The sequence below is a fragment of the Rhizobium sp. ERR 942 genome (genome assembly GCF_007828395.1).
Classification (GTDB): Bacteria; Pseudomonadota; Alphaproteobacteria; order Rhizobiales; family Rhizobiaceae; genus Rhizobium; species Rhizobium dioscoreae.
This window is the reverse complement of record NZ_VIUA01000003.1, coordinates 617,465-730,675: the sequence shown is the minus strand read 5'-3', so window position 1 is coordinate 730,675 and position 113,211 is coordinate 617,465. Positions and strand designations below refer to the sequence as shown.

At 59.1% G+C, this 113,211-nt stretch carries 105 protein-coding genes, 9 tRNA genes and 1 pseudogene (2 of these 115 only partly in view); 56 read left to right on the top strand and 59 right to left on the bottom strand.

Annotated elements, in window-relative coordinates:
- Both FBZ97_RS16225 and FBZ97_RS34425 read left to right on the top strand, forming a co-directional pair.
- Nucleotides 1-17: the final stretch of an amino acid ABC transporter ATP-binding protein gene (locus FBZ97_RS16225; RefSeq protein ID WP_095434785.1), read on the top strand. The gene continues 757 nt to the left of window position 1, outside the view; 17 of the gene's 774 nt are visible here — the last part of the coding sequence; its start codon lies beyond the left edge, outside the window; its stop codon occupies nt 15-17.
- Between the two features lie 241 nt (nt 18-258).
- Nucleotides 259-420, top strand: a complete 162-nt coding sequence (locus FBZ97_RS34425; RefSeq protein ID WP_173002538.1) for a hypothetical protein — start codon at nt 259-261, stop codon at nt 418-420.
- Nucleotides 421-500: 80 nt separating this feature from the next.
- Here the strand turns inward: FBZ97_RS34425 and FBZ97_RS16220 are convergent.
- The 5 genes from FBZ97_RS16220 to FBZ97_RS16200 form a co-directional block, all read right to left on the bottom strand.
- A tRNA-Arg gene (locus FBZ97_RS16220) sits at nt 501-577 on the bottom strand.
- 88 nt (nt 578-665) lie between these two features.
- Complete coding sequence (locus FBZ97_RS16215; protein ID WP_069612065.1) at nt 666-971, bottom strand: ETC complex I subunit; 306 nt, start codon at nt 969-971, stop codon at nt 666-668.
- Between the two features lie 179 nt (nt 972-1,150).
- Nucleotides 1,151-1,227, bottom strand: a tRNA-Pro gene (locus tag FBZ97_RS16210).
- 148 nt (nt 1,228-1,375) lie between these two features.
- Nucleotides 1,376-1,777 carry a DUF192 domain-containing protein gene (locus FBZ97_RS16205; RefSeq protein ID WP_246661060.1) on the bottom strand — a complete coding sequence of 134 codons (402 nt, stop codon included), beginning with the start codon at nt 1,775-1,777 and terminating at the stop codon, nt 1,376-1,378.
- A 112-nt stretch (nt 1,778-1,889) separates the two neighbouring features.
- Nucleotides 1,890-2,468, bottom strand: a complete 579-nt coding sequence (locus FBZ97_RS16200; RefSeq protein WP_112721378.1) for a cold-shock protein — start codon at nt 2,466-2,468, stop codon at nt 1,890-1,892.
- Between the two features lie 198 nt (nt 2,469-2,666).
- On the opposite strand from FBZ97_RS16200, the gene FBZ97_RS16195 reads away from it, so the two are divergent.
- The 5 genes from FBZ97_RS16195 (at nt 2,667) to FBZ97_RS16175 (ending at nt 4,719) form a co-directional block, all read left to right on the top strand.
- On the top strand, nt 2,667-3,107 hold the full coding sequence (locus FBZ97_RS16195; RefSeq protein WP_069612062.1) for a VOC family protein: 441 nt from the start codon (nt 2,667-2,669) through the stop codon (nt 3,105-3,107).
- A gap of 338 nt (nt 3,108-3,445) precedes the next feature.
- A complete protein-coding gene (locus tag FBZ97_RS16190; RefSeq protein WP_246661775.1) occupies nt 3,446-4,108 on the top strand; it encodes a hypothetical protein in 663 nt (220 codons plus the stop codon).
- 174 nt (nt 4,109-4,282) lie between these two features.
- Nucleotides 4,283-4,357: transfer RNA gene (locus tag FBZ97_RS16185), tRNA-Glu, on the top strand.
- Nucleotides 4,358-4,441: 84 nt separating this feature from the next.
- Nucleotides 4,442-4,516, top strand: a tRNA-Glu gene (locus FBZ97_RS16180).
- Nucleotides 4,517-4,644: 128 nt separating this feature from the next.
- Nucleotides 4,645-4,719: transfer RNA gene (locus tag FBZ97_RS16175), tRNA-Glu, on the top strand.
- Between the two features lie 74 nt (nt 4,720-4,793).
- Here FBZ97_RS16175 and recJ read toward each other — a convergent pair.
- From recJ to FBZ97_RS16155, 4 genes are all read right to left on the bottom strand, one after another.
- Nucleotides 4,794-6,596: a single-stranded-DNA-specific exonuclease RecJ gene (gene recJ, locus FBZ97_RS16170; protein WP_145320935.1), complete on the bottom strand. Its 1,803-nt coding sequence runs from the start codon at nt 6,594-6,596 to the stop codon at nt 4,794-4,796.
- A gap of 57 nt (nt 6,597-6,653) precedes the next feature.
- Nucleotides 6,654-7,973 carry a homoserine dehydrogenase gene (locus tag FBZ97_RS16165; RefSeq protein WP_113333694.1) on the bottom strand — a complete coding sequence of 440 codons (1,320 nt, stop codon included), beginning with the start codon at nt 7,971-7,973 and terminating at the stop codon, nt 6,654-6,656.
- Nucleotides 7,974-8,030: 57 nt separating this feature from the next.
- The gene (locus FBZ97_RS16160) at nt 8,031-9,251 is read right to left on the bottom strand and encodes an LL-diaminopimelate aminotransferase (RefSeq protein WP_145320196.1); all 1,221 of its coding nucleotides are present in this window, start codon (nt 9,249-9,251) and stop codon (nt 8,031-8,033) included.
- A gap of 221 nt (nt 9,252-9,472) precedes the next feature.
- The gene (locus FBZ97_RS16155) at nt 9,473-9,925 is read right to left on the bottom strand and encodes a hypothetical protein (RefSeq protein WP_113352608.1); all 453 of its coding nucleotides are present in this window, start codon (nt 9,923-9,925) and stop codon (nt 9,473-9,475) included.
- Between the two features lie 160 nt (nt 9,926-10,085).
- On the opposite strand from FBZ97_RS16155, the gene phaC reads away from it, so the two are divergent.
- The 7 genes from phaC (at nt 10,086) to FBZ97_RS16120 (ending at nt 17,792) form a co-directional block, all read left to right on the top strand.
- On the top strand, nt 10,086-11,933 hold the full coding sequence (phaC, locus tag FBZ97_RS16150) for a class I poly(R)-hydroxyalkanoic acid synthase (protein WP_113352609.1): 1,848 nt from the start codon (nt 10,086-10,088) through the stop codon (nt 11,931-11,933).
- An 11-nt stretch (nt 11,934-11,944) separates the two neighbouring features.
- A complete protein-coding gene (gene sfsA / locus FBZ97_RS16145; RefSeq protein ID WP_145320198.1) occupies nt 11,945-12,691 on the top strand; it encodes a DNA/RNA nuclease SfsA in 747 nt (248 codons plus the stop codon).
- A gap of 2 nt (nt 12,692-12,693) precedes the next feature.
- Nucleotides 12,694-13,530, top strand: a complete 837-nt coding sequence (gene map, locus FBZ97_RS16140; RefSeq protein WP_145320200.1) for a type I methionyl aminopeptidase — start codon at nt 12,694-12,696, stop codon at nt 13,528-13,530.
- A 42-nt stretch (nt 13,531-13,572) separates the two neighbouring features.
- Complete coding sequence (gene radC / locus FBZ97_RS16135; protein ID WP_246661774.1) at nt 13,573-14,388, top strand: DNA repair protein RadC; 816 nt, start codon at nt 13,573-13,575, stop codon at nt 14,386-14,388.
- A gap of 261 nt (nt 14,389-14,649) precedes the next feature.
- On the top strand, nt 14,650-15,246 hold the full coding sequence (locus tag FBZ97_RS16130; RefSeq protein ID WP_113333688.1) for a dual specificity protein phosphatase family protein: 597 nt from the start codon (nt 14,650-14,652) through the stop codon (nt 15,244-15,246).
- A 107-nt stretch (nt 15,247-15,353) separates the two neighbouring features.
- Complete coding sequence (gene sthA, locus FBZ97_RS16125; RefSeq protein WP_113333687.1) at nt 15,354-16,757, top strand: Si-specific NAD(P)(+) transhydrogenase; 1,404 nt, start codon at nt 15,354-15,356, stop codon at nt 16,755-16,757.
- A 225-nt stretch (nt 16,758-16,982) separates the two neighbouring features.
- A complete protein-coding gene (locus FBZ97_RS16120; RefSeq protein ID WP_145320204.1) occupies nt 16,983-17,792 on the top strand; it encodes a phytanoyl-CoA dioxygenase in 810 nt (269 codons plus the stop codon).
- Nucleotides 17,793-17,933: 141 nt separating this feature from the next.
- On the opposite strand, the gene tig is transcribed toward FBZ97_RS16120, so the two are convergent.
- The 4 genes from tig to FBZ97_RS16100 form a co-directional block, all read right to left on the bottom strand.
- Nucleotides 17,934-19,424, bottom strand: coding sequence for a trigger factor (gene tig, locus FBZ97_RS16115; RefSeq protein WP_145320937.1), 1,491 nt, complete (start codon nt 19,422-19,424; stop codon nt 17,934-17,936).
- A 279-nt stretch (nt 19,425-19,703) separates the two neighbouring features.
- Nucleotides 19,704-19,788, bottom strand: a tRNA-Leu gene (locus tag FBZ97_RS16110).
- A gap of 145 nt (nt 19,789-19,933) precedes the next feature.
- Nucleotides 19,934-20,518, bottom strand: a complete 585-nt coding sequence (locus FBZ97_RS16105) for a GDYXXLXY domain-containing protein (RefSeq protein ID WP_246661773.1) — start codon at nt 20,516-20,518, stop codon at nt 19,934-19,936.
- A 26-nt stretch (nt 20,519-20,544) separates the two neighbouring features.
- Nucleotides 20,545-21,684: a DUF2157 domain-containing protein gene (locus tag FBZ97_RS16100; protein ID WP_145320208.1), complete on the bottom strand. Its 1,140-nt coding sequence runs from the start codon at nt 21,682-21,684 to the stop codon at nt 20,545-20,547.
- 875 nt (nt 21,685-22,559) lie between these two features.
- On the opposite strand from FBZ97_RS16100, the gene FBZ97_RS16090 reads away from it, so the two are divergent.
- The 4 genes from FBZ97_RS16090 (at nt 22,560) to trmFO (ending at nt 25,342) form a co-directional block, all read left to right on the top strand.
- Complete coding sequence (locus FBZ97_RS16090) at nt 22,560-22,706, top strand: DUF1127 domain-containing protein (RefSeq protein ID WP_081615319.1); 147 nt, start codon at nt 22,560-22,562, stop codon at nt 22,704-22,706.
- Between the two features lie 302 nt (nt 22,707-23,008).
- On the top strand, nt 23,009-23,152 hold the full coding sequence (locus FBZ97_RS16085) for a DUF1127 domain-containing protein (protein WP_069611985.1): 144 nt from the start codon (nt 23,009-23,011) through the stop codon (nt 23,150-23,152).
- Nucleotides 23,153-23,431: 279 nt separating this feature from the next.
- Complete coding sequence (locus FBZ97_RS16080) at nt 23,432-23,788, top strand: VOC family protein (protein WP_145320212.1); 357 nt, start codon at nt 23,432-23,434, stop codon at nt 23,786-23,788.
- Between the two features lie 117 nt (nt 23,789-23,905).
- Nucleotides 23,906-25,342 (top strand): methylenetetrahydrofolate--tRNA-(uracil(54)-C(5))-methyltransferase (FADH(2)-oxidizing) TrmFO, encoded by a 1,437-nt coding sequence (gene trmFO / locus FBZ97_RS16075; protein WP_145320214.1) that lies wholly within the window; start codon nt 23,906-23,908, stop codon nt 25,340-25,342.
- Nucleotides 25,343-25,362: 20 nt separating this feature from the next.
- On the opposite strand, the gene FBZ97_RS16070 is transcribed toward trmFO, so the two are convergent.
- From FBZ97_RS16070 to yajC, 5 genes are all read right to left on the bottom strand, one after another.
- Nucleotides 25,363-25,824: a hypothetical protein gene (locus FBZ97_RS16070; RefSeq protein ID WP_145320216.1), complete on the bottom strand. Its 462-nt coding sequence runs from the start codon at nt 25,822-25,824 to the stop codon at nt 25,363-25,365.
- Between the two features lie 75 nt (nt 25,825-25,899).
- Nucleotides 25,900-26,760 carry a phytoene/squalene synthase family protein gene (locus FBZ97_RS16065; protein ID WP_145320218.1) on the bottom strand — a complete coding sequence of 287 codons (861 nt, stop codon included), beginning with the start codon at nt 26,758-26,760 and terminating at the stop codon, nt 25,900-25,902.
- 17 nt (nt 26,761-26,777) lie between these two features.
- Complete coding sequence (locus FBZ97_RS16060; protein ID WP_145320220.1) at nt 26,778-27,164, bottom strand: Mth938-like domain-containing protein; 387 nt, start codon at nt 27,162-27,164, stop codon at nt 26,778-26,780.
- Nucleotides 27,165-27,168: 4 nt separating this feature from the next.
- The gene (gene secDF / locus FBZ97_RS16055; RefSeq protein ID WP_145320222.1) at nt 27,169-29,712 is read right to left on the bottom strand and encodes a protein translocase subunit SecDF; all 2,544 of its coding nucleotides are present in this window, start codon (nt 29,710-29,712) and stop codon (nt 27,169-27,171) included.
- A 159-nt stretch (nt 29,713-29,871) separates the two neighbouring features.
- Nucleotides 29,872-30,219 carry a preprotein translocase subunit YajC gene (yajC, locus tag FBZ97_RS16050; protein WP_047634659.1) on the bottom strand — a complete coding sequence of 116 codons (348 nt, stop codon included), beginning with the start codon at nt 30,217-30,219 and terminating at the stop codon, nt 29,872-29,874.
- Between the two features lie 206 nt (nt 30,220-30,425).
- On the opposite strand from yajC, the gene FBZ97_RS16045 reads away from it, so the two are divergent.
- A complete protein-coding gene (locus FBZ97_RS16045) occupies nt 30,426-31,298 on the top strand; it encodes an ATP-binding protein (RefSeq protein ID WP_145320224.1) in 873 nt (290 codons plus the stop codon).
- Nucleotides 31,299-31,376: 78 nt separating this feature from the next.
- Here the strand turns inward: FBZ97_RS16045 and FBZ97_RS16040 are convergent, their stop codons facing one another.
- From FBZ97_RS16040 to FBZ97_RS15975, 14 genes are all read right to left on the bottom strand, one after another.
- Complete coding sequence (locus tag FBZ97_RS16040) at nt 31,377-33,065, bottom strand: peptidoglycan DD-metalloendopeptidase family protein (RefSeq protein WP_145320226.1); 1,689 nt, start codon at nt 33,063-33,065, stop codon at nt 31,377-31,379.
- Nucleotides 33,066-33,235: 170 nt separating this feature from the next.
- Nucleotides 33,236-33,889, bottom strand: a complete 654-nt coding sequence (locus tag FBZ97_RS16035; protein WP_069611978.1) for a protein-L-isoaspartate(D-aspartate) O-methyltransferase — start codon at nt 33,887-33,889, stop codon at nt 33,236-33,238.
- Nucleotides 33,890-33,893: 4 nt separating this feature from the next.
- Complete coding sequence (surE, locus tag FBZ97_RS16030; protein WP_069611977.1) at nt 33,894-34,658, bottom strand: 5'/3'-nucleotidase SurE; 765 nt, start codon at nt 34,656-34,658, stop codon at nt 33,894-33,896.
- Between the two features lie 15 nt (nt 34,659-34,673).
- Nucleotides 34,674-35,957 (bottom strand): serine--tRNA ligase, encoded by a 1,284-nt coding sequence (serS, locus tag FBZ97_RS16025; RefSeq protein ID WP_145320228.1) that lies wholly within the window; start codon nt 35,955-35,957, stop codon nt 34,674-34,676.
- 107 nt (nt 35,958-36,064) lie between these two features.
- A complete protein-coding gene (gene tatC, locus FBZ97_RS16020; protein ID WP_113333673.1) occupies nt 36,065-36,886 on the bottom strand; it encodes a twin-arginine translocase subunit TatC in 822 nt (273 codons plus the stop codon).
- Complete coding sequence (tatB, locus tag FBZ97_RS16015; RefSeq protein WP_145320230.1) at nt 36,883-37,608, bottom strand: Sec-independent protein translocase protein TatB; 726 nt, start codon at nt 37,606-37,608, stop codon at nt 36,883-36,885. The genes tatC and tatB overlap by 4 nt, the downstream gene beginning before the upstream one ends.
- 54 nt (nt 37,609-37,662) lie before the next feature.
- Nucleotides 37,663-37,869 carry a twin-arginine translocase TatA/TatE family subunit gene (locus FBZ97_RS16010; protein WP_069611973.1) on the bottom strand — a complete coding sequence of 69 codons (207 nt, stop codon included), beginning with the start codon at nt 37,867-37,869 and terminating at the stop codon, nt 37,663-37,665.
- 244 nt (nt 37,870-38,113) lie between these two features.
- Nucleotides 38,114-38,833: an SMC-Scp complex subunit ScpB gene (gene scpB, locus FBZ97_RS16005; RefSeq protein WP_145320232.1), complete on the bottom strand. Its 720-nt coding sequence runs from the start codon at nt 38,831-38,833 to the stop codon at nt 38,114-38,116.
- Between the two features lie 13 nt (nt 38,834-38,846).
- Nucleotides 38,847-39,644 (bottom strand): ScpA family protein, encoded by a 798-nt coding sequence (locus FBZ97_RS16000; RefSeq protein WP_069612288.1) that lies wholly within the window; start codon nt 39,642-39,644, stop codon nt 38,847-38,849.
- Nucleotides 39,645-39,718: 74 nt separating this feature from the next.
- A complete protein-coding gene (nagZ, locus tag FBZ97_RS15995; RefSeq protein ID WP_145320235.1) occupies nt 39,719-40,732 on the bottom strand; it encodes a beta-N-acetylhexosaminidase in 1,014 nt (337 codons plus the stop codon).
- A 78-nt stretch (nt 40,733-40,810) separates the two neighbouring features.
- On the bottom strand, nt 40,811-41,314 hold the full coding sequence (locus FBZ97_RS15990; RefSeq protein WP_145320237.1) for a GNAT family N-acetyltransferase: 504 nt from the start codon (nt 41,312-41,314) through the stop codon (nt 40,811-40,813).
- A 111-nt stretch (nt 41,315-41,425) separates the two neighbouring features.
- Nucleotides 41,426-44,197, bottom strand: a complete 2,772-nt coding sequence (locus FBZ97_RS15985; RefSeq protein ID WP_145320239.1) for an SPOR domain-containing protein — start codon at nt 44,195-44,197, stop codon at nt 41,426-41,428.
- Between the two features lie 61 nt (nt 44,198-44,258).
- Complete coding sequence (gene argS, locus FBZ97_RS15980) at nt 44,259-46,019, bottom strand: arginine--tRNA ligase (RefSeq protein WP_113389627.1); 1,761 nt, start codon at nt 46,017-46,019, stop codon at nt 44,259-44,261.
- Between the two features lie 55 nt (nt 46,020-46,074).
- Nucleotides 46,075-47,292: a deoxyguanosinetriphosphate triphosphohydrolase gene (locus FBZ97_RS15975; RefSeq protein WP_145320241.1), complete on the bottom strand. Its 1,218-nt coding sequence runs from the start codon at nt 47,290-47,292 to the stop codon at nt 46,075-46,077.
- Between the two features lie 310 nt (nt 47,293-47,602).
- Here FBZ97_RS15975 and erpA point away from each other — a divergent pair, with 310 nt between their 5' ends.
- Nucleotides 47,603-47,935 carry an iron-sulfur cluster insertion protein ErpA gene (gene erpA / locus FBZ97_RS15970; RefSeq protein ID WP_113333492.1) on the top strand — a complete coding sequence of 111 codons (333 nt, stop codon included), beginning with the start codon at nt 47,603-47,605 and terminating at the stop codon, nt 47,933-47,935.
- Nucleotides 47,936-48,063: 128 nt separating this feature from the next.
- On the top strand, nt 48,064-48,855 hold the full coding sequence (gene xth, locus FBZ97_RS15965) for an exodeoxyribonuclease III (protein WP_113333545.1): 792 nt from the start codon (nt 48,064-48,066) through the stop codon (nt 48,853-48,855).
- Between the two features lie 63 nt (nt 48,856-48,918).
- On the opposite strand, the gene exoR is transcribed toward xth, so the two are convergent.
- The 5 genes from exoR to FBZ97_RS15940 all read right to left on the bottom strand — a co-directional run bounded on the left by exoR (nt 48,919) and on the right by FBZ97_RS15940 (nt 56,883).
- The gene (exoR, locus tag FBZ97_RS15960; protein WP_069611965.1) at nt 48,919-49,722 is read right to left on the bottom strand and encodes an exopolysaccharide production regulator ExoR; all 804 of its coding nucleotides are present in this window, start codon (nt 49,720-49,722) and stop codon (nt 48,919-48,921) included.
- Nucleotides 49,723-50,404: 682 nt separating this feature from the next.
- Complete coding sequence (locus FBZ97_RS15955; RefSeq protein WP_145320243.1) at nt 50,405-51,664, bottom strand: OmpP1/FadL family transporter; 1,260 nt, start codon at nt 51,662-51,664, stop codon at nt 50,405-50,407.
- Nucleotides 51,665-52,135: 471 nt separating this feature from the next.
- Nucleotides 52,136-54,979, bottom strand: a complete 2,844-nt coding sequence (locus tag FBZ97_RS15950) for a valine--tRNA ligase (RefSeq protein WP_145320245.1) — start codon at nt 54,977-54,979, stop codon at nt 52,136-52,138.
- A 122-nt stretch (nt 54,980-55,101) separates the two neighbouring features.
- A complete protein-coding gene (locus FBZ97_RS15945) occupies nt 55,102-55,974 on the bottom strand; it encodes a DUF2497 domain-containing protein (RefSeq protein ID WP_113352687.1) in 873 nt (290 codons plus the stop codon).
- Nucleotides 55,975-56,232: 258 nt separating this feature from the next.
- Complete coding sequence (locus FBZ97_RS15940) at nt 56,233-56,883, bottom strand: protein-L-isoaspartate O-methyltransferase (RefSeq protein WP_145320247.1); 651 nt, start codon at nt 56,881-56,883, stop codon at nt 56,233-56,235.
- 450 nt (nt 56,884-57,333) lie between these two features.
- On the opposite strand from FBZ97_RS15940, the gene FBZ97_RS15935 reads away from it, so the two are divergent.
- A complete protein-coding gene (locus tag FBZ97_RS15935) occupies nt 57,334-57,774 on the top strand; it encodes a Rap1a/Tai family immunity protein (RefSeq protein ID WP_113333497.1) in 441 nt (146 codons plus the stop codon).
- A gap of 888 nt (nt 57,775-58,662) precedes the next feature.
- On the opposite strand, the gene FBZ97_RS15930 is transcribed toward FBZ97_RS15935, so the two are convergent.
- Nucleotides 58,663-58,736: transfer RNA gene (locus FBZ97_RS15930), tRNA-Cys, on the bottom strand.
- Between the two features lie 226 nt (nt 58,737-58,962).
- Here FBZ97_RS15930 and FBZ97_RS15925 point away from each other — a divergent pair.
- The 3 genes and pseudogenes from FBZ97_RS15925 to FBZ97_RS35055 form a co-directional block, all read left to right on the top strand.
- Nucleotides 58,963-59,112, top strand: a pseudogene (locus FBZ97_RS15925) (GNAT family N-acetyltransferase); the annotation flags it as partial.
- 835 nt (nt 59,113-59,947) lie between these two features.
- On the top strand, nt 59,948-61,054 hold the full coding sequence (locus FBZ97_RS15920) for a porin (protein ID WP_069611958.1): 1,107 nt from the start codon (nt 59,948-59,950) through the stop codon (nt 61,052-61,054).
- Between the two features lie 369 nt (nt 61,055-61,423).
- Nucleotides 61,424-61,558: a hypothetical protein gene (locus tag FBZ97_RS35055; RefSeq protein ID WP_281406126.1), complete on the top strand. Its 135-nt coding sequence runs from the start codon at nt 61,424-61,426 to the stop codon at nt 61,556-61,558.
- A 198-nt stretch (nt 61,559-61,756) separates the two neighbouring features.
- Here the strand turns inward: FBZ97_RS35055 and FBZ97_RS15910 are convergent, their stop codons facing one another.
- From FBZ97_RS15910 to FBZ97_RS15900, 3 genes are all read right to left on the bottom strand, one after another.
- A complete protein-coding gene (locus tag FBZ97_RS15910; protein WP_069611956.1) occupies nt 61,757-61,942 on the bottom strand; it encodes a hypothetical protein in 186 nt (61 codons plus the stop codon).
- Nucleotides 61,943-62,253: 311 nt separating this feature from the next.
- On the bottom strand, nt 62,254-62,658 hold the full coding sequence (locus FBZ97_RS15905; RefSeq protein ID WP_145320251.1) for a DoxX family protein: 405 nt from the start codon (nt 62,656-62,658) through the stop codon (nt 62,254-62,256).
- A 297-nt stretch (nt 62,659-62,955) separates the two neighbouring features.
- Nucleotides 62,956-63,030, bottom strand: a tRNA-Asn gene (locus tag FBZ97_RS15900).
- A gap of 116 nt (nt 63,031-63,146) precedes the next feature.
- On the opposite strand from FBZ97_RS15900, the gene FBZ97_RS15895 reads away from it, so the two are divergent.
- The gene (locus tag FBZ97_RS15895; protein ID WP_069612285.1) at nt 63,147-63,458 is read left to right on the top strand and encodes a hypothetical protein; all 312 of its coding nucleotides are present in this window, start codon (nt 63,147-63,149) and stop codon (nt 63,456-63,458) included.
- 10 nt (nt 63,459-63,468) lie between these two features.
- Here the strand turns inward: FBZ97_RS15895 and FBZ97_RS15890 are convergent, their stop codons facing one another.
- Nucleotides 63,469-64,026, bottom strand: a complete 558-nt coding sequence (locus FBZ97_RS15890; protein ID WP_145320253.1) for a sugar O-acetyltransferase — start codon at nt 64,024-64,026, stop codon at nt 63,469-63,471.
- Nucleotides 64,027-64,352: 326 nt separating this feature from the next.
- On the opposite strand from FBZ97_RS15890, the gene FBZ97_RS15885 reads away from it, so the two are divergent.
- The 3 genes from FBZ97_RS15885 to FBZ97_RS15875 all read left to right on the top strand — a co-directional run bounded on the left by FBZ97_RS15885 (nt 64,353) and on the right by FBZ97_RS15875 (nt 67,611).
- Nucleotides 64,353-65,705, top strand: a complete 1,353-nt coding sequence (locus tag FBZ97_RS15885) for an extracellular solute-binding protein (RefSeq protein ID WP_145320255.1) — start codon at nt 64,353-64,355, stop codon at nt 65,703-65,705.
- 99 nt (nt 65,706-65,804) lie between these two features.
- Nucleotides 65,805-66,689: a sugar ABC transporter permease gene (locus FBZ97_RS15880; protein WP_069611952.1), complete on the top strand. Its 885-nt coding sequence runs from the start codon at nt 65,805-65,807 to the stop codon at nt 66,687-66,689.
- Nucleotides 66,690-66,696: 7 nt separating this feature from the next.
- Nucleotides 66,697-67,611, top strand: coding sequence for an ABC transporter permease subunit (locus FBZ97_RS15875; RefSeq protein ID WP_145320257.1), 915 nt, complete (start codon nt 66,697-66,699; stop codon nt 67,609-67,611).
- Between the two features lie 182 nt (nt 67,612-67,793).
- On the opposite strand, the gene FBZ97_RS15870 is transcribed toward FBZ97_RS15875, so the two are convergent.
- Nucleotides 67,794-68,906, bottom strand: coding sequence for a sn-glycerol-3-phosphate import ATP-binding protein UgpC (locus tag FBZ97_RS15870; RefSeq protein ID WP_145320259.1), 1,113 nt, complete (start codon nt 68,904-68,906; stop codon nt 67,794-67,796).
- Nucleotides 68,907-69,170: 264 nt separating this feature from the next.
- Here FBZ97_RS15870 and FBZ97_RS15865 point away from each other — a divergent pair, with 264 nt between their 5' ends.
- Nucleotides 69,171-70,628: a deoxyribodipyrimidine photo-lyase gene (locus tag FBZ97_RS15865; protein WP_145320261.1), complete on the top strand. Its 1,458-nt coding sequence runs from the start codon at nt 69,171-69,173 to the stop codon at nt 70,626-70,628.
- Between the two features lie 3 nt (nt 70,629-70,631).
- Here FBZ97_RS15865 and FBZ97_RS15860 read toward each other — a convergent pair whose 3' ends face one another.
- Nucleotides 70,632-71,462, bottom strand: coding sequence for an SDR family NAD(P)-dependent oxidoreductase (locus tag FBZ97_RS15860; protein WP_113333506.1), 831 nt, complete (start codon nt 71,460-71,462; stop codon nt 70,632-70,634).
- 294 nt (nt 71,463-71,756) lie between these two features.
- Between FBZ97_RS15860 and FBZ97_RS15855 the strand changes: the two genes are divergently transcribed.
- The 5 genes from FBZ97_RS15855 (at nt 71,757) to FBZ97_RS15835 (ending at nt 75,617) form a co-directional block, all read left to right on the top strand.
- A complete protein-coding gene (locus FBZ97_RS15855; RefSeq protein WP_113333507.1) occupies nt 71,757-72,797 on the top strand; it encodes a cysteine synthase A in 1,041 nt (346 codons plus the stop codon).
- 4 nt (nt 72,798-72,801) lie between these two features.
- Nucleotides 72,802-73,539: an alanyl-tRNA editing protein gene (locus FBZ97_RS15850; RefSeq protein ID WP_113333508.1), complete on the top strand. Its 738-nt coding sequence runs from the start codon at nt 72,802-72,804 to the stop codon at nt 73,537-73,539.
- 60 nt (nt 73,540-73,599) lie between these two features.
- The gene (gene sseA, locus FBZ97_RS15845; protein WP_145320263.1) at nt 73,600-74,457 is read left to right on the top strand and encodes a 3-mercaptopyruvate sulfurtransferase; all 858 of its coding nucleotides are present in this window, start codon (nt 73,600-73,602) and stop codon (nt 74,455-74,457) included.
- A gap of 8 nt (nt 74,458-74,465) precedes the next feature.
- On the top strand, nt 74,466-75,026 hold the full coding sequence (locus tag FBZ97_RS15840) for a GNAT family N-acetyltransferase (RefSeq protein WP_113333547.1): 561 nt from the start codon (nt 74,466-74,468) through the stop codon (nt 75,024-75,026).
- Nucleotides 75,027-75,107: 81 nt separating this feature from the next.
- Nucleotides 75,108-75,617 (top strand): DUF1203 domain-containing protein, encoded by a 510-nt coding sequence (locus FBZ97_RS15835; protein ID WP_145320265.1) that lies wholly within the window; start codon nt 75,108-75,110, stop codon nt 75,615-75,617.
- 17 nt (nt 75,618-75,634) lie between these two features.
- Here the strand turns inward: FBZ97_RS15835 and ald are convergent, their stop codons facing one another.
- On the bottom strand, nt 75,635-76,753 hold the full coding sequence (gene ald, locus FBZ97_RS15830) for an alanine dehydrogenase (protein WP_145320267.1): 1,119 nt from the start codon (nt 76,751-76,753) through the stop codon (nt 75,635-75,637).
- A gap of 152 nt (nt 76,754-76,905) precedes the next feature.
- Here ald and FBZ97_RS15825 point away from each other — a divergent pair, with 152 nt between their 5' ends.
- Nucleotides 76,906-77,367 (top strand): Lrp/AsnC family transcriptional regulator, encoded by a 462-nt coding sequence (locus FBZ97_RS15825; RefSeq protein WP_075852386.1) that lies wholly within the window; start codon nt 76,906-76,908, stop codon nt 77,365-77,367.
- 6 nt (nt 77,368-77,373) lie between these two features.
- On the opposite strand, the gene FBZ97_RS15820 is transcribed toward FBZ97_RS15825, so the two are convergent.
- Complete coding sequence (locus tag FBZ97_RS15820; RefSeq protein WP_145320269.1) at nt 77,374-78,177, bottom strand: endonuclease/exonuclease/phosphatase family protein; 804 nt, start codon at nt 78,175-78,177, stop codon at nt 77,374-77,376.
- Nucleotides 78,178-78,337: 160 nt separating this feature from the next.
- On the opposite strand from FBZ97_RS15820, the gene FBZ97_RS15815 reads away from it, so the two are divergent.
- Together FBZ97_RS15815 and FBZ97_RS15810 are read left to right on the top strand one after the other, a co-directional pair.
- The gene (locus FBZ97_RS15815; RefSeq protein WP_145320271.1) at nt 78,338-78,697 is read left to right on the top strand and encodes a PilZ domain-containing protein; all 360 of its coding nucleotides are present in this window, start codon (nt 78,338-78,340) and stop codon (nt 78,695-78,697) included.
- Nucleotides 78,698-78,834: 137 nt separating this feature from the next.
- Nucleotides 78,835-80,823, top strand: coding sequence for a bifunctional 2',3'-cyclic-nucleotide 2'-phosphodiesterase/3'-nucleotidase (locus tag FBZ97_RS15810; RefSeq protein ID WP_145320273.1), 1,989 nt, complete (start codon nt 78,835-78,837; stop codon nt 80,821-80,823).
- A 46-nt stretch (nt 80,824-80,869) separates the two neighbouring features.
- Here FBZ97_RS15810 and FBZ97_RS15805 read toward each other — a convergent pair whose 3' ends face one another.
- Complete coding sequence (locus FBZ97_RS15805) at nt 80,870-81,838, bottom strand: LysR family transcriptional regulator (RefSeq protein WP_112340985.1); 969 nt, start codon at nt 81,836-81,838, stop codon at nt 80,870-80,872.
- A 136-nt stretch (nt 81,839-81,974) separates the two neighbouring features.
- Between FBZ97_RS15805 and FBZ97_RS15800 the strand changes: the two genes are divergently transcribed.
- Nucleotides 81,975-82,589: an FMN-dependent NADH-azoreductase gene (locus tag FBZ97_RS15800; RefSeq protein ID WP_113333514.1), complete on the top strand. Its 615-nt coding sequence runs from the start codon at nt 81,975-81,977 to the stop codon at nt 82,587-82,589.
- 53 nt (nt 82,590-82,642) lie between these two features.
- Here FBZ97_RS15800 and FBZ97_RS15795 read toward each other — a convergent pair whose 3' ends face one another.
- A complete protein-coding gene (locus FBZ97_RS15795; protein ID WP_113352691.1) occupies nt 82,643-83,224 on the bottom strand; it encodes a TetR/AcrR family transcriptional regulator in 582 nt (193 codons plus the stop codon).
- Between the two features lie 105 nt (nt 83,225-83,329).
- Here FBZ97_RS15795 and FBZ97_RS15790 point away from each other — a divergent pair, with 105 nt between their 5' ends.
- The gene (locus FBZ97_RS15790) at nt 83,330-84,106 is read left to right on the top strand and encodes an SDR family oxidoreductase (protein ID WP_113366409.1); all 777 of its coding nucleotides are present in this window, start codon (nt 83,330-83,332) and stop codon (nt 84,104-84,106) included.
- Between the two features lie 105 nt (nt 84,107-84,211).
- On the opposite strand, the gene FBZ97_RS15785 is transcribed toward FBZ97_RS15790, so the two are convergent.
- Both FBZ97_RS15785 and ilvA read right to left on the bottom strand, forming a co-directional pair.
- Complete coding sequence (locus FBZ97_RS15785; RefSeq protein ID WP_015339645.1) at nt 84,212-84,550, bottom strand: HlyU family transcriptional regulator; 339 nt, start codon at nt 84,548-84,550, stop codon at nt 84,212-84,214.
- A 37-nt stretch (nt 84,551-84,587) separates the two neighbouring features.
- The gene (gene ilvA, locus FBZ97_RS15780) at nt 84,588-85,838 is read right to left on the bottom strand and encodes a threonine ammonia-lyase (protein WP_145320275.1); all 1,251 of its coding nucleotides are present in this window, start codon (nt 85,836-85,838) and stop codon (nt 84,588-84,590) included.
- A gap of 355 nt (nt 85,839-86,193) precedes the next feature.
- Here ilvA and FBZ97_RS15775 point away from each other — a divergent pair, with 355 nt between their 5' ends.
- The gene (locus FBZ97_RS15775) at nt 86,194-86,535 is read left to right on the top strand and encodes a hypothetical protein (protein WP_069611935.1); all 342 of its coding nucleotides are present in this window, start codon (nt 86,194-86,196) and stop codon (nt 86,533-86,535) included.
- A gap of 89 nt (nt 86,536-86,624) precedes the next feature.
- Nucleotides 86,625-86,710, top strand: a tRNA-Leu gene (locus FBZ97_RS15770).
- Nucleotides 86,711-86,790: 80 nt separating this feature from the next.
- On the opposite strand, the gene wrbA is transcribed toward FBZ97_RS15770, so the two are convergent.
- Nucleotides 86,791-87,390 carry an NAD(P)H:quinone oxidoreductase type IV gene (gene wrbA, locus FBZ97_RS15765; RefSeq protein WP_145320277.1) on the bottom strand — a complete coding sequence of 200 codons (600 nt, stop codon included), beginning with the start codon at nt 87,388-87,390 and terminating at the stop codon, nt 86,791-86,793.
- A gap of 240 nt (nt 87,391-87,630) precedes the next feature.
- On the opposite strand from wrbA, the gene FBZ97_RS15760 reads away from it, so the two are divergent.
- From FBZ97_RS15760 to FBZ97_RS15735, 6 genes are all read left to right on the top strand, one after another.
- Entirely contained in the window at nt 87,631-88,404 is a 774-nt protein-coding gene (locus FBZ97_RS15760) for a competence/damage-inducible protein A (protein ID WP_145320279.1), read from the top strand.
- A gap of 115 nt (nt 88,405-88,519) precedes the next feature.
- Nucleotides 88,520-89,365 carry a universal stress protein gene (locus FBZ97_RS15755; protein ID WP_145320281.1) on the top strand — a complete coding sequence of 282 codons (846 nt, stop codon included), beginning with the start codon at nt 88,520-88,522 and terminating at the stop codon, nt 89,363-89,365.
- A 314-nt stretch (nt 89,366-89,679) separates the two neighbouring features.
- Nucleotides 89,680-90,177 carry a xanthine phosphoribosyltransferase gene (gene gpt / locus FBZ97_RS15750; RefSeq protein ID WP_069611931.1) on the top strand — a complete coding sequence of 166 codons (498 nt, stop codon included), beginning with the start codon at nt 89,680-89,682 and terminating at the stop codon, nt 90,175-90,177.
- Between the two features lie 772 nt (nt 90,178-90,949).
- On the top strand, nt 90,950-94,750 hold the full coding sequence (locus FBZ97_RS15745; protein ID WP_145320283.1) for a vitamin B12-dependent ribonucleotide reductase: 3,801 nt from the start codon (nt 90,950-90,952) through the stop codon (nt 94,748-94,750).
- A 377-nt stretch (nt 94,751-95,127) separates the two neighbouring features.
- Entirely contained in the window at nt 95,128-95,862 is a 735-nt protein-coding gene (locus FBZ97_RS15740; RefSeq protein WP_145320285.1) for a phosphotransferase, read from the top strand.
- Nucleotides 95,863-96,121: 259 nt separating this feature from the next.
- Complete coding sequence (locus FBZ97_RS15735; RefSeq protein ID WP_246661772.1) at nt 96,122-97,120, top strand: acyltransferase; 999 nt, start codon at nt 96,122-96,124, stop codon at nt 97,118-97,120.
- A 52-nt stretch (nt 97,121-97,172) separates the two neighbouring features.
- Here the strand turns inward: FBZ97_RS15735 and FBZ97_RS15730 are convergent, their stop codons facing one another.
- Entirely contained in the window at nt 97,173-98,300 is a 1,128-nt protein-coding gene (locus FBZ97_RS15730; RefSeq protein WP_145320287.1) for an alpha/beta fold hydrolase, read from the bottom strand.
- 302 nt (nt 98,301-98,602) lie between these two features.
- Here FBZ97_RS15730 and FBZ97_RS15725 point away from each other — a divergent pair, with 302 nt between their 5' ends.
- Nucleotides 98,603-100,225 (top strand): ABC-F family ATP-binding cassette domain-containing protein, encoded by a 1,623-nt coding sequence (locus tag FBZ97_RS15725; protein ID WP_145320288.1) that lies wholly within the window; start codon nt 98,603-98,605, stop codon nt 100,223-100,225.
- An 18-nt stretch (nt 100,226-100,243) separates the two neighbouring features.
- Here FBZ97_RS15725 and FBZ97_RS15720 read toward each other — a convergent pair whose 3' ends face one another.
- From FBZ97_RS15720 to FBZ97_RS15700, 5 genes are all read right to left on the bottom strand, one after another.
- On the bottom strand, nt 100,244-101,257 hold the full coding sequence (locus FBZ97_RS15720) for an OmpA family protein (RefSeq protein WP_145320942.1): 1,014 nt from the start codon (nt 101,255-101,257) through the stop codon (nt 100,244-100,246).
- The gene (locus FBZ97_RS15715) at nt 101,251-102,183 is read right to left on the bottom strand and encodes a hypothetical protein (protein ID WP_145320290.1); all 933 of its coding nucleotides are present in this window, start codon (nt 102,181-102,183) and stop codon (nt 101,251-101,253) included. Before FBZ97_RS15715 ends, FBZ97_RS15720 begins: the two co-directional genes overlap by 7 nt.
- Nucleotides 102,183-103,001 carry a hypothetical protein gene (locus FBZ97_RS15710; protein WP_113352658.1) on the bottom strand — a complete coding sequence of 273 codons (819 nt, stop codon included), beginning with the start codon at nt 102,999-103,001 and terminating at the stop codon, nt 102,183-102,185. The genes FBZ97_RS15715 and FBZ97_RS15710 overlap by 1 nt, the downstream gene beginning before the upstream one ends.
- The gene (locus tag FBZ97_RS15705; protein ID WP_145320292.1) at nt 102,979-104,427 is read right to left on the bottom strand and encodes a hypothetical protein; all 1,449 of its coding nucleotides are present in this window, start codon (nt 104,425-104,427) and stop codon (nt 102,979-102,981) included. Before FBZ97_RS15705 ends, FBZ97_RS15710 begins: the two co-directional genes overlap by 23 nt.
- A gap of 191 nt (nt 104,428-104,618) precedes the next feature.
- Nucleotides 104,619-106,532: a hypothetical protein gene (locus FBZ97_RS15700; RefSeq protein ID WP_145320294.1), complete on the bottom strand. Its 1,914-nt coding sequence runs from the start codon at nt 106,530-106,532 to the stop codon at nt 104,619-104,621.
- Between the two features lie 230 nt (nt 106,533-106,762).
- On the opposite strand from FBZ97_RS15700, the gene FBZ97_RS15695 reads away from it, so the two are divergent.
- The 6 genes from FBZ97_RS15695 to FBZ97_RS15670 all read left to right on the top strand — a co-directional run bounded on the left by FBZ97_RS15695 (nt 106,763) and on the right by FBZ97_RS15670 (nt 110,186).
- A complete protein-coding gene (locus tag FBZ97_RS15695) occupies nt 106,763-107,779 on the top strand; it encodes a 2-dehydropantoate 2-reductase (protein ID WP_145320296.1) in 1,017 nt (338 codons plus the stop codon).
- A gap of 180 nt (nt 107,780-107,959) precedes the next feature.
- Entirely contained in the window at nt 107,960-108,187 is a 228-nt protein-coding gene (locus tag FBZ97_RS15690) for a hypothetical protein (RefSeq protein WP_145320298.1), read from the top strand.
- 12 nt (nt 108,188-108,199) lie between these two features.
- Nucleotides 108,200-109,141: a 4-hydroxy-tetrahydrodipicolinate synthase gene (gene dapA, locus FBZ97_RS15685; RefSeq protein WP_145320304.1), complete on the top strand. Its 942-nt coding sequence runs from the start codon at nt 108,200-108,202 to the stop codon at nt 109,139-109,141.
- A gap of 144 nt (nt 109,142-109,285) precedes the next feature.
- Nucleotides 109,286-109,480, top strand: coding sequence for a hypothetical protein (locus FBZ97_RS15680; protein WP_145651006.1), 195 nt, complete (start codon nt 109,286-109,288; stop codon nt 109,478-109,480).
- A gap of 32 nt (nt 109,481-109,512) precedes the next feature.
- Nucleotides 109,513-109,782, top strand: a complete 270-nt coding sequence (locus FBZ97_RS15675; protein ID WP_113352664.1) for a hypothetical protein — start codon at nt 109,513-109,515, stop codon at nt 109,780-109,782.
- Nucleotides 109,783-109,877: 95 nt separating this feature from the next.
- Nucleotides 109,878-110,186 carry a DUF1883 domain-containing protein gene (locus FBZ97_RS15670; RefSeq protein WP_113333532.1) on the top strand — a complete coding sequence of 103 codons (309 nt, stop codon included), beginning with the start codon at nt 109,878-109,880 and terminating at the stop codon, nt 110,184-110,186.
- Nucleotides 110,187-110,218: 32 nt separating this feature from the next.
- Here the strand turns inward: FBZ97_RS15670 and FBZ97_RS15665 are convergent, their stop codons facing one another.
- Nucleotides 110,219-111,535, bottom strand: coding sequence for a replication-associated recombination protein A (locus FBZ97_RS15665; protein WP_112341028.1), 1,317 nt, complete (start codon nt 111,533-111,535; stop codon nt 110,219-110,221).
- Complete coding sequence (locus FBZ97_RS15660) at nt 111,532-112,935, bottom strand: DegQ family serine endoprotease (RefSeq protein WP_113389573.1); 1,404 nt, start codon at nt 112,933-112,935, stop codon at nt 111,532-111,534. Before FBZ97_RS15660 ends, FBZ97_RS15665 begins: the two co-directional genes overlap by 4 nt.
- Nucleotides 112,936-113,109: 174 nt before the next feature.
- On the opposite strand from FBZ97_RS15660, the gene FBZ97_RS15655 reads away from it, so the two are divergent.
- Nucleotides 113,110-113,211, top strand: partial view of a hypothetical protein gene (locus FBZ97_RS15655; RefSeq protein WP_113389572.1) — the start only. Its footprint extends 246 nt past the window's final position; the window shows 102 of its 348 coding nt (coding positions 1-102); the start codon lies at nt 113,110-113,112; its stop codon lies beyond the right edge, outside the window.

Here is a 113,211-nt window from a genome sequence, read left to right as displayed (position 1 = left end):
GCCAGATCCTGCACTGATACGGATCGATTGAATGAACAAGACCCGCCGCTGCATCGCTGCCGGCGGGTTTTTTATGTGCGGCCGGGTTCAGCAGTCGTAATCGGCGTCAGGACGCGGATCTCGCAGGCCGTCTCCTCCTGATTGCTGCCTGACAATTTTGGCAGCGTTAGCAAGCCCTATAGCGCTTCGCAAAAAACGAGATATATTCTTTATCACCGCGAATAATGCGGAATTCACGAGACGTCGGGGAAGCGGGCCGTGAAAAAAAGCGACAGGATCATCGGCGGATTAGCTCTTCTGAGTGTCGCTATCATCGTCATCAAGTTGGCCGGAGCAATGTACGGCTACGACCTTATCCAGATGGCGGTCGACGCTACGCGGCCAAAAGCTGCCGGCGGCTGGCCGATGGCGGCGAACTGAATGCTGATAGCCAGAATGAAGTCTGCATGACGGAAAGCGGCGCCGCGCACGCGAAATCAGATCTCTCCTTCTCGGGAAAATGGCGACCCCTGCAGGATTCGAACCTGCGACCACATGCTTAGAAGGCAAGTGCTCTATCCAGCTGAGCTAAGGGGCCATGAGCCTTGCCGCGCTTTGCGCGGCGGGCAACACATGCCTGAAACCGCCGCCAAACTCAATGGCCGGCGTTCAATAAGTGCCTGGTTTCAGTGCGTCCAGGGCTGGATGCGGTTGAAGCGGAAGTTGTCGGAATAGGATACCGTCTGCCGGATGGGATCCTTCGGCGGGATGACGCGGTAGTCGATGCCGTTGCGCTTGGCGTAATCTTCCGCCTGTTCCTGCGTCTCAAAGGTCAGCTTGAGCTGCTGGCGCATATCGCCCGACGAGGTATAGCCCATGATCGGATCGATCTTGCGCGGCATTTCCTGATCGAACTCCAGAACCCAGATATTGGTTTTGGCCTTGCCGGATTGCATGGCGGTTTTTGCAGGACGATAAATCTTGGCAGGCATTGCTGCAGCGCCTCCGAATCAAGCGGGAATGATCCGCTTACTTGCTTCTCTTGCCGCGACGCGATCCTCTGCGGGCCGCGCGAACACGACTTTTGCTTAGCTGCGAATCCCTTTGTTTTCAAGCAAAAAGGCAGCCGCTACCAGGACGAATTCAACGACATTAATGAGGGGATTTTAAATGGTCGGAGTGGAGAGATTCGAACTCCCGACCCTCTGGTCCCAAACCAGATGCGCTACCAGACTGCGCTACACTCCGTACCCGTCAGCATGACCAAAATGCGGTCATGAGCTGATTTTGCGTACCGCCGAACGCTTAGTCCTGCGGAACGAGTGGGGAGATACACGGTTCATCTGCCCGCTGCAACAGATAAAATCCTGCTTAGCACATCTTCCCCGATGAAAATTTACTTGCCGAGCTTTGCCGAAATGGTGGCGCTCGTCACCGTATCGCCGACGGCAAGGCCGAGTTTGCGAACAATACCGGCGTTCAACTCGATGACATAGGCAACCGGCCCGCCGGAGCTGATGATCGCTTCGGAATAGGGCACGGCGTTTTCCTGAATATGGGTAACGACACCCTTCTGATCCAGAAAGAGCATGTCGAGCGGCAGCTCGGTGTTCTTCATCCACATCATGACGGGCCGTGTCGTGCCGAAGTCAAACAGCATGCCATGATCGGCGGGCATCTTGTCGCGATACATCAGGCCGAATTCGAGCTGCGCTGGCGTCAGGGCCAGTTCCACGGTGAATTTATGCGTCTGGCCTTTGGACGATGCGATCGAAAGCGGTTCGGAATCGAAAGCCATCGACTGTTGCCCTGCGGTCTGTGCCGCGAAAGACGATGGGGCGATGGCCCCAACGAGAAAAAGCGCCAAAATGGCGCTTTTCAAAATTTCAAGAAATCCGGCTTTGTTCATATCAGTGCGGCCGTGTCGCTGGGCTTGGCGCATCCGGGTGAATTTCTGCCGCCATCAGGCCCTTTTCGCCAGGCCCGAAGCGGACGAGCACCACCTGCCCCGGCCGCAGCTCAGCGAGACCGAATCGACGCAGCGTTTCCATATGTACGAAGATATCCTCGGTGCCTTCTCCACGTGTCAGGAAGCCGAAGCCCTTGGTGCGGTTGAACCACTTGACCAGCGCGCGCTCCAGGCCGCTCGTCGCAGTCACCTGCACATGCGTGCGCACGGGCGGCATCTGCGAGGGATGCACAGCGGTCGATTGGTCCATGGAGAGGATCTTGAAGGCCTGGTAGCCGCGCTCGCGGCGCTGGATCAGCGCCACGATGCGGGTTCCTTCGAGAATCGTCTGATAACCGTCACGGCGCAGACACGTCACATGCAGCAATACGTCCTGCATGCCATTGTCAGGCACGATAAAACCGAAGCCCTTGGCGACATCGAACCACTTGACGACGCCTGAGATTTCGATGAGCTCGACGGTATCGCCCGACATCTCCTCGAAGTCGACAACTCCCTTCGATGAAATTCTGTCACCCATCCTAGCCAGCCCTCGATTACGCGTCACACTGTTACGGTTAACTGATTCCCTGATATCAAGATTAACATCTTGGTAACGGAAAAGCGCAAGTCCTAGTTTTCGTTTATTCCCACCCTAAGATTATTGCTCCAATGACTTGCGCGAAGCTGGTGCCCCGACCAAAGATCCGCCCAGCTCAACATTAAGAGAGGAAATAGAATGCGTTATCTCCATACGATGGTCCGTGTCACCGATCTCGACGCCTCGTTGCATTTTTATAGCACCCTATTCGGACTTACCGAAACCCGTCGCTACGAAAACGAAAAAGGCCGCTATACGCTCGTTTTCCTAGCGGCCGACGAGGATGCCGAATCGTCCCGCAGCAACGGTGCCCCCAGCCTGGAGCTGACCTACAACTGGGACCCGGAAGAATATAGCGGAGGACGCAATTTCGGCCACCTCGCCTATGAGGTCGACGATATCTATGCGACCTGCCAAAAGCTGATGGACAACGGCATCACGATCAACCGCCCGCCCCGCGATGGTCACATGGCTTTCGTGCGTTCTCCGGACGGCATCTCCATCGAAATCCTGCAGAAGGGCGCCAATCTTCCTTCGGCCGAGCCCTGGGCTTCCATGGCCAACACCGGCTCCTGGTAAGGCCTAAGCTTTCGCGAGGCTTACGGCACGCGCGGAGCCATCCGTTTCGCGCTTGCCGCCCATGCCCATCCTCCGGCATGCTTGGACGACTCGAAGCATCATGCATCGGATATCGCGCAGTCATCGTTCCCAGTCGGCGCGCGGTATCGTCGTCCCTCGCAGGAGGCCGTTCCGATGCAAGCCTTTTTTGCAGGGAACGTCCTATGTGCGATCAAGAGATTTTATACGGCAGGAAAAAGCTAGCAAGCACAATTGCCGTTCTTGCCTCATTTGTGATGATTGCGGGCTGCGCGACCACAGCCAAAAAGCCGATCGAGACCTCGCAGGCTGCCCCTGTCGTGCCATTGACCGTGGCAGAACAGCTGGCAGCCGATATGAACAGCAAGGCCGATGCCCGGCGCCGCAAAGCCGATGTCGCCTATCGTGATCCGATGGTCCACAGCGTCAATGGCACACGTCAGCAGATCGTCGCCCAGCAGAACCAGGCACTCTATCCTGCGCCTACGGCAGCCCCGCATGCGGACGGGCAGACCGGCATCGGCGGCCTGGTCACACAGCCGACGGCCGTCAATGCGAACAGAAGCAGCATCTTCTCCGCTCCGCCGCCGATCGCCGTCAATCCGGACGGGACGCTTGCCAAAACCCAATCTGATGGCGGCCAGGCGATCACGCCGATGATGCGCAGCGTTTACAGCGCGCCACCAGCGACTATGCAGACGACGGCGCCGCAGACGATGGACACCGCCGCCGTGCCGAACGGCCGCACATCGGCCGACATGCTGCCACCACCCGTCATTCGCAATGCAACCTCGCCGGCTTCGGGTTCGCCGCAGCCGATTGCCCAGGTGACCGCGTCGGGTGTTGCGGCAACGCCGAATCCGAATGTCCACGAATTGAACGGCAGACAGGCCGCCGCTCTGGCGCAGTTCATCGCATCGAAGAACCAGCCGCAGAACGGCAAGCTGCTGGTGCAGCCCGTGCCGGGTGCAAATGGGCAATAAAAAAGCCCGCGTTTCCAGAGAATCTTCGATATCGCCAGCAAGAGCCTGTTAAGTCTCACTTATTCAGCACCGGCGGCGGCTTCACCCATCTGTCATTTTTTCCACAAAAAAGCAAAATTGCCGCTTGCGGGAATGAAATCGCCCCGCTATAAGCGCGCCACACAACAGCTGAACGCGCCCTTCGTCTATCGGTTAGGACGACAGATTTTCATTCTGTAAAGAGGGGTTCGACTCCCCTAGGGCGTGCCACTGTTGTTCTTCTCCCCGTCTTCAATTCATTTAAGCTACCGCTTGCGGACGCAATAAGCTATTCCTATCTAGGCCGTGCAGCATGCGCCCTTCGTCTATCGGTTAGGACGACAGATTCTCATTCTGTAAAGAGGGGTTCGACTCCCCTAGGGCGTACCAAAAGCGTGTCCCGAAGTTTTCCACAAGCACCTCGAAAAATCTTTGCTTAGTCATCGATTTTTCTGCGATTTTTCTCGTTTTTCCGCTTGCGGGAATGAAAGGTGCTGACTATAAGGGCGCCACAGCACGCGCCCTTCGTCTATCGGTTAGGACGACAGATTTTCATTCTGTAAAGAGGGGTTCGACTCCCCTAGGGCGTGCCACTGCTCCTTCCCCTTAATTGATGTTTTGGCTCGCTAAACGCTGTTATGCAGACGCGTGTCGGGCGTAATCTGCGTTACGGAGCTTTCGCCGCGTCTGTGACCCGCAGCTGCACGCGGCGGCTGCCCTGCCAGTGATCGGCGCCGAGCGTGCCGGCGACATGGATCTGCGCCCCGCGCGACGACATCAGCAGCTCGCCCAAGGGCGTCTCAGCCGCACGGAAGGCAATGCCGTCCACCCGGCCGCCATCCTGCCCTTCGAGCGTGATCTTGATATGCGACTGGCCGACAAGGCGGGAATCGCGCAGGCGGTGGCTCGGAAGCGCGAAGACGGGCTGTGGATGGCCCGAACCATAGGGACCGGCCGTCTCGAGCCTGTCGATCAGCTCCACGGTCGCGCCGCTGGCGCCGAGCGCACCGTCGATCTTCAAGGTTTCGTTGGCAACGAGCCCGGCTACCTGCTTCTCCGCCTTCTCCGTGAAGAAGGCCCGCAGCTTTCCGAGGTTGTTCCTCTCCACCGTCAGGCCGGCCGCCATGGCATGGCCGCCGCCCTTGACGAGCAAGCCAGCATCGACGGCCGCGCGTACCATGCGGCCCATGTCGAAACCGTTGATCGAGCGGCCGGAGCCGGTGCCCTTGCCCATCGGATCGAAGGCAATGGCGAAGGCTGGTCGGCGGAACTTGTCCTTGAGACGCGATGCAATGAGGCCGACGATTCCCGGATGCCAGTTCTCGCGCGCCGTGACGATGACGGAGGCGCCGTCGCCATTGCCGTACTCCGCCAGGGCCTCGGCCTCGGCCTCCTGCAGCATGGCGGCCTCCATGGCCTGCCGCTCGCGATTGAGCTCATCGAGCTTCGCGGCGATGGTTTCCGCTTCGCCGCCGTCGTCCAGCGTCAGCAGGCGTGCGCCAAGGGCCGCATCGCCGATGCGGCCACCGGCATTGATGCGCGGACCGATCAGGAAGCCGAAATGATAGGGCGTGACAGGACCGTTAAGGCCGGCCTTGCGAAAGAGGGCAGCAAGCCCGAGATTGCCCTGGTGGCGGGCGGCAATAAGCCCCTTGACGACATAGGCGCGGTTGAGGCCCTTCAGCGGCACGACATCGCAAACGGTCGCGAGCGCGACGATATCGAGCCAGGCAAGCAGGTCGATCGAACGCACGCGGGAATCGCCGGCCTCGCGCAGCAGCCGCAAGGCCGCGACCAGAACCATGAAGACCACACCAGCGGCACAGAGATGGCCCTGCCCCGAAAGATCATCCTCACGGTTCGGATTGACCAAGGCATGACAATGCGGCAGCTCGTGCGCCACCTGGTGGTGATCGATGACGACGACGTCGATATTGCGCGCCCTCGCCGCTTCAAGCGATTCGAAGCTGGTGGAACCACAATCGACGGTCACGATCAGCGTCGCGCCATTGTCGATCAGCTGATTGATGGCTGTGGGATTGGGGCCGTAACCTTCGAAGATGCGATCGGGAATATAGATGCTGGCCGGAACGCCGAAATGGGTGAGAAAGCGATAGAGCAGCGCCGAGGAGGCCGCGCCGTCGACATCGTAGTCGCCGAAGATCGCGACTGTCTCGCCCTTCCTGATGGCGTGCAGGAGGCGCTGTGCGGCCTTCTCGCAATCGGTCAGCAGATGCGGGTCTGGCATCAGGCCGCGGATCGTCGGGTCGAGGAAAGCCATGGCTTCGTCCTGCCCGACGCCGCGCCCGGCAAGCACGCGGGCAATCAGCTCCGGCAGGCCATGGGTCTGCGCAATGGCGAGCGCCCTGTTCTGGCCGGCCTGATCGAGCCTGGATACCCAGCGATTGCCGGATACCGAGCGCTCGACACCCAGAAAGGCCCGCTGAACTGGATCGACCGGTTGCTCCACCATCTCTCCCGGAATTTAAGAGCGGCATCCCTTTGAGGCACGCCGCAGCTGGTCAGATTATTCCTTCGGCCGCTCGATGCGGATGACCTGCGGTTCGCCGACGAGATAGCCTTCGTTCTTGATTGCCGCAACCGCCTTGCGCACCGAATCTTCCGTCGTCGCATGGGTGACGAGGATGATCGTCTGGTGATCGGAGGGTGCCAGATGCTGCTTGGAACGCTGGACGATCGATTCGAGCGAAATGTGGTTTTCCGCCATGCGGGTCGCGACACTCGCAAAAACGCCGGTGCGGTCGAGAACCGTGAGGCGGATGAAATAGCCACCTTCGTGGCTCTGCATCTGCGCTTTGCGGTAGGGCTCCAGCGCCTTGGCCGGATGACCGAGCACCGGCACGCGCTGCTCGCCCGGGCGGCTCTTGGCGATATCGGCGATATCTCCGAGCACAGAGGAAGCCGTTGCGTTGCCGCCGGCTCCGGGGCCGACCATCAGCAATTCGCCGAGAATATCGGATTCGATCGCCACGGCATTGGTGACGCCATCGACCTGGGCGATGACCGAATCGAGCGGCACCATGGTTGGGTGCACTCGCTGTTCAATGCCGCTTTCGGTGCGCTGGGCGACACCGAGCAGCTTGATGCGGTATCCGAGATCGGCAGCAGCGCGTATATCCTCGATGGAGACGTTGGTGATCCCTTCGAGGTAGATGTCGTCGGCCGCGATGCGGTTGCCGAAGGCGAGCGTCGTCAGGATGGCAAGCTTGTGGGCGGTGTCATTGCCTTCAATATCGAAGGCCGGGTCGGCCTCGGCATAGCCGAGACGCTGCGCTTCCTTGAGGCAATCGGCGAAAGACAGGCCTTCCTTCTCCATCCGGGTCAGGATGTAGTTGCAGGTGCCGTTCATGATGCCATAGACGCGAGAAATCGTATTGCCCGTCAGCGATTCGCGCAGGGCCTTGATGACCGGAATGCCGCCGGCAACGGCTGCTTCGAAGTTGAGCAGGACGCCCTTTTCTTCGGCGATTTGTGCGAGCTCGACACCGTGATAGGCGAGCAGCGCCTTGTTGGCGGTGACGACGTGCAGGCCGCGGGCAAGCGCTGCGCGCACCGCTGCGTTGGCCGCGCCTTCGGAACCGCCGATCAGCTCGACGAAAACGTCGATATCGGCCTTCTGCGCCAGATCGACAGGACCGCCGAACCATTCGATGCCCGTCAGATCGATGCCGCGATCCCGCGTGCGATCGCGCGCTGTGACGGCGACGATCTTGACGGGACGACCGCAGGTAACGGCAAGCTCGTTAGCGCGGCTCTGGATGATGCGGACGAGCGAGGCACCAACGGTGCCCAAGCCCGCAATGCCGATTTTGAGGGCATCTGCCATGAAAAATTCCTGATCAGTATTTGGGACGGCAGCCGCGGGAACGGCTGCCGCGCGATATTATGAACGATGAGCGTTCAGCGAAATGACATTATGCATCGTCTCATCCGCGGTGGAGAGGAAGCGCTTCAGATTGCGCGCCGCCTGACGGATGCGGTGTTCGTTTTCAACGAGCGCGATGCGGACATAATCGTCACCCTGTTCGCCGAAACCGATGCCCGGAGCAACGGCGATGTCAGCCTTCTCAACCAAAAGCTTGGAGAACTCAAGCGAGCCGAGATGACGGAACTTTTCCGGGATCTTCGCCCAGGCGAACATGGTCGCTGCCGGTGGCGGCACGTCGAATCCGGCCTTGCCGAAGCTCTCGACCAGCACGTCGCGGCGGCGCTTGTAGATGTTGCGCACTTCGGCGATGTCGGAACCGTCACCGTTGAGGGCGTGGGTCGCCGCCACCTGGATCGGGGTGAAAGCGCCGTAATCGAGGTAGGACTTCACGCGCGTCAGCGCTGCAATCAGCCGCTCGTTGCCGACGGCAAAGCCCATGCGCCAGCCGGGCATAGAGAAGGTCTTCGACATCGAAGTGAATTCGACCGTCACATCGATTGCGCCCGGAACCTCCAGCACCGACGGCGGCGGCGCGTCGTCGAAGTAGATTTCCGAATAGGCCAGATCCGAAAGCACGATGATGTCGTGTTTCTTCGCGAAGGCGACGACTTCCCTGTAGAAATCCAGCGTTGCGACATAGGCCGTCGGGTTCGACGGATAGTTCAGGATGAGCGCGAGCGGCTTCGGGATCGAGTGGCGCACGGCCCGTTCCAGCGGCGGGAAGAAGCTGTCATCCGGCTCGACCGGGATCGAACGGATGACGCCGCCTGCCATCAGGAAACCAAAGGCGTGGATCGGATAGGTCGGGTTCGGGCAGAGGATCACATCGCCCGGCGCCGTGATCGCCTGCGCCATATTGGCGAAGCCTTCCTTCGAACCGAGGGTGGCAACCACCTGCGTATCGGGATTGAGCTTCACACCGAAACGGCGGGCGTAATAGGCGGCCTGCGCGCGGCGAAGGCCCGGAATGCCCTTGGAGGAGGAATAGCGATGCGTGCGCGGATCCTGAACCACTTCGCACAGCTTGTCGACGATCGCCTTTGGGGTCGGAAGATCTGGATTGCCCATGCCGAGGTCGATAATGTCCGCCCCGCCCGCTCGCGCGCTCGCTTTCAAACGATTGACCTGTTCGAAAACGTAGGGCGGCAAACGCCGGACTTTATGAAACTCTTCCATTTCTTTCCCCATGGGACAGCGGCCCTCAAAACCGCACTGAAGTTCGTTGATCTCCCGGCCAGCCGCGATACGAACTTGGGACTCGCGGCGCCGTACTCATGCTATCTCGAAAGATAAGGTGAATCTTGGGCGCTTATGCACGCAAAATGCAATCCGCCGGTAGATACATCCAATTTCGGCCTATCCGAACGCTTTGCGTCCAAATCGCCTGAAACGCAAGGCTAATTCTGCGTTGGGGCCGGCTGGGCGCTGCCCTCTTTCTGAATTTCCTGCAGCGTATCCTGGCCATGCTCGGCGGCGAGCTTGCGCATCTCGGCAACACGCCTCTGATATTCGGCCTCGGAGATCGTGCCGGCTTTGCGCTGCGATCCAAGTGCCGTCAGCTGCTTGACCAGATCGCCGGCCTGCTGATCGTTAATCTGGACGTTTGCAGCGGTCGGCGGCGCGTTGAAGGAAGGATAGCCGTCCTTGTAAAATTGCTGCGTGCTGGTTTCCACGACCGGCGTGCCCTTGGCGGGCTTTACGATGACAGCCTGAGGCGGCTGCTTGCGCTTGGCGAAGGCCGCTTTTTCCTCAGGCGTCGAGCAGCCCGCGAGTGTCAATGCGAGAATTCCGCACATTGCACTGCAGAGTACGGAATACCGGTTCAGTCTTGCCACCATGCCGCCGCCCATAATTGTCTTCCTGCGCTATTCCTTGCTGTGGGTTGCGACTGTTAAATTTGTCGCAGCAGCAAAGCAAGAGCAGGGTTGCGTTTCATTCGACTTGTATTCCTTTTCCCGCAAGATGTACAAATGGAAAACAAGACACGAGCTGCCGCCGGGAGGATGATGCGTGACCGACAGCAAGCGGGACAAGAATGAAGGTAATGGCGGCTTTCCCGGCTTTGATCCAAAGTCAGTCGAGCCTTACATCGTCAGGGATCCCGAAGCGATGGCCGTCAACTTTGCCCGTGCGCTGGAAAATCTCGGCAAGGCAGCCTCGGCCTGGCTTGCACCGCGCGAGCGCGGCGAGAAGGTCGATACGGTTGCCGATCCTTTCACCGACATGGTCAAGACGCTGTCTAAAGTCGGCGAATACTGGCTTTCCGATCCCCGCCGGACACTGGAAGCGCAGACTCACCTGCTTTCCGGCTATTTTGGTCTGTGGACGAAGACCATGCAGCGCCTTAGCGGCGATTCGTCCGCCGAGGCTGAAGCCGAACCGGTGAAGGACAAGCGCTTCGCAGACGAGGACTGGCAGAAGAACCCCTTCTTCGATTTCTTGAAGCAGACCTATCTTCTGACGTCGAACTGGGCGGAAAAACTGGTCGGCGACGCGGAAGGGCTGGATGAGCACACCCGCCACAAAGCGGCATTCTACACGAAGCAGATCACCGCCGCATTTTCGCCAACCAATTTTGTCGCGACCAACCCGCAGGTCTATCGCGAGACTATCGCCTCCAATGCCGAGAACCTGGTGCGCGGCATGAAGATGCTGGCCGAGGACATCAGCCTTGGCCATGGCGAGTTGCGCCTGCGTCAAACCGACATGACGAAATTCGCCATCGGCCGCGACATGGCGCTGACGCCAGGCAAGGTGATCGCGCAAAGCGATGTCTGCCAGGTGATCCAATATGAGCCGGCGACAGACAAGGTGCTGAAGCGGCCGCTGCTGATCTGCCCGCCCTGGATCAACAAATTCTACATTCTCGATCTCAACCCACAGAAATCCTTCATCAAATGGTGCGTGGAGCAGGGTCATACCGTCTTCGTCATTTCCTGGGTCAATCCCGATCATCGGCATGCGGCGAAGGATTGGACCTCTTATGCCCGCGAAGGCATCGATTTCGCACTCGAAACCATCGAAAAGGCGACGGGCGAACAGGAAGTCAATGCTGTTGGATATTGCGTCGGCGGCACGCTGCTGGCGGCCACCCTCGCCCTCCACGCCAAGGAAAAGAACAAGCGTATCCGAACGGTAACCTTCCTGACGACGCAGGTCGATTTCACCTTTGCCGGCGACCTGAAGGTTTTCGTCGACGAAGAGCAGATTGCAGCACTCGAAGAGCAGATGAACGTGCTCGGCTATCTCGAAGGTTCCAAGATGGCGACGGCCTTCAACATGCTGCGCGCCTCCGAACTGATCTGGCCCTATTTCGTCAATAATTATCTTAAGGGTCAGGAGCCCCTGCCCTTCGACCTCCTGTTCTGGAATGCCGATTCGACCCGCATGGCCGCGGCCAATCATTCGTTCTACCTGCGCAACTGCTACCTCAACAACGCCTTGAGCCAGGGCAAGATGGTGCTCGACGGTAAGACATTGTCGCTGAAGGACGTGCGCATCCCGGTCTACAATCTGGCGACGCGGGAGGATCATATCGCGCCGGCCAAATCCGTCTTCGTCGGCAGCCAGTATTTCGGCGGTCCGGTGGAATTCGTGGTGACCGGCTCCGGTCACATTGCCGGCGTCGTCAACCCGCCCGACAAGCATAAATATCAGTTCTGGACCGGCGGCCCGACCGGGGGCGACTATGAGGATTGGCTCGCCGGGGCAAAGGAGACACCTGGCTCCTGGTGGCCGCATTGGCATGCCTGGATCCTCGCGCAAGACCATCGCATGACGGCTGCGCGAAAACCCGGCGGCAAGGCCCTCAATGCGCTGGAAGAGGCACCCGGCAGCTATGTCCTGGAACGGGCATAAGTCACCCGATTATGCAATTTCCTTCGCCTCTCCTCCCTGCCCGCCTGATTTCCCGCTACAAGCGCTTTCTCTTCGATGCCGAGCTGGAGGACGGAACCTTCATCACCGGCTCCTGCCCGAATACCGGCTCGATGCTCGGCCTTACGACACGCGGCTCGCGCATATGGCTCTCCGAACATGAGGGCGCGAAGCGAAAATACCGTCATGTCTTCGAACTGATCGAAGCTGACGACACGATCGTCGGTGTCAACACCGCCATGCCGAACCGCATCGCAGCAGAAGCGATCGCGCTCGGACAAATCTCCGATCTCGGCGATTATACAGCTGTCAAACGCGAGCAGAATTATGGCCGCAACTCCCGCATAGACCTGCTCTTGACCGATCCTTTGCGGACAACCACCTATGTCGAGGTGAAAAACGTCCATTTCATGCGGCAGCCGGGTCTTGCGGAATTTCCCGACACGGCGACGGCCCGCGGCGCCAAGCATCTGGAAGAACTCGGCGATATGGCCGAGGCTGGTTATCGTGCCGTTATGTTGTTCGTGATCCAGCGCAACGATTGCCATCGCTTCCGGATTTGCAGCGATCTCGATCCGGTCTACGCCAGGGCTTATGATCGCGCTTTGAAGCGTGGCGTCGAGGTCTATGCGCTGAAATGCAGGGCTTCGCCGACGGAAATCGCGCCTGCCGGGTTGATCCCGATAGACGAACCCGGCATAGCTGCATTAGAACAATTTAAGATCTCTACCGAAGGCTAATCATGGTGAACTACATCGAAGCGGCAACGGCGCCGGCGAAAAATACGGGTGCTATCCGCATCTACGGAGAGGACGCCTTTGCCGGAATGCGCAAGGCGTGCCAGCTGACCGCCCGCTGCCTCGATGGACTTGCCGCGATCGTCAAGCCTGGCGTGCCCACCGATGTCATCGACCGTTTCGTTTTCGAATTCGGCATGGATCACGGCGCCTATCCTGCGACGCTGAACTATCGCGGCTACATGAAATCCTCCTGCACCTCGATCAACCACGTCGTCTGCCATGGCATTCCCAACGATAAACCGCTGCGCGAAGGCGATATCGTCAATATTGACGTGACCTATGTGCTCGATGGCTGGCATGGCGATTCCAGCCGCATGTATCCGGTCGGAGAAATCAAGCGTTCGGCCGAGCGGCTGCTGGAAGTCACCTATGAATCTCTGATGCGCGGCATTGCCGCCGTGCGCCCCGGCGCCCGCACCGGCGCCATCGGCGAAGCGATCCAGACCTATGCCGAAGGCGAGCGCTGCTCGGTCGTGCGCGACTTCTGCGGCCACGGCGTCGGCAGCCTCTTCCATGACTCGCCGAATATCCTGCATTACGGCCGCGTCAATGACGGCCCGGAACTGCGTGAAGGCATGATCTTCACCATCGAGCCGATGATCAATCTCGGCAAGCCGCATGTGAAAGTGCTCGGCGACGGCTGGACGGCCGTCACGCGCGACCGCTCGCTCTCGGCACAATACGAACACACGGTCGGCGTCACTGCGACGGGCTGCGAGATCTTCACCCTGTCGCCCGGCGGCCTAGACCGCCCCGGCCTGCCGCCGCTGCAGGCATAATTCATGGCAAAACGTCCCGCTTCTTCCAATGGACATGGTGACATGCCCCTCGATAGAGGCGGGAAGACGGAGGCGTTGGAAGATGCGCCGCTACTCGACGAGCGGCTATTCTTCCCTCAACAGGTCGCCAAACCCGCCTCGACATCCAAATCCGCACCGATAGCCAAATCCGCGACAACCAACGTCGAAGCCCATTATCATGGCCACCGCGAACGGTTGCGCAATCGCTATCGCGACGGCGGCGACGCGGCATTGGCGGACTACGAGATTCTCGAACTTCTGCTTTTCCGGCTGATCCCGCGCCGCGACACGAAACCGATCGCGAAGGCCCTGCTCGCCCGTTTCGGCACGCTTGGCGGCGTGTTCGGCGCGCCGGTCGGCCTCTTGACCAAGGTCAGCGGCGTCGGCGATGCCGTCGCTCTCGACCTGAAGCTAGTCGCGAGCGTCGCGCAACGCATGCTGAAGAGCGAATTGACGGGTAAGCCGGTGCTCTCTTCCTGGAAGGCGCTCATCGATTACTGTCATGCTGCCATGGCGCATGAAGCACGCGAGCAATTTCGCCTGCTGTTTCTCGATAAGCGCAACGCCTTGATCGCCGATGAGGTGCAGGGTTTCGGCACGGTCGATCATACGCCGGTCTATCCGCGCGAGGTCGTCAAACGCGCACTCGAACTCTCCGCCTCCGCAGTAATTCTAGTCCACAATCACCCGTCAGGAGATCCGACACCTTCGCGTGCCGATATCGACATGACCAAGACGATTATCGACACCGCCAAGCCCTTGGGCATCACCGTTCACGACCATGTTATCATTGGAAAAAACGGCCATGTCAGCTTCCGCGCATTGCGGCTGATTTGAAATTGTCGCAAATGCGATAATCCAATACTTTAAATCTATATTGTACGTTTTTGATTTTACGTTATCATTATCGAATCTCATCCATTCGATCATGGCGAAATATCCCGAATTCGTCATGGCGATCTCCGCTTTCATTTTTCAGCTCGGCGTCAGGATCATCTGGCAGAAGGGTCGCCGCGTTCCTGTCGGCTGATCCGCCCGCGGAAGCTGTTGTTTGATTTGGCCTTATCCGCTTGCATGCGCCGGCCATCTGGAGATCGAATGCCGAAGATGTCGCCCAAGCTTGCTCATCGCCTCCTTTCTATCGGTCGCGGCGCGCTTGTCGCGGCAGGCGCTTTTCTGGTGGCCGCCAGCGGCTTCTATGCTCACATGCTCTGGACGACGAACTTCCATCCGGTCATTGCCGGCGAGCTTTACCGTTCTTCGCAGCCCTCGGCCACCAACATTGCCGAGTTTCAGAAGCAATACGGCATCAAGACCATTATCAACCTGCGTGGCTACAATAGCGGCCACCATTGGTACGATACCGAAGTTGCCGAGGCGAAAGCGCTCAACATCGACCATATCGATTTCCATATGTCTTCGGCCCGAGAGCTGACACAGGAGCAGGCGGCGCAGCTTGTCGAGATCATGCGGAATGCGCCGAAGCCGATCCTCATTCATTGCCAGGCCGGAGCCGACAGAACTGGCCTGGCCTCGGCACTTTACCTTGCCGCCATTGCCAAGACGAATGAGGCTACCGCGGAGGGCCAGATGTCGATCATCTATGGTCACCTGCCGTTCTCCTTTACGCGTGCCTATGCCATGGACCGTACTTTTGAGAAGCTGGAACCCTGGCTCGGTCTTTCGGCCTCGTGAACACCAAACTTCCCGTTAGATAATCTGTAACATTGAGACGCTACCGGTTGACGGAGCATGTTGCATTGCGACATTGATTCCCCATTCCAGTCATCCGAGGCTTCCCGATGGACCAATTCGATCTCCTAGTCGTAGGTAGCGGCCCCGCTGGCCGCAGAGGCGCTATCCAGGCGGCCAAACTCGGCAAGAAGGTACTCGTTGTCGAGCAAGGCAAGCGGGTCGGCGGCGTCTCGGTCCATACCGGCACCATTCCCTCCAAGACGCTGCGCGAAACCGCGCTCAATCTTTCCGGCTGGCGCGAACGCGGCTTCTACGGTCGCGCCTATCGCGTCAAACAGGAGATCAGCGCGGAGGATCTCCGCCGCCGCCTGCTGATCACACTCGACCACGAGGTCGAAGTGCTTGAGCATCAATTCGCGCGCAATCGCGTCCAGCACATCAGAGGCAAGGCAAGCTTCGTCGATCCGCAGACGATGCAGATCGTCAAGGATGATGGCGAGGTCGTCACCGTGTCCGCCGCCAGCATACTGCTTGCAGTCGGCACCAAGCCTTTCCGTCCGGATTACATGCCGTTCGACGGCAAGACGGTTCTCGACAGCGATGAACTCCTAGAGATCGAGGATTTGCCGCGATCGATGGTCGTCATCGGCGCCGGCGTCATCGGCATCGAATATGCCACAATCTTCAGCGCGCTCGACACGCAGGTGACGCTGATCGATCCGAAATCCACCATGCTCGATTTCATCGACAAGGAGATCGTCGAGGATTTCACCTATCAGCTTCGCGATCGCAACATGAAGCTGCTGCTCGGTCAAAAGGCCGAGAAGGTGGAGCGGCAGAACGGCAAGGTCGAGCTGACGCTCGACAATGGCCGCCGCATCACGACAGACATGGTGCTCTTCGCCGCCGGCCGCATGGGTGCCACCGACACCCTTAATCTTGCCGCTGCCGGCCTTGAGGCCGATGCTCGCGGCCGCCTGAGCGTCAATCCGGAAACCTTCGCCACCAAGGTTCCGCATATCTTTGCCGCCGGCGATGTCGTCGGTTTCCCGAGCCTTGCCTCTACGTCGATGGAACAGGGCCGCATTGCCGCGCGCGTCGCCGTCGGCGCCATCGCCAAGGAGCCGCCGAAATACTTCCCCTATGGCATCTATGCCGTGCCGGAGATTTCCACCTGTGGCCTGTCGGAGGAAGAGGTCAAGGAGCGGCACATCCCCTATGAGTGCGGCATCGCCCGCTTCCGCGAGACCTCGCGCGGCCACATCATGGGCCTCGACACAGGCCTCTTGAAGATGATCTTCTCGCTGAAGACCCGCCGCCTGCTCGGCGTCCACATCGTCGGCGAAGGCGCCACCGAGCTCGTGCACATCGGACAGGCCGTGCTGAACCTTAAGGGCACCGTCGAATATTTCGTCGAAAACACCTTCAACTATCCGACGCTTGCCGAAGCCTACAAGATCGCCGGCCTCGACGCCTGGAACCGCATGGGCGATATCAAGTCGGAACTCTAATAGGTCAATATTGACCATGCCGGCGGAGCTCACTACTCTGCCGGCATGATGAGCATTCTCAACATCGCTTCGGTCTTCTTCATAAGCCGCTAATCCCTAGGCTTTCAGCCAAATGAAGACGAGACCGCCTCAACGGCCGCGAGGCCGCGGGTAGGTCTTTGCCGAAACAGCCGTGATGCCCGCACAGGAAGGGTGAAAAACGGCGCGATGATCGAGAGAGATTTCATGCCATCCCAAAAACAGTATCCGGCTGCGCTTTCCAACGCGCAGGTGAACGATTTCATTGAACATGGCTTTATACGCATCGATGATGCGTTTTCACAGGAACAGGCTGCCGAAGCCCGCGCCATCATGTGGCGCGATATTCCATGTCGCGAGCACGATCCGGCAAGTTGGAGATTTCCGGTCGTGAGGCTGCCAGGCTATGGCGGCGAGCCATTCCGTGCCATCGCTAATATGCCCATTTTGCACGCTGCTTTCGATCAACTGGTCGGGCGTGGGCGATGGCTGCCAAGAGATGGGCTTGGGACCTTCCCCGTGCGTTTCCCGCATCCGGACGATCCCGGCGACGCCGGCTGGCATGTCGACCTCAGCTTTCCTGGGGACGATTGCGATCCGAATGAGCAAAGCGACTTCTCCGCCTGGCGCGTGAATGTCACCTCGCGAGGGCGCGCTCTGCTTACGCTATTCCTGTTTTCCGATGTTGGCGAAGACGATGCGCCGACCCGCATCCGCGTCAGCTCTCACATGGATATGGCGCGCTATCTCGAGCCTGCCGGAGAGCACGGGCGTTCTCATATGATGCTCGAGCAGATGGGAGCCGACCGCCCTCACGCACTGGCAACGGGAAAGGCTGGTACGGTCTACATCTGCCATCCCTTCATAATCCACGCCGCCCAGAAGCATCGAGGCGCCACGCCGCGATTTATGGCGCAGCCTTCGATCGGCCTTGCTGAGCCCTATCGATTGGAACGGCCGGATAATGCCTATAGCCCAGTCGAGACAGCCATTCGCCGCGCTTTGGGTAAGGAATAATCGCGCCGAACTGATTGCTGATAGCCTGGGGCCCCTCGCCCCAGCCCTCTCTCCGCTTGCGGGGAGAGGAAGCATTATGACGAAACAACAAAAGCCCCACCGTTTCCGGTAGGGCTCAATATCAGTCCAGAAGAAAGACGATTATTCGGCGCTGTCTTCAGCAGCCTTCTTCTTCGGAGCGGCCTTCTTCTTCGGAGCCGCTGCTTCTTCGCCTTCAGCGGCAGCTTCGGTTGCTTCAGCCTTGGCAGCAGCCTTCTTCTTCGGAGCGGCCTTCTTGGCAGCCGGCTTGTCTTCTTCTTCGTCGTCAGCCAGCAGCGCTTCCTTGGAAACGGTCTTGTCCGTGACGTTGACCTCGGTCAGCAGATGGTCGATGACCTTTTCTTCGAAGATCGGGGCGCGCAGGTTGGCGGAGGCGCCCGGCGTCTTGCGGAAGAATTCGAGGATTTCCTTTTCCTGGCCCGGGAACTGCTGGAGCTGTGCGTAGAGAGCGCGCTGCAGTTCGTCTTCGCTGACTTCGACGCCGGCCTTTTCGCCGATTTCGGAGAGAACGAGACCGAGGCGAACGCGGCGCTCGGCGAGCTTGCGGTATTCTTCGCGAGCCTTTTCTTCGGTGGTGTCTTCGTCTTCGAAGGTCTTGCCGGATTCGCTGAGATCGGTTTCGATCTGGCGCCAGATGCTGGCGAATTCAGCCTCGACGAGCTTCTGGGGCGTGTCGAACTGATACATTTCGTCGAGCTGGTCGAGGATCTGACGCTTGACCTTCTGGCGGGTGACAGAGCCATACTGGCTTTCGATCTGACCGCGAACGATCTCCTTCAGGCGGTCGGCGGATTCGATGCCGAGCTTGGAAGCGAGTTCGTCGTTGATTTCGATTTCACCGGGAGCCGCAACTTCCTTGACGTTGATGTCGAAGGTGGCTTCCTTGCCGGCGAGGTTCTTGGCCGGATAGTCGGCCGGGAAGGTTACGGTGATGACCTTCTCATCACCAGCCTTGAGGCCGACGAGCTGCTCTTCGAAGCCCGGGATGAAACGGTTGGAGCCGAGAACGAGCTGTGCGTCTTCGTCCTTGCCGCCGTCGAAGGCAACGCCGTCGACCTTGCCGAGGTAATCGATGGTGACGCGGTCGCCGTTGGCAGCCTTGCCCTTCTTGGTTTCGTAGCTACGAGCGCTTTCAGCGATCTTGAGGATCTGCTCGGTCACTTCGTCTTCACTGATTTCAGCGACTTCGCGGGTGACCTTGATGCCGTTGACCGGCTTCAGCTCGATCGCCGGGATGACTTCATAAGACAGCGTGAATTCGAAATCGGCCTGAGCGGAGAGGATCTTTTCTGCCTCGTCCTGGTCTTCGGTCATGGCGATTTCCGGCTGGGTTGCCGACTTCTCGCCGCGCTCGGTCAGGATCGCCGGCGGCTGGTCGCGAACGATTTCGTTGACGAGGTCAGCCATGATCGACTTGCCGTAGACCTTCTTCAGGTGCGAGACCGGAACCTTGCCCGGACGGAAGCCATTGATGCGGACCTTGTCCTTGACCTCGGCCAGGCGCTCGTTCATGCGCACTTCCATGTCCTTGGCCGGGATGACCACCTTGATTTCGCGCTTCAGCCCTTCAGCGAGCGTTTCGATAACCTGCATTGTCCTACCTTCATTCATGGCGGCCGTGCCCAGCCTGCCGTTCGTTTCGATGAGCACGACGCCGGAAAATCCCGAGCGTGGCTTGGATGCAATTCTCTTTCACCTTGCAAGAGCGCCGCGCCTTCGAACGAACGCGCAAAAGGCAGCTCTATCCCGTCACGAGCCAAAACATCTTATCCCCTTTCCTCATCGAAAGCGGGATGCTTTGGGCAAGATGCGCGTCCTGCGGCATATCGGAAGACAGGCTTCGTGAGCCTCCCCCCGTCCACAAGACAGTGTTGGTGCGGGTAGAGAGACTTGAACTCCCACGCCTTGCGGCACCAGAACCTAAATCTGGCGTGTCTACCAATTTCACCATACCCGCGTTCCCAAAACCGCATGGCGATGCCTGCCCATGGGGCCTTCCGGAGCGCGGCGTCTCTATATCACCCGTTTTAAACCACGCAAAGGAAAAATGACGGCTCCGCGACAACGCTTAAAGCTTATCGGAGCCATTAGCGCAGATATCGTCAGTAAAGCGGCTCCTCGTAGACGGATTTGCCGTCTAGAAGCAGGCTTCTAATATGGGCAACGCCGTCGGAAGACACGCGCGCCGCGATGGCGACGCGATTGTCATTGCGGGCGCTCTCGATATCGTGCCCCTGCCCTTCGGGCACGTAGTAGCGCTCGATGCCATAAGCGACCCCGACAATCGCCTGCGACGGGTCGGCGGCATCGCCATAGAAAACATAGTCGACAGGCAGGCTTTTGAGCACGACCGTATCGGGCTTCGGATCGAGCTTTCCAAATGATGATTCGACGATCCCCCAGTAACCGTCGTCCTGCTTCTTCAGGCGAACGGACAATAGCGCGCCACTTCGGCTCGCTTTCGGCGGTCCTTCAACCATCGTCGAGAACGGAACCCGCGAGATGTCGTAGTTTAAGGTCACGTAGTCGCCGCGCAAAAGATCGCGCGGATCGACTGGCGCAGTCTTCAAAAGAATCTCGACGCCGCTCCGCAAGCCCCAGGCCCGCTCGCCAACCATGTAGCCAAGAACCGCCGTCTGCAGAGCGGAAACGACGATGGCGGCAATCCACAGGCGGCGGGAACCCATGCTCAGACTCCTCTCAGCGATATCGGTCATGCCCGCGTCCCCTGCCCCCGATTATCGGAAAAACGCCGTTCCAGCTGAATGACCAGCCAGGCGGCAATCGCCACCAGCAAGCCGGCAACGAGGAAGAACCCGGCCGTTCCGATGATCGAGCCGATCGTCTCGCTGGCGAGGTAAAGAATCTCGCAGGAAAAGACGAAATAGGCGAGATAGCGCACCGCGCCGTTGTCGCGGCCACTGAGCGCGATTGCGATCACGCAACTCGCCAGTGTCGCTGCCGCCACGATGACGAGCGGCAATTTGTCTTCCACCCAGACATTGTTCTCAAAGGACCCGTTGCTGATCTCGGCATGAACCAGGGAGAAGCCGATCGATGCGATCAGAAAGGTGTAGAAGGCCGGCGCGGCACCAGCTGTGCGGGCAAAAGGCATCAGCGGCGACGCGGGAACACTAACGACGAGAAACGCCGCCATGCCGAGAGCGGCAAACAGGATCGCGGTATTCAATCCCTCATGACGGCCAAATAGCCATGTAAGCCAGCCGACGAGCATGAGATAGGCCAGATGCCGAGCCATGCGCGCATCGGCATAGCGGACAAGCACAATCAGGACCATGGCCATCAGAGGCGGCATCCAGGGCATGATCCCATACCATTTGTCGAAATGGCCCCAGAGATAGACGCCGCAAAATGCCCAGGCGAGAAAACCGGCGAGCCCGACCTGCACCGAGGAACGAAACAATGTCGCAACAATGCAGGCCGCGGCGAACCAGACGAGCATCATTCTGAGTTCGTCGCCCGACAGATTGTACATCTGGCCAACCAGCGCCATGGCGCCGCCGAAACTCAAGGTGCCGAGGATCAACATTGCGGCGGCGAGGATGGAGCGACCCTGAGCTAATAAATATGCCGCCGCGAGATAGAAGGCCCATATCATCGCAACCAGCCCCAGCAGACGGGCAATTCTCGGAAGAGCCTCCCAGTTTGCGGAGATGAACAGCAAGATGGCAAGGCCGAGAAGCACGGCGGCGATGATGGTCAGCACCCGGCCGGCGCTGAAACTCGTCTGACGACCGTCATACTCGTTGAGGATGGCTTTCGCCGTCCCCGCGTCGACCAGCCCCTTGTCGGTCCAGATCTTGAGATCCCGCTCCAGCCTTCCCCTGTACATGCCCGGCTCCCCTCGCCGCGATTCTGCTCGCGACAGAGTTAGCACAAATCGCCGCCCAATCGATGCGAGCCGAGCGTTCTGGCAGAGGCTTCGGTTCACAGGAATGTGTGCCATATTAATACGGAATTAAGGGATCATGCAGTATCCTAACGGCCGGTAAAGAGATACCAACTAAAGATATGCGCGCAGCTCATGCCTCCCATGAAATTATTGCGCTGCACAAATTCGAAAAGTCATACTATTTATCAAACAACAAGACGGCGGTGGCGCGCCGGACCGATGCAGATCGGACCAAGCCTGGGGATAGCATCCCGACACGATATTCGGAGCCGCACACTCCTCCTCCCAGTGCGCTTCGATAGATTGACGACACTCCTCCTCCCAGTCGTCAATCATCTCAAATGACGCCCACCGCATCCTCCTCCCGCGGTGGGCGTTATTTTTTTATCCCCTCTAAATCGGTTTATGCTGAACGGATGCCCATGCCGGCCATCAGCCGGCAATTGCCAGTATGGGAAGAGTCTCAAGCTCACTTCTGAACCGCCGCACGGCAGTTCGCGGCAACATCGGCCCCTCCAAAACAGCAGGGCTCGCGAAAAGGTGGCTAAAAGCGGGCGGCTACCGACAAACGCTTCGGAATGGCTGACACTGGCGCGGAATTGACTTCCGGCGACGGACCAGCTTTGGCCTCGATATGCACACAAAGCAGCCACCATCTTAGGCAAAACCCCCACAAGACTTGCGCATTATGCATAGGTGGCATGAAGCTTTCGCGCTTTTAGTTTTCGCGGCGCAGCATATATTTAAATCCATTAGATCGACGACGGAACCAATCACGGAACTGCTCGATCCCTTGATCCTCGAAAGGGACTACAATGAACCTGACCCGCTCTTTCAACAACTGGCGCAAGTATCGTCAGACCGTTAACGAACTCGGCCGCATGAGCGCTCGTGAACTGCACGACCTCGGCATCGATCGCGCCGACATCCATCGCGTTGCTCGCGAAGCCACCGGCCGCTAATCGCCGGATAGGCTTCGCCACTCGCGAAAGCCTCTCAACGCCCGTTGCGGACCTCCGCGGCGGGCGTTCTTTTTTGCCTTCCGACTGAGCAAGCGCAGCATAACCGATCCGCCGCGAGCTATTCCTTATCTGCAAAGCACACAAATTTTGAGCATCGACTGCTTTTTGGGCGTCATATTGCACAAATGCATAGCAGACGCATCTTCTTTGCACTGCACAATCAACCTCTTCGCGCCTATATAGAGTGCAAGCGCTGAGGCGGTAATCACACCGCCCGCAAACAAGATACCGAGGAAAAGATCATGAACCCGATTCGCATTGCAAAGAACTGGATCAGCTACCGCCGCACTCTGAACGAACTTGGCAACCTCTCCAGCCAGACCCTTTCGGACATCGGCGTTAGCCGCTACGAAATCCGCAACATCGCTGCTCGTTCTTTCCGTTAATAGAAACGGACTGGCAGACTGCTTCAAGACGGCGCCTTTTGGCGCCGTTTTTGATTCTGGCGATTAGAAGCCCGGTGCAATTTAACCGTCTCGCAGAGCTTCCGTTGATCACTGGCGAGTCGCTCGCCCTTACCGGAATCAATGCTGCCACCGGCCCAGCCTCGCAGCAGCCCGTGCACAGCAGGCGAAGATAGCCCCTGCCGCCATCACGCGCGGTATTGGAACGGAACCGCCGGTTTCTCATTTACAGGTGGAGATCTTTTAGCAGGGAGGCGGAGAATGCAAATCCAAGGAGTTTACGCCACGATCGCGACGGCCAGCATGGACAGGGCGGAAACGTTCTATACTCAACTTTTCGACCGAGGACCTGACGATCGTCCCATGGATGGGTTGATCCAATGGCGCAATATTGCAGGCGCAAACATTCAAATCTTCCATGACAAGGAGAATGCGGGGCACGGCAGACTAACCATTGTGGTGCCGAAAATGGATGAAGCTCGCAAATTGCTCGAAGACTTCGGCGTAAAGCTCACGGGTGAATCGCAAGGCAACTATGGAAAGATCGCCCAATTGATTGACCCGGACGGAAACCGCATCACTCTTGCAGAACCGCCCTCAAGACCTTTCGATAGGTAGCTCGCACTGAGCTGGCGGACCAGAGACTAAGTTTGCCGTAAGACCGCTGCGCAGTTTTGAGCGGCATGCTTTAGCAAAGCATTGGATCGCCGGCCTGCCCGTGATAATGACGCGCGCATGACACAGATCACTTCTTACTCCCCTATCCACGTCATCGGTGGCGGTCTCGCCGGCTCGGAAGCCGCATGGCAGATCGCCAATGCCGGCGTTCCGGTCGTCCTGCATGAAATGCGCGGCGTGCGCGGCACCGAAGCACACAAGACGGACGATCTTGCCGAGTTGGTGTGCTCCAATTCGTTCCGCTCCGACGATGCCACCAGCAATGCCGTCGGCGTCATCCATGCGGAAATGCGCATGGCGGGTTCGCTTATCATGGCATGCGCGGATAAGCATCAGGTACCGGCCGGCGGCGCGCTTGCTGTCGATCGGGACGGCTTCTCGGCAGCCGTGACGCAGGCGATTGCAAATCATCCGCTGATCACCGTCGTCCGTGAAGAAATCCAGGGGCTGCCGCCCAGGGAATGGGACCAGGCAATCATCGCCACCGGCCCACTGACCGCGCCCGGGCTTGCCAGCGCCATCCAGGCTGAAACCGGAGCGGATGCGCTCGCCTTCTTCGACGCCATCGCGCCGATCGTCTATCGCGACAGCATCAACATGGACATTTGCTGGTATCAGTCGCGCTACGACAAGGTCGGCCCCGGCGGCACCGGCAAGGATTATATCAACTGCCCGATGGACGAGGCCCAATACAATGCCTTCGTCGATGCGCTGATCGCCGGCGATGCCGTCGGCTTCAAGGAATGGGAAGGCACGCCCTATTTCGACGGCTGCCTGCCGATAGAAGTCATGGCGGAGCGCGGGCGCGAAACACTGCGCCACGGGCCGATGAAGCCGATGGGGCTCACCAATGCCCATAATCCCACAGTCAAGGCCTATGCTGTCGTACAGCTGCGCCAGGACAATGCGCTCGGCACGCTCTATAACATGGTCGGTTTCCAGACCAAGCTGAAATACGGTGTGCAGGCGGAGATCTTCCGCCTGATCCCCGGCCTCGAAAATGCAGAATTCGCCCGCCTCGGCGGCCTGCACCGCAATACCTACATCAACTCGCCGACCCTGCTCGACCGCTCGCTGGTCTTGAAGTCGCGCCCGGGCCTGCGTTTCGCCGGCCAGATCACAGGCTGCGAAGGCTATGTCGAGAGCGCCAGCATCGGCCTGCTCGCCGGCCGCTTCGCCGCAGCCGAGCGCAAGGGCGAAGCGCCTTTGCTGCCTCCGGATACAACAGCGCTCGGCTCATTGCTGAACCACATCACCGGCGGCCACATCGTCTCCGACGAGGAGCCGGGCAAACGCTCCTTCCAGCCGATGAACATCAATTTCGGGCTTTTCCCGGAGCTGGAGCCGGGTTCGATCGTCAAGCCGGAAGGCGTCAAGCGCTTTCGCGGCAAGGACAAGACCATCATGAAGCGCCAGCTCATCGCCAAGCGTGCGCTTGCCGATTGCGCCGGATGGCTTGGTGTGCAAGCGCCCGTGTTCGCGGAAAGCGCCTGACTTCAGCGCTTTCGTGATCTTCAGCTTGTTGCCGGCGGCGCGTGGTGCTCGAGCTTCGCGTCCTCGCCGGAGACATAATTGCCGAGCAGCCAGAGCGACACTTCCGCGGCTTCGGCAGGTGTCTTGAATTCGAATGTGCCGTTGTGGTGGGGCACATCCAGAAAATCGACGATCAAGCCGCGTCCGGTTGCCGAAATCTTGGCACGCGCCCTGCCCGGCTCGATCAGATGAACACTGAAATGATTGCGCACATTGCGCATGAACCCCGCCTTGTCGTCATGCAGACGCACAAAGACCGCCTGCCCGTCGGCGGTCGTCTGCAGCTGGCGAATGGCCTCCGTCGGAAAAGCGCGGCCGAATTCCAGAATCGCAAGGCCGGTATCGTGCAGGCCGTCTTCCTTGTTCTGCGATGCCATGCGCGTCGCGTAATAGGCAATGAAGATGACAATCGCAAACAGTATGCACCAGACGACAATACCCACGGCAGATCCCCCTGAAATGCAAATCAAGTGCCGCCATCTCCATAGACGCCGAGACTTGCGCGAGCTTGGTGTATTTTAGATTTTCTTTGTGATCGACGCTATCGCCATGCGCAGCTGCCGGCGCCATTGCGGCAGCACCAGGGTTTGATCGAAGATGCCGGTGCCAAGCTTCTGAGCCTTCTTCAAGACAGGCTCGGCCAAGGTGACAGGCAGAAAGGCTGGGAATACGGCCTGCGGTATGGCGCCGGCTGCCCTCGCCTTGGCCAGATGATCGCGACCGAGACCGGCGAAGGCCTCGATCGCCGCCGAAATGCGTGACTTGTCCTCGCCGGCGAGAAAACCGTCGCGATCGAGCCCGGTTGCCGCCAGGATCTCCAGCGGTAGATAGAGCTGGCCGCGATGGCGGTGCAGCGGCATCAGGAGTAGCAGACCGGCAATCGCCTGCGCGACACCGGCATGGCCGGCGGCATCGGCCGAGCGCTTCGCCTCGTCGGCGGACAAGACCAGGCTCGCAAGCTGGATGAGGGCCGAAGCCGTCTCGCCGGCATAGCCTTCCAGACTGCTGCGGCTTTCCATGGGATCATCGTAGAGATCGAATATGCGCGCATCGATCATGTCGATCAGCGTCTGGCGCGGCAGGCGATACTCTTCAATCGCAGTGAGAAGTTCGGAAGCCAGCGGATTGGCCTCACTCGAGCCGTGGGACTGCCCTTCGAGGAGATCGCGCCAGTATTGCATCCGCACTTCACCTGGCAGCGGCTCATGTACAAGATCGCGTACGCGCGCCAGCTCCGCGTTGAAGGCATAGAGCGCGGCAAGTGCCGGGCGCTTATCCTCCGGGGCCAGCAGGCAGGCGAGATAGCGATCGCGATCGGTGTCGCGAAGCGTGGCGAGGCAGATGTCCCGGTTGCTCCGAGGCGCAGCTGGTGTTGTCATACGCTTGGATCCGAAGGTCAGACGGCGATCAGCGCCGCGGCCACGGCACGCGATTCGGAAAGCATGATGTTGAAGGTGCGCACCGCTGCCCCCGTGCTCATCGGGTCGGAGGAAATCTGCTTTCCACGCAGGGCGGCCTTCAGCTCGGCGGGAAGCGGTCGCAGCTCCATGCCGGTGCCGATGAGCAACACTTCGATCTCGGCGGCTTCATCGAGAACCTTCTGGAAGCGATCCGGCGTCAGCGCATCGCCCTGCAGCATGTCCCAGCCGTAGATGCCCGAAGGCAGGCACAACAGCGAACCGCGATGCGACATGTCGGCGAAGCGAAAGCCGCCATTGCCGTAAGCATCGATCGGTGCGCGTCCGGGGAAATGCGCGTTTCGGATTTCTATACCTTTAGCCACTGTATCACACCGCTGGTTTGCCTGACTGGATATCGCCGGCCGCGGGTCCATTGCTTTCGCCGCCGGTCTGGAACTTGTCCGGCCGCAGCTTGAACAGGATCAGCACGGGCGCCGCAATATAAATCGACGAAAAAGTGCCGACAGCGACGCCGAAAAGCAGAACGAAGGTGAAGGCACGGATCACCTCGCCGCCGAAGATGTAGAGGGCAAACAGCGCCAAAAGCGTCGTCGCCGATGTCAGAATGGTACGAGATAGTGTCTGATTGATGGAAGCATCGATCAAAATCGGCAGCGGCATCTGCGAATAGCGCTTCAGATTCTCGCGCATGCGATCATAGACAACAACCGTGTCGTTCAGCGAGTAGCCGACGATGGTGAGGATCGCGGCGATGCTCGTCATGTTGAATTCCATGCCTGATAGCACGAAGAGGCCGAGCGTCAGGATGACATCGTGTAGAGTCGCAATGATCGCGCCGACGGCAAATTGCCATTCGAACCGTACCCATATGTAGATCAGGATTGCCGCCAGGGCCGCAAGGACGGCAAGGGAAGCCGTAGTGGTGATCTCGCCCGATACGGCTGGACCGACCACTTCGACGCGGGCGAAATTGTAATCCTTGCCCAGCTCGTCCTGAACGAGCGAGACGGCGGATTGTTCGGCGTTTTCACCGCCCTCCTGAGCATGAACGCGAACCACTGCACCAAGACGATCGGCGAGCCGTTCGACGCGCACGTCGCCCGGAATGACGGCGTCAAGACGGGTTTGAATGTCGACGGGATCTGCAACGCCCTGTTTGGCCCGGACCTCGATGATCGATCCGCCGGCAAAATCGATGCCGAGGTGCATGCCGACCGTCGCGAAGGCAATGAGAGTGACGACCGAAAGAGCCGCAGAGACCGTAAAAGTATAGCGGCGGATGCCCATGAAGCGGATATTGGCATTGTCGAAAATGCCGCTGCGCACGCCAACAAGCAAAGTGCGCGGCTTGCGGCGCGAGATCCACATATTCACCAGCGACCGTGTGACGAAGCAGGAAGTGAAGAAGGTGGTGACGACACCCACCATCAACGTGGCGGCAAAGCCGCGCACCGCGCCGGTGCTTGCATAAAAGAGAATGGCCGCGACGATCAGAACCGTCAGATTGGCGTCGGCGACGGTCGCAGCTGCCCGGTTAAAGCCGTGGCGCAGCGCATCGACGAGAAGATGGGTCTTCTTCTCCTCTTCGCGCACGCGCTCGTAGATCAGCACAAGCGCATCGAGACCAATGCCGATAATGAGGACGATGGCAGCGACACCCGGCAGGGTGAGCGTAATGCCGAGCAGGCCCATGAGGGCCGCGACCATGATCATGTTGATGACGAGCGAGATGGTCGCGATGATGCCGAGCAGGCGGTAGAAGCCGATCATCAGGGCCGCAACGAAGACGGCGGCCGCAATGCAGGCAATCAGACCATAATGCGCCGTTTCGCCGCCAAGGCCCGGCTGAATGGTGCGCTCTTCGACCGTCGTCAGGGTTGCCGGCAGCGGACCGCTCTTGACCATGACGGTCAGATCCTGCGCGCCCTGGGCGGTGAAATCTCCGGGAACGTCGATCTCGCCTGTTGCGATGACCGTCTTCAGAGAGGCAGCGGAGATGACCTGATCGTCAAGCACGACGACGATGATCTTGCCGAGATTGCTGGCCGTCGATTGCGCGAAGCGGTGAGTTGCCTCCGGCGTCAGCTTGACGGAAACGGTGCCTTCGCCTTTCTGATTGTCAACGACCGCGACGGCATCGGAAAAATCGACGTTCGAGAGCAGTGGCTGCCGCTGTACGAGATAGCCAACGGGCGGATCATCTTCGGAAAACAGCACGTCGGATCCGGCCGGCGGCTGCTTGTCCATGGCGTCCTGAACCGACATCGACTGATCGATCAGGCGGAAGCTGAGCTTAGCGGGCTGGCCGAGAAGGTTTTTCAGCCGCTGCGCATCGGCAAGGTCGGGCACCTGAACGATGATACGATCGGATCCCTGCCGGCGGATCAGTGGTTCTCCAACACCGAGTTGCGCAATACGGGCATGAATGACCTTGATCGCGCGTGCGATCGCCGATGAGACATGGCTGTTGATATCCGCATCGGTGATATCGAGCGTCAGCGCACCATTGTCACCTTGAGACAGAACAACGGACGGCTGATCGGATCTCGCCGTCAGCGGCCGCAATGCTGTCAAAGCAGCCTGAACCTGCGAGGGATCGCCGATGCGAAGCTGGATTTTTCGGCCGGTGCCGGTGAGGCCCGAATAGGCGACATTGACGGTGCGCAACCGGGTGGCGATATCGCCGACAATGCTTTCCAGGCGATCCTTCTCGACGTCACCCCGTTCGATCTTAAGCAGCAGATGCGATCCGCCGCGAAGATCAAGGCCAAGCTCGATCTTTCGATGTGCCCACCATGCTGGAAACGATGAAAGCGAGCGCTCACCAAGCAGGTTGGGAGCGGCCAGAAGCACGCTCAAGAGAACGACGAACCAGATCAGGGCGGTCTTCCACCAGGAGACGTGCAGCATCGCTCTCTCGAATTAGGGCTTCCCTACCGCGCCCTCCCTTTCGACGGAAAATGCAAAGGGCGCAGTAACACCTTGAATTTGTGCACAGTCCTTCAAGAAAGTCGATCTCGAATTTCGAAGATGCGCAGCGGCGGCAGGCGCCGCCTCTCGGGAGGAGCCTTACGCGGCGTCCGCCTTGACGGGTTCGCCCTTGACGCGAACCTCGGAAATGGCGCTGCGGACAACGCGGATGCGCACGCCTTCAGCGATCTCGACTTCCAGTTCCTTTTCGTCGATGACCTTGGTGACCTTGCCGACGATGCCGCTGGTGACGATCTGATCGCCGCGGCGGATGTTCTTCAGGATCTCGTCACGCTTCTTCGCCTGCGCGCGCTGCGGACGGATGAGGAGGAAATACCAAACGACCATCAGCGGCACAAACAGGATGATCATTTCAAAGCCGGAACCGCCGAAGGCACTCGCGGCCGAATCTGTCGCGCTCTGCGCATATGCGTTGGTGATAAACATCGAGAACTCCCTTGAATTCCGAGCGGGAACGGGCCCCGCGTCAGGTGGCCGGAATATAGTTACGCGTATGGCGAATGCAACAAAAACAGCCGTCAACCGTACCGTTTTCCCGGTCTGTTAGCCTTTCAGCCCCTAAAGGAGCATGATACCCGGCAAGACAGCGCGCGCATTTTACGACTTTCTTGTTCAATATTCAGGAGGAAACGGTGACTGAAGACCAAAACGCCCTGATCCTTGCCGAAGTCCGTCGCCTTGCCGATGCTGTCGAACGTCTGGCCGGACCCGCCCCGGCCGTCAATGACTGGAGTGCCGCCGATTGCTTCGTCTGGGCCCCTGCCCGACTTCATCTGCAACCGGTGCCACGGCCGAACCGTGTGGCGCTGACCCTCATCCGCGGCGTCGATCACGTGCGCGACATTCTGCACGAGAACACGCTTCGTTTTGCCGAAGGTTTCGCCGCCAACAACGTGCTGCTCTGGGGCGCGCGCGGCATGGGTAAATCCTCGCTGGTCAAGGCGGTGCACGAAGACGTGCGTCGGGCGACCGGTGTGTCGCTGAAGCTCATCGAAGTGCATCGCGAGGATATTTCCTCGCTGCCGGTGCTGCTCGATATATTGAAGGCAACGCCGCATCGCATCATCATCTTCTGCGACGATCTCTCCTTCGATCATGACGATACCGCCTATAAGTCGCTCAAGGCGGCGCTGGACGGCGGGGTCGAGGGACGACCGGACAACGTGCTGTTTTATGCCACATCCAACCGTCGCCACCTGCTGCCGCGCCATATGATGGAAAACGAGCAATCGACCGCGATCAATCCCTCGGAAGCCGTTGAGGAAAAGGTATCGCTCTCCGATCGCTTCGGCCTCTGGCTCGGCTTCCACAAGTGTAGCCAGGAAGATTATCTGCAGATGATCGACGCCTATGCCGATCACTTCAAGCTTGATCTCGATCGCGCCCAGATGCATCACGAAGCCTTGGAATGGGCAACGACCCGCGGCGCCCGTTCCGGCCGTGTCGCCTGGCAATATATCCAGGATCTCGCCGGCCGGCTGCGCATCGTGCTGGAGCGTGATTGATCTTCGATCGACAACGCCATGAACGACAAAAAGCCCGGCTGTGACCGGGCTTTTTGCAGAGTCCTTGAGACGCACTACCTATTCAAGGAACGTCATTGGGTTGACCGGAGCCGAATTCTTGCGGACTTCGAAGTGCAGCTGCGGCTGGCTGACATTGCCGCTCATGCCCGACGTCGCGAGCGTCTGACCACGCTGGACCTTCTGGCCGCGAGTGACGCTGAGTGCGTCCGCATGACCGTAGACCGTGACGGTACCGTCGTCGTGGCGGACGAGAACCGTGTTGCCGAGTTCCTTCAGGCCATTGCCGGCATAGATGACGACGCCGTTTTCGGCCGCCTTGATCGGCGTGCCCTCGGGAACGGAGATGTCGATGCCGTCGTTGCGGCTGCCGTTGACGTTGGCGCCATAGCCGGCGACGACAGCGCCGCGAACCGGCCAGCGATATTTGCCAATACCGGTCGCCTCGGGCGCATCGGCCTGCGCATCCGACTTTGCGGCATCGTTAATGGACTGGCTCGGCGAAGCGGAGGCAACTTCCTTCGGCTTGGCAGGGGCATCAGCTGCCGCGTCGGCATGAGCAACCGCCTTGGGTGCCTGCTTGGCGATCGGGTCTGCGGCGGCCTGCTTCGGCTCCACAGGCAACGCGCCCGGCTTGGCGGATGCCTTCTGAGGCTCTATCGAGGCAGTCTTGACCGGGTCTGCAGCAGCGACGGAACCGCGTGGCAACGCGAGTGCCTGCCCGATGCGAATGCTATCGCCGGCCTGCATGTTGTTCGCACGCTTCAGTTCAGCGACGCTCACGCCGCTTTCCTTGGCGATTCTTGCCAGCGAGTCACCCGGCTTGACGACATAGGTGCCCTTCGGCGTCGGCCCCTTGCCATTACCGGCCGCGAGCTTATTGGGGTCAGCGAGGCCAGCTTGGGACTTGCCGCGCATCTGGTTGCCGGAGGGCAATGCGAGCGCTTCCTGCTGCGGCGCCTTGGCAGGACCAGGCATCTTGCCGCCCTTGGAAAGATCAGTCGCTTCAGCGGCCATCTTGGCCGGGCCTGAAACACCTGCCCCATTCATCGTCGGTATGACGATCTGCTGGCCGGGCTGCGCGGCAGCGCCATTGCGCAGGCCATTCGCACGCAGAATTTCCTTTTCCGGAACGCCATAGCGGCGCGACAACAGAGCAATATTTTCACCCTGATGCAGCGTCACGCTCGGAGCATTGACCGTGGTCCAGCCGGGAGACATCTGCTGCGCGGCGGCAGTCTTGATCGTGCCCGTCGACATGGTGTCGGGAGCAAGTGCCGGCGCGGCGCGCGAGCCGTTATTGCTGCGAGATGCGGGGAACGGCTGCGCCATTGCCTCAGATTCCGCCTGCGGCATCCGACGAGAATTGCTGGCGGAAGCACTCGGAGGAGCGAGATCGGTGCGCTGAATTGCGACGGGAGCGGTCGAAGCCCGTGCGCTGGAATAGGACGGGTTATAGCGAGCCGGCGAGTTGGGATAGGGTTGCGATACCGGCGCACTCTGCTGCGAATAATCCTGCTGGCCGTAACCGCCTGCTTGAGCAACGTCTGCGCGCGGTACGGGATCACCGTTCGGACCGTTCAGGCTGCGACGATTGATCGAGCCGGTCGTTACATTGTCCGTTTTATTGAAGAGACCACTGAAACGGGTCGTGTCCGAACTACAAGCTGTGGCCGTACTCGCCAGAAGAATGGCCACAAGGACCTTCCCTGCCGATTTGCTGACGTTTGAAGAAAGACTGAAACCCATGACTCGACCCACTTAAGACGCAACCGATTATGGGTCGATTAAAGCGCGTTAATCTTACCATGCGGTTAAAGCACTGGTGCGGCATGTGTTTTTTTGAGGAATTGCTAACCATAGAGAATGAAACGGCACCAATGCGCCCGTTTCATAGGGGCATCAGCCCGAATTGAGCCTCAAAGATAGGAGGCGAGCATCGGCACGATGGGCTGATAGGGAACGTCGAACAATTCTTCGCGCTCGAATCGGCTTCCCGTCTTCGTCAGTCGCACCAAGCGACATGTGCGCTCATCAATAATAAGCGGGGCTATCATCGAACCGCCGGACACGAGCTGTTCGGCATAAAAGCGCGGCATTGTCGTGAAAGCTGCCGTCACCAGGATGCGATCGAAGGTGCCCTCGCCCGGCAGACCGGCGCTGCCATCCGCCTGACGGATGATGACATTGCGCAGCCCAAGCGTATCCATGCGCTGCTGCGCCGATGTCGTCAGCGTCTTGTAGCGATCGACGGTCAGCACGCGCTCGACGATTCGTCCCATAACAGCCGCAGTGAAACCGCTTCCCGTGCCGATCTCGAGAACGCGATGGCCAGGCTTGATCTTCAAGCCATGGAGAATACGCACCACAAGATCGATGCCTTCCATGAAGGCACCGCAATCGATCGGAATCGTGCGGCTGGAATAGGCATCATCGGCAAATTGCGCCGGCACGAAAGGCAGGCGCGGCGTCTGCTCGACCGCCGTCATCAGATCGATGTCCAATATGCCTTCCGCCCGCAGCCGCAACACCACGGCCGCAAAGCCTTCCTTTTCCACCAAACGAGGTGTCAATCCGCTACTCCATACCGAGCGCCCGCGCCACGCGGTCTTGCGCTGAATAATCCGTCAGATCGAGTTTCAAAGGCGTTACCGAAATACGATTTTGTTTCAACGCCTGAATATCGGTCCCTGGACGGAAGATGCCGCTCCGCTCACCGAAGCGAAGCCAATAGTAAGGGAAGCCGCGGCCATCGGCCCGCTCCTCGACCTGCACGTTGAAGGCAAGATTGCCCTGTGCGGTCACTTCCGCTCCGTCGACCTCTTCGGGGCGGCAATTCGGAAAATTCAGATTGAGGAAGGTCCCGTCAGACAGATCGACGTTCATGAGCTTGTTAAGCAAAGCCGGAGCATGTGCTTCTGCCACTTCCCAGGGCACAACGCGCGCGCCGTTTTCATAGAGATAGGCCTGGCTCAAAGCAAAGGAGCGCACGCCTTGCAGCGTGCCCTCGATGGCACCGGCGATGGTGCCGGAATAGGTGACGTCGTCAGCGACATTCGATCCGGAATTGACGCCGGAGAGCACGAGATCCGGCTTGATATCCAGAACCTTGCGGATCGCCATGATGACGCAATCGGTCGGCGTTCCCCGCAACGCATAATGCCTGTCGGAAACCTTGCGCATGCGCAACGGCTCGGAAAGGCTCAATGAGTGAGCAAGGCCGCTCTGATCCGTCTCGGGCGCAACGACCCAGACATCGTCAGACAGCGTGAGGGCGATGCGCTCTAATGCCGCCAGACCTTCGGCGTGAATGCCGTCATCATTGGTCAAAAGAATACGCATCGCCCCACCACCTGATTATGCTGCTTTTTCGATCCTCTTCAGACCACCCATATATGGCAGGAGTACGCCGGGGATAGTGACCGAGCCGTCAGCATTGAGATAATTCTCAAGCACGGCGATCAGGCAGCGGCCCACGGCCGTTCCCGAGCCGTTCAGTGTGTGAACGAACTTGGTGTTCTTGTCGTCCTTACCGCGATAGCGCGCATTCATGCGTCGGGCCTGGAAATCACCACAGACGGAGCAAGAGGAAATCTCTCGATAAGTATCCTGCCCCGGCAGCCAGACTTCGAGATCATAGGTCTTGCGCGCGCCGAAGCCCATGTCGCCGGTCGAAAGCGTCATGACGCGGTAATGCAGGCCGAGGCGCTTCAGCACTTCTTCCGCGCAAGCCGTCATCCGCTCATGCTCGGCAATGGAGCTTTCGGCGTCGGTGATCGACACCAGCTCGCATTTCCAGAACTGATGCTGGCGCAGCATGCCGCGCGTATCGCGACCGGCCGAGCCTGCTTCCGAACGGAAGGACGGCGTGAGTGCGGTGAAGCGCAGTGGCAGCTTCTCCTGATCGAGAATTTCGCCGGAGACGAGATTGGTCAGCGATACCTCAGCCGTCGGGATCAGCCAGCGACCGTCCGTGGTCTTGAACGAATCTTCTGCGAATTTCGGCAGTTGACCTGTTCCGAACATCGTCTCGTCGCGTACCATCAGCGGCGCGCTAACTTCGGTATAGCCGTGCTCGCTGGTGTGCAGATCGAGCATGAACTGACCGAGTGCGCGTTCAAGGCGAGCAAGCTGCGAGGTCAGCACCGTGAAGCGCGAGCCGGACAGTTTTGCCGCGCGTTCGAAATCCATGTAGCCGAGTTCTTCGCCAATCTCGAAATGCTCTTTCGGCTGATGGTTCCAGGTCGGCTTGGCGCCCCAGACATGCTTGACGACATTGTCGTGCTCGTCCTTGCCGACGGGCACGTCTTCGAGCGGTATGTTCGGAATGCGTGACAGCGCATCATTGAGCTCGGCCGTCAGCGTGCGCTCTTCTTCCTCCGCAGCCGGAAGCGACAGCTTGAGGTCGGCAACCTCGGCCTTCAGCTTCTCGGCAAGCTCGCTGTTTTTCTGTGCCATCGCCGCACCGATCTCCTTGGAGGCGGCGTTGCGGCGGGATTGCATATCCTGGACGGACTGAATGACAGATCGGCGCTTCTCGTCGAGCGCTATGAGGCTTTGCGACAGAGGCTCCGCACCGCGCTTGGCAAGCGCTGCATCAAAAGCCTCGGCATTCTCACGAATCCATCTGATATCAAGCATCTTCGTTCCAGGTCGTTTGACATAAGTACAGCTCCGACCGAGGCTTCGGTCGGAGGTCGAACCGGCAAATACCTGAGAAACGAGGCGAAGGCCTCCCCGCCTGGACGTTAATCCGTCTTGGCGATATCGGAACTTCCGCCACTCTCTTCGAGCGCTTGCCGGGTACGCTGGCGTTCTACGAGTCGCGCCGCGTAGATGGAAATCTCGTAGAGAAGGATTGTCGGCAGTGCAAGGCCGATCTGGGACATCGGGTCCGGCGGCGTCAGCACAGCAGCGACGATGAAGGCGAAAACAATGGCAAACTTGCGCTTTTCCGCGAGCCAGGCCGACGTCAGCAAGCCGACACGTGCCAGCAGCGTGGTAATGACGGGAAGCTGGAAGACGAGCCCGAAAGAGAAGACCAGCGTCATGATGAGGCTCAGATATTCCGAGACCTTCGGCATCAGCGCAATGCCGATCTGACCGTCGCCACCCGTCTGCTGCATCTTCAGGAAGAACCACATCACCATGGGCGTAAAGAAGAAATAGACGAGCGCAGCGCCCATCAGGAACAAAACTGGCGAAGCGATCAAAAACGGCAGAAAGGCATTGCGCTCGTTCTTATAGAGGCCGGGCGCGACGAACTTGTAGATCTGCGAAGCGATGATCGGGAAGGAAATTACCAAGGCGCCGAACATGGCGACCTTCACCTGGGTGAAGAAGAACTCCTGTGGCGCGGTGTAGATCAGTTCTGACTTCGCCAGATCGAGATGAGCCCATTCGACGGCCCATTTATAAGGATAGACCAGATAGTTGAAGAGATGCTTCGCCACTGCGAAACAGCCAATGAAGGCAATGAAAAAAGCCACGAGCGACCAGATGAGCCGTGTGCGCAATTCCATAAGGTGTTCGATAAGCGGTTGCGGCTTATCGTCGATGTCACCCGTCATGCCTGGTCCTTCTTCTTGGGCGTTTTAGGCGTCGCCTTGCTGGCTGTAGCAGTCGGACGCTTCCTGGGAGCTGGGGGCGTCTTCTCTACGGCAGCAGCGACCGCGACCTTGCGCGGGGCTCGCTTTGGTTTTTCCGTGACGACGGGCGTCTGGACGGCGGCAGCCGCAACATCCTCGGTCTTCGCCGGGGCTTTAGCGCGAGGTTTACGAGCGGCCTTCGGCTTCTGTACTGCGTCATTCACAGCGGCCACCGGCTGAGGGACGACCGCTGCCACCGCCTCTGGAGCCGCCGCTGGCGACGGATCGCTCGAAACGGCAGGCATTGTGGACGTAGCCGCAAGTGCTTCCGGCAGGCCGGACGTCACACCCGGAACCGGCTCGGACGGCAATGGTGTCGCGGCCGGGGCCGCTTTGTCCGGTGTTGCCGCACGCTGCAGATCAGCCTTTATCTCATTGCCCATTTCGCGCAGCGGGTTCATGGCTTCCCGCAACGAATTGACCGGATTGAGCTTCTGCGCATCGGCGATCGTCTGGCGCACATCATCCAGATCCGCCTCGCGCATGGCTTCGTCGAACTGAGCGCGGAATTCGCCAGCGACCTTCCTGGCCCGCGCCGTCATCTTACCGATGGTCCGCAATGTCGACGGCAACTCCTTGGGGCCGATCACCACCAAGGCCACGACGCCAATAACCACCAGCTCGGACCAGCCTATATCGAACATGCAAAGGCTCCTGGGCTAACGGCAAGCCTTTCAGCTTGCGCCTGCCCGACATGATTACTTCGTTTCGTCAGCCTTGTGCTCGACCGTACGGGACGCCGTCGACGCGGATGTCGACGTATCTTCGTCGTCGTTCATGCCCTTCTTGAAGCTCTTGATGCCCTTGGCGACATCACCCATCAGCTCCGGGATCTTTCCACGGCCGAACAACAACAGCGCGATGGCCAGGACGATGAGCCAGTGCCATATGCTTAGAGAACCCATTGCTTTAACTCCCAATTACAGTGTCTTTTCGATGTAAGACGTTTGCGGATGTTTTTCAAACACCAAAATGCAATGCATCCACGCATATCGGGATGACAAGCGCCGATGCGGGCAATCAAGCGTCTCCAAGCCGAGAGGATGATTGTTATATTCGCACCCGCTGATGGCGAAAGAGAGACTTTGCCGGCAGTTTCGCGAAAATCCGCAGATAGGGTTGCAACCCCTTGAACGAGCCGGCCAACGCTCAATCGCTGGAGCTTGCGCCGCTCGGCGGCAGGATGCCGAGTTCCTCCAGATCCATCTGCGTGATTGGATCTTCGTCTTCGGTCAACTCGTCGCTCATCAACGGCGAGGGAATGTTGAAATTGGCCGGAATCCGGCCTGACAACAACCCCGCCCCCTTCAACTCTTCGAGACCGGGCAGATCGCGCAGCTCTTCGAGACCGAAATGATCGAGGAAATCGCGCGTCGTGCCAAGGGTCACCGGTCGCCCCGGCGTGCGGCGACGGCCACGGAAGCGGACCCAACCAGACTCCATAAGAACGTCAAGCGTGCCCTTGGAGGTCTGCACGCCTCTGATATCCTCGATCTCGGCGCGTGTGACAGGCTGATGGTACGCGATAATGGCCAGCACCTCCAGTGCCGCACGCGACAGCTTGCGCACCTCGCTCTCGTCACGCCGGATCACGAAGGAGAGATCCGCGGCCGTGCGAAAGGCCCAGGCGCCATCCACCTGCACGAGATTGACGCCGCGCATCGCGTAATCGGCCTTGAGTTTCTGCATGATGGCGGGAATATCGACCCCACGCGCCACGCGCTCCGCAATGAAGGCCTCGGAAACCGGCTGCGCTGAGGCGAAGACCAGCGCTTCGGCGATCCGCTCGGCCTCGCTCAGCCGACGATCGTCTACATCGGGCGTCTCCGCCTCGTGCTCTACATGCTGCTCGTCGTCCGGTTCAGTCATGCACTTTCCTGCCCTATTCCGCTGCTTCCAGTGACGAATGCTTCGGCCCGCGCCGCATGTAAAGCGGCTGAAACGCGCCTTCCTGGCGAATTTCCAGCTGCCCTTCGCGCACCAGCTCCAGCGATGCCGCAAAGGCGCTGGCGATCGCCGTCACCCGCTCGCTTGAAGTCGTCATGTAGCTCAGCAGGTAATGTTCAAGGGCCGTCCAGTCGGTGATTTCGCCGATCATCCGGTCCAGAATAACGCGGGCATCGGCCAGCGACCAGACACGGCGCTTCTCGATCGTCACCTGGGTCACGGCCTGACGCTGACGCAGGCTCGCATAGGCGGTGAGCAGATCATAGAGGCTGGCGTCGAAGGCGGATTGGCGTCGATCCGGAATATGTTCCGGCGCGCCGCGCGCGAAGATATCGCGGCCGAGGCGGTTGCGATTGACAAGATCGGTAGCAGCATCGCGCATGGCTTCCAGCCGCTTCAGGCGGAAGGCGAGCGTCGCCGCCATCTCCTCGCCGGTCGGTCCGTCTTCCTTGCTCTGCTGCGGGATCAGCAGCTTGGATTTCAGATAGGCGAGCCAAGCGGCCATGACGAGATAATCGGCCGCAAGCTCGATGCGGATACGCCGCGCACTCTCGATGAACTGAAGATACTGTTCGGCCAGCGCCAGAACGGAGATACGGGACAGATCGACCTTCTGGTTGCGCGCCAGATGCAGCAGCAGATCAAGCGGTCCTTCAAAGCCGGCGAGGTCGACGACAAGCGACGGCTCGTGCGAGCCGCGCTGTGTCTCACCCTCCTGCCAGAGCTTGTCCATCGGCGTTGCCGCCTGCTGAAGCTTGTCCGTGCTGCCGCTCACTCTGTCACCCGCCCGTTCCTCGAAGTCCGGTTTTACGCCACTGCGAACATCGCGTCGAATTCCGCCCGAATAGAGGCTTCATCGGCGCCATCATTTCTGCCAAATGCCACTTCGACCGCCTTGGCCCGTTTCAGCGACGCCCCTGCCAAAGCAGGAACATTGCGAACAACTTGCTGCATTTCGTCCATGACGCCATTGCAATGCAGCACGATATCGCATCCGCCCGCAATAATATTTGCTGCACGTTCGCCGATCGTGCCTTTCAGCGCATTCATCGAGGTATCGTCCGACAGGAGCAGGCCCCTGAAGCCGATATGCCCGCGGATGATCTCCTCGATCACCTTGCGCGACGTCGTGGCCGGGTTTTCCGGATCGATATCGGTAAAGACGACATGGCAGGTCATCGCCATGAGTTCGTCCTTCATTGCAACGAAGGGAGCGAAATCATGCGCCTCCAGCTCCGTGCGCGGTACCGAGACCACAGGCAACTCGTGATGCGAATCCGCAAAACCGCGGCCATGGCCGGGCATGTGCTTCATCACGGGCAGCATACCGCCGGCTTTCAGACCTTCCGCAGCCGCGCGTCCCATTTCCGTCACCGTCACCGGATCGGAGCCATAGGCGCGATTGCCGATGACGTTGCTCGATCCCTCCACAGGCACGTCAAGCACCGGCAGGCAATCGGCATTGATGCCGAATTTCAGCAGATCGAAGGCATGGAGCCGCGACATCAGCCATGCAGCACGGAGGCCTCGTTCGCGATCCTGGCGATAGATATCGCCGAGTGCCTGCCCCGAGGGATAATGCGGCAGGATCGGCGGGCGAATGCGCTGCACCCTGCCGCCTTCCTGGTCGATGAAAACCGGAGCGTCGCGTCCGACGCTATCGCGCAGAGACGCAACGAGATCGGCGATCTGTGCCGGTTCGGAAATATTGCGTCCGAACAGGATAAAGCCCCATGGCTGCTCCCCCTTATAGAAGGATCGCTCTTCGGGCGTGATGGTGTGGCCGCTACAGCCGAGGATCATGGATTTCGATTCGGTCATATCCGAATCATAAGGCTTGCGCTGGGAAATGCGAGTGAGGTCAAGCTGGGATACACAGGAACAACCGTCTTCGGCAGGCTATTTGGGCGGTATACGATAGACGACTGAGCGGTATTTAGGATTTGACCTGCACTCCCTCACCTCGCCGCCATAGGCTTCGGCTATCCGTCTGCTGGCGATGTTCTCCTCCGCGACGGGGTATACGAAATATCGGATAGAAAAGCTCGCACTTGCCCATCCGATGATCGCGCCGATCAATTCGCGGCCGAATCCCAGGCCTTGCGCTTCGCTGCGAAGCCAAATTCCAAGCTCCGGCGTGTCGGTCAGCGCGGCATGCATACCGATAACGCCCAGAAAGCGATCGTCACTCCTGTAGCGGGCTGTGAAGTGCAATTCCGAGCCGTCTTCAATTGCCTTCAGCCACCCCCGCCAAACATCCGCAAAAGCCGCTTCAGTCTCAGGCGGATGCCAAGCCATGAAACGCGTGATGCCAGGCGATATGTTGGCGAAGATCTCCGGGGCGTCCTCAGGAACAAACGGCCTGATGGACGTTCGACGCGTCGATAGCTGTAGATGCCGCATCGTTCACCATGTCCCGCGCTTAGCGCATCAAAAATAAATCCGCCCGCAGATTGATCTCTGCGGGCGGATTTTTCAACTCTATCGAACACCCAGGCTGAAAGCCTAACTCGATTACTTCGAGATCAGGCAGGTGCCGCCGGCTGCGCGATAGCGGGTGCAGATGGCCGCGGCCTCATCCTTCGAGCCGGCGACGACGCGGACGCGATAGTAGGTGCCTTTGCCGGCGATATCCGCCTTGCGGATCTCCAGCGGATGGTTACCGATGACGCTAGCGAACTTGACCTTGAGGTTTGCCTGCGACTTCTGCGCGTCGGCTTCGGTCGGCAGGGATGCGATCTGCACGCCGTAAGCGCCGCCGCCCGCGGCAGAGGTCGCAGCCGGGGCTGCCGCCGGGCTAGCCGATGCGACCTGCTTCGGCTGAGCCTTGGGCTGAGCTTGTGCTTGAGCTTCCTGGGTCGGAGCAGCCGTATTGGCCTTGGCGGCGGGCTCCGGACGTGCCGTCGGGACCGGGTTCGTCTTGACGACGCGGATCGGCGTGCTCTCAGCGCTGGCAGCATCGGTATTATCCGACTGGGCCGCTGCCGGGGCATTTGCCGGAGACGGGCGCGAACTTGTAGATGCGACCTGATTGTTCGCCGGCTTGGCCGCTGGCGCTGCCGTATCGGCAACCGGCTCGTCGCGCGGCACCAGCGAGCCATCAGGCTTGACGATCATCGTGCGCACCTTGCGCGGCGAGACCGACGGCACCTGATCGTCGTTGTTGGCGGCGACGTTGGTGTTTCCACCATTCTGGTTCGGCAGCAGGCGCGGATCTTCGGTTTCACCGACCGGCGTCGACGTCACCTGATCGCCATCGCTGTCGTCAGGCGATACCGCCTCAGGGATCAGCGTCTTCTGGACGACATCAACCGGCTGCTCGTTGGAGGAGACAAGCTCCTTCTGCTTCGGCGCCGCCGTACTATCGCCAGCGACGCGATCGTAGACGGCTTTGTCCTGATTCGGAACGACGGTGCCACCCGGATTTTCCGGAGCGACCTTGATCGGATCGCTATCGGCCGCAATCACGCGCGGCTCTCCGGAGAAGCTGGAGATCGGCGCGCCGTGACGGACCCAGCTGTAGGCGCCATAGGCACCGACGCCAAGAACAACGATGACGGCTGCAGTCGTGACCATGCCGCGCACGGAGCGGACTGGGCGACGGTTGGCCGCGGGGTTCAACGTCATCCTGGCGACGTTCTCGACAGGCGTAGCCGCCTCGCGATAGCTGCGGCGGAAGTCTTCTTCCAGCGCACGCTCGAACTCGTCGAACTCCTCGATCGGCTGCTTTGCGACGGGCGCAGCAGGCTGGGCTGCCGCATTTTTGGACCAGGAAGCGGCGGCGGCAGCACCGCCAAGTGCGGCGGCAACGGCCGGCTTGATCGGCTCGGGTGCGGCTTCCTTGGCAGGCGTACCGAGCAGGCTCGCCATTTCCGAATCGAGATCGAAATCAAATTCCGGCGGAACAGCGATCGGCTCCTCCGGCTCGATCGCCGGCAGATGAGGAACGTGCGAACCCTCGAAGGTCTCGACACGATCCTCCGTCTCGGAGATTTCCGTGGGATCGAACGGCAGAGGCTGGTCGGCCTCAAATACGGGCGCTGCCGTGGTTGCGGCATGAGCAACATTTGCGGCAGGTGCAGCCGGCGCCGGTGCGGGTCGCATCGGCTGCGGCGCTGCGGCGGCAATCACCGGAGCGGCGGGGCCTGGAGCGACCGGCGTTGCGCGGGAAAGGATCGGCTCTGCGATCGGAGCGGCCGGAGCCGGCTGATGAGCAGCGGGAGACTTTTCGGCTTCAGCGAAATCGAGGCCGGCAAGTTCCATTTCGATATCGGCCAAATCGAATTCAAAGTCCTGACCGGCAAAAGGATCCTCCGCACCGAAGGTAATCGGCTTCGGCTCTTCATGCCGTGCGGCTGCCACGGGAGCGGCGGACAACTCTGCAGGCTCGGAAAACGACGCACTGAAATTGCCGAAATCCGGCTCTTCCTTCGCTGCAGGCGCATTGGCTCTGGATGGAACCGGATAGCGATTCACATCGGCCAGCAGAGCGTCGATCTCGGCGGAAAGCGCGGCCGGATCGGCCTTCGCGACTTTTGGCGGCGCTGGTGCCTGGAAGACGGTCGCAGCTGGCTGGGATGCAGCAGGCTGCGAGACGGCTTCCGGAGCGCGCGGAGGCTCGACAGGATCAAACGCCTCGAAATGAAGGGCATCATCGAACAGCGCTTCGTCAGACGTGGCTTTCGGCGCCGGCTGAGCAACAGCAGGCGCGACCGGCGGCGTGAACTGCTCACGCGAGGCGACGGGCGTTGCCAGGGCAAAGTTGGCAAGCGGCAACCGTATGGTGGCGGCAGCGGATTGCGGCGTCGGCTTCGGCACTGGCGCAGCCGCCTGCGGCTCGACAGGCGCGGCCTTCGGCGCTGGCTGCAGAACCGGCGCGATCGACATTTCCAGCTCGTCGATCAGATCGCGAGCGCCGATCGTCGGCTTCACCGGAGCCACAGGCTGCGGCGCAAGTTCTTCGAACTTCGGCTCTTCAAACTTGGGCTCGGCCTGCACCGGCTCAGCGGAGAGCGCAACGTCTTCATGGCTCGGCGGTGACACCTGCTCGACCGGAGCGGCGATGTCATTTGCCGGACTCATTCGCGGCGTATCGTAACGTTCGAATTCGCGAAGAAGCTCGTCTTCCAGGTTGAAGGCCGGCTCCTGCCGTTGAGCCGCAGGAGTTGCCTGAGCAGCGGGGCGCGGCTCAAAACCCACGATACGAGCGAGTTCTGCGAGCGGATCATCATCCGCAAAGAACTCGTCGTTTCCGCTTGCGCGATACGCCAACTGTTTTTCTGCCATCACCCGTTCCACTCGCAAACACTACAGTTAATGCCAGCGCAATGTGGGTAAATGGTGACGTTTATCGCATTTCGTCCGGTGCTGCGGTCCCAGTTATACCAAGACCCGACTTCAAAACCGACGCGACAGCGTACACCAGCCCAAGTCTGGCAATGCTCAATTCTCGGTTCTTATCGTTAACAAAACGTAATTCCGGTAAATCTTTACCTTTATTCCAGTGTCCATGGAAGGAACTGGCCAGATCGTAAAGATAAAAAGCGATGCGATGCGGCTCCTGCGACTGTGCTGCAGCTTCGATGATTCGCGGGAATTCCGCAATCTTCGCAACCAGCTGCAATTCAGCCGGATCGGAGATCGCGCCAATGACAGCTTTCGACAGATCAAGCGAGGCGATGTCGAGATCCGGGAAGGCTTCCTTGGCCTGACGGAACACGGACATGCAGCGGGCATGCGCATATTGCACGTAGAAGACCGGATTGTCCTTCGACTGCTCTGTAACCTTGGCGAAATCGAAATCCAGAGGCTCGGAATTCTTCCGGTAAAGCATCATGAAGCGCACCGAATCGCGACCAACTTCATCGACGACTTCGCGCAGCGTGACGAAATCGCCTGAGCGCTTCGACATCTTCACCGGCTCGCCGTTGCGGTAGAGCTTGACGAGCTGGCATAGCAGCACCGTCAGCTTCGCAGCACCGTCGGAAACGCCGCGGGCGACCGCTTCCAGCCGCTTGACGTAGCCGCCATGGTCGGCGCCGAGGATATAGATCATCTCGTTGAAGCCGCGGTCGAACTTGTTCTTGAAGTAAGCAACGTCGGCAGCAAAATACGTATAGGAGCCGTCCGACTTGATCAGCGGGCGGTCTATATCGTCGCCCACTTCCGTCGAGCGGAAGAGCGTCTGCTCGCGATCCTCCCAATCTTCCGGCAGCTGTCCCTTCGGTGGCGGCAGCGCGCCCTTGTAGACATAGCCCTTGAAGGTCAGGTCATTGATCGCGGTGCGGATCAGTGCCGCGCCATTGGCATGCAGGGTGCGTTCGGAGAAGAAGACGTCGTGATGAACGTTCAGCGCCTCCAGATCTTCCCTGATCATAGCCATCATCGCATCGATAGCCCGATCCTTGACGATCGGAAGCCACTGCTCTTCCGGCATGCCCCGCAGCTTGGTGCCGAATTCCTTGGCCAGCGCCTCCCCGACCGGAACGAGGTAATCGCCGGGATAGAGGCCAGCCGGAATTTCGCCGACCTGCTCGCCGAGCGCCTCGCGATAGCGGATGAAGACGGAGCGCGCCAGCACATCGATCTGGGAGCCGGCATCGTTGATGTAATATTCCTTGGTCACCTCATAGCCGGAGAAGGCCAACAGGTTTGCCAGCGCATCGCCGACCACGGCGCCGCGGCAGTGACCGACATGCATCGGTCCGGTCGGATTGGCCGAAACATATTCGACATTGACCTTCTGCCCCGCGCCGAGCTTGGAGCGGCCGAACTTCTCGCCCTCGGAGATCATGGTTGCCAGCAGCCGCTGCCAGTAGCCGACCGAGAGGCGGATATTGATGAAGCCCGGACCTGCGACCGAAACCTCGGCGACGTCGGCATCTTCCTTCAGCTTGGCGACGATGATTTCGGCAAGCGCACGCGGATTCGTGCCCAGCGGCTTGGAGAGAACCATGGCAGCATTGGTGGCGACATCACCGTGGCTGGCATCCCGCGGCGGCTCTACGCCGATACGACCGAAGTCGAGCTCAGATCGCTTTTCTCGCACAATATCAATTTGTTCGAGAGCGTTCTTAATTCTTACTTCGAAGTCGGTGAAAAGGTTCATCATATCGTCCACGCATGAGCTTCGCGAGCCGCTATCGGCCCGACGCCGCCGCTGCCTACCGCAAATCGGGAGTCTGGTCAAACAGGCGCTTGTGGGCGCTGATGGCGTAGGTGTCCGTCATGCCGGCGAGATAGTCGCCGACATGCCTTGCCTTGGGGGCGATCGCCAGGCCCGCAATATGATCGACCCAGTAATGGCTCTGCATCTCCCTGGGATTTTCCATATAGGCGCCGAAAAGGTCCGTGACAATCTGCGCCGCGCCGGCACGGATGCGCATGATGTCCGGATGACGGTAGATACGCTTGAACAGCATCTGTTTGATCAGCTTGTCGGTTTCGGCCATCTCAGGCGAGAAGGTCGCGATGATCCGTCCGGCAGCACGGATGTCGGCGACATTGCCCGGCTTGATTTCGGCGAGCGCCTGCTGTGAAACGGCGATCACGTCCTCGACCATGCGGGTGATCTGCCGGCGCATGATCTCGTTCGTGAAGCGGCTCGCCTCCAGATGCGGGTAGCGTGCCCTGACTTCGGCCATCAGCTTGGCGAGAAAGGGCACCTCCTCCAGCATATCGAAGGTCAGATAACCGGAGCGCAAGCCGTCATCGATGTCGTGCGTATTGTAAGCAATGTCATCCGCGATCGCGGCGACCTGCGCCTCCAGACTGGCATAGGAGGCAATTTCAAGATCATGAATCTCGCAATAATCGAGGATTGGCTGCGGCACCGGACCGCGGATGCCCTTACCATCAGACGTCATTAATGGCCCATTGTGCTTGACGAGGCCCTCAAGCGTTTCCCAGGTAAGATTGAGTCCGTCAAAATCGGCATAACGGCGCTCGAGCTTGGTGACGATGCGCAGGGATTGGGCATTGTGATCAAAGCCGCCATAGGGCAGCAGCACTTCATGAAGCGCATCCTCGCCCGTATGGCCGAAGGGTGTGTGGCCGAAATCGTGAACAAGTGCCACACCCTCCGCCAGATCCTCGTCGAGTTTCAGGGCTCGCGCCAGAGCGCGGGCAATCTGGGCAACTTCGATCGTATGCGTCAATCGAGTGCGGTAATGATCGCCATCCTGAGCAATGAAGACCTGCGTCTTGTGCTTCAACCGACGGAAGGCGGTCGCATGGACGATCCGGTCGCGGTCGCGCTGGAATTCAGAGCGTGTCGGGCTCGATCCTTCTTCGTAGAGCCTTCCACGCGATTCCCAGGGATTTGTCGCATAGGCTGCCTTTTCCCCATACCCGAAACCCAATGCATGCGTATCAATCGTCATTATCAATCCATTCCGGCATTTGGCTCCCGCACCGCCATCGGCGCGACAGTCGTTTCCCTGCAATCGATCCCCGGCCCTGTCCGCCCATACGGACATATGCCCGCTCTTCGTACATTCCGGCCCATTGACGCCGCTTTGCGGCCTTCATACCTATAGACAAGAAAACAGCAAAATGGTGTGTGGCTCAACCACGAAACCATAGCTGTCAACGGCCTGGCTTTCATGATAAAGGCTACGGATATCAGCCGTTTGAAAGTTCGACGGCTTATTATTGGTTCTCTCCGGATCTTGACCCCGGCAGGAGGAAAATATGACTGAGGCAAGTGTTACCCTATCGGATGCTGCGGCCAAGCGAATCGCTGCTATCGTCGGCGCGGATGCCGGAAAGCGCGCTCTTCGCGTTGCCGTCGAAGGCGGAGGGTGTTCGGGTTTTTCCTATAAATTCGATCTCGTTGAAGGCCCTGAGGATGACGATATCGTCGTCGAAAAGGACAATGCGACCGTCCTGATCGATCAGCTGTCGCTGGTCTATATGGCGGGCTCGGAGATCGATTTCGTCGACAATCTTCTCGGCCAATCCTTTCAGATCAAGAATCCGAATGCAGTCGCAAGCTGCGGATGCGGCACCAGTTTCGCGATCTGATCCCTACCCTCTTTTCCACAATTTGATGACCGGCCGGGAGCCTTCGCTCCGGGCCGGTTTTCATATGGGCTGTAGTCAAGCCGATCGGCTGCGGATACAACAAGGCGAAGCAAAGGAATGAGCCGCCCATGAAAATCGCCACCTGGAACATCAACGGCGTCAAAGCGCGTATCGAGAACCTCTGCCAATGGCTGAAGGACTCGAACCCGGACATCGTCTGCCTGCAGGAAATCAAAACGGTCGACGAAGGCTTTCCACGTCTGGAGATCGAAGCGCTCGGCTATCACGTCGAGACACATGGGCAAAAAGGCTTCAATGGCGTTGCGATTCTTTCCAAGACGAAACCGGATGAGGTGAGGCGCGGTTTACCCGGCGACGGCAGCGACGAACAGGCCCGCTTCATCGAGGCTGTGTTCTCCGTTGAAGGACACGGCGCCCTGCGAGTCTGCTGCCTGTATCTGCCGAACGGCAATCCGGTCGATACTGAAAAATACCCCTACAAGCTCGCCTGGATGGAGCGCCTGCGCAAATTCGCCTTGGATCGCCTGGCCTTAGAGGAGCCTCTGATACTCGCCGGCGACTACAACGTCATTCCAGAGCCACATGATTGTTTCGACCCGAAGGTCTGGGAGAGCGATGCCCTTTTCCTGCCGCAGACGCGCCAGTCCTTCCGTCAGCTCGAACATCTCGGCTTTACCGATGCGGTGCGCGCGACGACGGATGCAATCAAGCTTTATTCATTCTGGGATTATCAGGCCGGCGCATGGCCGAAGAACAATGGCATTCGCATCGACCATCTGATGCTGTCACCCGAGGCTGCCGATCGCCTCACCGCAACGGCAATCGAGAAACATGTGCGCGCCTGGGAAAAACCGTCGGACCACGTGCCTGTCATCGCGCATCTTGATTTCGGGAGCTAGTCCGTCCGGCTGCAAGCACATCGCGTGGCCTGAGCAACAACAGCGTCGATAAAGCCGGTGTGATCAATCGGAGCCGGCAACGTCAAGCTGATGGGCCATGGAGACCGCAACGCGGCGGTCGTTCTCGTTGGCAACGGAGAATGCCTGCTCCTGCAGGTCTTCCATCCAGCTGCAGTCCTTCGGCTTGCACTTGTCCAGTGCCGCCGTCATGAAGGCGAGACCGCGGATGGATTGGCCTTCCTGGAACAGGATATTGCCGAAGACGGCCATGGCGCCCGGATGGCCGCTCTTGCGGGCCTGGTTCAGCCATTTCTTGGCCTGCTGAACATTGGTGGCGCCGCCCTCGCCGGACAGCATCATCTGCGCCAACTGGAACTGCGCTTCCGGAACGCCGAAGGTCGATGCCACCTGGAAATAGAGCTGCCGGGCCTGGTTGAGGTCGATCTTCACCGGGCTGTTGGGAATGCCCGTCTTGTAGTAGCTCGCGAGCGCCAGCAGCGCATTGATGAAGAAGCCGGTGTCTTCCGAGCCCGGTTCCACACCCTGCTGGGCAATCTCGCTATAGATCTTGAAGGCTTCGAAATCGTTCTGCGCCACGCCGTCGCCATCGGCATACATATTGGCCAAGGCCCAGCGTGAGCCGGTATGGCCTTTTTCGGCGGCATAACGATAGGCTTCGACTGCCTCTTCCTTCTGTCCGTTCTTGTAGGCCTTAAAGCCGAACTTGAAGAGATCGAACGGACCTGATTCCTTGGTGACGCCGGCATTGATATCGAATGCCTTGGCTTGACCCGCCAGTACCACCGCGGTGGCAAGGGACAGGCTGAGCATCATGACTCTCGCTGATATGAACTCGGACTTAAACATAACAGTCGATTTCTTTCGCTCCATTCGGACCTGTCACGGCACTTGCATAATCGCCGCCAGCTTCACGAATGTTTTCCCTGATGGCGCACGAGACTGGATCGTCCTTCGAAAAGGCATTTCCTGTGGCATCCAACCGATGCTGTTTGCCACAATTGCGAGCATAGCTTGCAATTATGTCCAAACCAGCATTTGCGCGGCCGCTATCGCATCCCACCATCGAAGCAGCACCTTCGTTCGCCTTCCGATGATGGAGCCCAAAGATCGGCCGGCTGACGACTTCCCTTGGCAGACAACGCGTTTTCGGCTGCGTCGGAAGCATCGCAGCTCCGATCCCGAATTGTTGCTTATGCCAAAGTGGAAGTTCACCCATCGACCGCTTACGCACTTTCTACAAGCTTGCCCCTGTGCCCACGTAATCGCTGCTCCCCATTTGTGGCGGGAAATGGACAAATTGTAATCTGATCACGTGGCTGCAATGTCTTGAAATAGAGTGTTGCTAATTCGTCACAAAGATTTTATCGAACTTGAGATTTCTTTAACCATAAATCAGGCAAAAGGGGCGGTTTGCGTTCCGCCTTTTGCCGATCAGACAAAGAAACGTCGCGAGGCTCGGAAAAGCTCGCGACGTTGATGATAAAGTGAAGGATCAGTCAACTAGCTCCTTCAATTCAATGGCTTATCGTCAGAAGCTGACTTTCACCGATGTCTGAAGAGCGGCGACCAAGTCATTGCCGAAGCTATAGGTCGCATCATTGCCGTAGACGACACCGCCGCGTGTGACCGGTCCGGATTTGCCTGATGTCATGAGGCCGAGAGCGCCGCCGAAATTGAACTGAACATGCTCTGTCGCCTTATAGGCCACACCCGCGCCGAGGGTCCATGTATCGGAGTTCATGCCATAGCCATCGCTTGTACCGCGATCCCAAGTCAGGCTGACGGCGCCGCTCCACTTGTCATTGAACTTGTGTCCAACACCGCCGGTGATCGTCCAGCCGTCCCTGTACAGCAGATCAAGCGAGGTAAGCTCTGTGGGGCCATTGGCTCTGCAGGATATGCTGCGCGTGGAGCTCGGGCAGAGCGCGATGCTCTGAAGGATACTCCAGTTGGTCCATTTAACCGATCCGAAGGCCAGCCAATCAGGCGCGATGCCGGTCTGTACCTTCCATTCCAGGGAGTCGGGAGCATCGGCCGAGCCGAAAACAGACGTTACCTTGCCACCGAAGCCGGGGACAACAGGTGGCGGTACTTCGGTCAGGTCGACGCTGCCCTTCAGGTTGTCGTATTTGACCCGGCTGTTGTAGACGAGGCTCGTGCGGAAGGCATATTCCGGAATTTCGTAGGCGATACCCGCGCGCCAGCCCCAGCCGTGACCGTCGATGTCAAGCGAACCCATGCCGTTGTAAATGGCTGAAATCGGAGCCGGAGTGGCGTAGACGAGGCGCGACTTGTAGCCGCTGACTTCCTGATAGAAACCGCCGCCGATCAGACGCAGCTGACCCGGACCTGCATCGAACTTGTACGAGCAGGTGGCCGAATAGTTGTTCGTGCGAACCTTGACTTCGGTTTCGTTATTGGCGCCGGCCCAATTTGAACCTTCGTTGAGATGGCCACCGAAAGGCTGCGAATAGTCGGCCATGCAGTCGAGATCATCAGTGATGCCGATCTTGAAAGCGGCATAGGGAATGGCGTAATTTTCCGCCGCATCCGTCGAACGGCTACGGTTGTTGAGGTTGCCGTCAGCCGGGTTGATGTCCTTGGCGTTCTTCAGTTTACGGTCGGGCATGACGTAAGTAACGCCTGACTCGAATACATAACGGCCTTTGTCGAAAAGCAAATCAATATCATAGCCGCCACGATCAAGGCCGCCCGCAAAGGCAGCGGTGGCGAAAGACGAGCTGATAACGAGTGTAACTGCGCTCCTCAACGCAACAGAAAATGCCATTGTATCTCCCCCACATGTGCATTCAGTGGTTTGATTGTTGCGACGATCGCGTGAATTGGCAATGTGGCCCACAAGAGCACTGCCTATGTAAGAGAGTGGTTGATTTACGTAAGAAAACGAACGCCGCCTCTGAAAATCCATCGGTGTAGGTAATTTTTTCTTTCGAAATAGCATTTTTAGCCCCTAATAGAATCTCATTCTTCACGGCAACAATTCTGTTACAATATGACAACAGTTTTGCTTTTCGAGCGCGTCCCGCAACTTTAGGGGTAATCTGTTTCGCCTGTGCGAAACTGACGGCGGATCCAGGGTGTTAGATCCCGTCAATTCTATCGATTCGAGAGAAATAAACGAAAAGGCACGCGGCGAACACCGCGTGCCTTTTTCGATCCCAGATCTCTACTTCCTCAAGCGAATCGCGATTTCTCAGTTTCGCTTCTTGTGCTTTGCACCTTCGATCGCACGCATGTCCTAGCCGGCCTCGCTGACGCGGGCCAGCGCCACCTTGAGGCTCGACTGCTGCCCCTCGAGCTCGCCGAGGCGCTCGCGCTCGGCGGCGACGACGTCCGGATTGGCGTTGGCAACGAACTTCTCATTCGAAAGCTTGCCGGCAATGCGGGCAATTTCCTGATCGTTCTTGGCAATCGCCTTTTCGAGGCGCGCTTTCTCGGCGGAGAGATCGATGAGGCTGCCAAGCGGCAGGCAGATCGTCGCCTCGCCGACGACGATCTGAGCGGCACCCTTCGGTGCGGTATCGGCAAGCGAAACCGCTTCCACGCGCGCTAGCCGCTTGATGGCGGCATCGTGGCGGAAGAGGCGCTCGCGCGTCAGGCTATTGGCATCGACAACAACCAATGGCGCCGTCGCGGCCGGCGGCACGTTCATTTCCGAACGAACGGAGCGAATGCCGGAAACGAGATCGATCAGCCAATTGATTTCATCGGCGGCGACATTGTCGGCATAGGACGGTGCCGGCCAATCCGCATGGCAGATCAGGCCCTCACGCTCCTGCCCCTCGCCTGCCGTGTGCGCCCAGAGCTCCTCGGTCATGAAGGGCATGAACGGGTGCAGAAGCTTGTAGGTCTCTTCGAGAACATAGGCTGCGCAGGACTGAGCCTCCGCCTTGGCATTCTCGTCTTCGCCGTTGAAGATCGGCTTCAAAAGTTCGAGATACCAGTCACAGAACTGATTCCAGATGAAACGATAGAGAGCGCCTGCGGCATCATTGAAGCGGAAGCTTTCCAGCGCTTCGGTAACGTCACGCTCCGCACGCGCCAGCTCTGTCAGGATCCAGCGGTTTACGGTGAGCTCGGCCGCTTCGGGCACGAAATGCGGATCGCTCTTGGCACCGTTCATTTCGGCAAAGCGCGTGGCGTTCCAGAGCTTGGTGCCGAAGTTGCGGTAACCGGCGATGCGGGCCGGATCGAGCTTCACGTCTCGACCCTGCGCGGCCATGATCGCCAGCGTGAAACGCAGCGAATCGGCACCGTACTGATCGATCAGTTCCAGCGGATCGATGACGTTGCCCTTGGACTTCGACATCTTCTGCCCGTTCTTGTCGCGAACGAGAGCATGAATATAGACCGTGCTGAACGGCTCGACGGGATTGTCGTTCTCATCCTTCATGAAATGCAGGCCCATCTGCATCATGCGAACGACCCAGAACGGAATGATGTCGAAGCCGGTCACGAGGAGGTTCGTTGGATAGTAGCGCGCCAGTTCCGGCGTCTCGTCCGGCCAGCCGAGCGTGGAGAACGGCCAGAGTGCGGACGAGAACCAGGTGTCGAGCACATCTTCATCGCGCGTCAGAATTTCGTCGGGCTTGAAATTCTCCAGCAGGTCCTCGACATAAGCCTTCATCGGCCCTTCATGCGAGAGATAGTGCTGGATCGCGGCCTGCAGCGCTTCTTCCTCGGATTTTTCGACAAAGACCTGCCCGTCCGGGCCATACCATGCCGGAATCTGGTGACCCCACCAGAGTTGGCGGGAAATGCACCACGGCTCGATATTTTCGAGCCAGTTGAAATAGGTGTTCTCCCAATTCCTGGGCACGAACTTGGTTCTGCCCTCGCGAACGGATTCCAGCGCGGGCTGCCCCAACGTCTTGTTGTCGACGAACCACTGTTCCGTCAGGCGCGGCTCGATCGGCACCCCGCCACGATCGCCATGCGGCACGGCATGCGTATGCGGCTCGATCTTGTCGAGCAGGCCCGCCTCTTCGAAGATACGAACGATAATCTTGCGGGCCTCGAAGCGGTCCTTGCCTTCCAGCTCGTCCCAGGCGCCATGCAGCGCTGCTGGATGATCGAGATCCTGGAGGAAGTCCTCGTTATCCTTGATGGTGATCGAGGCATCGACGTCCATGACGTTGATGGCACGCAGTCCGGCGCGCTTGCCGACTTCGAAATCGTTGAAATCATGCGCCGGCGTGATCTTTACCGCGCCAGTGCCGGCAGTCGGATCGGCATAGGAATCGGCGACGATCGGGACCCTGCGGCCAACGATCGGCAGGATGACATGCTTGCCGACAATACCCCGATAACGCTCGTCTTCCGGATTGACCGCGATGCCAGTATCGCCGAGCATCGTTTCCGGACGCGTCGTCGCAACGACGATATAATCGCGCGTTTCGAATTCGGTCGGCTTGCCTTCCTCGTCGAAGGCGATCGGATATTGATAGGTAACGCCGGGCTCCAGCGGATAGCGCAGGTGCCAGAGATTGCCCTTCACTTCATGCTGCTCGACCTCCATATCGGAGATCGCCGTCAAGAGCTTCGGGTCCCAGTTGACGAGGCGCTTGTCCTTGTAGATCAGGCCTTCCTTGTAGAGCGTGACGAAGACTTCGAGAACGGCCTTGGACAGGCCCTCGTCCATAGTGAAGCGTTCGCGCGACCAGTCGCAGGACGCACCGAGGCGCTTCAGCTGGTTGAAGATCAAACCGCCCGATTCGGCCTTCCATTCCCAGATCTTCTCGATGAAGGCTTCGCGGCCCATCTTGCGGCGATCCGGCTGCTGGCGCTCGGCGAGACGACGCTCGACGACCATCTGCGTGGCGATGCCGGCATGGTCCATGCCCGGCTGCCAGAGAACATCCTTGCCGCGCATGCGCTCGAACCGCACCATGATGTCCTGCAGCGTGTTGTTCAGCGCATGACCCATGTGCAGCGAACCGGTCACGTTCGGCGGCGGGATAACAATGGTGAAGGTTTCCGCGCCCGGCTTGGCGTTCGCACCGGCGCGAAAGGCGTCGGCCTCATCCCATTTTTGGGCGATCTTCGGTTCGACGGTGGCGGAATCATATGTTTTGTCGAGCATTTTATGACCGGATCTAGAGGACTGGGTGATGCGGGTTGTAAATAGGATGGCCGTGGGCAAGTCAATAAAAAAGCCGCCCCGGAGCCCGGAGCGGCGGATCAGCTACCCGAAGCTCAGGCTTGTCAGCGGCGCGGACCGCGGGCCACTCGTTCGATTTCTTCACGCACGAGACGTTCCACAAGGGTCGGCAAGTTGTCGTCGAGCCATTCCTGAAGCATGGGCCGGAGCATCTCTTGCGCCAGTTCATCGAGAGAACGGCGCGGGCCGCCATCGACGATGGCAGCCAGCTCTTCAAACGAGCGGGAAACCTGTGCGCCGGCGGCTTCCGACATCAGCGGCGATGCGGATACGGCCTGGGCCGATGGCGAGGATGCAGCCTCCGCTTGCACCGCAATGGTTAGTTCTGACGCCTCAAAAATCGGTGTCTCGGCGGATGCTGCGACCTGAGGCACCGCAGAGGCAGCCGTCGGCCTCTGCGCTTCCATCTCAGGTTCAACCTCGGCCACCGCCGGCATAACAGGCGGAGCGACCGGCGCGGCAACATCCGCAATGGCCTGTCTCAGGGGGGTGTCGGCGATCGGCTCGACGTGCACCTCGGCAAGGCGCGCAGCCATGGCGGGCGGCAGCTCGCGCGGCTGTGGCGGCTCACGCCCCGCATTCAGCAATGCGGCGGTATTACGCTCGGAAGCAGCACGCACACGCGCGGCAACATCGGCCAGCGACAGACCGCGGCCGCCAGCTTCCGGCTCTGCAACCGGCACCTGGGAGTTTGCCGCAACGAAACGAGGATCCTGTTCCGCTGCGCGCGCCCGATCGGCGGCAGCGAACTCTTCATCCACAGTCAATTGAATATCGTCATCACGCATGCCGGTGCCGGCGAAATGCGTCGAGGGAACCGGCTTGGCGCCTACGGGTTCGTTGCTTTCGATGATCCTGCGGATCGACGCCAGAATCTCTTCCATGGACGGTTCACGCACTACATTTGGCTGAGCCATATTCATCCCCGTTTTCCCATATTCAGCGACCGGAAACCCGCACCACAAACTCGCCAGGCGGCACCCGAATCAGGGCCACCCTAGATGACTGCCTTCGGGAAAAAAATCACCTGAAAAGCACTAAACCCGGTGATGCACAGTTTTGTTACGATCACGACGAATCGCTTTGCTAAGCACGATTCTGCCACAGGCGGCGACAATAAAAAACAGGCGCCAAAAGGCGCCCGTCGCAAGCTCAAAAATAGCTCGTCCAGAAAATCAGAAGACGAATTCCTTGGCCTTGGCAAAGCCCGGAAGCGGCTTGATCGAGGCGTTGAAGAAGACGTTTTCCGAGAAGGCACCGCGCTCGCGCATGAAAACGGTGGCTCGGGCGGCGTGACCATAGCCGATGACCGTGATCAGGCGACCGTCTTCGCCGAGCTGGTCAAGCAGGCCCTGCGGCAACTGCTCGATCGAGCCGTTGAGGAAAATCACATCGTAGGGTGCATCGGCGGCATGCCCCTTTTCAAGGTCACCGCCAACGACCGTCACGTTATCGTAGCCAAGCGCGGCAAGATTGGTCTTCGCCTGAGCCGCAAGCTCCCCGTTGGATTCAAGCGCGATAACCCTGCCGGCGAGAAGCGACAGGACAGCGGAGACATAGCCCGTGCCACAGCCGACATCGAGAACCTTGTCGTCCTTGGTGATCGCGCCGAGCTGCAGCAGCTTTGCAAGCGGCGAGGCTTCCATGAGGAAGCGCCCGGGAGCGACCTCGATATCGCAATCGACATAGGCCAGGAGCTTCGACTTCTCCGGTACGAAGTTTTCGCGCGGTACGGCGAAAAATGCATTCAACACGGAATGGGAGGTGACATCCGTCGTCCGGATCTGGTTCTCGACCATCTTCACGCGCGCTGCTTCGAAATCCATCTTATCCTCTTGCGCCCTTGGTGCCCGAACGGGCTGGCTCTACTTTCTGTTACGCGTGTCTTAATCGCCTGACGCTGCGCTTTCAAGGCATTGCCGCAACAGGCGCCGAGATTCATGGTGAGGCGTCGCCGACGAACAACAATCGACACTTTAAATTCGAGCCAGCGCCTTTTGATACTCGGGATTCTGCAAGGATTGCTAATCCGCCGTGTCCCAGACCGGAACGCTCGTTAGCAAAATGTTAACTTCACGCGACCACGCTTTGGGATATTGGACCCGCCCGGGTGGGTGACCAATCGACCTTCCGGCCCGAAGCTGTTCGGCCCAAACATTAAATTTGAATAGAAGGTGGCCGGGATGCCTGTTTCTCTCGTTCTTTTCGTCGTAACGTCGCTGCCGCTGGTGGTTTTTCTGGCCGCGAGCCTTTCCTCGATGATGTAGGTTTTCCGAATGAGGCTTTCGCTCTTCGCTGCCGCGCTTCTCCTTCTCTTACCCCAGGTCGCGTTGAGCGAGGAAACGTCAAGCGAGGATGAGCCGAAAGAGACAGCGCCGATCATCGGACATGTCGTTACCGGAAAACAGCTCGACGAATGGTGCGAAGAGGACCGAACGCTCGCGTCTGTCTATATCCAGGGCATTCTCGACGAGGCTCAGCGGACGAAGAGCCTGACAATCCGAGCCACGAAGCAGACTCCAAAAAACTCATCGCGCTACGAGCGCTACCTTCAACAGTTCGTCGGCGCTTTCTGTCTGCCGCCCGAGCTCAGCAATACAAAGGCGACGACGATAGCCTGCAAATGGATGGCGGAGCACTCCTGGCAGCTCGAGCGGCCTGCCAGCTCGTTGATCGCACGCGCCTACAAATTCGCCTTTCCTTGCCTTGAGGAATAGTCGTTCTTCCGCAATGGCGGCTAAGAACCGACACGAGACAGCTAAAACTTTCGCTGAGGATTGAGAATCATCCGAAGCGACCACGCCCCTGCCCGTCTGCGGACCAAATACGCAACGGAACCGGTAGCTCAAGCGAAGATCTCAGTCAGGCCGAAGAGCGCGAGGCTTGATGCGCGAGCACATCACATCGCATTTGCGTTGACAATTACTAAGTACGACTTATAATTAGGATGCTGAATTTGATTGACCTCTAGTCCAGCGAAAGGCGGCCCAGTTTTTTCCCTAGACTGGACCGCTTTTGCTTTTGTGGAAGCACGAATTCTCTATTCATTTGCTTCGCACTTTCAGCACCGAACCGGATCGGCGTTCGATTGCATTTGTCACTTGGGCGATGCCGGAAGCTGAAACGCCGACACCCGCCATCCTCAACTCCCGCAACTCCTCAGTACCTTAAGCGTCATTTCAGTTTCGAATGCGACGCTGAGACGGGGATAGGGAGTATCAATGTCGTTACCGAAGTCGCAGTGGCTTGCGCTGACACCGGTCGAGCGCAGGAAGCTTGCTCGCCTAATTATGATTCGACTGCTGCCAATCTTCGGTGCTTTGGCACTGCTCGGTATCGTGTCGCTTATGATGTTTGCTCAATAGAGAATTTCGAAAGATCGAACGCGCCACCGCCGTCCTGCACACTGGGTAGTCAGATGCCGGACTACCCATGAACAGAGCAAATGGAATAGGCACCAAATCACTGCTGGCAGCCAATGAGACAGAAAACCGAACATAGAACGGATTGCCACATTTAACTTCGGTATAGCTGGATGCTTCAGGCCCAAATCACGCTGAAATTCCGCAGAAAAATCAATTTCTTATTGGGGATCTAAGGGAAATTGGAGGCCTCGCCCGGAATCGAACCGGGGTGCAAGGATTTGCAGTCCTCTGCGTAACCACTCCGCCACGAGGCCATCCGAAAGCAATTTGCGTTGTGGTGGCGCGGATTTAGAATGATCCAAAGAAAACCGCAAGAGGCTTATTCTGAATTCTGTCCTTTTTTCACTCTGAAGAGAGAATTGCCCGCTGCTCGTGTGTAAGCCTTCAATGCGGGTGATGAAATGCATTGCGCCCAAGACGGCAGGAGCGTCGCAGATGTGCCAATATCGGCCGAACGGCTTTCATGCTGGAAAAGATGTCGTCACCGTGGACGTAAACGAGCAGAATGCGGGCGCTGTCGGCTTTTACGAGCGGCTCGGATTCAAGGGGACGGGGCGCGCCGATGTCGACGATCAGGGCCGCCCCTACCCGATCCTTCATTTGCGATGGCAAAGACCGACCGCGCCATGAGGCGCTGCTGCCGATGACGCTTCATTTCAGATGCTGTGACGACCATCTTGGATTTTGGCGAACCGATGGAAACTGAGGGCGAAAATTCATTGCTGGATCGCGACGCAGCCATCCTATCGGGCGCCTGGAGCTGCCAGCCCATTCAGGTAGGTTATGGAAACCTGTGGTGGCTGCTAGCATTCGTACTACCGGTTTGTAAGCCACCCACGGACCGGACAGTGCCGCGTCCGACGAGACTACGCCCCCAGTAATGTCGTCGGACGCACCATGGCCAAGCGCCCATCAACCGCATCGCAACCAAGCGCGATTCCAGACGGTCTCTCACCTTCTCTTTTATAGAGTGATGCGCGTGCGCCACCACGGGTTTCGTTGCCGGGAATCGTTTCAATAGTTGCGACTCAGAAGAACCGCGACTCGGGCGGCCATCCGGATTGAGGGGCAATCGGCTGCGCCCGGTCTCAGGAGTGCCCATAATCATATGGCGGCGGCTTCCTGCCCTCGCCCGCCCCAAATCAGCGCGCGTATCGCCTTAACAGCCGGAGACGTAAACGCTTTCAGGACTTATAGAAGACAAGCCATCCAAACGAGATGGCAAACAGGCTGGGATCAGACGTCCCGTGAATTGCGTCATTTTTGCAACAACGCCGGTTTTCGAGTAGTGCACATATAGTTCCGTCCCCTTAGTATCTTGCCAAATCACTGAAGCAGGTTCAGGAAATAGTTCGCGAAGCTTATTACTTCGCACCTACTGATAGGGAACATGAACGGGATGGGGTTGGGCACGTCGTTTCTCGGCGCGATATCTCATGCCCAATCAAGAAAGATTGGAGTTATTATGAACATCAAGAGCCTTCTTCTCGGCTCCGCTGCTGCTTTGGCAGCAGTATCCGGTGCTCACGCTGCTGACGCTATCGTAGCAGCTGAGCCCGAGCCGCTGGAATACGTCCGTATCTGCGACGCATACGGCGCTGGCTACTTCTTCATCCCGGGCACCGAAACCTGCCTCAAGATCGGCGGCAAGGTTCGTACGGAAGGTGAATGGTACAACGCTTACAACCGCGACAGCCATCAGGGCACACTCTGGCACACCCGTGCTGAGTTGAACGTCGACACGGCGACCGACACCGAGTACGGTCCGCTGAAGACCGAAACCATCGTTCGTTGGGACTGGAACGACGGCGGCTCCACATCCACCAACCTGCTGTGGTCCTACATCAGCCTCGGCGGCTTCACCGTTGGTAAGAAGGACTCGCAGTACAACCTGTACATCGGTTACGCCGGCGACGTCATCAACGACGACGTGATCTATGACGGTCCGTACGAACTCAACCAGCTGACCTATGAATATGATGCCGGCAACGGCTTCTCGGCTGTGATCTCGCTCGAAGATTCCAACTCCGCCACGACCGGCTCGGCATCCTACGGCGCAAGCTGGTGGACGGACGACAAGACGAACCACTACGCTCCCGACGTCGTTGCCGGTGCCGGCTTCAAGTCTGGCGCATGGGGCTTCAAGGTCGTCGGCGGTTACGACTCGATCGTCGAAGAAGGCGCCATCAAGGCTCGCGTCGATGCTGACTTCGGCGCATTCACGGCCTTCTTGATGGGCGGCTGGAACACCGATGGCGACAAGCTCAACAAGTACGCAGGCACCAACCAGGACGTCTCCGCTTGCACGGCACCGAACGGTACCGTCAATGCATCGAAGTGCGGCTGGGGTGACTGGGCTGTCTGGGGCGGCGTTGGCGTTCCATTCAACGACAAGCTGAAGTGGAACCTCCAGCTCGCCTATAGCGACTCGAAGATCTTCGAAGCAACCACGAACCTGAAGTTCAACCCGGTCAAGAACCTCCTGGTCGAGCCGGAACTGACCTACGTTCACTATGACTATGCCCACGACGACACCGTTTCGGGCATCCTGCGCTTCGAACGCAACTTCTAACCTGATCAGACTTGACCTCCGATCAGAGAAGGAAGGGGGCCGGCTTTCCCTGCCGGCCCCCTTTTTTTGTAACACCTGCAATCAGCGGCTCCCTCTGCGATCAATACGCGTGTCATAAGGATCTCCAGTCAACGAAAAGGGGAACCTAGTCGCTGCGCTGGCGTTTAGCGATGAAAGGGACATGGCTGAATACAGGAGTTAGAATCTTGAAACACCACCTTGCCTCACTCACCTTGAGCGTGACGCTGGCCATAGGCTCGGCGCTACCCGCCGCCCTGCCCGCAATGGCCGCGCCGCCGAGCAATCCATCCATATCGCGCGCGTCTGATATTATCCTTGTGCAAGAGCGTGGATCGCGCCGATGGGGCGATGACGACCGTCCCCGCTGGCGCGATCGCGATCGTCGTCATTGGCATGGTGACCGCGGCTGGGATCGCCGCCGTCATTGGGATGATAGATGGCGGGACGACCGTCGCTATCATCATCGCCGCCATGGCGGCGTGATATTCGAGATTCGACCCTAGTGTACCACCGCTGCGAGCAGTTGGCATATCGCAGCTGATGTGCCGGCAGCCAAACTCACGCTAAACGCGGGCGGCGGGTCACTTCGAGGTATAACGCAAACGATACGGCCGCCACCGGAACTCCGGCAGCGGCCGTTTGGGTTTAAGAGGAACCTGCGCCGGCCCTTAAGTCTTCCAATCAGCGGCAGACGCGCACGTGGCGCACAACCCAGCGCCCATGAATCTTGCGCTTTACCTTCTTCACATGGCAGTGATGATGATAGTGGTGATGACGATGATGATGCATCGGAGCGGCCTCGGACGGCACGCTGAAGGCAAAGACCGACGCCACAGCTACTGCAGAAGCAAGAATCAGATTTTTCATGTCGAACCTCTAAAGCATTGGGGGACTATGCTGCGCGGATCGCGCACTACGTTCATGCGCCGCATCGCATTAACGGCACATGAACATGCTCTCACATTCGCGAGAGCAACCATACCTTGAACTAATTTTTTCAGAAATACCACATATATCCAGCCGAGAGGTCCCTTGGCGGGCTCTCGAAAATCACGAATGCATCATTTTGGCACGATCTCATTAGCCCGCTACCATTCGCCATCCCCTCGGAAGAAAAGTGCAGCGCAAGATATTGTTATTGCATCGCAAAAAGACTGAATGAGTCATGCGCTCGATTTTCAGTCGTCCACCGAACGAAGGGGCAGCAGGCGCCGAATACGTTCGTCGCGAAGATAAAGACCACCCCACGCCATGACGGCGAGCAATAAACTTATAAGTTGTGGAGGCGATCCGATTTCTCCGAGACGCAGATGGGCGCAAATTGCACCGCCGAAGAACCCGGTCGTCAGGATCGCTCCAAGGACTGCCGTGCGCGGAATTGCGTAAAGAATGACGCAGACGAAGATGATCAAACCCACCACCGTAGCCAGATTGGCGGGAAAGCCCGTCTCCGCCATCTGCGCGCTGATCAAGGCCGGCGCAAACAGATCAACCGCCCCATCGGCCACCAATGCGAGAATCACAATTACGCTAAGAACCCATCCCACCGCCACTCCACCACGAAAGCTCGCATTCTCGGCCATCTTATCCCCCAAATGTGCCAGATTTGGCCCACATCCCCGATTGCCCACCGGCATTGACGCCTGGCTGACAAGTGGCGGCAATCTGGCATGAATGGGAAAGACCGGTCAACGAAGATACCGCTGTCGAACCAGGCGAGCCTCGGCCGAAGTTAGTGCTGCGGGGCATGCGCAATAAAACTGCAAAAATGTGCTGCTATAAGCCTGGCCGCACTCATCAGCTTTGAGAATTACGGACACAGCATTAAGTCAATCGGGCACGCTTGCTCCGATATCAGCTTCAATTCTGTAGAAGAAGAGTGGCTCCCCGGGCCGGATTCGAACCGGCGACCTGTCGATTAACAGTCGAATGCTCTACCGCTGAGCTACCAGGGAATGCGCTTGGCGCGGTGTGAGCGGGGTAATACAAATGCTTTCCCGATTTGCCAAGCGGTTTTTTCAAAAAAAATGCATTCTCTTGCATTATTTCCTCGCGCCACCATTTCCTGTGGATGACCGATCAAAGCGAAACGACAGCAAATGCCGATCGGAATGGCCGGAAAACCCGCCGTTTTGGCATTGATCCCTCAACCCGCGAGCTGGTTTTCGGCTCCGTGAGAATCCCCCTGCCCCGATCGCGCCTTGCCCGCCTTGGCGTGGGGATAGCCCTCATTTTCGGCGGACTGCTCGGCTTCCTGCCGGTGCTCGGCTTCTGGATGCTGCCACTGGGCTTTATCGTGCTCTCGCACGACATGCCTATGGTGCGCCGCTGGCGCCGCCGCTTCGTCGTATGGTGGACGCGAAAACGCCGCCCGGCAAACTAACTCTTTTATCCTATCCCGCACGAACAGGACGAGCCGGATTGCCGACCACAGTCGCGCCGGCGGCAACATCCCCGGTGACGACCGCGCCGGCGCCGATGATCGCGCCGTCCCCCACCGACACGCCGCCGACCAGGATCGCGCCGCCGCCGATCCAGACACTTCTACCGATCGCCACCGGCCGGGCGACTTCCAGACCCGCCCCGCGCAATTCGGCATCCCTATGATGTTCTGCGCAATAGATATGGACGCCCGGTCCCAGCATGCTGCCGTCACCGATGCGGACGCTGGCGCTATCGAGGATCGTGCAGCCGGCATTCATATAGACCCGACGGCCGAGCGAGATATTGATGCCATAGGAGCAATGAAACGGCGCCTCGATGAAGACGCTCTCGCCGATCTCGGCAAAGAGCGCAGACAAAGCCGGCGCCAGATTGCCCCGCTGGGCGGGCGGCATCGTGTTATGTGCATGCACAGCCTCGCGCGCCTGCCAGCGCAAGGCATCGAGCTCCGGATCGAAACAGCAGTACCACTCCCCCGCCGCCATTTTCTGCCGCTCGCTGAGACCCATATTCTCATTCCTCCAATGCCATCCGAACGTCCTGCCGGTGATCTTGCAACACGGCTCGGGGCACAGGCAAGGAGGACCATCGCGTCTTCCTGACCGACCAGCAATCTGTGGGCGAACAGGCGCAGCCCACACCTTTTGATCAGCAGAACCTCAAATGCACGATCCTGCGATAAGCGCTGCTCCGCAAAGCCGCTGCGCGTGTGAAAAAGCCCGTCAATGCGGGATTCTTGCTCTCAACAAACTGTCACACAGCTTGTCTATAACCCCGCTACCGCGGACTTGCGCAAGACCATCGGTTCCGAGCTTTCAAAAAGGAAATAGGGATTATGTCGAAACTTAAAAATTACATTTCTGCCGCCGCCGCAGGCGTCATGAGCGTCGCTCTGGCGATGCCGGCTGCCGCAGCTCCGGTCAAGTTCGATTTCTGGTTTGGCTTGTCGGGCGACCTCCAGCGCGTCGTTGAGACGCTCTGCAAGAACTTCAACGATTCCCAGAAGGATTATGAAGTTTCCTGCGTGAGCCAGGGCAATTACGACGCCGCTCTACAGAACACGATTGCGGCCTTCCGTGCCAACAAGCAGCCGACGATCGTTCAGGTCTATGACGTCGGCACGGCAACGATGATGCTTTCGGGCGCCTATTATCCGGTCAACAAGCTGATGTCCGAAAACGGCTACAAGGTTGACTGGAACAACTATTTCCCGGGCATCGCCCGCTACTACGCCACCTCGAAGGGTGAGTTGCTTTCCTTCCCGTTCAACTCTTCCACCGCTCTGCTCTACTGGAACAAGGACGCCTTCGCCAAGATCGGCAAGACCGCCGCTCCGAAGACCTGGGAAGAAGCTGCGGAAGACATGAAGGCGCTGAAGGGCGCCGGCTATGAATGCCCGATGGCGATCAACATCTCCGGCAACGAAAGCTGGCAGCTGATGGAGCAGTTCTCGGCCATCCACGATCAGCCGATTGCCACCAAGAACAACGGTTATGATGGTCTCGACGCCCGCCTTACCGTCAACAAGACCAAGTTCGTCAAGTATGTGACGGATCTCAAGAGCTGGTACGACCAGGGCCTCATCAAGATCAAGTCCAAGGACCTCGGTCAGGACATGGTTCAGGCCTTCGCCGCCGGCGATTGCCAGATGATCATGACCTCGGTCGGCGACCATGGCACGGTCGGCAAGACGCAGAAAGCCGGCATGAACTGGGATGTCGCCGAGCTCCCGGTTTACGCCGGTACCGAGCGCAAGAATTCGCTTGTCGGCGGCGCATCGCTCTGGGTTCTCTCCGGCAAGTCCTCTGACGAATACAAGGGCGCTGCCGCGTTCCTGAACTTCATTGCCAAGCCCGAAACCGCTCTCTTCTGGTCGACCAATACGGGCTATATCCCGGTTACGAAGTCCGGCTTCGAATTCATGAAATCCTCCGGTTTCTACGACAAGGCTCCTTACAAGGGTCGCGAAGTCGCTATCGCCAGCTTGACCGCTTCCGAGCCAACCGCGATCACCCGTGGCATTCGCCTCGGCAGCTTCACGCAGATCCGCGCTGAATTCGGCAATCAGATGCAGGCCATCTTCGCCAACAAGGTCAGCGTCCAGGAAGGCATCGACAATCTCGTTAAGAACGGCAACGCCGTGCTCGAGCGCTTCGAAGCCACCTACAAGGGCAAGCAGCTGCCGTAAGCGGCAAAGCTCATAACAGAACAGCGTCCGCCGGGCTTTCCCGGCGGACGTTCGTTATGAGGGCAAGCGTGGCATCGAGATATCAAGCCGGTAGAGACAATGGAAAAGCGAGTAACTTTCAACAAATGGAGCGTCGGCATCCTGTTCGCAGTGCCGCAGCTGCTTCTTATCTTCACCTTTTTCTATTGGCCGGCCGGTCAGGCGGTCTTCTGGTCCCTGACGCTGCAGCAACCCTGGGGCGGCGGCAACATCTGGGTCGGACTCGACAATTTCAAATCGATTCTCGCTAGTTCCGATTACTGGAACTCGGTCACGATCAGCATTGTTTTCGCTGCTATCAGCACAACTATTTCCATGGCGGGCGGGCTGATACTTGCGGCGCTGACCGATCGGCAGCTGCGCGGCTCTAAAATCTACCGCGTGGTCCTGATCTGGCCGTACGGAATTGCAGCACCTGCATCGGCCATGGCCTTCCGCTTCATCCTGGCGCCGGAAGCCGGCCTCATGGCCGTGGTCAATCAATGGTGGCCGGGATTTTGGGATCCTGGTCTCGACGGCAATGCCGCCATGGCCTGCATTATCGCCGCCTTTTCTTGGAAATATATCGGATACAGCTTTATCTTCTTCCTTGCCGCTTTCCAGGCCATCCCACGCGCGCTGATCGAGGCGTCCGCCATGGACGGCTCCGGGGTGCTCCGCCGCTTCTGGGATATCCAGCTCCCGTTAATCACCCCGACGATCTTCTTTCTGCTCGTTATCAACATCACCGAAAGTTTTCAGGATTCATTTGGGATCGTCGACATCATGACTTCGGGCGGCCCGCATAACTCGACCAACCTCATGGTCTACAAGATCTATTCAGACGGCTTCAAAGGCCTCGATTTTTCCGGTGCGGCGGCGCAGAGCATCATTCTCATGCTGCTGATCGTCCTGCTTACCATCTTCCAGTTCCGCTTCATCGAGAAGCGCGTGCATTACCGTTGAGGCTGACATGGTCGAGCGCACCCCCATTCTTAATTTCTTTACACACCTGATCCTGCTCCTTGGCTTCATAGTCGCTGTAGGTCCGCTGGCTATCGTCGCCATTGCCGCATCGCATAACATCACCGACGTCAACAAAGTGCCGATGTCGCTGATTCCCGGTTCGGATTTCTGGGTCAACATGAAGACGGCCTGGACGACCGCCAATCTTGGCCCGAAGCTGCTGAATAGCCTGATCTTCGCCACCGGTGTCGCGGTGGGCAAGGTACTCGTTTCGGCGATAACAGCCTTTTCCCTGGTCTACTTCCGCTATCCCGGTCGCCACCTCATCTTCTGGCTGATCTTCATCACGCTGATGCTGCCGCTCGAGGTTCGGATCGTGCCGACCTATGCGGTCGCAGCGAACGTGCTTTCGCCCTTCCAGGGAATTCTTGACATCACCGGCATCACCTGGCTCATCGCAAAGCTCACGGGCATCGAAGTCTCACTGAATCTCGGGCTACTCAACTCCTCAATCGGCCTTATCCTGCCGCTGGTCGCGACAGCGACTGGGACCTTTCTTTATCGCCAGTTCTTCCTGACGATACCGGACGAGTTGGCCGAGGCCGCGCGCATGGACGGCGCCGGAGCATTGCGTTTCTTCATCGACATTCTGCTGCCGCTCTCGCGCACCAATATGGCCGCCCTCGGCACCATCATGTTCCTGTGGGCGTGGAACCAGTATCTATGGCCGTTGTTGGTGACCACCGATCCCGCCCACATAACGGCGGTTCACGAACTCAAATCACTCATCCCGAATTTTGGCGGCCTTCCGGAATGGCACATCGCGATGGCCGGCACGCTGATCATTATGATTCCACCGCTTGCCGTCGTCGTGCTGATGCAGCGCTGGGTCGTTCGCGGGATGATCGCTACGGAGAAGTAGCCCGTTCCTGCCGCGCCGCATTTGGCGTCGCGGCAGTCCCCTGCTATCAAGTACTCATCGGTATCGTGCTGGAATATCCTGCGCAAACCCAACTTCACTTAAACTCCGTCGACCTACACAAATAAAAAGCCCGGAAGTCGGGAAAACTTCCGGGCTCACCTACTGAAAATTTATGTTTGAAATCAGCTCGCCAGCACTTTGAGCGGCGTGACGGAGGCAACGGCGTCTAGCCGCAACCCGGTATCCTGGGCGAAGAGATGGGTATGCTGCTGCGGCAGCTCCAAAGCGACCGACTGACCGGTCTGACCTGTCGTGTGGTCGGCAACGGCGACCGCGAAGCTCGAACCGTTGATATCGCAATGAATGACGCGGCCCGCGCCGAGTTCTTCGACAAAATCGACCGTTGCCGGGATAGCGCCCGGCGTGCCCGCGGGGACGACGCGCGCATGCTCGGGACGGACGCCGAGGGCAACCGGCTGACCGGCGTGGCGCTTGCCGATGTTGGCGTCGATGGCGATCGGAATGCCGTCGAAGATGAATTGCTCGCCATTGGCCGCGAAGGTGCCTTCCAGGAAATTCATGGCCGGAGAGCCGATGAAGGAACCGACGAAACGGGTGCGCGGCGTGTTGTAGACCTCGAGCGGCGTGCCGACCTGCTCGACATTGCCCTTGTACATGACGACGAGCTTGTCGGCGAGCGTCATGGCTTCGACCTGATCATGCGTCACGAAGACCGATGTTGCCGACAAGCGCTTGTGCAGCCGGCGGATTTCGACGCGCATCTGCACGCGCAGCTTGGCATCGAGATTGGAAAGCGGCTCGTCGAAGAGAAAGACCTTCGGCTCGCGGATGATGGCACGGCCCATGGCGACGCGCTGGCGCTGACCGCCGGAGAGTTCGGCCGGCTTGCGAGCGAGGAAATCCTCGAGGCCGACGATCTTGGCGGTTTCCTTGATGCGGCGATCACGCTCTGCGCGCGGCACGCCGGCAACCTTGAGCGCATAGCCCATGTTGGCGGCGACATCCATGTGCGGATAGAGCGCGTAGTTCTGGAAGACCATGGCGCAGCCGCGCTCACGCGGCTCGAGCTTGTTGACAACCTTGCCGTCAATAATGATCTCGCCCGAGGTGATGTCCTCAAGGCCGGCGATCATGCGCAGCAGCGTGGACTTGCCACAGCCGGAAGGTCCGAGGATGACGACAAATTCGCCCGATCGGAAATTCAGGTCGACGCCATGAACGACCGGGTTGCGTCCATAGGCCTTGCGAACTTGTTCGATGCGGATTTCCGCCATTTTAATCTTCCCCGCCTGTCCATTCTCGGCACGTCAATCGGGTGGACTGCTAGCGAATTTGCATTACAGAACAGTGACACGCATTCCTTATATCATAAGCGGCATCCAGTTTTCCTTACGAGAGTTGCGTGTGGCATTCGCCTATGTAACGCGCGGTAGTGGAACCACGCGGTAGTGGAACCATTTGACGGCTGGCACCGTATAAGGGTTTTGCCTTTATAAGGCATGCGAGACGCAACAGAGGATGGGCGATCGGCCAGGACCATGACGATACCGACAAAAGAGCCAAGCCCCGTTCTCCTATGGTTTCGCAAGGATCTCCGCCTCGACGACAACCACGCGTTACAGGCGGCGGCAACTTCAGGCCACGCGGTAATTCCCGTCTATATTCGCGAGCCGGGCGTGACGGAGCGCGGGCCGCTTGGCGGAGCGCAGGAATGGTGGCTACATCATTCGCTCGCCGCCCTGCAAACCGCCCTCGATGGCCTCGGGAGCAGGCTTATCCTCCGCCAGGGCAATGCGCTGACGGTGCTCGAAAAACTTATTGAGGAAACCAAGGCTGAGGCCGTCGTCTGGAACCGTCGATACGACCCGGCCGGGATCGACCTGGACACCCAAATCAAGAAGGCGTTGCGGAGCAAGCGTATCGAGGCCAACAGCTTTGCCGGCCAGCTGCTGCATGAACCGACACGCCTGCGCACGGGCGCAGGCGACCATTACAAGACTTACACGCCCTTCTGGCGCGCATTCGAGCAATCCGGCGAACCGCCGTTTCCGATAGAAGCGCCGGCAAAGCTCCTCGCGCCCGGCCGCTGGCCGCAATCGGACGCGCTCGCCTCTTGGTCAATGCTGCCCACCAAGCCGAACTGGGCATCAGAATTTACGGACATGTGGAAGCCGGGCGAAGCCGCGGCACAAGAGAAGCTGAAGGACTTCATCGATGGCGCCATCGATGATTATGCGGTCGGCCGCGATTTTCCGGATAGACCGGCAACCTCCCTGCTCTCACCGCATCTGGCGCTCGGAGAGATTTCGCCTGCCCGTATCTGGCATGCGACGCGCGGACTGCCCGACAATATCGCCAAGGACAACGTCGTCCGCTTCCGCAAGGAGCTGGTCTGGCGCGAATTCTGCTATCATCAGCTCTTTCATTTCCCGAAGCTCAGGACAGAAAACTGGAACGATCGCTACGATGATTTTCCCTGGCTATCCGATACCAAGCTGCTCACAAGCTGGCAGCGCGGGCAAACCGGTTATCCGATCGTCGATGCCGGCATGCGGCAGCTATGGCGCCATGGCTGGATGCATAATCGCGTCCGCATGATCGCGGCTTCCTTCCTGATCAAGGATCTGCTGATCGACTGGCGTAACGGGGAAGCCTGGTTTCGCGATACGCTCGTCGATGCCGATCCGGCCGCCAATACGGCAAACTGGCAGTGGGTTGCGGGCTCCGGCGCCGATGCCTCGCCATTCTTCCGCATCTTCAACCCGGTGCTGCAGGGCGAGAAATTCGATACGGAGGGCGGCTATGTCAGGACCTTCGTGCCGGAGCTAGCCACCCTCGACCGCAAATATATCCATCGGCCGTTCGAGGCGCCTGATGACGTGCTCAAGCGTGCGGGCATAGAACTCGGCAAGCACTATCCTCGGCCGATCGTCGATCATGCCATGGCGCGGCAGCGGGCGCTCGCCGCCCATGCATCGCTCAAAGATGGCGGATAGGCGCTATTCGGCCGGATGCGCGGTTATGTGCGGCCCTACCGATCTGCGCTTGCTGCCGCTCCCGAGAAAATACCTGAGCGCCTTGAAATAGAGGCCGTAGGGCAGCAACTTCAACAGTTTTGCCCGATAGACCAGGCTCTTCGGGAAACTGATGTCGAAGGATGGGGATTTCAATCCGGCAGCGATCGCGTCAGCCGCCTGCTGTGCCGACACGATATCAGGCATCACGAACTTGTTCTGTGCCGTCAATGGCGTGTCGACATAGCCTGGAGTTATGAGCTGGATGTGGATGCCCATGCGGTCGAGCTCGAAGTTCAGGCTTTCGGCCATGTTGATCAGTGCAGCCTTGCTGGCCCCATAGGCCGCACCGCCGGGCAGACCGCCATAACCGGCCACGGAGGATACGAGGGCAACCTGGCCATATCCCCGAGCCCGCATATGCCGCACCGCCGGAACGAGACAATTGACGACACCGTGAAGATTGACAGCGAAACTCCGCTCGAAGACTTCGTGATTGAGATCTTCGCCCCGCGCGGGCAGATAGATGCCGGCGTTCAAAACCGCCAAGGCAATAGGGCCATGCTGGTATTCGATCGCGGCGACAGTGTGCTCCATATCCTCCGTGTCGGATACATCGCCATCGAGCACGACGATGCTGCCGGCAAGCGCGCTGGCCTCTGCCTGCAGCGCCAGAAGCTTGTCGTGGCTGCGAGCCGTAACGGCAACCTTATATCCTTCTTCAGCCAGTTTCAGCGCCAACGCGCGGCCGATACCGGAACTGGCGCCGGTGATCCAGACCACTCCATGTTCAGGACGTGCGATGAACGGGCTCATGGCTCTTCTCCTTGGCTGGCGGCCGCCTACATCAAACGCTTTCAACAGCGACCGTCGTGGCATTTTAGAAATAGCGTAGCATTGTGGCCGCTTTCGGCCAGACTGACGGCTTCATCGGGAAAACAATGTCACCAACTGGAGACTGCGGACTTGGATGAAAGAGAGAGACCAAGAGGCCCGCCAAGTCGAATTTTGCGAGGCAAAGGAATAGCAAGGAACAGAATTTCTTGCCTATGCCGCCTTGTGAAGGGAAAAGACCGTTCTTACAGTAGTTGCGAACAGAAGGCAGATTCCATGACCGTCCATCCCTCCGTCCTCGAAGCAATTGGCAATACGCCGTTGATCAAGCTCAAGGGCGCCTCCGAGGCGACGGGCTCGACCATTCTCGGCAAGGCCGAGTTTCTGAATCCCGGCCAATCGGTGAAGGATCGCGCCGCGCTGTATATCATTCGCGACGCCGAGAAAAAAGGTCTGCTGAGACCCGGTGGGGTGATCGTCGAGGGCACGGCCGGCAACACCGGCATTGGCCTGACGCTGGTTGCCAAAGCTCTCGGCTACCGCACCGTCATCGTCATTCCGGAAACGCAGAGCCAGGAAAAGAAGGATGCGCTGAAGCTGCTCGGCGCCGAACTGGTTGAGGTTCCCGCCGTTCCCTACAAGAACCCGAACAACTATGTGAAGGTTTCGGGCCGGCTGGCCGAACAACTCGCAAAGACCGAGCCGAACGGCGCGATCTGGGCCAACCAGTTCGACAATGTCGCCAACCGTCAGGCCCACATCGAGACAACCGCCAAGGAGATCTGGGCCGACACCAACGGCAAGATCGACGGCTTTATCTGCTCGGTCGGCTCCGGCGGCACGCTGGCGGGTGTCGCCATGGGGCTGCATGCCTTCAACAAGGACATCAAGATCGGCATCGCCGATCCGGAAGGCGCCGCCCTTTATGAATTCTACAAGAACGGCGAGCTGAAATCCTCCGGCTCCTCGATCACCGAAGGCATCGGCCAGGGTCGCATCACGGCGAACCTGGAAGGTTTCACGCCCGATTTCGCCTATCAGGTCACCGATGCCGAAGCGCTTCCTTACGTCTTCGATCTGGTTGAACACGAGGGCCTGTGCCTCGGCGGCTCGACTGCCATCAATATCGCCGGCGCGGTTCGTCTCGCCAAGGATCTCGGTCCCGGGCATACGATCGTGACCATCCTGTGCGATTACGGCAATCGCTATCAGTCCAAGCTCTTCAATCCCGACTTCCTGAAGTCGAAGGGTTTGCCGCTGCCAAGCTATTTGGAAAAACGGGCTGAAATCGCCGTCCCATACGAAACAACAGCGTGATCATATGACCGTCCATGCCCTTTATCGTGACGATTTCTATCTCTCGACTGCGGAAGCCGTCGTCACCGCGATCCACGAAGATGGGGGCATCGAGCTCGATCAGACCTGCTTCTACGCCACCTCGGGCGGTCAGCCGGGCGATACAGGTTTCCTGGAGCGCGGCGACGGCTCTAGGATCATGCTCGGTCAAACGAAGCATGGGCCGATCAAGGACATCATCATCCATGTCCCACTCGAAAATCAGCCCTTGCCTATCGTCGGCGAAAAGCTGGTGCTGCACATCGACTGGGCGCGGCGCTATAAGCTGATGCGCATGCATACGGCCTGCCATCTTCTTTCGGTGGTCTGCCCCTATCCGATCACGGGCGCGGCAGTCGGCGAAGATGAAAGCCGCGTCGATTTCGACATGAGCGAGACGATCGACAAGGATGAAGTAACGGCGAAATTGATGGCGCTCGTCAACGAGAACCATCCCGTCTTCGTCCGGTGGATCACGGATGAAGAACTGATTGCCAATCCCGGTATCGTCAAATCCAAGAATGTGCGCCCGCCAATGGGCCTCGGTCGTGTCAGCCTTGTCTGTATCGGCGAGGATTCGGCCATCGACAGCCAGCCTTGCGGCGGCACGCATGTGTCGGAAACGCAGGAGGTCGGCGCGATCCACATCGCCAAGATCGAGAAGAAGGGCAAGGAAAACCGCCGCTTCCGCATTCGCTTCGGCGCGCCGACCGACGAGAATTGACCGGGCAAGCGCCTATATCTCGATATCAAGACCAATAAACCATAGCAGGGAGTGATCATCATGGCAGCGGACAAGAGCCGTTTCGTCGTATCTGCCGACTGGCTGCAGGCCGAGCTGGGTGCCAAGGATCTGCGCATCCTCGACGCGTCCTTCTATCTGCCGGCCCAGAAGCGCGATGCCGATGCCGAATATGCCAGCGGCCATATTCCCGGCGCCGTCCGCTTCGACCAGGACAAGATCGCGGATCATTCGACCAACCTGCCGCATATGGTCCCCTCGCCCGAATTCTTCGCGTCCGAAGTCGGCAAGCTCGGCATCAGCGAGAGCGATCGGATCGTGATCTATGACGGTCCGGGCCTGTTTGCTTCGCCGCGCGTCTGGTGGCTGTTCCACATCGTCATGGGTGCGCCGAATGTTTTCGTGCTCGACGGCGGCCTGGACGGCTGGAAGGCCGAAGGGCGACCGCTGGAGACGGCGGTGCCTGCCTTCGCGCCCGCAACGTTCAAGCCTAAGTTCAACGGCAGCCGCGTCGTCTCGTTTGAAGAGATGCGAGAAATCGTCGACAGCCATTCCCTGCAGATCGCGGATGCCCGCAGCGCCGGACGCTTTGCAGCGACCGAGCCAGAGCCGCGCGAAGGCATGCGCTCGGGCCATATGCCGGGCGCGAGAAGTCTGCCATCCGGCGTCTTTGCTACGAATGGCAAGTTCAAGTCGCTACCAGAATTGAGGGAAACCATCGAGAAGGCCGGCATCGATCTCGACAAGCCTGTGGTGACGACCTGCGGGTCCGGCATTACCGCCGCCATCATCACGCTGGCCCTCGAATCCCTCGGCCACGGTAACAATAAGCTCTATGACGGCTCCTGGTCGGAATGGGGCAGTCGGGCGGATACGCCCATCGTCACAGGTCAAGATTGAGCGTATCGATCGTGAAGACGCCCTCCTCCATCAAGGTTCACATCACCCGCCTGGAAATGACTGCGCCACCCAAGGCCAGCCTGCCGGTGCCGGTCAATATCCAGACTGCGATCATGCGGGCGCCTGGCATTCCGCTGCCCTTCTATCGCTATCTCTATCGCCAGGTGGGCGCTCGCTGGCATTGGGTGGAGCGTCTGCGCCTCTCCGACGAGCAATTGACTGCTATTCTTCACGACCAACGCAACGATATCAGCGTGCTTTACGTCAATGGCGCGCCGGGTGGATTCTTCGAATATTTCCGCCAGGACGAGGAGACGATCGAGCTTAGCCATTTCGGCCTCATCGAACACGCACTCGGCCTCGGTATCGGCAAATGGTTCCTGCTGCAGTCGCTCTACGCCATATGGACGCTGAACCCGCAACGGATCATCACGACGACAAACAATCTCGATCATCCCAGGGCATTACAGCTCTATCAGATGTTCGGCTTTTCGCCGATTTCGACCGGCGAAGGCATCGTCCGGCCGTTGAGTGACAAGGAACTGCTTGAGCTCGCCAAGAAGAGCTAAGGGTTCGCTTTCGGCAGGAATCGGGTGGCTTCGGTTCTTGTTCGGGCGCATCACATGGCAAGTCTCGAAAGGAGCTTTGCCATGCCTTCCATCGCTTTTGCAGCCATGCCCACCTCCGATGCCGAAGTTCTGTGGAACGGCGGCGTCGATGCCTATGGTCACCGGCCAGAGACCGTGATTTCCGATGGTCCCGGCCATCCCTGCCGCCACTGCCTGCGCAATATCGATGCCGGCGAGGAGCTGTTCGTCTTCGCCTATCGCCCCTTCCCGGAATTGCAGCCCTATGCGGAGACGGGTCCAATCTTCCTGCATAAGACGCCATGTCAGCGCTACGAAGCAGAAGAAATCCTGCCGCCGGTGCTGACGACCAGCAAGGATTTCATCGTGCGTGGTTATGGCAAGAACGACCGCATCGTCTATGGGACCGGTGCTGTGACGCCGACCGGCGATATCCCAGCCTATGCAGCTTCGCTGCTTGAGCGTCCCGACATAGCCTATGTCCATGTCCGCTCGGCCCGCAACAATTGCTACCAGTGCCGGATCGATAAAATGGGAGCGCCGGCATACGCGGATGCCGGCGCCTCCATCTGACGTGCACGCGTTGGGCTTTACGCGACGTTCAGAATGCTCTCCGCTGCAACGGCTTCATAGCCGAGCGCCTCGGCCACTGGCCGGTTGGTGATGCGGCCCTTGTGGACATTGAGGCCATTGCGGAGGTGCTTGTCTTCCGCGATGGCGCGCAGGCCACGATCGGCCAAGGCGAGACCGTGATAGATCGTGGCGTTGTTGAGCGCATGGGCCGAGGTCACGGGAACGGCACCCGGCATATTGGCGACGCAATAGTGTACGACGCCTTCCACCACATAGGTCGGATCGGAATGCGTCGTTGCATGCGAGGTTTCGAAACAGCCGCCCTGGTCGATGGCGACATCGACGATAACAGAACCCTTCTTCATGCCTGAGAGCATTTCGCGCGTCACCAGCTTCGGCGCGGCGGCGCCGGGGATCAGCACGGCACCGATGACGAGATCGGCGGAAAAGACCTCTTCCTCCAGAGCCTGGATGCTGGAATAGCGCGTGTGAACGCGGCCGTTGAAGATATCGTCAAGCTGGCGCAGGCGCGGCAGCGAGCGATCGAGGATGCTGACGTCGGCACCGAGGCCGGCTGCCATCTTGGCCGCATGCAGGCCGACGACGCCCCCGCCGATAATCGCGACCTTTGCCGGCAGCACGCCGGGCACGCCGCCGAGCAGGATACCGAGGCCGCCATTGGCCTTCTGCAGAGCGGTTGCACCCGCCTGGATCGACAGGCGGCCGGCGACTTCGGACATCGGCGCCAGCAGCGGCAGGCCGCCGCGCTCGTCGGTCACGGTCTCGTAAGCAACAGCGGTCACGCCCGAGGCGAGCAAGCCCTTGGTCTGTTCCGGATCAGGGGCCAGATGCAGATAGGTGTAAAGAAGCTGGCCTTCGCGGAGCTGTGCCCATTCCGAGGGCTGCGGCTCCTTGACCTTCACGATCATGTCGCACTTTTCGAAAATATCCTTGGCGCTTGCAGCGATCTTGGCGCCGGCAGCCGCATAGGCGTGGTCATCAGCACCGATGCCGGCGCCGGCCTTCGTCTCGACCCAGACTTCGTGGCCATGGGCGACATATTCGCGCACGGATGCCGGCGTCAGACCGACGCGGTACTCGTGGTTCTTGATTTCCTTGGGGCAACCAACGCGCATTTCATTCCTCCTCGAATGCTTTTGCGTCTTTCATTTTCTCCAAGTGAAATCAGACCACCTCCGCCCCGCAATGTCCTTGCAAAGACGATTTGCGCTGCAGTCATTTTTCGTGATTTATTGCGCAGATAGGAATTTCTTCGAAAGACCTTCGAATGTCCGACCTCGATGCTATCGATCATTCGATTCTGCGGATGCTGCAGCAGAATGCCAGGATCACCAATGCGGAACTGGCCGAGAAGGTCGGCCTGTCGCCCTCGGCCTGTTCGCGGCGGCTCGATATCCTGGAAAAGAGCGGCGTCATCGACGGCTATCACGCGCATCTCTCGCACAAGGCGCTGGATTACAAGATGATCGCCTTCGTGCACATCTCTCTATCCGGCCAGTTCGCAAAGACGCTTTCGGAATTCGAGACCGCGGTGAAGCGCTGCCCCAACGTGCTCTCCTGCTACCTCATGTCGGGCGAATATGATTACATATTGCGGGTCGCCGCGCGCGACCTCGAGGACTACGAGCGCATCCATCGCGACTGGCTCTCCGCCCTGCCCCATGTCGTGAAGATCAATTCCAGCTTTGCATTGCGCGAGATCATCGACCGGCCGAATGTCGGCTTGTGATCTTCGTCAGCACATATCCAGCAGCAATGCGCGATGATCGGACACCTCTGGCTCCGCGACAGGATCGAAACGGATGACCTCGACATTCGATGTCACGAGCATGTAGTCGGCAAAACGCGGCTGCTTCTTATAATGCGAGGTGCGCGTGTCGTCATGTCCCCGTGAAGTGACGAGATCGACAAGCCCCAGGCTGCCGAGGATCTCGAAGGTCTCGCTATCCGGCAGCACGTTGAAGTCACCGCAAACCACCAGCCGGTCGCCCTCTTGCCGAACCTGGCGAATGATCTCAACCAGCGCTTGCGCCTGATGGCGCCGGGCCGGCGTATCGCCCTTGCCTTCCAGATCCCGAAGGCCATGCATATGAGCAATGGTGACGGGATAGCCGCGCTCATAGTGGAAAAGGCGGATGCAATGGGCATTGCGGGAGCGCGGATGCGGTCCATAGCCATCAGCAGAAAATTCGCCGTGAACGAAACCGGCTCCCTGGCCGATGATCGGATAGGTCCTGCGCACGAAGGTTGCCAGTCCGAATTCAGAGTCCAATCGCGTGTCACCGTCGAAGAGATCGCCTCGCGCGACAGGGAGGAAGAAGGCATCGTAAGCCGGCAAAGCAGCCTTCAGCTCCTCGAAAAGATTGGCACGCTGCGGGAGCTCGATTCCGTGATCGCGATAAACCAGCCATTCGGATTGTGCGTTGTGCGTGCGGACCACTTCCTGCAGGCACAGAACATCCGCCTCGACATCGACGAGATAGGGCATCAATGGCTCATGCAGCCGGCCGCCCCATGCATTCAAAGAAACGATACGCATATCCCGCACCTCTCATAGTCACATGGCCGATCGCAGCGGCCATTTCGATGCGGTACCCATTCGGGACGCCCGGCTACAATTTTAGCGATTATGCTAAACATCCCGCAAGGCATATCTGATATCCAAATCGAGAAAAAGACGGATGAGCCGGGATAACATCATGCAGTTCTCTTCGAAATCTCCCGTTCAGGGCAATCTGAAAATAAAGACACGCGGCTCGCCGCGCCATCATGCGCGGCTCACGGGCCAGGTTCGATATTTCACCAAGCTTGTCGCCGGCCGCGTCGTCGATATTTCGACAAGCGGCATCGCGCTCGATCTGCAGGCGCCGCTCTATGCAGCGGCGGGCAGCAAGGTTCGCGTCGAATGCGACGATATCGGCCTGCTGGATGGTTTCGTGCGCTGGGCTCATAACGGCCGTATCGGCATCGAGTTCGATCGCTCGTCCAATGCCTCGGCCAAGGTCGCGTCCTATTTCCGCTTTTTCCACAAGGACATAAAGCCGGTTCTCAAGCGCTGATCGAATGTCGGCACAAGCCGGCTACGATCCACAATAAGCCTGTCACATTCCTGGTGCACACCTTCAAAAATCGTCCTAATCTCGCTCGCCCGAGAGATGATCGACGGACCATAGCCCCATCGTTGAAGGAGTGCCTTATGTCTTCCATTCTGGATTTGCCCAGCATGTCGCGCCGTTCCCTGCTGCAAGGCCTCAGCGCCACGGCGGCGCTGATCGTGCTGCATCCTTTCGCAGCCCGCGCTGCGAGCAATCAGGCGCATCTGCGCCTCATGGAAACGACCGACATTCACGTCAACGTCTTCCCCTACGACTATTATGCCGACAAGCCGAACGACACGATGGGACTGACGCGCACGGCGACGATCATCGACAATATCCGCGCCGAAGCCACCAACTCGCTCCTGATCGACAATGGCGACGTGCTGCAAGGCAATCCGATGGGCGATTACATGGCCTATCAGCACGGCATGAAGGAAGGCGACGTCCATCCGGTCATCAAGGCGATGAACACGCTCGGCTACTCTGTGGGCACGCTCGGCAACCACGAATTCAACTATGGCCTCGATTTCATGTTCAAGGTGCTGGCCGGCGCGAATTTCCCGTTCGTCTGCGCCAACCTGACCAAGGGCAAGCTCGCCTCCGATCCCACCAAGGACGACCTGTTCTTCAAGCCCTATCTGATCCTCGAAAAGAAGATCAAGGACGGCTCCGGCAATGAAAGCCCGATTAAGATCGGCTTCATCGGCTTCGTGCCGCCGCAGATCATGCTCTGGGACATCAAGAACCTCGAAGGCAAGGCGCAGACCCGCGATATCGTCGAAGCCGCCAAGGCCTGGGTTCCGGTCATGAAGGCCGAAGGCGCCGATATCATCATCGCCCTCTCCCATTCCGGCATCGACGGCAGCGGCCCGAGCGAGAAGATGGAAAACGCTTCGCTTTACGTCGCTGCGGTCGACGGCATCGATGCCGTCTTCACTGGCCACCAGCATCTTGTCTTCCCCGGCCCGAAGACCTGGGATGGCATCAAGGACGCCGATCCGGTCAAGGGCACGCTGCACGGCAAGCCTGCCGTCATGGCCGGCTTCTGGGGCTCGCATCTCGGCCTCATCGACCTGCTGCTCGAAAAGGATGGCAAGAGCTGGAAGATCGTCGACTTCACCTCCGAAGCACGCCCGATCTACCATCGCGACGACAAGAAGAAGGTCATCGCTGACGTCACCGACAAGAAGGAAGTCGTCGAAGCCGCCAAGGCCGAACATGAGGCGACGCTGACCTATGTCCGCACGCCCGTCGGCAAGACGTCTGCGCCGCTCTATTCCTACTTCGCGCTGGTCGCCGACGATCCCTCTGTGCAGATCGTCAGCCAGGCGCAGATCTGGTACATCAAGAACATACTGAAGGAGACGCAGTACAAGGACCTTCCGGTTCTGTCGGCTGCAGCGCCCTTCAAATGCGGCGGGCGCAACGGCGCCGACTATTATACGGACGTTCCCGCGGGCAATATCGCCATCAAGAACGTCGCCGACCTCTATCTCTATCCGAACACCGTCCAGGCCGTTGTTATCAACGGCGCGCAGGTCAAGAACTGGCTGGAAATGTCGGCCGCGATGTTCAACCAGGTACAGCCGGGCGCCAAGGACGCGGATCTGATCAACAGCAGCTTCCCGTCCTACAACTTCGACGTCATCGACGGCGTGACCTACCAGATCGATGTCTCGCAGCCGCGCCGCTTCGGCGATGACGGCAAGGTTCTGAATGCCGATGCAAACCGCATCCAGAACCTGCAGTTCGATGGAAAGCCGATCGACCCCGCACAGAAGTTCTTGGTCGTCACCAACAACTACCGCGCCGGCGGCGGGGGCAACTTCCCGGAAATCGCGGCGGACAAGGTCGTCTACCAGGCGCCGGACACCAACCGTGACGTCATCGTGCGCTATGTCCACGAGCAGGGCACGATCAACCCGACCGCCGACGGCAACTGGATCTTCAAGCCGCTGGCGGACACGACCGTGCGGTTCCAGAGCTCGCCGAAGGCAAAGGATTTTCTCGATCAGGTCAAGAGCGTCAAGATCGAAGACGCCGGCGAAGGTGCCGACGGCTTCCGCAACTACCGGCTGGTTCTGTAAGCACGAATGCTATCGTCCTCTCCTCTCATTTGGGGAGAGGACTTTTTCACTCCGCCGCCAGACGCTTGTCGTCTGGATGGAACATCTCGACAGTGGACTTGAAGTCCTCCTGACTCGGGCATCGCGACAGACGATCACGGAAAGCCTCGATCATCCAGGCAGCCGCAGGGCCAGGGGGATTGTCCACCTTACGGATGGCATAGAGCGGATATTCGCTCTGGTCGTAGGCATCGAGAGCCAAAGGCACCAGCCGTCCCTTCTGCAGATCCTCCATGATGAACGAGGCCGGCAGGCCGCCCCAGCCAAGACCGCCGCGGATCAGCTGATGCTTGGTGGCGATATCGCTGAGATGCCAGATCTTGTAGGACAGGACGTTGAAATCCTTGCCATTGGTGAGATTTGATGCGTCGGTGACAACCAGTTGCACTTCTTCGCGCACATCGGCCAGCGTCAGCGGCCGCCCCAGCAGAGCGAGCGGATGCGTCGGAGCGGCAACTGGCATCATGAAGGAATGTCCGATGCGCTCGATAACCAGGGCATCATCCTGCTTCAACACCGAGCCGCCGATACCGATGGTCGACTTGCCGCTGGCAACCAGCTCCAGCATCGAACCAAGTTCGCCGGTGTCGAGGCGCAGGGAAACATAAGGGAAGCGATCGCGAAATTCCCGCAGCACATCGACCGTGGCATGCACCGGCACCATGACGCTGATAGCGACGGCCACCTCCGCCTCAAGGCCGCTCTTCAAGCCCTTCACGCGTGCGCGCATTACCTGCAGATCGGAAAGAATGCGGCGGGCATCCTCCAGCATTACCCTGCCCGCGTCCGTTAACTTCGGCTGGCGCGAGCCGGAGCGCTCGAACAGCGGCATTTCGAGCTGAGCCTCCAGATTGGCAATCGTGTAACTGATGACCGACTGCGCGCGGTTCAGCATTCGTGAAGCGGCCGAGAAGCTGCCTGACTCGGCGACGGTCAGAAAGACCTGCAATTGGTCGAGGGTGGGATTGGGGAGCATCTGCCATCCATTCTATCGATAATTCCGATCCATATTATCACAGTTTTTCTCGATAGCACTGACGACTTATTTATGGAGGCGAACGTGATCGGACTCTCCCAGCCGATTTAGCAACTCATTGAAAAGGAAAACGGATATGTCCTCCATTCTGCTTCTGACCTCCAGCCCGCGTCCGGACTCGCTCTCCACGAAGATCGCCACCGAACTGGCCGAGAAGATCAAGGCCAACAATCCGGGCAAGACGCTCGTCAAGCGCGACCTCGCTGCCGACAACCTGCCGCATATCGATGGCCCCTTCACCGCCGCCATCCGCACGCCGGCCGACGCCCGTACGCCCGAGCAGCAGGAACTGGTCAAGGTTTCCGACGCACTCGTCGACGAGCTGCTGGCAGCCGACACGCTTGTTATCGGCACCGGCCTCATCAACTTCAATATCTATTCCTCGCTGAAGACCTGGATCGACAACATCGCTCGCGCCGGCCGCACCTTCACCTACACGGAAACCGGCCCGAAGGGTCTGGCGACCGGTAAGAAGGCCTATATCGTGCTCGCTTCCGGCGGCGTCTATTCCGAAGGCCCGGCCGCCCCGCTGAACCATGCCGTTCCCTACCTGAAGTCGGTTCTCGGCTTCATCGGCATCACCGATGTCGAGACCGTTTACATCGAAGGCGTTGCTTTTGGTCCGGAAGCTGCCGAAAAGGCCGTCGGTGCCGCCCAGGCTCGCGCCTCGGAGCTGGCTCTCGCCGCTTAATCGACTGCAGCTTCCAGGCATTGACAGGCGGCCGGCATCAGCCGGCCGCTTTGCTATTCCGCCTGTGGCAACTCCTTCACGAACGACCTCACGGTCTCCAGAATTTCATTGGAAAACGCCTCGTCATTCGCCACGCGCGCGAGGCCGAGGGCTCCGGTTATCAGGCAGGAGGCGATGATCGCCTTGCGCCTGGCTTCGGCTGTCTCCGGCTTCGGCATGCGCGCCGTCATGGCATCGAAATTCCTTCGCAGGCCATCCGTCGCGACGGTACGGACCGCATCGCTGCTGCGCGCCATATCCGCCGTCAGCGCGGCATAGGCGCAGCCCTCGCCGCAATGATCGCGATGACGCTCGCTGAGATAGGTATCGACATAATCGTCGAGCGAGATGCTTTCGGGATCGATCCCCTTTTCCTCCTGCTGTCGCCGCCACGACCCGATCGCCGATTCCACGGCTTCCGCCACCAGTTCGTCGCGCGAGGCGAAATGCTTGTAGAAGCCGCCTACGGTAAGCCCCGCCTCCTTCATCAGGTCGGCGACACCAATCCCTTCCAATCCTTCCTCACGCAGACGCTTAGCGGCGAGCGTCACGATGCGTTCGTGCGTCTTCTGCTTTTCCAATTGTGAGCGGCCCATCGAAAATCCTTTCATGCCTGGCTTGACAAAATGGATTACGATCATAATCCTTATAGATAACGATCATAATCCAGATCGTGACAAAAGCCAACAGGAGCTACGAACATGCGTCTCAAGAACAAGGTTGCCGTCATCACCGGTGGAAACAGCGGCATTGGCCTCGCCACTGCCCGCCTCTTCCTCGCCGAAGGCGCGAAGGTCGCCATCACAGGCCGCAATCCCAAGACACTGGCTGCGGCGGCCGAACAGCTCGGCGGCGGCGTGCTGGCTTTGCAGGCCGACACCACCGATATCCCGGCCATGGAAAAGGCCTTTGCCGAGGCTGCGGAGAAGCTTGGGAAATTTGATGTGGTCTTTGCCAATGCCGGTATTGCCGGGGATACGCCGCTCGGCAAAACGACGCTTGAGCAGTTTGAAACCATCGTTCGCGTCAATTTCACCGGCGTCTTCTTTACCGTACAGGCCGCCCTGCCATATCTGAACGACGGCGGCTCCGTCATCCTGAACGGCTCCGTCCATGCCGTTCTCGGCATTCCCGGCGCTTCGGCCTATGCCGGCACGAAGGGCGCCGTTCGCGCCATGACGCGCAATCTCGCCTCCGAACTTGCGCCCCGCGGCATCCGCGTCAACCAGGTCACACCGGGCGCCACCAAGACCCCGATCTGGGAACCCCGCGCCAGCACGCCGGAGGCTCTGGATGCGCTGCAAGCCCGCTTTGGCAGCCTCAGCCCGCTCGGCCGCATGAGCGAAGCGGATGAAATCGCCAAGGCAGCGCTCTATTTCGCCTCCGATGATTCCGCCAACGTGACGGCCATTGAGATCACGGTCGACGGCGGCGCGATCAACGCTCCGTCCGGCGCGAAGATATTCCGCGCGGCTTGAAGCCTGCGAATTATCAGCCATCAATTTTCAATGAGTGTTATGGGCCGCCAAAGCAGATGCAGAGGCGGCCTTGCATCTAATGCATGTTAAAGGAGTTTAACTGCTTCAGACCTGGCGAACCTTTTCGCCGTCGCCAAAGAGGCCGGCGCCGTTCTGATCGATAATCTGTTGGCCCTTGCGGAAGGTCGATTCCACGGCATCATCGGACGAGGTGAAGACATCGGCGCGGATGAAATTGCGCACCAGGATCTCACCATTCACATCCTTCTCAATCCGGCCCATGAGGCGGAACTGATTGCCCTCGCGCTGCGGCGTCGCATAGATCGTGCAGCCGGCATGTACCTGCGGTTCGACGCTAACAGTCGAGCCGCCGGATTTTTCAGTGCCAGCTTGCGATGCGCCACCGGTGAAAATCGAAAGGATATTTGAAAAGAACGAAGCCATGGATCGCCTTTAGCATGAAGGTTGCAGGGTCGCAAAGTCAAATGATCAGGTTTGCCAGGATCTCGTTTTCGGTGATGTCCTCGTAGCCCATGCCTGAGCTTTCAAAATTGGCGATAAGCTGCTTGAAATTATCCGGATTTTTCGTCTCGATACCGATCAGGATGGAGCCGAAATTGCGGGCGCTCTTCTTCAGATATTCGAAGCGGGCGATGTCGTCTTCCGGGCCGAGCATGTTGAGGAAATCGCGAAGCGCGCCGGGGCGCTGCGCCAGGCGCAGGATGAAGTATTTCTTCAAGCCCGCATAGCGCATGGCGCGCTCCTTGACATCAGGCAAGCGCTCGAAATCGAAATTGCCGCCGGAGACGACGGCGACGATGGTCTTGCCGCGGATGCTGTCGCGATCGAGCTTTTCCAGCGCCGTGATCGCCAGAGCGCCTGCCGGCTCTAGCACCACGCCCTCCACATTCAGCATATCGGTGATGGTGACGCAGATGGCGTTCTCCTCGATGAGCTTCACCTGCTCGGCCGCAAAACCCTTCAGGGCCGCGAAATTCAGCTCGCCGATACGACCGACGGCAGCGCCATCGACGAAATTGTCGACCTTAGCGAGCGTCATCACCTGCCCCGCCTCGATGCTGCGGCGCAGGCTCGGCGCTCCGGCCGGTTCGGCGAAGGTGAAGGCATCACGCGGGAGCTTATCGGCAAAATAGCCGGTGATCCCGGCGGCAAGACCACCACCGCCGACAGGAAGAAGGATGTGATCGGGGATAACGCCATCAGGCAGCTGCTCGGCGATTTCGGCAGCGACCGTCGCCTGCCCCTCGATGATATCGGCATGATCGAAGGGAGGCACCATGACGCCGTCAATGCTCTCGACGTGATCGCGCGCGGCCTGATAGCATTGATCGAAGAAATCGCCGAAGAGCTTGATGGTGATGAACTCACCGCCGAAGATGCGGGTCTTGTCGATCTTCTGCTGCGGCGTCGTCACAGGCATGTAGACCACGCCGGGCACACCGAAATGGCGGCAGACGAAGGCGAAGCCCTGGGCGTGATTGCCGGCGGATGCGCAGACGAAGGTCTTTCCCGTACCACCCTCGGCAATCACCTTGCGAAAGAAATTGAAGGCGCCGCGGATCTTATAAGAGCGAACCGGTGTGAGATCCTCACGCTTCAGCCAGATGTCGGCGCCATAGCGCGCGGAAAGATGCTCGTTCTGCTGCAGCGGCGTTGCGGGAAAGAGGCCACGCATGGCCTCTGTGGCTTCGAGAACAGTCTGGTTGTCCACGGCTTGTCCGTCCTTCTTCAATCACCCCCGCTATGACACAGGAAAGATGAGCAAAGAAAGCCTCTTTATCGCGCTTTCGGTCCTGCAATGGCAAGATTGGCCGCACCGAACAAGTCATTAACCATTTATGCCCCTGACTGTCGAAACCCCTAAATCTGTGAATTGACAGCCAAGCTCCCCCTGCGTCCAATATGACACAGCCATCATGATGATGGTTAGAGGCCCGCCTTAAATCCGATCGTCGGCTACGGCGGGCTTCGCTTATCCATGCTGGCATTAACTTATACTTGCACATAGGATTGAGAATCGCGCGAAAGATGTTTATCCCAGTTTTGTTCAAGGGGAGAACATCGTCATGCGCCTTATGCGCCCAGCTATAATCGCTTTCACTCTTGCGGTGCTTGCTTCCTGCGCCTCGCAGGAAAAAAGCTTCGAGAAGAACATCCCCATTATGAAGGAAAGCCCGACGGCACGAGCGCAGGTCATCGACAAGTGCATGTCGCAGCGCCTGCCACCAGAAACGCTGGATGAAATCGCTTTCTACGTCAAATCTCAAAGAAGCGACGCAAAGCGGCTCTTTTGTCAGCGACTGATGAACGGTGTGGTATCGGGAAAGATCAGCTATGCCGATTTTAAGGCCATGTTCCAACAGAAGAAGGTGACACCGGCGCTTGTCAGCGTTCTCAAGGGTCGCTGAGCCGAGCATGTCAGGCTGACGCCGATCGGCCCCTTCCTGCAAAACATTTCCTTGACTGAATCGCTCAAGTGCTTGATGGGGAGAGGCACGCGGACGTGGCGAAACTGGTAGACGCAAGGGACTTAAAATCCCTCGGCCTTTGGCTGTACGGGTTCGACCCCCGTCGTCCGCACCAAAAATCAAACTTCATCAAAATCCCAATGAAAAGAGGCGCAGCCTTCGCCGCGCCTCCCTCAATCGATATGCAGATTCAAATCAAGCCGTGAGCTTGGCAGCGATCTTGGCGACGTGTGCGCCCTGGAACTTTGCTGCTTCCAGTTCGATTTCGGATGGCTGGCGGGAGCCGTCGCCGTTAGTGATGGTGGAGGCGCCGTAGGGCGAGCCGCCCTTGACTTCTTCCGTGCCCATCTGGCCCTGGAAGGCATAAGGGAGGCCGACGACGGCCATGCCGTGGTGGAGAAGCGTCGGAATGAAGCCGAGGATGGTGGATTCCTGGCCGCCGTGCTGGGTTGCGGATGAGGTGAAGACCGAGCCGACCTTGCCGACGAGCTTGCCGCCGAACCACAGGCCGCCGGTCTGATCCCAGAAATTTCGCATCTGCGAGGCAACGGTGCCGAAGCGCGTGCCGGCGCCGACGATGATGGCGTCATAGTCTGCCAGTTCATCCGGCGTTGCGATCGGGGCTTCCTGATCGAGTTTGAAATAAGAGGCCTTTGCGACTTCTTCCGGAACGAGTTCCGGCACGCGCTTGACGGTGACTTCGGCACCGGTGGACTTTGCACCTTCTGCGACGGCATAGGCCATCTTCTCGATGTGACCGTAGGAAGAATAATAGAGAACCAGAACCTTAGCCATAAGAACGTCTCCCGTTTGTTGGACGCGTTGAATGTCGGGGAATCTTGTATCAGCGATGCGACAAGGGCGCAGCCCCCACGCTCAGAACGCACTGTTCATCCTGCGTAGACGCAATTTCATTTGCAATATTTGCCGGGACCTGCGGTCGAGTGAAAACGAGCGTTTGCAATCGCTGCAAACAGCGCTACCTATCTCGAACACTTTTGAACGCGCCGACTGCGCATTGTCCTGGATATCTTCATGTCGAACGAAATCATTGTCACAGCCGCCATGCTGGCCATCGGCGACGAACTGCTCTCCGGCCGGACGAAGGACAAGAATATCGGCCATCTTGCCGATGTGCTGCTGCTGGCCGGCATCGACCTGAAGGAAGTTCGCATCGTCGCCGATGATGAGGAGGCGATCGTTTCGGCGCTGAACGCCCTGCGCGCTCAGTATGATTACGTCTTCACCTCAGGCGGCATCGGCCCGACGCATGACGATATCACCGCCGATGCCGTCGCCAAGGCCTTTGGCGTGCCCTGCGAGCACGATGCCGAAGCCATGCGGATCATGGGCGAAATGTACGCACGGCGCGAGATGGAATTCACCGAGGCTCGCCAGCGCATGGCCCGGATGCCTGTGGGATCGAAGCATATCGCCAATCCGGTCTCGACTGCGCCCGGCTTCAACATCGGCAACGTCTACGTCATGGCCGGCGTGCCGCAGGTTTTTCAGGCGATGCTCGACAATGTCATACCGACGCTAAGGACTGGCGCAAAGGTGCTATCAACAGCGATTTCCTGCCCTTATGGCGAAGGTGAGATCGGCACGCCGCTCGGCCTTATCCAGAAGGCACATCCAGATACCAGCATTGGCTCCTACCCGCGTTATGTCGGCCAATTCTTCTCGACCGAGATCGTCGTCAGGGGCCGCTCGGCGGAATTGGTCGAAAGTGTCGCAGCGGAAGTACGCGCAATGATCGAAGCCATCCGACAGTCGAAAGCCAAGGAAAATCAGTCAGCTGAGGCCTGACCTTTAACGAAGGTGTGTACTTTCCAGGGAACTCTGAGACCATTCGGAGCATTATCTTGTAGCGGAATGCTGATATCATGATCCGATCCAACCCTTCCGCATGGGAGATCTCTTCATGTCCTACAAAACGATAGTGACCGTTCTCGACAATCCCGACAATACGCGCATCGCTGCCACGTTTTCGGCGGCGCTCGCAAAGGAGCACGGCGCCCATATCGTCGGGCTTCATGCGGAAATCGTCTCGACCGTGCCGCTGGTGGCGCCGATGGAGATTCCGGACCCCGTTGCGGTTCAGGCGCTTCAGGATGTCGCCCATAATCAGGCCGTCGAAATCGAACGGGTGTTCCGCTCAAGGATGGAAGCCGCTGGTATCGACTATGAATGGCACAGCTTTGCCAGTACGGTCGGCTACGGCACCGAACCGCTGATCGAAAGTGCCCGCAGTGCCGATCTGCTGGTGGCCGTGCAGCCGGACCCGTCGAAATATGCCGATACCCAGGTCGATGTCGAAACCTTCCTGTTCGACAGCGGCCGGCCGGTCCTGTTGATCCCCTATATTCTCAAGGAGCCGAAGCCCGTCCGCCGCGTGCTGATCGCCTGGAACGGCTCCAAGGAAGTGGCCCGCGCCACCTTCGACGCCCTGCCCTTCCTCAAGGCTGCGGATTCGGTCGAGATCCTTTCCGTCAGCACGTCGGAAAAGGACCCTCATCCGTCCAAGGAGACCGGCGTCCGGATAGCCGCGGCGCTGACGCGCCACGGCGTGCGCGCCAAGTTCGAAACGGCAGCCTGCAGCGGCAAGTCGACGCCGTCGCAGGTCATCGAAAACCGCCTGGCGGATGACAGCATCGACCTGCTTGTTATGGGCGCCTATACGCATTCCTGGCTATGGCAGATGATCTTCGGTGGCACGACGCGCACTCTGCTGCAATCGATGACAGCAATGACGCTGCTGGCCCGCTGAGCGGCTGAAAGCTCAAATCCTGTGTCAACCGGTGCAAATGTGCATCGGTTGGCCGCTTCGCGGCTATTGCCTTTTGCCCGTAAATCCAGCAGAAAGCAGCGACCGATGACAGAATTCCCGCCAGGGAACCGTTCGCGCGGTCGAAGGGGCATGATCCCGAAAAGCCCAGGCTTTCCCGGATAAGATCCCGTTCAGGCAGATAGCAAGCGAATCGCGTTCCGGATTTGGTTCTTGGTCCGCGCCCGCCGCGGGGTCTGCTCAGGGTCGCCGGCGCTGCCGGTGCGTCGTTATTCCATGCCCCGGAGCTTTCTGCCATGTCTCTGCCCGATAAAGCCTTTCCCGTATCCTGGGATCAGTTCCATCGCGATGCGCGCGCGCTTGCCTGGCGGCTTGCCGGCCTGAACCGTGAATTCAAGGCAATCGTCTGCATCACCCGCGGCGGCCTCGTGCCGGCCGCCATCATCTCTCGCGAGCTCAATATCCGGCTGATCGAGACGGTGTGTGTCGCTTCCTATCACGATTATTCCAGCCAGGGCGAAATGAACCTGCTCAAGGGCATCGCACCGGAACTATCGGTCAATGGCGGCGAAGGCGTCCTTGTCATCGACGATCTCACCGATACCGGCAAGACGGCTCTCGAAGTCCGCGCCATGCTGCCCAAGGCGCATTTCGCCTGCGTCTACGCCAAGCCGACCGGCGTTCCCACGATCGACACCTTCATCACCGAGGTCAGCCAGGACACCTGGATCTACTTCCCCTGGGACATGGGCTTCACCTATCAGGAGCCGATCGCCAAGGGCCATCGTGGCTGATCTCCCGCTGCCGGCACGCGAATCAGTCACGATTCATGCGCCGTCGCGAAATGTGATTCGAATAGTGGTAATAGAGGTGGGCGCTACGGCGCCCACTAGATTTAGTGGGCGTCACAAAGGCGAGAAAGCGTGAGATTCAAGGCTTTCCGTGCGAATCATGATGCGACACGGCATGAATTTGCCGCGCTGCCAATGGCATCGAGGTCACGGTCACAATTTTGTCGCTTTCGACACCGCCGGTGATGATACTTGCTGCACCAACGGTCGCGCGAAGGGCGAGCATCCCTCCTCAAGCTCTTGAATCTCTTAGCCTACTGACGTTTCCCCAGTTTCCACAGGCGAGCCCACAAGATATTGTGGTTAGCAATCCATTACAAACCACCCCTTGACGGAATCGGGTCTTTCAAAGTTAATGGACGACGTTGCGGCGGTGACTGGACCAGGCGGGGTTACGAGGACTGGTTCTCAATTCGAAATCGGATTTGGATTCAAGGCGATTCACCTGTGCAGGTGGCCCGCCGTGAGGATTTTTGTGTCGATCTCGAGCTGTCGAAAAAACACATGCGGGGACTGGCGGCAATAAGCTGTTAATACTATATTTAGTGTTTGCAGCCACCATCACCACAAGATACAGGAAAGACATCTCCGGGTGACACCTCCTGTCAAAGAGCGGATCGGAAGCTGGCTGCGCGTTGAATTCGCGATGCCGGAATGAGAATTTTTGCGCCCTGTTTTCATGCAGGCGCATACCAACGAATGAAGGATTGGGACCATGCGCATCGAACGTCGTTTTACGAAGGCCGGCCAGTCACCCTATGCGGACATCGAATTCCGCAAGGCGACGAGCGAGATCAAGAATCCTGACGGTTCGATCGTGTTCCGCCTCGAAAACATCGACGTACCCGCGCAGTTTTCGCAGGTCGCCGCCGACATTCTGGCGCAGAAATATTTCCGCAAGGCGGGCGTGCCTGCCAAGCTGAAGAAGGTCGAGGAAAACGACGTTCCTTCCTTCCTGTGGCGTTCCGTGCCCGACGATGCGGCCATGAAGGATCTGCCGAAGGATCAGCAGAGCGGTTCCGAAACCGATGCGCGCCAGGTCTTCGACCGCCTCGCCGGCACGTGGACCTACTGGGGCTGGAAGGGCGGCTACTTCTCGTCCGAAGAAGACGCCTCCGCTTTCCGTGACGAGCTTGCCTATATGCTCGCCACCCAGCGCGTCGCGCCGAACTCCCCGCAATGGTTCAACACCGGCATGCACTGGGCCTACGGCATCGACGGCCCCGGCCAGGGCCACTATTATGTCGACCCCTTCACCGGCAAGCTCACCAAGTCCAAGTCGGCTTATGAGCATCCGCAGCCGCATGCCTGCTTCATTCAGTCCGTCGAAGACGATCTCGTCAACGAAGGCGGCATCATGGATCTGTGGGTTCGCGAAGCCCGCCTCTTCAAGTATGGCTCCGGCACCGGCTCGAACTTCTCGATGTTGCGCGCCGAAGGTGAAAAGCTTTCCGGCGGCGGCCGATCTTCCGGCCTCATGAGCTTCCTCAAGATCGGCGACCGTGCTGCCGGCGCTATCAAGTCGGGCGGCACGACCCGCCGCGCCGCCAAGATGGTGGTCGTCGACATCGACCATCCGGATATCGAGGACTACATCAACTGGAAGGTCAAGGAGGAGCAGAAGGTTGCCGCCCTTGTGACCGGCTCGAAGATCGTCGCCAAGCACCTGAAGGCGATCATGAAGGCGACGGTCAATTGCGAAGGCGACAATGACGATTGCTTCGACCCGGCCAAGAACCCTGCCCTGAAGCGCGAGATTCGCGCTGCCAAGAAGGATCAGGTTCCGGAAAACTACGTCCAGCGCGTCATCCAGTTCGCTCGCCAGGGCTACAAGGATCTCGAATTCAAGACCTACGACACGGACTGGGACTCGGAAGCCTACCTCACCGTATCCGGCCAGAACTCCAACAACTCCGTCTCCATCAAGGACGACTTCCTGCGTGCCGTCGAGAATGACGGCGACTGGAACCTGACCGCCCGCAAGGACGGCAAGGTCGTCAAGACGCTGAAGGCTCGCGACCTCTGGGAGTCCATCTCCTACGCCGCCTGGGCATCGGCCGATCCGGGTCTGCACTTCAACACGACGATGAACGACTGGCACACCAGCCCGGCTGCCGGCCCGATCCGCGCATCCAATCCGTGCTCGGAATACATGTTCCTCGACGACACGGCCTGCAATCTCGCTTCGCTGAACCTGATGACCTTCAAGGACGCAGCGACGAAGCGCATCAACATCGCCGACTACGAACATGCCGTCCGCCTCTGGACCGTCGTTCTCGAAATCTCTGTCATGATGGCGCAGTTCCCCTCGCGCCGCATCGCAGAACTTTCCTACGAATACCGCACGCTCGGCCTCGGCTACGCCAATATCGGCGGCCTGCTGATGTCGTCGGGCATTCCCTACGACTCGGACGAAGCCCGCGCCATCGCCGGCTCGCTGACGGCGATCATGACCGGCATCGCCTATGCGACCTCGGCCGAAATGGCGTCCGAACTCGGGACCTTCCCGATGTTCAAGCCGAACCGCGAAAACATGCTGCGCGTCATCCGTAACCATCGCCGCGCCGCTTACGGCGAGACTTCGGGCTATGAGAGCCTGTCGGTCAATCCGGTGGCGCTGATCCATTCCGACAATCCGGACCAGGATCTCGTCGCCCATGCCAAGGCGGCCTGGGACAAGGCGCTGGAACTCGGCGAAAAGCACGGCTACCGCAACGCACAGGCAACCGTGATCGCGCCGACCGGCACGATCGGCCTCGTCATGGATTGCGACACGACCGGCATCGAGCCGGACTTCGCCCTGGTGAAGTTCAAGAAGCTTGCCGGCGGCGGCTACTTTAAGATCATCAACCGCGCCGTTCCGGAAGCCCTGCGCACGCTCGGCTATTCCGAAAGCCAGATCGCCGAAATCGAGGCCTATGCCGTCGGTCACGGCAACCTGAACCAGGCTCCGGCCATCAACCCATCGACGCTGAAGGCCAAGGGCTTCACCGCTGAAAAGGTCGATGCCGTCAACGCTGCACTGAAGAGCGCCTTTGACATCAAGTTCGTCTTCAACCAGTGGACGCTCGGCGCCGACTTCCTGAAGGGCACGCTGAAGGTGTCCGACGAGCAGATGGCCGACATGAGCTTCAACCTGCTTGAGCACCTCGGCTTCTCCAAGAAGGATATCGAAGCCGCCAACATCCATGTCTGCGGTGCGATGACGCTGGAAGGCGCTCCGTTCCTCAAGAACGAGCATCTGGCCGTCTTCGATTGCGCCAACCCCTGTGGCAAGATCGGCAAGCGTTATCTCTCGGTCGAGAGCCATATCCGCATGATGGCTGCAGCCCAGCCGTTCATCTCGGGTGCCATCTCCAAGACGATCAACATGCCGAACGAGGCAACCGTCGAGGATTGCAAGAATGCCTACATGCTCTCCTGGAAGCTCGGCTTGAAGGCCAACGCGCTCTATCGCGACGGCTCCAAGCTCAGCCAGCCGCTGAACGCTTCGCTGATCGAGGATGACAGCGATGAGGATGCGCTGGAGGAATTCCTGCAGGCTCCGGCAGCCGCGCAGGCCGTGACCATCACGGAAAAGATCGTCGAGCGGGTGATCGAAAAGGTCGTCCGCACGCAGGAAAAGCTGCCGAGCCGCCGCAAGGGCTATACTCAGAAGGCCAAGATCGGCGGTCACACCATCTTCCTGCGTACCGGCGAATATGACGACGGCCGTCTCGGCGAAATCTTCCTTGATATGAACAAGGAAGGCTCGGCTCTGCGCGCCTTCATCAACAATTTCGCGATCTCCGTCTCGCTCGGCCTGCAGTATGGCGTGCCGCTCGAGGAATATGTCGACGCCTTCACCTTCACCAAGTTCGAGCCGGCGGGCATCGTCACTGGCAATGACGCCATCAAGAATGCGACGTCGATCCTCGACTACGTGTTCCGCGAACTGGCGATCTCCTATCTCGGCCGCCACGATCTCGCTCACGTCGACACGTCCGACTTCAACAACACGGCGCTTGGCCGCGGCGTTTCCGAAGGCAAGGCCGATGTCGTCTCCAAGGGCCTGACCCGCGGCTACAAGCCGACGCTGGTTCCGACCGGCGGCGAGCGTCCGGCAGCCGAAGCCAAGGGTTCGGCAACGGCCGCCCCTGCCCGCGCCGCCTCGCTTTCGACTGTTACCGCCTTTGCCGGCAACACGGTCCGCAAGCTGGAACCGGCAAGCTCGGTCTCGACCTCAGAAGTCGTCGCCTTCAAGCGCGATTATGAGGAGCGTGCGAAGGAGCTGGCCGAAGAGATCGCAGAGGAAGTCATCTCCGAATCCGCGACGGGCCTCTTCACCGATAACGCGGCAAGCGAAGCTGCTAGTGCCAAGACGGAAGCCAAGAAGCTCGAATCCGAACGCCGCGCCCGCTCCATCATGCAGGGCTACACTGGCAACATGTGCACGGAATGCCAGAACTTTACGATGGTCCGCAACGGCACCTGCGAGAAGTGCGACACCTGCGGCGCGACGAGCGGCTGCAGCTGAGTGTTCAACGGATCGTCCAGGATGACATGAACGTTGCCGTATTGGCGTTACGTTTATCGCAAAATCAGTGGCATCATCCAAAACCTCACCGGGTCCGCAATGGCCCGGTGAATTCGTTTCGGAGCTATCATCGCGAGCGTCGCTACAGTGCTTCCTGATGAGCGAGACGCTGACTGCACGCAACTGCATCCTGTCAGGAAACATTCGATCCGATAGCGAGGAATCGCGGCTTTGAATGGCACTGCAAACGCCTGGATGTCCCTGGAGCAGACGTAACAACACAACTTGCCGAGTTTGCCAAACTCGCGTTAATTGGTGTTGTCCGCGCCTGCGGCCGAGGCCAAATCAGCACCAATAACGCGCCAAAGGTATCGCCAATGGGATGGGAAGCACTCGGGCAATGGGGTGAGGACGCAGTTCGCATCGAACCACTGACTGGCGGAGTTGCCAACGACGTATGGAGTATTCGCGTCGACGGGCAGATTGCGGTCGGTCGTCTCGGTTCCAGAACCGACGCCGATCTCGCATGGGAAACCGAGCTACTCCAATACCTCGACCGTGAAGGCATGACCGTTCCGACGCCGATCCCGACGACGGATGGCCGGCTCTTCGTGGATGGTCTGGTGGTAATGAAATACATGGAGGGCGGGCCGCCCGAAACGGGGGCCGATTGGCGTCGCGTTGCCGAGACGCTCCGCAAGCTGCACCGATTGACGCGAGGCTGGCCGCAGCGTCCCGGTTGGAGATCGTCAACCGACCTTCTGCATGTCGAAACGGGAACGAGGGTCAACCTTGCCGCAATGCCATCCGAGGGCGTCACCCGATGCCGAGCAGCTTGGGCGCGGCTCGTCGGGCGTCAAACATGCGTCGTCCATGGAAATCCCAACAACCCTGGCAACATCCGCATGACTGCAGATCGCGTCGCTTTGATCGACTGGGATGAGTCACATGTCGACGTTCCAGACCTCGACCTCGTGTTGCCCGACAACGCTGCCGATCTTGACGATGGTGCATATGATATCGCCGCACAGGCATCAGCCGCATGGGAAGCTGCTGTCTGTTGGCAGGACGAATACTCGGTCAAGCGGCTTGCCGAAGTTCGAGCGGTCTGAGCGATGTCGGCGGCATGACGGAAGCCCTCGGCTTTATCGCCTTTCACGTCAAAGCGTCCCAATTGCCCGATTTCGGCCACGAAACCGGCGGGAAATGATCCATTTTCATTGAAATTGTTGCTGCAGCAACATGCAGCAATATTCGGTCTGCCGAGCCTCAAACCCGTCATGCACGGTGCCCGGCCTTTCGACACATTTTATCGCTGAATCGGGCCCTCGGGGCATCGGAGATAGCAGTTCAATCGTGTGAGGCAGCGCTTTGAAAATCGGCAGCGATATCGCGAGCATTCAATATCTGCGGGCCGTCGCCGCGATTTCCGTTCTCTGCTTCCATGTCTGCGAAACATATGGCCTGGAGTTCAAGAGCGGAGCGGCTGGGGTCGATATATTCTTCGTCATCAGCGGCTTCATCATGTGGGTCACGACCGACGGAAGATCGCTCGGTCCGCAGGAATTCATGTGGCGCCGGCTCATCAGGATCGTGCCGCTTTACTGGATCGCGACGGCGGCAACCTTCATCGTTGCCGTGCTGAAGCCGCAATTCTTCTTCGACGCGAATTCGAGCATCGAGAACTTGATTGGCTCGCTGTTTTTCGTGCCCTTCATGAAGGACGAAGCCCTGCACCCTGTCGTCGAGCAGGGATGGACGCTGTCCTACGAGATGTTCTTCTATCTCATTTTTTCAATTTCGCTGCTTGTGCCGGAATTCAGGCGGCTATGGTTCCTGATGGTGGCCCTGGTGACCATTGTGATTGCGCATTACCTGCTGCCTCCTGGCTACCTCAGTGTTTTCACACAGCCGGTCATTCTGGAATTTGCCGCCGGCATCATCATCGGGCGCCTGTGGAAACAGGGTTTTCGACTGCCTTTTCCCGTCGCCATCGGCTTGATGATCGTCGGCGTTGTGCTGCTTGTGGCGAGCGACCCGCTGATCCATTTGGAGCGGGCGGTACGCTGGGGCATACCGGCAGTGTTGCTGCTGTCAGGCGCTGTTTTTGCCGAGCGGGAACGAGGCGTGCCACAGCTGGCGTTCCTGCATTTCCTGGGGGATGCCTCCTATTCCATCTATGTTTGGCACGTCCTGACCGGCATCCTGGTCACTGCACTGCTTTTGCGCATCGGAGTGCCGCACGATATGCAGCCGATGCCTATCGCATTGGGTTCGCTGGCCTTTGCCATCGTTTGCTACCTAGGCATCGAGCGCCCGATACAGCGAAAAATCCGATCATCGCGCCCGCAGCCGGCCTATCGCAGCTGACGCATGAAAATAGACGGCGGGATCACGATGGGGATCGACCACTCGAGAAAACTTACGGCACCGCTCCGGATAGTTTTGCAGTCCCATCGATAACGGGGCAAGACGGCGGCACCGGTCGATCGAACAGAACGGCAATGCCGCAATCCGAGGCGAACATCCCTTCATCATCATGCCCCACGCCGGGCACCTCGATGACCTTCTGATCGAGATCGGAAGGATGCCGCTTCTTCATATAGTCAAAATAGGTGAGCCCGCGCGCAAGCCGATACGGCCCTTGCGCCATCGCCCCGCACGAGCGGTCGATGAAATGGGTATAGGGATTCGTGTCCGCCTGGCCCAGCAGATAGACCACGTTGCGCGCGGCATATCTCGTTTCGAGAAGCTTCGGGTCCTGCGATGATACGTATGGTGGTGCGCCGGCGAGGCCGTATCGCCATTGCGTCGCCTTCGGGCAGGAAGCCAACCCGGCCTGCTGATCCGGTAAGGCCGGCCGCTCGTTGTCGAAATAGACATAGCTCGACGGATTGGCGACGAGATAACGCACGGCGATGCCGACGCTCGTCAGATTTTCCGCCTCCCGTCCGGCGACGGCATAGCGCTGGACCAATTGTGCCCCGGCCGAGTGCCCCATCACGACAATGGTCTTCAGCGAAGGGTACAGGCGACGGTCGGCGAAATGCTGCAGCAGGGCATCGAGCGCGGCGAAGGAACTGATCGGCGCCGGCTGGCGGGCGGGTTCTCCGCCTTTCCAGCCATTCTGCGTCCAGGCCAGCGTCTGCGCAGACAGCGAGAAAGCGTTCACATCCGGTCTTATCAGGAATTGCGGCGCAACCACCATAGTACCGTCAGCGAGATCGCCTGCCTTTGCGAGCACCTCCTGCCCGGTCGCATAATAAGCATCGGCGTTTCGGAGCGTGCCGTGGACGATGATCAGCACCTTCGTCACGTCGGGCGACGCCGCTTCGATCGCATGATCCGCGTAGACCGGCAGCTCTCCCTTCCCTTCGGGCGTATCGAGGAGCAGATGCTGATCCGCAACCTCCTTGACTGGCTCGTTGAGCCGCGCGTGCTGGGAGGCGGCATTGGTTAATTGAGCTTCGCTCGACATCCCGATGACGACCAATGCTGCGATCGACAGTCGGAAGAAAACCCGGCTGCGAATGCTTTTCAGAATTTTCATCTGCAAAACTCGGCTGAGAGGAATGACAATGAATATAGCTGCTTCCGATCGAGCGGAAAGCAGCCGGCGATCCGACCGCGCGCCGGTCCTCCCGGAAGCCATGTTGATTGAACGAGCGCGTGGGCCAGAATCCGTCGTCCCGTCAAAAGTTTCTTTTCCGTAGGGCAAGTAGGCTTGGCGGAAATTGTCGCCCTTGAACGTCAGTTCGCTATTGATCTCACATCTCCGCCCGAAAACTTGCGACAGAGCCCATAACCCGTGGCATAAGGCCCCGAAAAACTTTCTTTGGGCCTCGCGTAACCATGATTCGTATCGAAAATATCAGCAAGCAGAATAGCCATCGCATCCTTTTCATCGAGGCATCCGCGGCGCTCAACAGGGGCGAGAGCGTCGGTCTCGTCGGGCCAAACGGCGCAGGCAAGACGACGCTTTTCAGGATGATTACCGGCCAGGAGCAGCCCGACGAGGGGCAGGTTTCCGTCGATAAGGGCGTCACCATCGGTTATTTCAATCAGGATGTCGGTGAGATGGAGGGACGCAGTGCCGTCGCGGAAGTGATGGAGGGCGCCGGTCCCGTCAGCGCCGTTGCCGCCGAACTTCGCGAACTCGAAGCAGCAATGAGCGATCCGGACCAGGCCGACAGGATGGATGAGATCATCGAGCGCTATGGCGAAGTGCAGGCGCGCTATGAGGAACTCGATGGTTACGCGCTTGAGGGCCGCGCCCGTGAAGTGCTTGATGGCCTGAGCTTCAGCCAGGAGATGATGGACGGCGATGTCGGCGGGCTGTCTGGCGGCTGGAAGATGCGCGTGGCGCTCGCCCGCATCCTACTGATGCGTCCCGACGTCATGCTGCTTGACGAGCCGAGCAACCATCTCGATCTCGAAAGCCTGATCTGGCTCGAATCCTTCCTGAAGGGCTACGAAGGCGCCTTGCTGATGACCTCGCACGACCGCGAGTTCATGAACCGCATCGTCACCAAGATCATCGAAATCGATGGCGGCAATCTCACCAGCTATTCGGGCGACTATGAATTCTACGAGCAGCAGCGCGCCCAGAACGAAAAGCAGCAGCAGGCGCAGTTCGAGCGCCAGCAGGCGATGCTCGCCAAGGAAATCAAGTTCATCGAGCGCTTCAAGGCGCGTGCCTCGCATGCCTCGCAGGTGCAAAGCCGCGTGAAGAAGCTGGAGAAGATCGATCGCGTCGAGCCGCCGAAGCGCCGACAGACCGTCGCCTTCGAATTCCAGCCGGCGCCGCGCTCGGGCGAAGACGTGGCCGTGCTGAAGAACGTGCACAAGAAGTATGGCAGCCGCACCATCTACGAAGGGCTGGATTTCATGGTGCGGCGCCGCGAGCGCTGGTGCATCATGGGCATCAACGGCGCCGGTAAATCCACCCTGCTCAAGCTGGTGGCAGGCGCAGCAGAGCCGGATGAAGGCAGTGTCAATCTCGGCGCCAGCGTCAAGATGGGCTATTTCGCCCAGCACGCCATGGATCTGCTAGATGGAGAGCGCACTGTATTCCAGCAGCTCGAGCATGATTTTCCGCAGGCCGGTCAAGGCTCGCTGCGGGCGCTGGCCGGCTGCTTCGGCTTCTCTGGCGACGATATCGAAAAGAAATGCCGGGTGCTGTCGGGCGGCGAGAAGGCGCGGCTCGTGATGGCGATCATGCTTTTCGATCCGCCGAACCTGCTAGTGCTCGACGAGCCGACCAACCATCTCGATCTCGACACCAAGGAGATGCTCATTCAGGCGCTTTCGCAATATGAAGGCACGATGCTGTTCGTCTCGCACGACCGGCATTTTCTGGCCGCGCTCTCCAACCGGGTACTGGAGCTGACACCCGAAGGCATCCATCAATATCCCGGCGGCTATACGGAATATGTCGAGCGTACCGGCTACGAGGCACCTGGCCTCAGAAACTGATGCCTCGCCAAATCGGCGCTATTGCGTATTCACTGATGGGGCGGCCCCGGCGTTGATGACCGCAACGGGCGCCGTCCTGCCGCGCACGCGGATTTCGATGCGGCGTCGTGCCTCGACGGCGCCGCTTTGGCCAGACGTGACGGTATCGCCGGGCAAGATAAGCTGCGCGGCGGACATCGGCAGGATGGTGGCGCTCTTCAGCTTCGGATTGGCCTTAAGCACATTGGCGACGGCAATGGCACGGGCAAGGCCAAGCCCGGCATTGTCGGCCGGCAGCAGGGCGGAGACCGGCAGCTTGCCGTCCATTGCGCCGATGATCGTATCATCGAGATTGGATTTTTCGCGCGCCACCGGTTGCTCGTCGGTGTGGCCGATCACTTCGACGATATTGGCACCATAGAGGCTCAAATTGCCGGCGATTTCATCCGTGATGGTCGTGCTCAGAAGCTGGGAGAAAGTGCCTGTCAGTTCGGCGCTGCCCGATTGGAAATAGTTCTTCTTGGCATCGTCGAGATTGATGATGGGCGGCCAGTCGTGTGCGCCCTTCCCGCCCGCGTTGCCGGCCAAGAGCTTGTTGACCTCATCGGGTGCTGCCGCCAGCGAAACACCATGCTCCTTCAGAACGGCGGCAACCTTGGAAAGCGATTGCAGATCGGCCGTTGTCGCGCCCTGATCCGCCATGCTGTCAAGTGTTTCTTTCGCTAGCACCAGTTCCCGCCATTGCTTGTCCACCACGGCCTTGTCGGCAGCGGAGAGATCGCCGGAGACGACCTTGGACTGGAGAAGCACGATCTCAGCCGCCTGCTCAGCTCGCTTCTTCTCCAGCACAGCGACTTGCTGTTCAGCCTTCTCAAGCTTCCGCTCGACCTCGTAGCGCTTGTTTCTCTCAGCGGAAATCATGGCGGCAGCCACGAGCAGCAGGCAGAAAACCAGAAGCAGCATGGATTCGGCCATCGTCAGGCCAAGGATGAGGCCACGATTATAGCCCTTGTGCTCCAGTTTCGGCTTGTTGTCCGAGCCTCCAGCTACCATAGATGCCACCAGCGTTTTCGCGGCACGGCCTCGGGCTCAGCAGCGATATCGCCATCGGGCTTCGGCAGCGGCGCTTGCCCCATCGCTTCGGCCACACGACCGAGCGCCAGCTCGATATTGCGCAATGGCTGTAATTGCGCCTCCGACATCTCCTTGATGGCGGCAATCGCTGGTGCCAGCTCGGCGCGTACGACGTCCTCCGGCGCGCGGATTTCCTCGAGCTTCTTGCCGACATTCTCGACGGCAGTACCGAATGTGCCGATGATCTCGGACAGCTGCGATGTCGTCGTCGTCAACTGGGCGGCTGCGTCGTTGATCGGGGTTACCGCCTGCTTCGCCAGCAATTCCAGGATCTTGTTGATCTCCTGGCCATTGCGCTCGGCCTGCCGCGCGATCTCCTCGAACCCTTCCGACAGCATCTGGTTGCTGACGCGGCGGTAATGGGAGAATTCACGCGAGGAGGAATCGAGTTCGGTGCGGACACGCCGCGTCATCTCGGCAAGCTCATGGCGTACGCTGCGCTCGATGTCTATCGGATCGCGCCTCATCTGGTTGAAGAGGATGCGCAGCGTCACCCCAGCAATGGTCGAAGTGACAGCGATGCCGAAATTGCGGACAATGGTCTCGATCGATGTTTCGCCGGCAAAGAGATAGAGCGATACACCGAGGCTCGATAGGGTGAAGAGGAAACCCATGTAATAGAGGTTGTCGCCCGCCTGCTCATTGTGCAGCCGGAACCCGGCGACGGCCAGCGATACGATGAAGTAGATCGCCATCAGCACCAGCGGCACACCGGTTACGATGGGCAGCGACCAGCCCATGAGCTTCGACGACCAGATGAAAATCATGCCGCCAATGGTGATGGAGGCGAATAGCACCATCGGCCCATAATCCCGGACGAGATATCTGGCGTCGGTATTGGCCATCAGCGTATCCCCTCCAGCCGCACGAAGCCGCCAAAATCACCTTTGTTGTTCTTGATCCATTGCGCCCAAAAATTCGCAAGATCCTCCATGCTGAACTTCATGTTGGGCCTTTGAAAGGCAAGGATCTTGACCGTGACACCGTCCAGTGACGTGCGGAAGCGGTCATTTGCCGGGCTTTGCTGGTATTTCTGATAGGAGACCCCATCTCGATAATTCGAGAAGGCGGCCGTGTGCTCGATCATGTCGGAGGCAATGTAGAGCCGCTTCGAGATGCCGATCGGTGCATTTGCGAAAACCTCCAGATTGATCTTCTGAATGGCGGCCATGATCGGCGACAACCTGCCGGACTCGCCCGCCGTCAGCTTGCCGGCGATATCGGCGAGCGGCTTCTGGAAACCCTTCTCCCATCGCGCCTGCGCCAGCCGCGGATTGCTGGTCCATTCGTCGACATTCGCGCCGCTTCCAGGATTGCAACCGTGGAAGGTCTGGATCAGCTCACCTTCCTTCTCGGTGAGCGCATAGATATCGATGGCGCCGCCGATCGGCACGTCCGCGACGATCTTCTGGAACTGGTTGCGCAGATCGAGTGCCGTCGTGTCTGATATCGGATCGGTGACATCGAGCAGGATGGCCGTTTCCGCCTTCGGGCCATCCACGGGGCAGAGCGAGGCCTGGTCGACGGCGACATTGCCGCTTGCCTTGTAGCGCAGCCAACCATAGGCGCCGACGATCCCGAGGGACAGGACGGCGAGACAAACCGTTGCGATGATGAGACCGGCGGATCCGCCGCGCCGGCTACGCCGCTTGCGTCGCGCCAAGGATGCTCTCCGGGAAAAGATTATCGAGCTGATGGTATTTTTCGATGGCGCGCTCGAATTCGTCGCCGATCCGCTTGATCTGCTCCGAAAGCTCCGCTTGGGCGCTCTGGATACGCGAGCCCAGCACTTTGTCGTCCCATTCTTCTTCCGTACGAATAACGGGCGTCAGGCGCTCCATCTTGTAAGCGGCTTTGAAGTATGACGGCTCCGGCTCGGTGCGCACGGCCCGGTTCGCATCGCGATAAGAGGTGAGCAGCACATTGGCGGCACGCTCGAGATGGTTCTGGTGTTCGGCAAAGAGGCCTGCGGTCCTGGCGCGATGCGCGATGATGGCAGCCGTTTCCTGCCGGCGCAGCGAGAGGTCGCGGATGATCTCCTCGATCTTGCTGTTGTGCTCGTCGCGGATCTCGCGAAGATCTTCGATCAGATCAAGCTTGCGGTCGATGTAGTTGTCTCTGGCCGCATCGAGACGCTTCTGGACGCCGGCAAAGCCGGGATAGGGGTCGGTGAGATAGCAGCCATCGATGAAGGCGACGAGCGAGAACATCAGACCAATGGCAAAGAGCATCCAGGAGTTCAGCTCCTGCAACCCGAGCGGTGCGGTCTTGAGCCGCTGGATCACCTCGGCACCGGCTCCGCTCAGGATCGTCGCTGAAACCTCGCGATAATGTGCCAGCGCGATGTTGATCCCCAGGGCGACGGCGACATAGGCGACAAGCCCGAGCAGGCCAAGCAGCTTCAGCGCAAGGGATCGATGCACGAGGAAGCGGACGCAGAAGAAGGAAAACATCAACGCTGTGCCGATGTTCAGGATAGCGAAGGCAGCCGCCTCCGTCACACCGCCAACGATGCCCTGTTCGCTTCCCTTAGCCAGAAAGCTACCGTTCATCACCATTTCGATGAGCACGAGGAAGACGATCAGCGAGACCTTGAAGCCCCAGGCTGCCCTGCTTGAAACCTTCGCGGCGCGCTGCAGCTTATGCCTGGCCTTAAAGCCCACCATTTCATCCTCGGCCGTCTTCAGCTTGCGGCGCAGGCCATGAAGCTCGTCGACGCCGCTTGCAACCTCCGCCTTGAAATCCGAAACGCTTGATACGTTCGCCTGGCGGATCAGTCCGAACTGCCCCTCGAAATCGAGGTTGCGCAGGCGGCTATCGAAGGTCTGAAACTGATCTTCGAGGATCTGGTAGGAGCTTTTCTTTTCCGCCTCGACCCATGCGACGATGCGCTGCTCCGTCTCGTCAAGCGACTGGGCATCCGACGGTGGCCGGTTCTGACGCCCGGCAGCGGCACCCTTTTCCTTCAGGTCGAGGGTGGTGCCGAGCTTTTCGATATCGACGACGGGAAACACATCCGTCGAGGCGCGGAAATCATGGCTGGTCTCCCGAACACTATCCCAGAGACGGTTGAGGGCTTCGAAACGCAACGATCTTCCCCGGCGAATTCATCAACTTAGAAAGGACAATTGAGAAATCGATACCGCACCGGTTGTCCACGGTCCAGAGCGATATGGCAGAGGTTAGGATGCGATTGTGGTAAAGACTAGCCCGACCCCGTGTCGATCGGAAAACACTGAGGTGAGTAAGGACGACACTTTTACCCGATGGCGGACTGCTGCTATGCCATGGTCACGTTCGGGATTGCCTTCCAGAAACCTGCTCGGCGCAGCCCTTCCCGATAGATGTCACGCTGCCATTGCTCCTTGAACGGCACGACGGAAAGCCATCGATCCACATCGAAATCCGGGCTGGTTCTTTGGACGCGCCGAACGAAAAAGCCTGCCTTTTCCTCATGCCCGAGCATCGCCCAGCTGGCCGCGGAAATCCTGTCCGCCAGGCGTGCATTCGCCATTCGGCCGATATAATCGAGGGCAGCTTCGAAGCGACCGAGCGTATAGCTCGCCACGGAAGCAGTCCAAAGATAGGTATCGGGGCTTACCGGATTGAGCGCCATAGCGCTTTCAATCTTCGTCAGCGCCAGATCCGGCCGGGACGCATGAAGCAAAGCCTCGGCATGGTCGGCAATGATGCCGGCATGGCCCGGATTAAGGGCTTCAGCCAGTTTCAAGGCCTCGATGCTCTCCTCACTCGCCTTCCGGAAGACCTTCGTCATGCCAAGCTCGCGATAGCCGTCGGCAATATCGCGCCGCGCTGCGATGGCCTGCATCGCATAGCTTTCCGCCTCGTCCAGCAAGGCCGCATCGCCACCGAAGGTCAGTACCCATTCTTTGGAGTAGGTGCGGGCCATTGAGCTCAAGGCAGGCGCGAAGTGGCCGCCGATGCGCAGCGCCATCTCAAGCTCCCCACGCGCCCTCTGCAGATCGGGTACGGAGAGGCGCTCGATGTAACGCTTGCCGGCGAGATAGCGCTGATAGGCCGCTGGATTTTCCTCGAAATGCGACCTCATCATCTCCCGCCTTTCGATCTGCCCTGCAAGCGACAGCACGATATGACGTGCGACCGCCTGTCTCCGCTCTTCGGGCGAGGATTGTCCGAGGCTGGTGCGCTCGGCCCAGATGATTTCATCGCTTGCGGCGTCGACCAGTTGTGAAAACAGCAGCGATCCGTTGTCGCGAAGGCTAAGCCGCATCTCGAGAAGGTAGGAGCGATCCCATTGGTCGAAAGTTGCAACGGCACGTTCCCCAGCCCTGCCAACCCGGACCGCCGTGTAACGATCCGCAATCTGAAGACTGTCCAGCGCGCAGAAACCGATTGTGATATCGTTCACGAGGGATGAGGCATCATAATCTTTCCCTTGACCCTCCGTGGAAGGCAGGAGCAGGAGGGGTATCTTCACCCTCGCTCGCGCAGCTGAAATCCGTTCATGGTGGGCATCCCCGGCTCGAATTTCCGAAGCATAATCCCGCTGCGCCGACCATGAGGCCAGCAGCGCGGCACGCTGCGCGAAAATCTGCCTGAAGTGCTCCACCTCACCTTCCGCATCGAATATCCGCAACAGGATGCGATGAATATCGCGATCTTCGGGATCTATACCAAAGACCAGGAGTGCCGCCTCTCTCACCAGAGCGACATCCGCCATACCATTGGCTTCGACGGCAGCGGCATTCAGCGCCGCCTTCAGTGCCGACAGATGCCTGCCGCTTTGCGCCTCCCGCCAATGAAAGAAAACCGCGCTCTGGCAATCTGTACCCTGCAGGAACTCCGCCGCGAGCGTCCTCACCAGCGATTGCAATCTTACAAAGATCGGTCTGCCATCATCCGTGCGCGCGAACCAGAGATCGGAGGTGGTTGGAGGCGCGTCGAGTTCGACGGCTGTCTCGCTGAAACGCAGAAATGATCTCCCGAGTGCTTCCTGACGAACCCTGACACGCGAAACCAGCTTGCGCAGATTGACCTGCGCACTGCCATTGTCGTCTCCCCACAAAAACCGGGCGATCGCGCTGCGCGACGCGCGCGACGTTGGCTCCAGCATCAGATAGACCAGGATCAACAGACCCTTTTCGGGAAAGGCGACCTCGTGACCATCGCCGTCCAAAAGCTTCAAACCGCCAAATGTATGGAGTGAAAACATAATCTGTTCACAAAATCCGGGTGAAGCAGCGACGGCTGAGAAGGTATTTCCTTTACCTGTTAACCCCATTCGCGCTCGGACGAGTATGGTGAAATTTCGATAAGGCTGTAGTGTGTCGGAAGGTCTGGCGATTTTCAATTCCAATTGCCGACAATCTGATAAACCACTCGCTGAATCACGGGCTCGCCATATCTTGGCAGAGCATGCGACTTCTTTCGGAGCATCAAATCATGACGCCCTCTCCCTTCAAGAACATCTGTGTCTACGGCGCCGGCGCACTCGGCGGGGCGATCGCGGCCAAGCTCGCCTCCGCCAAAGAAGCGCAGACCAGGATTTCCGTCGTAGCGCGCGGAGCCCATCTGGAGGCCATTCGCGCAGGCGGCATAAGCCTGTGGGAGGCGGATGCGGATAGTCCCCTCGTCGCGCAGATGACCGCAACGGCCGATGCTGGCGAACTTCCGCCGCAGGATCTTGTCATCACCGGCCTCAAAGGCCATCAGCTTGCGGCAGCTGTCCCCGGCATTGCGAAACTGCTGCATTCGGGCACCCGCGTCGTCATGATCCTCAACGGCGTTCCATGGTGGTATTTCCACCGGGACCGTCAAAGCGGCCATGCCGAGTACCAGATGGAAGAGCTCGATCCGAACGGCGATCTCTGGCGCCTGATCGGGCCGGAGCGCGTCATCGGCTGCGTTGCCTATCAGGGAGCGGAAGTCGTCGCACCCGGCGAGGTCAAGCTCGCCAACAACGGACATTTTATTCTTGGCGAACCTTCCGGCGAGACGACGGGCGATATCGAAGCCATCGCAGCACTGCTGCAGCGGGCCGGCGTCAATGTCTCGATTTCCTCGCGCATCCGCGACGATATCTGGAGCAAGCTCATGGGCAACGCCGCTTTCAATCCGATCAGCGCGCTCACCCGGGGTTCGATGTCCGATATCATGGACGATCCCGCGCTTGCGACCATGGTCGGCCAGGTGATGAGCGAGGTAAAAGCCGTTGCCGAGGCTTTGGGATCGAACATCGCCATGTCCGTGGAGGAACGTCTTGAGCGTTCCCGTCAGATCGGCCCTGTGCGCACCTCGATGCTGCAGGATCTGCTTGCCGGCAAGGCGCTGGAAATCACGCCTCTCGTCGGTGTCGTCGTTTCGCTCGGCAAGCTCGTAAATGTGCCGACTCCGGTCTCGGCGACGATCCTGGCGCTGGTGACGCAGCTCGACCGCAAGAACCGGCAAGGCGCCGAGTAAGCGGCGGCAGACTACACCAGATAATTCTTCGATGCTCCGGCAGCGGTCCACAGGCCAGTCTCCGGAGGAACTCCGAGCATGTCGGTTCTTTATATTTCACTTACGCCTTCGTCCTTGGCCCCGAATGGATTTCCTATGGGAGCCGGCGTTACGCTTACGGTGGAATATGGAGACAATCCCATGCTCGACATGCACGCCCCCAATCTTACGGAATCCATCCGCGTCCTCGTTCACAACAGCGACGAGAAGCATCATCGTGTTACTGCATCGGCAGCAACAACGAAAAGATCACGCAAGCGCCCGCTTCATTCGCGCCAGGTCCGGGAAAAGCGCACCTTTCAGGCGATGTTCGCCTTCGGGCTGCTGCTCGGCGCCCTCGAGCTGTACATCGTGCTGCATTACCTCTGAGATCTCACAGAAATGACTAGACCGATTTTTCAAAGGCGCATCGGCGGTGCGATCACCGCGCTTGTGACGCCTTTCCGCGACGGCGTTTTCGATGGCATCGACATGATGGCCCATATCGAGTGGCAGCTGCTAAGCGGGATCGATGGGCTTCTCGTCTGTTCGCTGATTGGCGAAGGCCCGACGTTGACTGAGGCCGAGCGCATTCGTGCCATCGAAATCTGCATCGAGCTTTCGGAAGACAAGGTGCCCATCATCGTCGCGACCGGAACCAACGACACGAAGACGACCCTGGAGGAAACGATACAGGCACAGCGCCTTGGCGCCGATGCGGCCTTCGTGACGGTCCCCTATTATTCCAAGCCGACGCAGAAGGGGATCATCCATCATTTCGAGCAGCTGACGGCGCAGACCGAGCTGCCCATCATCGTGCATAACCAGCCATCGCATACCGCAGTCGATCTCGCTCCCGCAACCGTCGCGCGGCTCGCCGAAATTCGAGGGATTATCGGGATCGCCGACGGCAGCAGCGACATCTCGCGCGTCGACCTCTGGCGCCCCCTTCTGCCGGAGCGGTTCGGCCTGTTTACCTCGAATGACGCCAGCGCACTCGGCTTTACGGCTGCGGGCGGTCATGGCTGCTTCTCGGGTGCGGCCAATATCGTTCCGCGGCTCTTTCAATCGATGCAACATTCGGCTGCCTGCGGCAATGTCGGCGCGGCACAATCCATCGACGAGCGGTTGCAGCCATTGTTCAGCGCGCTCGCCCGCGAAAGCGAGCCGGCGACGGTCAAGCACGCCCTGTCACTGGTGAGAGATATCGAGGCGGAAGTTCGCCTGCCATTGGTCCGCGTCGGCACAGAGACGGCTGCGGCCATCCAGGCGGCAATCACCCCGTTTCAACTCGACGGCAGCGGCCGGTTCGCCTCGCGTCATGGCTATCGCCTGGGATTGTGAAATCGCCGCATCCCTATGAGATTTTTATATTTTTGCCGCTTCAGGCAAATGGAAAACCTAGCAACTCCCCCATAGATTCAACAGCGTAGCACCGGAAATGGTCTTATCGGACCCATGGTGCTGGTGGCACTGAAAGGAACTATGATGTCACGCTACAGGCATGTCGGCCTATCCGCCGACCCTCTCCAACGCCCTCGTGCCGCCGTGTTTGCGCGCAACGAGCGGCTCTTCTCTTCGGACGCATTGCTGGACGGAATTCGCTCCGTCGCTCCGCGCCTCGGACTTGTCCTTCTGATCGCTGCCGCTCTGCAAATGGCGCTGTATCTGACCGGACACTGAGTAAAATCGAAGAGATCCAAGAGGAAATAACAATGGCAAACGCACAGCATATTCAGCGGCGCTCGGCTCACAGCACGATTTCCCCGGCTCCGGCCCGCTTCATCATCGGCCGCGACCGCCGCGGCAGCTGGATCGTTCAGGACCGGCAAGGCCTTGTCGGCGGCCTGTTCCGCAATGAAGCAGCCGCCCTGCACTTCGCAGCTGAAGAATGCAACCACAATCCGGCTGATATCTGCCTGGCGCCCGAAGGTGCTGTCCTCGATCTGGACAGCTTCGTCCAAGCCGCTTCCAATCTGCACTGAATTGACCCTTGGCAGGCTTCGACAGCATCTCGCCCAACGCTTCCTTAACCGCCCTTAGGTAAGCTTTCGGCCAGATATCCAAAGAACAGAAAGCCATGTCGAAGCCTGCCTTCCGCTACAGCCACTACGATCTCGGGGAACAGCGCGCCGGAACGGTGATCGAAATCACGCTCTCGGCCGTTGCCAATGTCAGGCTGATGAACGGCTCGAATTTCGAGCGCTTCACCGAAACGCTGAAGCATCAGTTTCTCGGCGGTGTCGCCAAGAAATCGCCGATACGGCTGGTCATTCCGGAGGCCGGCCATTGGCATCTGGTGGTCGATATGGAAGGTCATAAGAGCCTGGCGGAATCGAGCGTCAAAATGGTGGACAGGGTAACCGTTCCACGCATGCAAAAAGCATAGCGGCAATCCGTCACCGTCAGGTGATATATGGACTAGCGTTCACCGCGTTCCTTGCGCAGCTTCGACCACCAGTCCAGCCGCTTGCGGATCTCACGCTCGAAACCCCGCTCCGGCGGATCGTAGAAGGTCTGGCGACCCATCTTCTCCGGAAAGTAATTCTGGCCTGAAAAGGCATCTGGCTCGTCGTGATCGTAGCGATAACCATCGCCATAGCCTTCGGTACGCATCAGCTTGGTCGGTGCATTCAGAATGTGCTTGGGCGGTAGAAGCGAGCCGTTCTGCTTGGCGGCCTGGGTCGCGGCCTTGAAGGCCGTGTAGACGGCATTGGATTTCGGGGCGGTAGCGAGATAGACGCAGGCCTGGGCCAGCGCCAGCTCACCTTCCGGCGACCCCAGATAATCATAGGCGTCCTTAGCAGCATTACAGATGACAAGCGCCTGCGGATCGGCAAGACCGATATCCTCCACCGCCATGCGCACCAGTCGGCGTCCAAGATAGAGCGGATCCTCGCCGGCATCGAACATACGGGCGAGATAGTAGAGAGCGGCATCGGGGTCGGAACCGCGGACAGATTTATGCAACGCCGATATCAGATTGTAGTGACCGTCCTGCGCCTTGTCATAGACGGGCGCGCGGCGCTGGACAATTTTGACCAGCATGTCGGGATCAAAAAGCTCGTCCTTGCGGGCAGCACGCCAGACTTCTTCCGCCAGCGTCAGCACCGAGCGGCCATCGCCGTCGGCCATGCGGATCAGGCTGGCGCGAGCATCCTCCGTCAGCGGCAGCGGCTTGCCTTCCACCGTTTCGGCGCGGCGCAGCAGTTCTTCCAGGCTTTCCTCATCATGCGAACGGAATGTCAGAACGCGGGCCCGGGAAAGAAGAGCGGCGTTGAGTTCGAAGGATGGATTTTCCGTGGTTGCGCCAACGAGAATGACGGTGCCGTCTTCCATAACGGGCAAGAAGCTATCCTGTTGGGCGCGATTGAAGCGATGGATCTCGTCAACAAACAGCAGGGTCTGGCGGCCATCCATTCGCCGCAACCTTGCCGCCTCGAACACCTTCTTCAGATCGGCGACACCGGAGAAAATTGCCGAGATTTGCTCGAAGGCGAGACCCGCCTCGCCCGAAAGCAGTCTTGCAACGGTCGTCTTGCCGGTGCCTGGCGGCCCCCAGAAGATCATCGATCCCAGCGAGCCCGCCTCGATCATCCGGCGCAATACGCCGTCCTCGCCCGTCAGATGTGCCTGACCGGTGACTTCGGCCAATGTTTGCGGCCGCAGACGGTCGGCGAGAGGCCGCTTATTGGCGACCTCCTCCGGTATCCGCGGTGCAAACAGGTCATCGCTCATCGGAAGAACTGCCTGATACGCTGGCCGTCGCGCTCGATCTCGACGCGCCAGAAGCTGGGGTTCGACGTGACGGTCTTCTGAAGGATTTCCGTCGTGTTGATCGCGACCCCGTTGATGGAAATGACGATGTCGCGGGCGGCAAATCCAAGCCGGTCGGCCGGCGAATTCGGCTTCAGGCTTTCGATGACGACACCCGTGGAATCCGGCGGCATATGCAGGTCATCGGCAACGCGCGGCGAAAGATTGGCAACGGTCGCGCCGGAGAAAGGATTGTTACCCTCGATCACCCGCTCGTCGCGCGGCGTGGATTCGGGAGCGGCGGCGAGCGTCATCGTGGCCTGATGCTCCTTCCCATTGTCGAGCACCGTCAATGCCACTGTCGCACCAAGGCCAGCCGTCGTCAGGCGATAGCCTAGCGCATCGGGATGCTCGATGGAGATGTTATTCAGCGCCGTGATCACCTCACCGGGCTTCAGGCCCGCCTTGGCCGCCGGACCGCCATCGACGACCTTGGTCACCAGCGCACCGCGCACCTTGTCAAGGCCGAGTGCTTCGGCAACATCGGATGTCACCGGCTCGAAGGAGGCGCCGATATAGGGCCGCTCGAAAGACTTGTCGCCACGATCGGCGGCGGCGAGGAAGACCTTGACCAGATTGGCGGGGATGGCGAAGCCGATACCGTTGGAGCCGCCGCCCTGGGAGAAGATCGCCGTATTCAGCCCGATCAGCTCGCCGGTCATGTTGACGAGCGCGCCGCCCGAATTGCCGGGGTTGATCGAAGCGTCGGTCTGAATGAAGAAGCCGACCTCGTTCTTGACCTGATTGCGGGCAAGCGCCGAAACGATGCCGCTCGTTACCGTCTGTCCCACGCCGAAGGGATTGCCGATCGCGAGAACGAGATCGCCGACCTCGATGCCATCGGAATTGCCGAGCGGCAGAACCGGGAAAGTCTCGTTCTTCGACTGGATCTTCAGGACGGCGAGGTCCACACGATCGTCCTTCAGCACGACCTTGCAGGGAAATTCGCGGCCGTCCGAAAGCGCGATCTTGATGTCGTCAGCGCCGTCGACAACGTGGTTATTGGTGATGACGGTACCATTCGCCTCCACGATGACGCCGGAACCGAGCGAAGACTGCTTCTCGGTGCGATTCGGCATGCGCTGTCCGAAGAACTGTTCGAAGAACGGGTCGCCGGCAAATGGAGACTGACGCTGCACCACACGCTCGGCATAGACATTCACCACGGCGCCGGACGTCTGCTTGACCAGCGGGGCGAAGGAGAGCTGCATCTGCGTCTGGCTTTGCGGCAGCGTCTTCGCTGTCTGAGCCTCAGCGGAAAGCGGCATCGCCATGACGAGGGCAATCATCGAAACGGCAGTGCGCTTCAGGAGGAGGTGCATGAAATTTCCCTTTTTAATTCTCTTTAAACAACGTTGTAGCGCCCGACGCTAGAAAGAAAAGAGGGCGGAACCATGAAGCATAAATGGAAGTTTCCTGTGATAAAAAACAGGCTCGCCGAACAAAAACATGCTGTGATGCATTTCGCGTTGGGAATCGTTAAAAGGGAGCCACAAATGCGATTGATCCATCTTGCCGCCGCCGCTTTCCTCGCCTCGCTCAGCATGGCCGGCACTTCCCGTGCTGCCAGTTTCGATTGCGAGGCGCAGAACCTGAAG

Excerpts from the sequence above, each read along its gene's own strand:
- FBZ97_RS15740 (WP_145320285.1), top strand. The coding sequence starts at position 95,128 with ATGGGATGGGAAGCACTCGGGCAATGGGGTGAGGACGCAGTTCGCATC.
- FBZ97_RS15875 (WP_145320257.1), top strand. The coding sequence starts at position 66,697 with ATGGTCGAGCGCACCCCCATTCTTAATTTCTTTACACACCTGATCCTG.
- erpA (WP_113333492.1), top strand. The coding sequence starts at position 47,603 with ATGACTGAGGCAAGTGTTACCCTATCGGATGCTGCGGCCAAGCGAATC.
- FBZ97_RS15855 (WP_113333507.1), top strand. The coding sequence starts at position 71,757 with ATGACCGTCCATCCCTCCGTCCTCGAAGCAATTGGCAATACGCCGTTG.
- exoR (WP_069611965.1), bottom strand. The coding sequence starts at position 49,722 with ATGTTTAAGTCCGAGTTCATATCAGCGAGAGTCATGATGCTCAGCCTG.
- yajC (WP_047634659.1), bottom strand. The coding sequence starts at position 30,219 with ATGTTTATCACCAACGCATATGCGCAGAGCGCGACAGATTCGGCCGCG.
- FBZ97_RS15795 (WP_113352691.1), bottom strand. The coding sequence starts at position 83,224 with ATGGGCCGCTCACAATTGGAAAAGCAGAAGACGCACGAACGCATCGTG.
- FBZ97_RS15880 (WP_069611952.1), top strand. The coding sequence starts at position 65,805 with ATGGAAAAGCGAGTAACTTTCAACAAATGGAGCGTCGGCATCCTGTTC.
- FBZ97_RS16130 (WP_113333688.1), top strand. The coding sequence starts at position 14,650 with ATGCCGAAGATGTCGCCCAAGCTTGCTCATCGCCTCCTTTCTATCGGT.
- FBZ97_RS15810 (WP_145320273.1), top strand. The coding sequence starts at position 78,835 with ATGTCTTCCATTCTGGATTTGCCCAGCATGTCGCGCCGTTCCCTGCTG.
- FBZ97_RS15690 (WP_145320298.1), top strand. The coding sequence starts at position 107,960 with ATGCTCGACATGCACGCCCCCAATCTTACGGAATCCATCCGCGTCCTC.
- FBZ97_RS16040 (WP_145320226.1), bottom strand. The coding sequence starts at position 33,065 with ATGGGTTTCAGTCTTTCTTCAAACGTCAGCAAATCGGCAGGGAAGGTC.
- FBZ97_RS16105 (WP_246661773.1), bottom strand. The coding sequence starts at position 20,518 with ATGGGTTCCCGCCGCCTGTGGATTGCCGCCATCGTCGTTTCCGCTCTG.
- FBZ97_RS15675 (WP_113352664.1), top strand. The coding sequence starts at position 109,513 with ATGGCAAACGCACAGCATATTCAGCGGCGCTCGGCTCACAGCACGATT.
- FBZ97_RS15720 (WP_145320942.1), bottom strand. The coding sequence starts at position 101,257 with ATGGTAGCTGGAGGCTCGGACAACAAGCCGAAACTGGAGCACAAGGGC.
- FBZ97_RS15905 (WP_145320251.1), bottom strand. The coding sequence starts at position 62,658 with ATGGCCGAGAATGCGAGCTTTCGTGGTGGAGTGGCGGTGGGATGGGTT.
- wrbA (WP_145320277.1), bottom strand. The coding sequence starts at position 87,390 with ATGGCTAAGGTTCTGGTTCTCTATTATTCTTCCTACGGTCACATCGAG.
- FBZ97_RS15680 (WP_145651006.1), top strand. The coding sequence starts at position 109,286 with ATGTCACGCTACAGGCATGTCGGCCTATCCGCCGACCCTCTCCAACGC.
- surE (WP_069611977.1), bottom strand. The coding sequence starts at position 34,658 with ATGCGTATTCTTTTGACCAATGATGACGGCATTCACGCCGAAGGTCTG.
- FBZ97_RS16085 (WP_069611985.1), top strand. The coding sequence starts at position 23,009 with ATGAACCCGATTCGCATTGCAAAGAACTGGATCAGCTACCGCCGCACT.
- FBZ97_RS16200 (WP_112721378.1), bottom strand. The coding sequence starts at position 2,468 with ATGGGTGACAGAATTTCATCGAAGGGAGTTGTCGACTTCGAGGAGATG.
- dapA (WP_145320304.1), top strand. The coding sequence starts at position 108,200 with ATGACTAGACCGATTTTTCAAAGGCGCATCGGCGGTGCGATCACCGCG.
- map (WP_145320200.1), top strand. The coding sequence starts at position 12,694 with ATGGTGAACTACATCGAAGCGGCAACGGCGCCGGCGAAAAATACGGGT.
- tig (WP_145320937.1), bottom strand. The coding sequence starts at position 19,424 with ATGCAGGTTATCGAAACGCTCGCTGAAGGGCTGAAGCGCGAAATCAAG.
- FBZ97_RS15985 (WP_145320239.1), bottom strand. The coding sequence starts at position 44,197 with ATGGCAGAAAAACAGTTGGCGTATCGCGCAAGCGGAAACGACGAGTTC.
- tatC (WP_113333673.1), bottom strand. The coding sequence starts at position 36,886 with ATGACGGGTGACATCGACGATAAGCCGCAACCGCTTATCGAACACCTT.
- FBZ97_RS15755 (WP_145320281.1), top strand. The coding sequence starts at position 88,520 with ATGTCCTACAAAACGATAGTGACCGTTCTCGACAATCCCGACAATACG.
- FBZ97_RS15730 (WP_145320287.1), bottom strand. The coding sequence starts at position 98,300 with ATGAAAATTCTGAAAAGCATTCGCAGCCGGGTTTTCTTCCGACTGTCG.
- FBZ97_RS16195 (WP_069612062.1), top strand. The coding sequence starts at position 2,667 with ATGCGTTATCTCCATACGATGGTCCGTGTCACCGATCTCGACGCCTCG.
- FBZ97_RS16205 (WP_246661060.1), bottom strand. The coding sequence starts at position 1,777 with ATGGCTTTCGATTCCGAACCGCTTTCGATCGCATCGTCCAAAGGCCAG.
- FBZ97_RS15660 (WP_113389573.1), bottom strand. The coding sequence starts at position 112,935 with ATGCACCTCCTCCTGAAGCGCACTGCCGTTTCGATGATTGCCCTCGTC.
- FBZ97_RS15760 (WP_145320279.1), top strand. The coding sequence starts at position 87,631 with ATGTCGAACGAAATCATTGTCACAGCCGCCATGCTGGCCATCGGCGAC.
- FBZ97_RS16000 (WP_069612288.1), bottom strand. The coding sequence starts at position 39,644 with ATGGACAAGCTCTGGCAGGAGGGTGAGACACAGCGCGGCTCGCACGAG.
- tatB (WP_145320230.1), bottom strand. The coding sequence starts at position 37,608 with ATGTTCGATATAGGCTGGTCCGAGCTGGTGGTTATTGGCGTCGTGGCC.
- FBZ97_RS15920 (WP_069611958.1), top strand. The coding sequence starts at position 59,948 with ATGAACATCAAGAGCCTTCTTCTCGGCTCCGCTGCTGCTTTGGCAGCA.
- FBZ97_RS15665 (WP_112341028.1), bottom strand. The coding sequence starts at position 111,535 with ATGAGCGATGACCTGTTTGCACCGCGGATACCGGAGGAGGTCGCCAAT.
- FBZ97_RS15800 (WP_113333514.1), top strand. The coding sequence starts at position 81,975 with ATGTCCTCCATTCTGCTTCTGACCTCCAGCCCGCGTCCGGACTCGCTC.
- FBZ97_RS15790 (WP_113366409.1), top strand. The coding sequence starts at position 83,330 with ATGCGTCTCAAGAACAAGGTTGCCGTCATCACCGGTGGAAACAGCGGC.
- FBZ97_RS15825 (WP_075852386.1), top strand. The coding sequence starts at position 76,906 with ATGTCCGACCTCGATGCTATCGATCATTCGATTCTGCGGATGCTGCAG.
- FBZ97_RS16090 (WP_081615319.1), top strand. The coding sequence starts at position 22,560 with ATGAACCTGACCCGCTCTTTCAACAACTGGCGCAAGTATCGTCAGACC.
- FBZ97_RS15715 (WP_145320290.1), bottom strand. The coding sequence starts at position 102,183 with ATGGCCAATACCGACGCCAGATATCTCGTCCGGGATTATGGGCCGATG.
- trmFO (WP_145320214.1), top strand. The coding sequence starts at position 23,906 with ATGACACAGATCACTTCTTACTCCCCTATCCACGTCATCGGTGGCGGT.
- ald (WP_145320267.1), bottom strand. The coding sequence starts at position 76,753 with ATGCGCGTTGGTTGCCCCAAGGAAATCAAGAACCACGAGTACCGCGTC.
- FBZ97_RS16010 (WP_069611973.1), bottom strand. The coding sequence starts at position 37,869 with ATGGGTTCTCTAAGCATATGGCACTGGCTCATCGTCCTGGCCATCGCG.
- FBZ97_RS15805 (WP_112340985.1), bottom strand. The coding sequence starts at position 81,838 with ATGCTCCCCAATCCCACCCTCGACCAATTGCAGGTCTTTCTGACCGTC.
- FBZ97_RS16155 (WP_113352608.1), bottom strand. The coding sequence starts at position 9,925 with ATGGGCGGCGGCATGGTGGCAAGACTGAACCGGTATTCCGTACTCTGC.
- FBZ97_RS16215 (WP_069612065.1), bottom strand. The coding sequence starts at position 971 with ATGCCTGCCAAGATTTATCGTCCTGCAAAAACCGCCATGCAATCCGGC.
- FBZ97_RS16160 (WP_145320196.1), bottom strand. The coding sequence starts at position 9,251 with ATGGAAGAGTTTCATAAAGTCCGGCGTTTGCCGCCCTACGTTTTCGAA.
- FBZ97_RS15870 (WP_145320259.1), bottom strand. The coding sequence starts at position 68,906 with ATGGCGGAAATCCGCATCGAACAAGTTCGCAAGGCCTATGGACGCAAC.
- FBZ97_RS15850 (WP_113333508.1), top strand. The coding sequence starts at position 72,802 with ATGACCGTCCATGCCCTTTATCGTGACGATTTCTATCTCTCGACTGCG.
- sfsA (WP_145320198.1), top strand. The coding sequence starts at position 11,945 with ATGCAATTTCCTTCGCCTCTCCTCCCTGCCCGCCTGATTTCCCGCTAC.
- nagZ (WP_145320235.1), bottom strand. The coding sequence starts at position 40,732 with ATGACCGAATCGAAATCCATGATCCTCGGCTGTAGCGGCCACACCATC.
- FBZ97_RS15820 (WP_145320269.1), bottom strand. The coding sequence starts at position 78,177 with ATGCGTATCGTTTCTTTGAATGCATGGGGCGGCCGGCTGCATGAGCCA.
- FBZ97_RS15670 (WP_113333532.1), top strand. The coding sequence starts at position 109,878 with ATGTCGAAGCCTGCCTTCCGCTACAGCCACTACGATCTCGGGGAACAG.
- FBZ97_RS15890 (WP_145320253.1), bottom strand. The coding sequence starts at position 64,026 with ATGGGTCTCAGCGAGCGGCAGAAAATGGCGGCGGGGGAGTGGTACTGC.
- FBZ97_RS15700 (WP_145320294.1), bottom strand. The coding sequence starts at position 106,532 with ATGTTTTCACTCCATACATTTGGCGGTTTGAAGCTTTTGGACGGCGAT.
- xth (WP_113333545.1), top strand. The coding sequence starts at position 48,064 with ATGAAAATCGCCACCTGGAACATCAACGGCGTCAAAGCGCGTATCGAG.
- FBZ97_RS15860 (WP_113333506.1), bottom strand. The coding sequence starts at position 71,462 with ATGAGCCCGTTCATCGCACGTCCTGAACATGGAGTGGTCTGGATCACC.
- secDF (WP_145320222.1), bottom strand. The coding sequence starts at position 29,712 with ATGCTGCACGTCTCCTGGTGGAAGACCGCCCTGATCTGGTTCGTCGTT.
- FBZ97_RS15910 (WP_069611956.1), bottom strand. The coding sequence starts at position 61,942 with ATGAAAAATCTGATTCTTGCTTCTGCAGTAGCTGTGGCGTCGGTCTTT.
- FBZ97_RS15895 (WP_069612285.1), top strand. The coding sequence starts at position 63,147 with ATGACCGATCAAAGCGAAACGACAGCAAATGCCGATCGGAATGGCCGG.
- FBZ97_RS15815 (WP_145320271.1), top strand. The coding sequence starts at position 78,338 with ATGCAGTTCTCTTCGAAATCTCCCGTTCAGGGCAATCTGAAAATAAAG.
- sseA (WP_145320263.1), top strand. The coding sequence starts at position 73,600 with ATGGCAGCGGACAAGAGCCGTTTCGTCGTATCTGCCGACTGGCTGCAG.
- FBZ97_RS15775 (WP_069611935.1), top strand. The coding sequence starts at position 86,194 with ATGCGCCTTATGCGCCCAGCTATAATCGCTTTCACTCTTGCGGTGCTT.
- FBZ97_RS15955 (WP_145320243.1), bottom strand. The coding sequence starts at position 51,664 with ATGGCATTTTCTGTTGCGTTGAGGAGCGCAGTTACACTCGTTATCAGC.
- FBZ97_RS16080 (WP_145320212.1), top strand. The coding sequence starts at position 23,432 with ATGCAAATCCAAGGAGTTTACGCCACGATCGCGACGGCCAGCATGGAC.
- FBZ97_RS16100 (WP_145320208.1), bottom strand. The coding sequence starts at position 21,684 with ATGTACAGGGGAAGGCTGGAGCGGGATCTCAAGATCTGGACCGACAAG.
- serS (WP_145320228.1), bottom strand. The coding sequence starts at position 35,957 with ATGCTTGATATCAGATGGATTCGTGAGAATGCCGAGGCTTTTGATGCA.
- FBZ97_RS35055 (WP_281406126.1), top strand. The coding sequence starts at position 61,424 with ATGACGACCGTCCCCGCTGGCGCGATCGCGATCGTCGTCATTGGCATG.
- FBZ97_RS16165 (WP_113333694.1), bottom strand. The coding sequence starts at position 7,973 with ATGGCAGATGCCCTCAAAATCGGCATTGCGGGCTTGGGCACCGTTGGT.
- radC (WP_246661774.1), top strand. The coding sequence starts at position 13,573 with ATGCCCCTCGATAGAGGCGGGAAGACGGAGGCGTTGGAAGATGCGCCG.
- FBZ97_RS16065 (WP_145320218.1), bottom strand. The coding sequence starts at position 26,760 with ATGACAACACCAGCTGCGCCTCGGAGCAACCGGGACATCTGCCTCGCC.
- FBZ97_RS15835 (WP_145320265.1), top strand. The coding sequence starts at position 75,108 with ATGCCTTCCATCGCTTTTGCAGCCATGCCCACCTCCGATGCCGAAGTT.
- FBZ97_RS15990 (WP_145320237.1), bottom strand. The coding sequence starts at position 41,314 with ATGCGGCATCTACAGCTATCGACGCGTCGAACGTCCATCAGGCCGTTT.
- FBZ97_RS15945 (WP_113352687.1), bottom strand. The coding sequence starts at position 55,974 with ATGGCTCAGCCAAATGTAGTGCGTGAACCGTCCATGGAAGAGATTCTG.
- FBZ97_RS15935 (WP_113333497.1), top strand. The coding sequence starts at position 57,334 with ATGAGGCTTTCGCTCTTCGCTGCCGCGCTTCTCCTTCTCTTACCCCAG.
- gpt (WP_069611931.1), top strand. The coding sequence starts at position 89,680 with ATGTCTCTGCCCGATAAAGCCTTTCCCGTATCCTGGGATCAGTTCCAT.
- FBZ97_RS15865 (WP_145320261.1), top strand. The coding sequence starts at position 69,171 with ATGACGATACCGACAAAAGAGCCAAGCCCCGTTCTCCTATGGTTTCGC.
- FBZ97_RS15785 (WP_015339645.1), bottom strand. The coding sequence starts at position 84,550 with ATGGCTTCGTTCTTTTCAAATATCCTTTCGATTTTCACCGGTGGCGCA.
- FBZ97_RS15725 (WP_145320288.1), top strand. The coding sequence starts at position 98,603 with ATGATTCGTATCGAAAATATCAGCAAGCAGAATAGCCATCGCATCCTT.
- FBZ97_RS15950 (WP_145320245.1), bottom strand. The coding sequence starts at position 54,979 with ATGCTCGACAAAACATATGATTCCGCCACCGTCGAACCGAAGATCGCC.
- scpB (WP_145320232.1), bottom strand. The coding sequence starts at position 38,833 with ATGACTGAACCGGACGACGAGCAGCATGTAGAGCACGAGGCGGAGACG.
- FBZ97_RS15695 (WP_145320296.1), top strand. The coding sequence starts at position 106,763 with ATGACGCCCTCTCCCTTCAAGAACATCTGTGTCTACGGCGCCGGCGCA.
- FBZ97_RS15745 (WP_145320283.1), top strand. The coding sequence starts at position 90,950 with ATGCGCATCGAACGTCGTTTTACGAAGGCCGGCCAGTCACCCTATGCG.
- FBZ97_RS15940 (WP_145320247.1), bottom strand. The coding sequence starts at position 56,883 with ATGGATTTCGAAGCAGCGCGCGTGAAGATGGTCGAGAACCAGATCCGG.
- FBZ97_RS15885 (WP_145320255.1), top strand. The coding sequence starts at position 64,353 with ATGTCGAAACTTAAAAATTACATTTCTGCCGCCGCCGCAGGCGTCATG.
- FBZ97_RS15975 (WP_145320241.1), bottom strand. The coding sequence starts at position 47,292 with ATGACGATTGATACGCATGCATTGGGTTTCGGGTATGGGGAAAAGGCA.
- argS (WP_113389627.1), bottom strand. The coding sequence starts at position 46,019 with ATGAACCTTTTCACCGACTTCGAAGTAAGAATTAAGAACGCTCTCGAA.
- FBZ97_RS16120 (WP_145320204.1), top strand. The coding sequence starts at position 16,983 with ATGCCATCCCAAAAACAGTATCCGGCTGCGCTTTCCAACGCGCAGGTG.
- sthA (WP_113333687.1), top strand. The coding sequence starts at position 15,354 with ATGGACCAATTCGATCTCCTAGTCGTAGGTAGCGGCCCCGCTGGCCGC.